Origin of the sequence: Haloferula helveola, from assembly GCF_037076345.1 — a bacterium.
Classification (GTDB): Bacteria; Verrucomicrobiota; Verrucomicrobiia; order Verrucomicrobiales; family Akkermansiaceae; genus Haloferula; species Haloferula helveola.
Genome location: NZ_AP024702.1, coordinates 230,685 through 346,027, shown reverse-complemented (window position 1 = coordinate 346,027; position 115,343 = coordinate 230,685). Strand labels below are relative to the sequence as shown.

At 62.8% G+C, this 115,343-nt stretch carries 59 protein-coding genes and 1 tRNA gene (2 of these 60 cut by a window edge); 40 read left to right on the top strand and 20 right to left on the bottom strand.

Translation table 11 applies throughout. The features are described 5' to 3' along the window. A protein-coding gene (locus HAHE_RS01060) for a family 78 glycoside hydrolase catalytic domain (protein WP_338687784.1) crosses the window boundary here: on the bottom strand, positions 1 to 813 show its 5' end (the start). Its footprint begins 1,965 nt before the window's first position; the window shows 813 of its 2,778 coding nt (coding positions 1–813); the start codon lies at positions 811 to 813; its stop codon lies beyond the left edge, outside the window. A gap of 195 nt (positions 814 to 1,008) precedes the next feature. Here HAHE_RS01060 and HAHE_RS01055 point away from each other — a divergent pair, with 195 nt between their 5' ends. Continuing rightward, positions 1,009 to 2,556, top strand: a complete 1,548-nt coding sequence (locus HAHE_RS01055) for a sialate O-acetylesterase (protein WP_338687782.1) — start codon at positions 1,009 to 1,011, stop codon at positions 2,554 to 2,556. 50 nt (positions 2,557 to 2,606) lie between these two features. Beyond that, on the top strand, positions 2,607 to 3,761 hold the full coding sequence (locus tag HAHE_RS01050; protein WP_338687780.1) for a family 16 glycoside hydrolase: 1,155 nt from the start codon (positions 2,607 to 2,609) through the stop codon (positions 3,759 to 3,761). A 150-nt stretch (positions 3,762 to 3,911) separates the two neighbouring features. On the opposite strand, the gene HAHE_RS01045 is transcribed toward HAHE_RS01050, so the two are convergent. Continuing rightward, positions 3,912 to 4,979, bottom strand: coding sequence for a substrate-binding domain-containing protein (locus tag HAHE_RS01045; RefSeq protein ID WP_338687778.1), 1,068 nt, complete (start codon positions 4,977 to 4,979; stop codon positions 3,912 to 3,914). 264 nt (positions 4,980 to 5,243) lie between these two features. On the opposite strand from HAHE_RS01045, the gene HAHE_RS01040 reads away from it, so the two are divergent. The 3 genes from HAHE_RS01040 (at position 5,244) to HAHE_RS01030 (ending at position 23,289) form a co-directional block, all read left to right on the top strand. Next, on the top strand, positions 5,244 to 9,554 hold the full coding sequence (locus HAHE_RS01040; RefSeq protein ID WP_338687776.1) for a beta strand repeat-containing protein: 4,311 nt from the start codon (positions 5,244 to 5,246) through the stop codon (positions 9,552 to 9,554). 247 nt (positions 9,555 to 9,801) lie between these two features. Further along, positions 9,802 to 16,773, top strand: a complete 6,972-nt coding sequence (locus tag HAHE_RS01035) for an Ig-like domain-containing protein (RefSeq protein ID WP_338687771.1) — start codon at positions 9,802 to 9,804, stop codon at positions 16,771 to 16,773. Between the two features lie 75 nt (positions 16,774 to 16,848). Next, complete coding sequence (locus HAHE_RS01030; protein ID WP_338687769.1) at positions 16,849 to 23,289, top strand: Ig-like domain-containing protein; 6,441 nt, start codon at positions 16,849 to 16,851, stop codon at positions 23,287 to 23,289. A 21-nt stretch (positions 23,290 to 23,310) separates the two neighbouring features. On the opposite strand, the gene HAHE_RS01025 is transcribed toward HAHE_RS01030, so the two are convergent. Then, positions 23,311 to 24,396 (bottom strand): substrate-binding domain-containing protein, encoded by a 1,086-nt coding sequence (locus HAHE_RS01025; protein WP_338687766.1) that lies wholly within the window; start codon positions 24,394 to 24,396, stop codon positions 23,311 to 23,313. Positions 24,397 to 24,546: 150 nt separating this feature from the next. On the opposite strand from HAHE_RS01025, the gene HAHE_RS01020 reads away from it, so the two are divergent. Beyond that, positions 24,547 to 28,236, top strand: coding sequence for a choice-of-anchor D domain-containing protein (locus HAHE_RS01020; protein ID WP_338687764.1), 3,690 nt, complete (start codon positions 24,547 to 24,549; stop codon positions 28,234 to 28,236). A 267-nt stretch (positions 28,237 to 28,503) separates the two neighbouring features. On the opposite strand, the gene HAHE_RS01015 is transcribed toward HAHE_RS01020, so the two are convergent. Both HAHE_RS01015 and HAHE_RS01010 read right to left on the bottom strand, forming a co-directional pair. Further along, complete coding sequence (locus HAHE_RS01015; protein WP_338687762.1) at positions 28,504 to 29,547, bottom strand: ThuA domain-containing protein; 1,044 nt, start codon at positions 29,545 to 29,547, stop codon at positions 28,504 to 28,506. Positions 29,548 to 29,559: 12 nt separating this feature from the next. Continuing rightward, a complete protein-coding gene (locus HAHE_RS01010) occupies positions 29,560 to 30,309 on the bottom strand; it encodes an SGNH/GDSL hydrolase family protein (protein ID WP_338687759.1) in 750 nt (249 codons plus the stop codon). A 256-nt stretch (positions 30,310 to 30,565) separates the two neighbouring features. Here HAHE_RS01010 and HAHE_RS01005 point away from each other — a divergent pair, with 256 nt between their 5' ends. From HAHE_RS01005 to HAHE_RS00930, 16 genes are read left to right on the top strand one after another with little or no spacing between them, the layout of a single operon-like run. Next, positions 30,566 to 32,320 (top strand): tetratricopeptide repeat protein, encoded by a 1,755-nt coding sequence (locus tag HAHE_RS01005; RefSeq protein WP_338687756.1) that lies wholly within the window; start codon positions 30,566 to 30,568, stop codon positions 32,318 to 32,320. Between the two features lie 47 nt (positions 32,321 to 32,367). After that, positions 32,368 to 34,689 (top strand): tetratricopeptide repeat protein, encoded by a 2,322-nt coding sequence (locus HAHE_RS01000; protein ID WP_338687754.1) that lies wholly within the window; start codon positions 32,368 to 32,370, stop codon positions 34,687 to 34,689. A gap of 33 nt (positions 34,690 to 34,722) precedes the next feature. Next, a complete protein-coding gene (locus tag HAHE_RS00995) occupies positions 34,723 to 42,474 on the top strand; it encodes a tetratricopeptide repeat protein (protein WP_338687752.1) in 7,752 nt (2,583 codons plus the stop codon). A gap of 14 nt (positions 42,475 to 42,488) precedes the next feature. Then, positions 42,489 to 42,872: a GxxExxY protein gene (locus HAHE_RS00990; protein ID WP_338687750.1), complete on the top strand. Its 384-nt coding sequence runs from the start codon at positions 42,489 to 42,491 to the stop codon at positions 42,870 to 42,872. An 8-nt stretch (positions 42,873 to 42,880) separates the two neighbouring features. After that, entirely contained in the window at positions 42,881 to 50,239 is a 7,359-nt protein-coding gene (locus tag HAHE_RS00985) for a tetratricopeptide repeat protein (protein ID WP_338687748.1), read from the top strand. 3 nt (positions 50,240 to 50,242) lie between these two features. Then, on the top strand, positions 50,243 to 50,590 hold the full coding sequence (locus HAHE_RS00980) for a hypothetical protein (RefSeq protein WP_338687746.1): 348 nt from the start codon (positions 50,243 to 50,245) through the stop codon (positions 50,588 to 50,590). A gap of 31 nt (positions 50,591 to 50,621) precedes the next feature. After that, entirely contained in the window at positions 50,622 to 51,266 is a 645-nt protein-coding gene (locus HAHE_RS00975) for a MotA/TolQ/ExbB proton channel family protein (RefSeq protein WP_338687743.1), read from the top strand. After that, positions 51,266 to 51,679, top strand: coding sequence for a biopolymer transporter ExbD (locus HAHE_RS00970; protein ID WP_338687740.1), 414 nt, complete (start codon positions 51,266 to 51,268; stop codon positions 51,677 to 51,679). Before HAHE_RS00975 ends, HAHE_RS00970 begins: the two co-directional genes overlap by 1 nt. 3 nt (positions 51,680 to 51,682) lie before the next feature. After that, on the top strand, positions 51,683 to 52,102 hold the full coding sequence (locus HAHE_RS00965) for a biopolymer transporter ExbD (RefSeq protein ID WP_338687738.1): 420 nt from the start codon (positions 51,683 to 51,685) through the stop codon (positions 52,100 to 52,102). A gap of 20 nt (positions 52,103 to 52,122) precedes the next feature. Then, positions 52,123 to 52,596 (top strand): hypothetical protein, encoded by a 474-nt coding sequence (locus HAHE_RS00960; RefSeq protein ID WP_338687736.1) that lies wholly within the window; start codon positions 52,123 to 52,125, stop codon positions 52,594 to 52,596. 29 nt (positions 52,597 to 52,625) lie between these two features. After that, positions 52,626 to 54,239, top strand: coding sequence for a DUF4159 domain-containing protein (locus HAHE_RS00955; protein ID WP_338687735.1), 1,614 nt, complete (start codon positions 52,626 to 52,628; stop codon positions 54,237 to 54,239). A gap of 24 nt (positions 54,240 to 54,263) precedes the next feature. After that, positions 54,264 to 55,436, top strand: coding sequence for a hypothetical protein (locus tag HAHE_RS00950; protein WP_338687734.1), 1,173 nt, complete (start codon positions 54,264 to 54,266; stop codon positions 55,434 to 55,436). Positions 55,437 to 55,490: 54 nt separating this feature from the next. Next, on the top strand, positions 55,491 to 57,119 hold the full coding sequence (locus HAHE_RS00945) for an FAD-dependent oxidoreductase (protein ID WP_338687733.1): 1,629 nt from the start codon (positions 55,491 to 55,493) through the stop codon (positions 57,117 to 57,119). Between the two features lie 38 nt (positions 57,120 to 57,157). Continuing rightward, positions 57,158 to 61,138 (top strand): DUF6288 domain-containing protein, encoded by a 3,981-nt coding sequence (locus HAHE_RS00940; protein ID WP_338687732.1) that lies wholly within the window; start codon positions 57,158 to 57,160, stop codon positions 61,136 to 61,138. Between the two features lie 30 nt (positions 61,139 to 61,168). Next, positions 61,169 to 62,743, top strand: a complete 1,575-nt coding sequence (locus tag HAHE_RS00935) for an Nramp family divalent metal transporter (RefSeq protein WP_338687731.1) — start codon at positions 61,169 to 61,171, stop codon at positions 62,741 to 62,743. Positions 62,744 to 62,779: 36 nt separating this feature from the next. Then, a complete protein-coding gene (locus tag HAHE_RS00930) occupies positions 62,780 to 63,571 on the top strand; it encodes a hypothetical protein (RefSeq protein ID WP_338687728.1) in 792 nt (263 codons plus the stop codon). A 104-nt stretch (positions 63,572 to 63,675) separates the two neighbouring features. Here HAHE_RS00930 and HAHE_RS00925 read toward each other — a convergent pair whose 3' ends face one another. Genes HAHE_RS00925 through HAHE_RS00915 form a run of 3 tightly spaced genes read right to left on the bottom strand, consistent with a single transcriptional unit; the run spans position 63,676 to position 69,222 of the window. Next, positions 63,676 to 65,394 (bottom strand): hypothetical protein, encoded by a 1,719-nt coding sequence (locus HAHE_RS00925; protein ID WP_338687725.1) that lies wholly within the window; start codon positions 65,392 to 65,394, stop codon positions 63,676 to 63,678. 29 nt (positions 65,395 to 65,423) lie between these two features. After that, positions 65,424 to 66,902: a DUF7133 domain-containing protein gene (locus HAHE_RS00920; protein WP_338687723.1), complete on the bottom strand. Its 1,479-nt coding sequence runs from the start codon at positions 66,900 to 66,902 to the stop codon at positions 65,424 to 65,426. Between the two features lie 10 nt (positions 66,903 to 66,912). After that, on the bottom strand, positions 66,913 to 69,222 hold the full coding sequence (locus HAHE_RS00915) for a c-type cytochrome (RefSeq protein ID WP_338687721.1): 2,310 nt from the start codon (positions 69,220 to 69,222) through the stop codon (positions 66,913 to 66,915). Between the two features lie 178 nt (positions 69,223 to 69,400). Here HAHE_RS00915 and HAHE_RS00910 point away from each other — a divergent pair, with 178 nt between their 5' ends. Continuing rightward, positions 69,401 to 70,228 (top strand): alpha/beta hydrolase family protein, encoded by an 828-nt coding sequence (locus HAHE_RS00910; protein WP_338687720.1) that lies wholly within the window; start codon positions 69,401 to 69,403, stop codon positions 70,226 to 70,228. A 29-nt stretch (positions 70,229 to 70,257) separates the two neighbouring features. Here the strand turns inward: HAHE_RS00910 and HAHE_RS00905 are convergent, their stop codons facing one another. Continuing rightward, positions 70,258 to 71,718: a prenyltransferase/squalene oxidase repeat-containing protein gene (locus tag HAHE_RS00905; RefSeq protein ID WP_338687717.1), complete on the bottom strand. Its 1,461-nt coding sequence runs from the start codon at positions 71,716 to 71,718 to the stop codon at positions 70,258 to 70,260. Positions 71,719 to 72,107: 389 nt separating this feature from the next. On the opposite strand from HAHE_RS00905, the gene HAHE_RS00900 reads away from it, so the two are divergent. The 10 genes from HAHE_RS00900 to HAHE_RS00855 all read left to right on the top strand — a co-directional run bounded on the left by HAHE_RS00900 (position 72,108) and on the right by HAHE_RS00855 (position 89,511). Beyond that, positions 72,108 to 72,971: a YdjY domain-containing protein gene (locus HAHE_RS00900; RefSeq protein ID WP_338687714.1), complete on the top strand. Its 864-nt coding sequence runs from the start codon at positions 72,108 to 72,110 to the stop codon at positions 72,969 to 72,971. Positions 72,972 to 72,991: 20 nt separating this feature from the next. Next, positions 72,992 to 75,673 carry a c-type cytochrome gene (locus HAHE_RS00895; RefSeq protein ID WP_338687711.1) on the top strand — a complete coding sequence of 894 codons (2,682 nt, stop codon included), beginning with the start codon at positions 72,992 to 72,994 and terminating at the stop codon, positions 75,671 to 75,673. A gap of 40 nt (positions 75,674 to 75,713) precedes the next feature. Beyond that, positions 75,714 to 76,373 carry a DUF1080 domain-containing protein gene (locus tag HAHE_RS00890; protein WP_338687708.1) on the top strand — a complete coding sequence of 220 codons (660 nt, stop codon included), beginning with the start codon at positions 75,714 to 75,716 and terminating at the stop codon, positions 76,371 to 76,373. Continuing rightward, positions 76,370 to 77,518, top strand: coding sequence for a cytochrome P450 (locus HAHE_RS00885; protein WP_338687707.1), 1,149 nt, complete (start codon positions 76,370 to 76,372; stop codon positions 77,516 to 77,518). The genes HAHE_RS00890 and HAHE_RS00885 overlap by 4 nt, the downstream gene beginning before the upstream one ends. Before the next feature lie 150 nt (positions 77,519 to 77,668). Then, positions 77,669 to 81,406 (top strand): hypothetical protein, encoded by a 3,738-nt coding sequence (locus HAHE_RS00880; RefSeq protein ID WP_338687706.1) that lies wholly within the window; start codon positions 77,669 to 77,671, stop codon positions 81,404 to 81,406. A gap of 24 nt (positions 81,407 to 81,430) precedes the next feature. Next, complete coding sequence (locus HAHE_RS00875) at positions 81,431 to 82,147, top strand: hypothetical protein (RefSeq protein WP_338687705.1); 717 nt, start codon at positions 81,431 to 81,433, stop codon at positions 82,145 to 82,147. A 150-nt stretch (positions 82,148 to 82,297) separates the two neighbouring features. Continuing rightward, positions 82,298 to 83,920, top strand: a complete 1,623-nt coding sequence (locus tag HAHE_RS00870; protein WP_338687704.1) for an L-serine ammonia-lyase, iron-sulfur-dependent, subunit alpha — start codon at positions 82,298 to 82,300, stop codon at positions 83,918 to 83,920. After that, on the top strand, positions 83,917 to 87,354 hold the full coding sequence (locus HAHE_RS00865; RefSeq protein ID WP_338687703.1) for a DUF6797 domain-containing protein: 3,438 nt from the start codon (positions 83,917 to 83,919) through the stop codon (positions 87,352 to 87,354). The genes HAHE_RS00870 and HAHE_RS00865 overlap by 4 nt, the downstream gene beginning before the upstream one ends. A gap of 20 nt (positions 87,355 to 87,374) precedes the next feature. Next, positions 87,375 to 88,109 (top strand): hypothetical protein, encoded by a 735-nt coding sequence (locus tag HAHE_RS00860; RefSeq protein WP_338687702.1) that lies wholly within the window; start codon positions 87,375 to 87,377, stop codon positions 88,107 to 88,109. A gap of 13 nt (positions 88,110 to 88,122) precedes the next feature. Then, positions 88,123 to 89,511, top strand: coding sequence for a sulfatase-like hydrolase/transferase (locus HAHE_RS00855; RefSeq protein ID WP_338687700.1), 1,389 nt, complete (start codon positions 88,123 to 88,125; stop codon positions 89,509 to 89,511). A gap of 171 nt (positions 89,512 to 89,682) precedes the next feature. Here HAHE_RS00855 and HAHE_RS00850 read toward each other — a convergent pair whose 3' ends face one another. Then, on the bottom strand, positions 89,683 to 91,107 hold the full coding sequence (locus HAHE_RS00850) for a DUF1501 domain-containing protein (protein WP_425511006.1): 1,425 nt from the start codon (positions 91,105 to 91,107) through the stop codon (positions 89,683 to 89,685). 6 nt (positions 91,108 to 91,113) lie between these two features. Then, complete coding sequence (locus tag HAHE_RS00845; RefSeq protein ID WP_338687696.1) at positions 91,114 to 94,131, bottom strand: PSD1 and planctomycete cytochrome C domain-containing protein; 3,018 nt, start codon at positions 94,129 to 94,131, stop codon at positions 91,114 to 91,116. 69 nt (positions 94,132 to 94,200) lie between these two features. On the opposite strand from HAHE_RS00845, the gene HAHE_RS00840 reads away from it, so the two are divergent. Next, positions 94,201 to 94,902 carry an AraC family transcriptional regulator gene (locus HAHE_RS00840; RefSeq protein WP_338687694.1) on the top strand — a complete coding sequence of 234 codons (702 nt, stop codon included), beginning with the start codon at positions 94,201 to 94,203 and terminating at the stop codon, positions 94,900 to 94,902. 4 nt (positions 94,903 to 94,906) lie between these two features. On the opposite strand, the gene HAHE_RS00835 is transcribed toward HAHE_RS00840, so the two are convergent. After that, complete coding sequence (locus HAHE_RS00835) at positions 94,907 to 95,608, bottom strand: hypothetical protein (protein WP_338687692.1); 702 nt, start codon at positions 95,606 to 95,608, stop codon at positions 94,907 to 94,909. A gap of 12 nt (positions 95,609 to 95,620) precedes the next feature. Then, positions 95,621 to 99,025, bottom strand: a complete 3,405-nt coding sequence (locus HAHE_RS00830; RefSeq protein WP_338687691.1) for a hypothetical protein — start codon at positions 99,023 to 99,025, stop codon at positions 95,621 to 95,623. 286 nt (positions 99,026 to 99,311) lie between these two features. On the opposite strand from HAHE_RS00830, the gene HAHE_RS00825 reads away from it, so the two are divergent. The 4 genes from HAHE_RS00825 to HAHE_RS00810 all read left to right on the top strand — a co-directional run bounded on the left by HAHE_RS00825 (position 99,312) and on the right by HAHE_RS00810 (position 106,444). Continuing rightward, positions 99,312 to 102,254 (top strand): PSD1 and planctomycete cytochrome C domain-containing protein, encoded by a 2,943-nt coding sequence (locus HAHE_RS00825; protein WP_338687689.1) that lies wholly within the window; start codon positions 99,312 to 99,314, stop codon positions 102,252 to 102,254. Positions 102,255 to 102,258: 4 nt separating this feature from the next. Then, the gene (locus HAHE_RS00820) at positions 102,259 to 103,686 is read left to right on the top strand and encodes a DUF1501 domain-containing protein (RefSeq protein WP_338687688.1); all 1,428 of its coding nucleotides are present in this window, start codon (positions 102,259 to 102,261) and stop codon (positions 103,684 to 103,686) included. A 19-nt stretch (positions 103,687 to 103,705) separates the two neighbouring features. Continuing rightward, complete coding sequence (locus HAHE_RS00815; RefSeq protein ID WP_338687687.1) at positions 103,706 to 104,782, top strand: hypothetical protein; 1,077 nt, start codon at positions 103,706 to 103,708, stop codon at positions 104,780 to 104,782. Positions 104,783 to 105,145: 363 nt separating this feature from the next. Continuing rightward, entirely contained in the window at positions 105,146 to 106,444 is a 1,299-nt protein-coding gene (locus HAHE_RS00810; RefSeq protein WP_338687684.1) for a sulfatase-like hydrolase/transferase, read from the top strand. A 252-nt stretch (positions 106,445 to 106,696) separates the two neighbouring features. Here the strand turns inward: HAHE_RS00810 and HAHE_RS00805 are convergent. The 3 genes from HAHE_RS00805 to HAHE_RS00795 form a co-directional block, all read right to left on the bottom strand. Then, positions 106,697 to 106,772: transfer RNA gene (locus HAHE_RS00805), tRNA-Phe, on the bottom strand. Positions 106,773 to 106,977: 205 nt separating this feature from the next. Next, positions 106,978 to 107,946, bottom strand: a complete 969-nt coding sequence (locus HAHE_RS00800; RefSeq protein WP_338687682.1) for a M28 family peptidase — start codon at positions 107,944 to 107,946, stop codon at positions 106,978 to 106,980. Between the two features lie 15 nt (positions 107,947 to 107,961). Continuing rightward, a complete protein-coding gene (locus tag HAHE_RS00795) occupies positions 107,962 to 108,852 on the bottom strand; it encodes a ParB/RepB/Spo0J family partition protein (protein WP_338687681.1) in 891 nt (296 codons plus the stop codon). 141 nt (positions 108,853 to 108,993) lie between these two features. Here HAHE_RS00795 and HAHE_RS00790 point away from each other — a divergent pair, with 141 nt between their 5' ends. Both HAHE_RS00790 and HAHE_RS00785 read left to right on the top strand, forming a co-directional pair. Further along, on the top strand, positions 108,994 to 109,596 hold the full coding sequence (locus HAHE_RS00790; protein WP_338687679.1) for a hypothetical protein: 603 nt from the start codon (positions 108,994 to 108,996) through the stop codon (positions 109,594 to 109,596). Positions 109,597 to 109,617: 21 nt separating this feature from the next. Continuing rightward, complete coding sequence (locus HAHE_RS00785) at positions 109,618 to 110,187, top strand: SET domain-containing protein (RefSeq protein WP_338687677.1); 570 nt, start codon at positions 109,618 to 109,620, stop codon at positions 110,185 to 110,187. Positions 110,188 to 110,191: 4 nt separating this feature from the next. Here the strand turns inward: HAHE_RS00785 and HAHE_RS00780 are convergent, their stop codons facing one another. From HAHE_RS00780 to HAHE_RS00765, 4 genes are all read right to left on the bottom strand, one after another. After that, complete coding sequence (locus HAHE_RS00780) at positions 110,192 to 111,076, bottom strand: DUF6268 family outer membrane beta-barrel protein (RefSeq protein WP_338687675.1); 885 nt, start codon at positions 111,074 to 111,076, stop codon at positions 110,192 to 110,194. Positions 111,077 to 111,392: 316 nt separating this feature from the next. Beyond that, positions 111,393 to 111,719: a hypothetical protein gene (locus HAHE_RS00775; protein ID WP_338687674.1), complete on the bottom strand. Its 327-nt coding sequence runs from the start codon at positions 111,717 to 111,719 to the stop codon at positions 111,393 to 111,395. Positions 111,720 to 111,721: 2 nt separating this feature from the next. Next, positions 111,722 to 112,336 (bottom strand): hypothetical protein, encoded by a 615-nt coding sequence (locus tag HAHE_RS00770; protein WP_338687672.1) that lies wholly within the window; start codon positions 112,334 to 112,336, stop codon positions 111,722 to 111,724. A gap of 72 nt (positions 112,337 to 112,408) precedes the next feature. Beyond that, on the bottom strand, positions 112,409 to 115,343 hold the 3' portion of the coding sequence (locus HAHE_RS00765; RefSeq protein ID WP_338687670.1) for an efflux RND transporter permease subunit. The gene runs 263 nt beyond the window's last position; 2,935 of the gene's 3,198 nt are visible here — the last part of the coding sequence; the start codon falls outside the window, past its right edge; the stop codon is at positions 112,409 to 112,411.

The following is a 115,343-nucleotide window of genomic DNA, read 5'->3' as shown; positions in this document are numbered from 1 at the left end:
GCAGAGGATCGCGCGCGGCCGGCCGACCGGCAGGGCCTCGCGGAGGTTGCGGCGACCCCACATCCGCAAGGGGAGGGGATTGTACCAGCCGTTTCCGAGTTCGATTCCCAAGCAGTGGGTTCCCTCATTCAGTTGGGAGGTCACATCGTGGGTGCGGAAAAAGATCCGCTTGTCGAAGCGGGTCCACGGCGGGTCGAAAACGTGGTCGTCGAGGCGCTCGCCATCGATGCTCGGATGTCCCAATCCGAGCCCGGCGACGTGGAGCCGTGCCCGGGTCACGGGCTTGCCGATCTTGAACTCCTTCCGCATCAGGGGAGCAGGGTCCGGCTTGTAGAAGTCGGCGTCGTTATCGGGGTTGGTGCCGCCGTCATTGATCCAGCGCGCGCCTTTCCAGTCGGCGGGCTTGCCGGGTGCCGGCTCCCAAGTGGCCGGCTCGCTCCATGGGGAGGGCTGGTCGCCCGAACCCCACCAACGGACTTTCCAATGGCAAACCGTGCCCGTCTCGACGGCCTTGCCCTCGTATTTCGTGCCGGGCAGGCGTTCGGTGCCGGTCTTGCCTGAGTCCCAAAGGTCGCCTTCGTCCTTGCTCAGCAGTTCTTCCGAACTCGCGACCAACACTTGCCACGCGGTGGGCTGGACGCCGCGATCTTCCGAAAGCAGCCGCCACGTCAATCGCGGCTTGGCCGGTGTCGCGATCGGATCGGATTGTCCTTCGCAGAGGAGATGAACCGGCCGCTCAAGGTCGGACTCGGCTCGAGCTCCGTGGATTGCGAGAAGGAGGACAGCTACGGTGAACAGGTCGCGGAGTCTCATGAGAAGTGGGGGCAAAAAGGTGGTCCGGCGGATCGTTCGCGCGAACTGCTGGACTGCAAAGAGATGCAACCGGCATCGGGCATCGCAAGGGCAATGGTCCGGCTGTCGGAAATGAGCGACAATGATCCGCAAGGAATGTAAATTCCGGACCGGGTCCGGCGTATCGGCAGGATGCGGTTCAAAAGCCCTTTTCAGATGGCGCTTCTTTCGGGAGCGATGGTGTCGGTTTCGGCGGCGGTGGAGTTGCCGAAGATGTTCAGCGACCACGCGGTGTTCCAGCGGGGTGAGGCGGTTCCCGTCTGGGGATGGGGAGAGCCGGGTGAGACCGTGACGGTCGAGTTCGGCGGTCAGAAGGTCACCGGCAAGGCCGACAAGGACGGCGCTTGGAGGGTCGAGCTGGCATCCATGGATGCCGAGGCCAAAGGCCGCGAGATGACCGTGACCGGCAGCTCGAGCGGCAGTGCCAAGGTCGCCGATGTGCTGGTCGGAGAGGTGTGGATGGCATCCGGCCAGTCGAACATGCAGTGGTCGCTTTCCCAGACCGAGCGGGCGAAGGAAGATATCGCGGCCGCCAACTATCCGGAGATCCGGCTTTTCCAGTCGGACCGGGTCACGGCGGCGACGCCCCAGACCAAGGTCGGTGGAGCATGGTTGGTGACCAGTCCCGAGACGGTGGGTCGGTTTTCCGCCGTCGGATACTACTTCGGCCTCAAGCTGCATCAGGAGCTCGGTGTGCCGGTGGGCATCCTGAGCACGTCGTGGGGTGGCAAGCCCTCCGAGGCATTCACCAGCAGGGAAGGGCTTCTCACCGAGCCTGAAGGCAAGGGGTTGGTCGAGCAACTCGACGCGGCCGTGAAGTCGTACGACGAAGGTAGTGCCACCGCCAACTATGAGAAGGCCCTGGCGGCATGGAAGAAGAAGGCCGCGGAAATCAAGGAGGCGAACAAGACGGCCGAGAAGAAGCAGAACGTTCCCCGCCAGCCGGGCAAGCCGTCGTCGCCGGCGCTTCAGCCGAACCGCCCCAACTCGATCTACAACGGCATGATCCACCCGTGGGTCGGCTATGCCATGAAAGGTGCGATCTGGTATCAGGGTGAATCGAACGCCGGTCGTGCCAAGCAGTACGAGACGATCTTCCCGCAGCTGATCCTCGACTGGCGCCGCCTGTGGAAGAAGGAGCTGCCGTTCTATTTCGTGCAGCTCGCGAACTTCAAGAAGGCCAGCACCGAGCCGGGGGTACCCGATGAATGGGCCGAGCTTCAGAACGCCCAATTGCTCACCCTTTCCCTGCCGAAGACCGGGATGGCGGTGATCAACGACATCGGCATGGCCAACAACATCCACCCGACCAACAAGCTGGATGTCGGCAACCGCCTTGCACGCTGGGCGCTCGCCAAGGATTACGGCAAGGACGGGATCGTCATCTCGGGCCCGCTCTACAAGGGTTCCAAGATCGAAGCTGACAAGGTGCGCATCGAGTTCGATCACGCCAAGGGTTTGAAGAGTCGCGACGGCGGACCGCTGAAGCGCTTCGAGATCGCTGGCGAGGATCAGAAGTGGTTCTGGGCCGATGCCAAGATCGACGGCGAGTCCGTGATCGTCTCGAGTGACAAGGTGAGCAAGCCCGTCGCGGTCCGTTACGCGTGGGCGTCGAATCCGGAGGGAGCCAACCTCGTCAACGGTGAGGGTCTGCCGGCTTCGTTGTTCCGGACCGACGACTGGAAGCTGAAGACCGAGCGCTGAGCCGGCTGTTCGTACTGGGTGCCCGGAGCCGCGTCGTATTCATTGGCAGCATGATGAGGAAACTGTTTCTGGCTGGTTCCTTGGGCATTCTTGCGGCGACATCGCCGTGCCATGCCCAAGCACGGGACCTTCTCGCGGGTAACGTGTTGGAGAACTTCCGTCCAGTCTCGGGATGGCGTTCGGTCGGATCGGTTCGCGAGACCGAGGGGAAAGGCGAATTCGCTCTGGATGGCGAAGGCAAGGTGCTGGTCAACGCGGAGAGGCGCGGCGAGAAGGCGCCTTACCTATTGACCAAGGAGGAGTTCGGCGACATCCGGATCGAACTGGAGTTCATGGTGCCGAAGGGATCGAATGCCGGGGTTTATGTTGCCGGCCGCTACGAGGTTCAGATCCTCGACAGCTTCGGTCGGGGGAAACCGGGCTCCGGTGATCTTGGCGGGATTTATCAACGCTGGGACCCGAGCCGGGGCAAAGGGCGAGAAGGCTTCGGCGGAATTCCGCCTCTCGTGAATGCCGCCAAGCCGCCAGGCGAGTGGCAGACGATGGAGATCGTGTTTCGTGCGCCGCGTTTCGATGCCGACGGCAAGAAAACCCGCGATGCCACGTTCGAGAAGGTGTTGATCAACGGTAAGCTGGTGCACGACAGCGTGGGAGTCACCGGTCCGACGCGCTCGGCTCCACTTGAGGGCGATGCGGCTCAAGGTCCCATCGCGATCCAGGGTGACCATGGCCCGGTGGCGATCCGCTCGTTCAAGGTGACGCCCTTGCCCGATCTGGATGCGACGCGGTTGGCGGAGCTCGATGCCTACTGGGCCGAGGTTTCCCGCGCGGTTAACACAGGTGACTTCGAAGCCTACAAGGCGACCTGCCATCCGGAGGCCGTACTGGTTTCCGGCTCGAAGAAGGTCAGCTATCCGCTGTCACAGGCCTTGGCCCGATGGCGACAGGAGTTCATCGACACCAAGGCGGGGCTCATCAAGGCGAGTGTCGATTTCCGGTTCGCGCACCGCTATGGCGATGCCAAGACCGCTCATGAATCCGGTGTATTTCTCTACACACAGCAGAAGCAGGGAGGTGAGCCGGTTTCCGAGTATGTCGCGTTCGAAGCGCTGCTGGTGAAAGGAGACGACGGCTGGAAGATTCTGATGGAGTATCAGAAGGAAGCCGTCACCGAAGCGGATTGGAAGGCGCTGGAATCAGATTGATTTCGAAGGCATCCCCAAGGATGCGCAACGGCCTTTCGTATCCTACAGCTGTTGATGTGACGATCGGTATCCGATCCGGTCGGAGGCTTCTACCGTGCGATGAGTCCAAGCACCCCGGTCGTCACGCGGTGCTTCCATCCGGGGATAGTGTCAGCCGCCCGGTGGGCCGATGGTTCCGCCCGACACGAATTCGACAGGGGTTTCGACTTGGCGGAGGTCCGGCTTCCCGCGACTCACGTTCGACGCCCAGCGGACGATTCTGCGGATGACCGGACCGGTGTCCCAGCGGAGGTGGGCGACAGTCGGTCGGCACCAGTTGAACCACGCATCGTAGTCGGTGCAAACGAGGGAAATATCTTCCGGAACGCGGACTCCGTATGCCGCGAGAAACGATCTTGCGGCAGCGAAGAGCCGCACCTCGTCGAGGATCAGGGCGGTGGGTCGGTTGAAGTGAAACAGCGACTCCAACCGCTGGTAAAAGCTTTCCACACTTCCATCCCATTCCGGGAGGTGAAAGCTGCCGACGGGGATTCCCTGAGAGGCCAGTTCCGCAAGGAAGGCCCTCTCGGAAGCGCCGGGTTCGGGGTGACGCCGTTCGGGCGGGCAAAGAAGCACGATGCGCCGGTGTCCCAACCGGATCAGCTCCCGCGTGGCCGCCGCATAGGCATCCGGTTTGTTCGGGCCGACCCCCGGGATCGGCAGTTCCCGGCGCCGGCCGAACAGGGCAAAGACTTTCCTTTTCTCGGCGAGGAACCACTCCAGCACGTCGGAGGATGCGCTGATGACAATCCATGCGTCCGCCTCGGTGCGCTCCACGACGCGAGCGACCCGTTCCGCCTTCATTCCCAGATCGACCAGATGCTGGGAGGGGGAAACCACAGCATGGCCGTATCGTACCAGTTCATCCTGAAGCTTGACCAGATAGCTCTGTCCCCGGTCTTCGGCGTCGTGGAACAGGATGGCAAAGCGTAGAATACGTTTCGACCCGAAGTAATCGGGAAGCTGGATGAGGCGCCTTCGTCCGGCACCTTGGGAGACGAGCAGGCCTTCCTTTTCAAGCTGTATGAAGGCGGACTCGACCGTCTTGTTGTTGAGGCCCAACTCCTTCGCGATCCGATGCTTGCCCGGCATCAGCCCGTTCCACCGTCCCCGCGCCAACTCGCGGCGCAGGTGTTCGGCCAACTGTTCTGAAATCGTCAGGAACCTCTTCGCAGCCATTGCAAAAACCTGGCCAGAAATGGTCCAGATGTCGAGGAGGGAAGACTTTGACCGGCTGCGCGGAATGCTTTTCCGTGACCGTTACGAAAATCGTGAGCCGCATGGTTGAGCGTTCACTTTTTCAAACTCTCGGCCCGCCAAAGCACTGACATGTCGAACCTTCGGTTCGATCGCCACGGACGGCTCCCGAACCCCGACTCCGACCTACCCAAATCCATGAAACCGATATCATCCCTCCGAACTCGTGGCAGACATCCCATCATCATGGCGGGTCTGCTCTTGCCGATGACTCCCGCCCTCTACGCCGCCAACACTTGGGACGGCGGTGGTGCTGACGCAAACTGGAGTACTGTCGAGAACTGGGACGACGATTCCGTTCCGGGATCCGGTGCATTGACCTTCGCCGGTGAACTGCAGACCAGCACGGTGAACGACCTCGGTGCGGCGCTGGCTTACGGAGGCATCAATTTTACCAACAATGGGTCCGCGGGCCAGACGGGCGTCTTCACGCTCGCGGGCGACTCCATCGTGCTCGGAGGCAATGTCACGACCACGGCCACAAGCACACCGTTCGCCGATGTCATCAGCCTTGATGTGGCTCTAAATGCAGATCGGATCGTCACCACCAACACGGATCACGACCTGACGATTTCCGGCATCATCAGTGATGATGGCAACCGTCAACTTATCAAGAACGGTCCGGGCGTGCTGACGCTCTCAGGCGCGAATACCTTTGGCCGCCTCAACCACGATGCGGGCACGGTGCGCGCAGGCGCATCGGGTTCGGTCTTCGGCGACGACAATGTGAATTTGGCCGGCGGAACCACGCTGGACGTCGCCGGGAACGACGTCACCATCGGCGGTCTGGAGACCAGTGATGGCAGCAGCGTTACCCTCGGCGCCGGCACTCTGACATTCGGTGACGCCAGCAATCGCACCTGCCGGAGCGTCTTTTCCGGCAGCGGAAAAATCATCTTTGCCGGAACGGCCCAGCATCAGTTCGGTACCAACAGCGGAAGCGCCCCGGACAATACCCATACCGGCGGCACTCAAGTTGACGGAGATGGGACGATCTCCCACAGGCTCAAGGTTTACGCCGATAAGAGTCTCGGGGATCCCAACGGCGATGTCATCTTCAACGGCGGCACGATTTACGTCCAGGGTGGTGGTGGGACATCGATGACCTCACCCTCCACACGTGGCTTCGTTTTGAATAACGTGCCCGGAAGCACGATCCTCTTCCAGGGGAATAATGACTGGTGGATCAATGGCCCGATCTCTGGCGACGGAGGGATCATCCTCAGGCAGAATCCCAACGGCGATACGGAAGGTCACCTCCTCGGTGCCAACTCCTTCAATGGTCCGCTCAGAATCCAGGGGACCAGCGGTGGTGCCATGAGGGTTTGGATTTCCAATCTTGCGGATAGTCCGACTCAGAATGGCAACATCATCTTTGGTGACGAGTACAACACGCTCAATGACAACAACAGTCAGATCCTCTACTTTGATTCTTCTGCGACAGCTCCTCTCACGTTGGCCAATCGGGCTATCGAATTTGAAGGAGATAACGATGCCATTGGTTACCTCAGAAATGACAATGCCACCCATGCCGTGACGGTCAGCACGGATCTTGTGAACTCCGGTACCGGTCTCAAGAGCTTTCAACTGTATGCCGGCAGCGCGGGCCCGGTTAACGTCTTCTCCGGGGTGATCTCGGACGGCAGTGGTACGGTCTCGCTCCGCAAGGCCGGTAACGGCGAGTGGACGCTCAGCGGAGCCAACACCCACACAGGAGGCACCGAATTGTCTGCGGGGACGCTCATCGTGGACACCGTCGATGCACTTGGCGCCGGTCCTCTTACCCGCAACAATGGCAACCTGGTTCTCAATGCCAATCAGACCGTCCCGGCGCTCTACGTTGGCGGTTTCCAGCAGCCTAACGGGGTCTACACCAGCGCCGATTTTGGATGGCTCAGCGGCGCAGGCACCCTCACCGTGGGAAGTGCGCTTCCATCGTTCTGGGACCTCGATGACAGCGTTGCGGGCCCCGGCGACACCGCAGGTGTTGTCGACGGCACCTGGAACGCAGGCAATACCAACTGGAGCGAGTCGGCAGCCGGCGACGTCGCCACCGCTGCATGGACGGCCGGCCGCATAGCGACCTTTTCGGCCGGCAATACCGCCACCGACATCTCCACGGTCACTGTGGACGGAACCCGGGACATCGGTGGCCTTACCTTCGAAGAGGGGGACGTGACGCTCGCCAGTGGGGCTGCCCCATCCCTTGTCCTCAAGAGCGACGCCCTCGCCCTCGTGCAATCCGGGGCAACGGGAACGGTTGACGCTCCGATCACCGATGACGGCACGGCATGGGCCCTTACCAAGGGCGGCCCGAATACCCTGACCCTCGGCGGTGCCAACACCTACACCGGCACGACCCGAATCGACGGTGGAACCTTGATCGCCGGATCGGCGACGGCCTTCGGAAGCGGGGGCGATGTCACCTTCGCCGGAGGCACGCTGAGCTACAACACGGCGGGTGCGGCCGGAGACATCTCTACCCCGGCTCGACTCAAGAACAGCGCATCGGCGATCCTCATCGATACCAATGGCGAGAGCGTGACTTTGGCAGGTGATATCGACAGCACCAACACGGGTGGCCTGACCAAAGTTGGCACCGGCACGCTGACGCTAAGCGGTAACAATTCGTATAGCGGCAACACGACCCCCGGTGACGGCTTGCTCGTTCTCGACGGCGGCACGATCAGCAACAGTACGCAGGTGAGGTTCACGGTAGACGGCAGCTCGATGTCCGTCACGAATGGCGGCACCCTGAACAGCTCGGGCAATCAGACATTCCAAGCAGACGATATCACGATGTCGATTGTGGGTGGCAACGGGGTAACCTCGACTTGGGATCTTGGCGGCAACGATCTCAGCACCTCGAACACGTCCCACGACAATCAGCAGTTGGTCATCGATGGCGCCGGTTTCGCGGGCAGCGCGGTCGTGACTGGCGTGAATACCCTGGTATGGGGCCGGACCAACAACAACAGCACCATCACCATTACCGATGGTGGTCAGATGAATGTCTCGGGTGGCGACGTTCGGATTGGTAATCCCTACTATAACACGAACGGTGGCTCCCACATGACCATCGGAGGCGGCACCGCCACCTCGACCTTTACCGGTAACACAGGCCGGGATTTCTACATCGGTTTTGGCGAGCGGACTGGTTCGAACAACAACGTGGTCACCGTCAGCGAAAACGGTGTGCTGACCAACATCAGGCATATGTATGTTGGCCACATCAATAATGCCCAGAATGGCGACAATGTCTCGACTGCGAACCAGCTGTTGGTGACCGGTGGCTCGGCAGCCATGAATCAGCTCTCCGTTGGATACGTTCAAACCAACGACAGAAGGGCAAATGCCAATGGGGTGGGAGTGACCGGCGGCGGGCAGCTGTCGACAGGCGGTAGCGCTTATGTCGGTCGTGCCAATAACTCCGGTTCAGAGTCCAGTGCCAACACGCTGACGGTTTCCGGCACCGGCTCACAGTGGGATGCCAACAACCAGACCGTATATGTCGGCTACACCAACAACGCTACCGCCAACTCGGATAACAACATTCTGACGGTGGGTGCCGATGGGTCCGTGATCAATGTGGACAGCTTAATCGTAGGCGACGGCTCTGGCTCCGAGACCGGTAACCAACTTGTGGTCAACGGTAATGCCTCCGCGACGACGGTCACAATTTCCGCAGGCAATAGTCTGACCGGCAGCGGCACGGTCACCGGTGCGGTCTCGGCAGCCGGCACCGTCGCGCCTGGAACGTCGGTCGGAACGCTGAGCGTCACCGGCAACACCACGATCACCGGAACCCTTGCGATTGAGGTGGATGGCGCTACCGCCGACTTGCTCGCGATCGACGGCGATCTCGATATCACCACCGCCACGCTCAGCATCACCGAGCCCGGCGCGGGCGCCACCTTGGGGAGCTACACGATCGTGACCTACACCGGCACGCTCACTCCGGGTGGCCCAGGTCCGTTTGGCAGCGAAGGAACCCTTCCTGCCGGCTACACGGTCGACTACAACACCCCGGGGCAGATCAAGCTCGTCAGCGGTGGAGCTCCCACCGGCTTCGATGCTTGGAAGGTACTGGGCTCCATGGGTCCGGTGACCTTCGAGGGCGACACCAACGGCGACGGTGTGAAGGACGGCTTGGCCTTCCTGCTCGGCGTGGCCAATCCGGACGACGATGCCAACGGCAACCTGCCGACGGTGACCGAGAGCGGCGGCAGTCTCATTCTGACCTTCAACTGCCTGGCCATCGCTGACCGCGACGGTTCGACGCTCAGGGTGCAGCACAGCAGTGATATCGGGGTGTCGGATCCGTGGCTGGCTACGGTCGATGAGGTGCCCGACGCCGACGACGCGGTGCCGGACAATGGGGTGACCTTCGTAGTCGACACGGTTTCCGAAGCTCCGCTGAACAAGGTGACGGCGACGATCGACTCCGGCGAGGCCGCAGGTGGCAAATTGTTCGGTCGCCTCGACGGCCAGGAGTGATCATCGACTGAGGTCATCGACGATTCTCACGCCGGCTCCGTTCACGCGGGGCCGGCGTTCTTCTTTTGTTCGGGAAAGATGCACGGGATTGGAAGGTGGATCGTAAATAAGCGTTTAGTCGCCGCATTTCGGAGATTGAATCCACTTTGCTTGTTTTGTCGGGCATCTAGGCTCCGCGTTTACATCGTTAATACTTGGACGAGTGTTGTTGATCCGACACCGCTAGAAAAACCCTTCGAAAAATCCCATGACCACCACTCCATCCGGAGCCTCACGCGGGTTCCTCGGAAGCGTTGCCGCTGTGATCGCGCTGCCGATTCTCGGCTTTGTCCCGACCGTTAGCCCCGGCGCGACCATGTCGGCCAGTTCCACCGCACCGGTCGTCGATGACGAGGATATCGCCAACTACGGTGCCGTCTCGGGGACGGACAAGTGGTTCACCGGCACCAGTGCCGACAGCGCGGCCAAGGGCCAGACCTTCACCACCGGCGGTGCGGCCCTGCGTCTGAAATCGATTTCCTATCAGGTCAGCGACACCCAGAAAGCGGAGCCGACCAAAACCTATGCCATCCGGGTCGGGAAGGTGGCCGGCACCACGTTCGATGTGGTCCATTCAGAGACGGCGACGCAAAGCTTCACTTGGAACTCGGACGAGTTCATGACGTGGACCTTCGACACGCCGGTCCTTCTGGAACCCTTCACGACCTACGGGATCGATGTGGGAATGCTGACCAGCACCTCGGCATGGCAGACCGGCATCCCGTATCTGAAGGTGACGGGTGACGACTTCTCCGGTGGATCGAGGTACACGTCCGGCGTTTCGGGAACGGGTGACACCAGCGTGGGCATCGCCATCAGCGCCGACCGAATCTTCCACCTCGATATCGAGCCGCCGCTCGGACCGGTTTTCGAGTTGGTCTCCGCCAGTCCTGCGGACGACGCCACCGACGCGTTGGCCAGCCGGGAGATCGTGCTCACTTTCAGCCAGGATGTTTCGCCGGGCTCCGGCAACATTCGCATCCGTGACCTGACCACCCCCGGCAGTCCGGTTGAAACTGCCATTCCTGCCAGCGACCCGAGCCTCACTTACGACCAGAACGTGGTCCGCATCGATCCCTCCGGCCTGTTGGATTGGGACAAGGACTACGCGATCCAGATCGATGCAGGCACGATCCTGGGTGACGGTGGAGCGCCGATCGACGCGATCACCGACGACGTCACCTTGAATTTCTCCACGCTGCCCGGCGATCCGCTGTTGGACGCCATCGCCGCGATCAAGGACCACGTTACCGGTGCGGCCACCCTGACCGGACCGGAGATCGCGGCCCAGAAGACGATCATCGACGACCTGCGGCAGCGGTGTGGGGAAAGCACCGCCACCATCGGCGCGGTCTTCGATCTCATCTCGACCTACGACGCGACTTTCGGGCCATTGTTCGTTTCCGGCAGCTTCGTCACGGACTTCAGCCGCAACAATACGAACCCGGCCGACAAGAAGTCGGTCAGCAGCGAGAACGTCCATTGGGTCGTCTACTCGGTCATGCAGCACGCCATGGACGTGATCTACACCGCGCCGGTGCTTGCCGCCCACGAGGCCGAGCTCGATGGCTACAGTTTCGGCAGTCACGCCGACTTCCCCGGTCCCTGTGCGCCGCCCGCCAATCCGGCGAATACCCACAACATTCAGATCGACGGCAGTTTCCCGATCACCTTCGGCCGCAACACCCAAGCGTGGACCAACCCCGCGCGCAAACCTACCGGCACGTATCTCGCTCCCGGCACCATCGCCTCCGTCACCGTGCCCCCGGAATTGGTCAACGCCGGCTACAAGGTGCGTGTCGGCGCCCATTCATGGGATCTCTCCGGTCGGGCCCCGGTGCAACGCCTCGAACGCGAGTCGCGCCTCTATCCGATCGATGCCACCACCATCAAGGTGGCCAATCCCTTCGGTGGCGGCATCTACGTCGAGGTGCCGATCGGAGCCGACGCCGGGGTGGTGACGGTGACCGTCACCGGCGGCGTTCGCTCGCCTTACTTCTCGGCGAAGAGCTTCCACTCGACCACTCCTGCGGAGTGGGATGTCGAACGTACGCACGTCGCGCCTTGGGCCGACTTCCAGTCCGACAAGTTCATGATCCAGGTGCCCACGAAGTGGATCTACAACATGACGGGGACGCAGGCCGTGCAGTTGATGGCCGACTGGGATGCGGCGATGGATGCGATCAACGATCTGATGGGCTTTCCGCGCGATCGGGGGAAGGAGACGATGTACTGCCAGCCCGACGTCATCCTGCGCTCATCGGTCCATGCGCCCGGCTATCCGGCGGTCAACGTGACCACGAACCCCAACTCCGAAGTCAGTCCGCTCGGTTATGCGGGCAGCTACCTCGTTCGTGGCCCCGGTGCCAACCCCACAGCCTCACATGTTGAGTTTCACGAGCAGGGGCATGCCTACGGGTTTCCGAAATTCGGCGGCGAAAGTGAATCGAATGTGAACCTGCTCCAGGCGGCGATGCTGAATCGGGCATTCGGCTACGACATCGATACCTCCCATCGGGGATCGCTCGGCTTCGGCAACACCTACCGCACCTTGGACAACACCGCCGTGGCGTGGATGCTCAGCTTCGCGTTCTCTCCCCGTGAAGTGCCCATGAATTCCGGTGAGAAGTCCTACCAACTCAAGGGGCATGCCAAGTTCATGGACATCGCGCGCCTCTTCGGTTGGGAAGGGCTCGATGACTACTGGCGCTCGTTCATGGAGGATGATGCCAATGGCATTCCCTACGGCACGTCCGACGACGACAAGATGCTGCGCCTCTCGCATCATGTCGGCTACGACATTCGCCCGCTCTTCCACTTCTGGGGCATTCACCCCGCGAATCCCGAGGCGCTTGCCGCAGCGATCGCGGCGGATCCCGCCATCCAACCATCGGTTGCCATTCGAAACCTTCTTCTCGATTACAAGGCGCTGGTTCCCGCCGACAACGCGGCCTTCCAGACATGGGCCTTCAACTGGTGGGGGAAGATCCCCAGCCCGAGCGCCTACTGGACGGAAACCGAGCATGCGCGGCAATGGGACCAGAGCGACTACTACACGGCATGGGGAAGAACCCAGCAGCGCGTTGGCGTGACCATCAACGAGGAATATATCCCGGCCTGTGCCGACGAGGTGCGCGACCGCGTTCAGGAACTGGTCGATCTGTACTACCCCAGCGCGATCACGCCCAACCCGATGACCTTCAAGATCGCGCCAGGTGCGGTGGATGGTGCGACCGTCGGAATGGTCGCCACCACCGCGACCGCGGACGTCGGACCGATCGAGTACTACTTCGAGAATACGACCAACGGAAACTTCCGCGACTGGAGCACCTCGCCGAACTGGGACAACACGGGCCTGACCACGGGCACGCCGTATGATTACCGGGTCAAGGCCCGCGACGGACTGGGCAACGAGACCGACTGGTCGACGGTTGAAACGGGAACCCCGGGAAGTGACGTGACCGCGCCCGCACCGGATCCGATGAGTTTCGCTTCGGCACCGTCAACGGTGGATGAGAGCTCGATCACGATGACCGCGTCGACCGCGCTCGATGTGAACGGGGTGGAGTACTACTTCGAGTGCACATTGGGCGGCGGTAACGACAGCGGTTGGCAGGCGAGTCCGACTTTCACCGACGTTGGCCTGTCGCCGGACACCGAATACGGCTATCGGGTCCAGGCTCGGGACGGGGTAGGCAACCTGACGGGGTGGTCCGATCCCGCGACCGCCAATACCGCCGATATTCCGGACACGACCGCCCCTGAGGTGCTTACCTTCAGTCCCGCCAATGGCAGCACGACATTCGACCCGGCGACCGATCTGGTCGCGGTGTTCGATGAGGATGTCGTGGCATCGACCGGTTTGATCACCATCAAGAACCTGACCGACGCGACCGAGGTGCTGGTGGATATCAGCGATCCCTCGGTCTCGATTGTTGGTGACACCCTGACCATCGATCCGGCGGCGGACCTGATCATCGGCAAGACCTATGCGGTTTGGATCGATGCGGGCTCGGTCGTGGATGCTTCGAGTAATCCGTTCGTCGGGATCGCGGACGACTCCACGTGGAGTTTTTCTGTCGCGACGGCAGATCCGATCGCGGATGCTGGCGGACCTTACGAGCTATCCGTGGGGGAGACGTTGTCACTCGATGGCGGCGCATCCATTCCTTCCAACGGCCAAACGATCACCGCCTACGATTGGGATCTCAACAATGACGGCACCTTTGGTGACGTCACGGGAGCGGCTCCGGCGGCGATCGACTATGCCACTCTTACCGGCACCTACGGCATGTTCGAGGGGCTCAATACGATTCAGCTGAGGGTGACCGACTCGTCCGCGAAGACCTCGGCGGTTTCCACGACCGTTGCCCTCGTTCAGACCGCGACCTACACGGGCCCGAACAGCACGGGTGGCCAGAACACCTGGAACACGGCCGGCAACTGGGACATCGCTGTGGTGCCCGCCGGCTTTGTACGCGCTGTCGTGCCGTCCGGAGCCTATGTGGTGGCGTGGGACGACGCGACACCGGCATATACGGGTAACCTGACGATGGAGTCGAACTCGACGATCCAGATCGGTTGGACGACGAACCGGCCGAACTCGTACAACGCGGTGGGAACTCCGGGCCAGACGACGATCACGATGGGCGACGGTGCGCTGGTCAAGGGTCGGACCCAGACCGACGTCACGGTTCCAGAGATCGAACTGCTGGGCGACGCGACGTTCAGCGCGGGCGAGTCGACCCAGACGCCTGCAAACTTCACCTTCGCCAACCCGATCACCGGCGCGCACCGGTTCACGCTGCGCAGCAACACCTCGACGGGCAACCACAGCTTCGACGCGGCGAACACGTTCAGCGAGTTGGTGGTCGACACGATCCAGGGCCGGGGCGGCAATGCCGGCACGGTGACGGGTTCGGTGGCCGGCGCATTCGGTTCTGGAGTGGTGACCTTGAGTCCGGCGGAGCCAGCAGGGCGTTGCCACCTGCTGGAGTTCGACGTGACCGGTGTGATGGCCGCGACCGGAACTCTCAATATCTTCGGTAATGGCCCGAACGGGACGAGCAACGCGAGCCTGCGGATGGACGCGGACAACACGGTGCAGTTCCTCAACAAGGAGGGCTTCGCCTATCCTGCCGGGACGTACGGCCGTGTGGGATCGCCCGGCGCGCCGGACAACGAGGTGTCGTGGATCGAGGGGGACGCGGTCCTGACGGTGACGGGCGCCCCGGCGGACGTGGTGGTCAATCCGCCGGCGATCACCGATCCGATCTCCGGGATCACGACGAACCTGTATGTGGGCGGCACGGTGCTCTACACGCTGACCTTCGACGAGGTGGTGAACTCGGCGGTGACGGTGGCGGACTTCGAGAACGCGACGGGCGGCGGCGCTACTTTCACCATCGACAGCGTGACGCAGACCGGCGTCAACGAGTTCGAGGTGGTGGCGACGGTGACCGGGACGGGCGACTTCACGCTCGGGGCGGCGGCGAGCGCGAGCTTCGACGACCTTTTCGGCAACACGCTCAACGGTCCGTTCGCCGACGACACGACCTTCACGGTGCTGGCGGGCTCTCCGCCGAACATCACGATGACGGCCAACGCGGGCGGCTCTGACAGCTGGAACACGGGAGCGAACTGGGACTCTGGATTTCCTCCCTTCGGCACGTATCCGGCGACCATCGCCACGGGGATCGCGGCGCAGGTGCAGAACGGATCGACCTTCCCGTATTCCGGAGGGCTGACGATGGAGTCGGGCTCTTCGCTTCGGATCAACAGCGTGTCGGGTTCGGAGAACGCGCTGGGCACGGGGACGATCGGAATGGAGGACGCGACGATCCAGGACGAGACGGGCTACACGACGACCTACCCAGCGCTGGACCTGACGGGCGCCAACGAGGTCCGCTCGCAGAGCAACACGACGCACGGGCGTACCCGGCTGTTCTCGGGTCCGATCACCGGCGGCGGCTCGCTGTCGTTCCTTGTGGACAACCGCGCGATCCTGCGTTTCGCCCAGTCCAACAGCTTCACGGGCGGCTTGGTGTTCAACGCCGAGGACCGCCATCTGGTGGAATTCGAGGCCGCGGGATCGGCGGGAGCCGGAGACGTGACGGTGAACCCGCGCAGCAATGCGGACAACCGGGGAGCGATCCTGAAGCTCGAGGCGAGCGACGTGTTCGCCGACAGCGCGACGCTGACGCTCGACAGCCAGGGCAACGCGAACAGCGGATGGCCGAGCGGGACCTACAACGGGATCCTACTGGAGATGGGCAACAACACCGACACGATCCAGCAACTGGTGGTGGCGACGGTGGCGCAGCCCGCGGGCACCTACGGCCGGACGGGTCTGGGCGGAGTGGACTTCGAAGTGCCGTGGATCCTCGGCGACGGCGTGCTGACGGTGACCGGAGTGGGAGGCGGCGCGCCTGAAATCGCCGTCGAGCAACCGGCGCTGACCGAGATCGCCAGCGGCGGCTCACAGGACTTCGGCACGGTGACGCTGGGAGGCAACGCCCCGCTGACCTTCACGATCCGCAACAGCGGTTCGGCCGCACTGGACCTGACGGGAGCACCCCTGGTGGATGTGACCGGAACGGACGCGGCGGACTTCACGGTGACGGCGGTGCCGGTCACGCCGGTGGCGTCGGCAGGCGGCACGACGACGTTCACGATCCAGTTCGCGCCAGCGACGGCCGGAGCGAAGAGCGCGGCGCTGTCGATCGCCAACAACGACGGCGACGAGAATCCGTATGTGATCAACCTGACGGGCACCGGGCAGACGCCGTATGCGGCGTGGTCGGGAGGCGCGTTGTTCGAAGATGATGCCAACGGCGACGGGGTCGACAACGGCTTGGCCTTCGCACTCGGAGCGTCGGACGTGAATGCCAACGCGCTCGGATTGCTGCCGGCGGTGGCCACCGAGCCGGGTTTCCTGACCCTCACCTTCGAGCGTCTCGACGGCATTGCGCCTGTGGTGCTGAGCGTCGACTACGGAGGCGACCTTGCGCTGTCGAACAGCGACGTGATTCCGCTGACGAGCCAGACGCTCGGAAGCGGGGTGGAAGTGGTCGTGGTCGACGGCAGCCCGACGGACACGGTGACGGTGAAGATCCCCGACAGCTTCGCGTCTGGAAACGGCACCCTGTTCGGACGCCTCAGTGCGACTGATGCTCCCTAACGGTCCGGTGCTGCCGAATTTCATGCGCCCCTCACGTCCGGGTTTGGGCGTGTCGAAAACTTACCCAACCGATTCATGAGAAAATCCCGAATTGCCGGTCCGAGCATCGCGATGATGGTCACGCTCGGACTTTCAGTCTCCCTCGATGCACAGACCGCCACCTACATTGGTAGCAACAGCCTCGGCGGGACGGATACTTGGAACACTCCTTCGAACTGGGACACTTCCGCGATTCCGACCGGGACCACTGACGTGGTGATTTCCGCAGGTGGTGGTGTCGTGGCTTGGAGTGACGACACTCCGGTTCATTCGGGAGACCTTTCGCTCGGAACCGGAGCGACCCTGCAGATGGGTTGGACGACGGGGAGGCCGGCATCATTCAACGCCTTGGGAACGCCGGGCACGACTGTGATCACGATGGCCGCCGGCTCGCTCATCCGCTCCCGTACCGGAAGCAGCTTCGTCCTTCCGGAAGTGGTGTTGACCGGCGATGCGTCCGTGAGACTGGGTGAATCGACCCAGGTGCCGTCTCAGGGTGTTTTCAATTACCCGGTCAGCGGTCCGCATGCTTTCTCGATCGAGACCAACGCAGCGGGCGGCGGGATCGAACTCAATGCGGCGAACGGCTTCTCCGCTCTCACCATCACGGGCATTTTCGGTCGCGGTCAGGCAATGCCCGATGCCGAAGCGAATGTTGCGGGATGCTTGGGAACAGGGGACGTTACTCTCGTGGGGGATTCGTCGGACGACCGGAGCCCCCAACTCCGCTTCAACGATGCCAATGCGATGTCGATTACCGGCCGCTTGCATCTGGATGGGGGCGGGCCGAGCGGGAATGGAAACAACCGGATCTATCTGGGCACGGACGTGACCATCGGCGGTCTCACGCTCGATGGAGTCGAGCAGCCGGCCGGAACGTACACGAGCAGCCAGTCATGGATCGAGGGGCCGGGCACGCTGACCGTCCTCTTCATCAGCCCGAACAATCCCGCTCCTGCCTTCGGAGCGGTGGTGCCGTTGGGGGATGTCGACCTGACATGGTCCAATCTGGCTCCATCGGTAGGATCCGACGTCTGGGTGGATGTCTGGTTCGGTACGGATCCGGGTTCGCTCGCCCAAGTGGCTTCGAACCAGCTGAACCTCGAAACATTCACCGTCAGCGCTCCAGCGGCGGATAGCTACTACTGGCGTGTCGATTCCCATCTCGACGGCACCGACACCGGTACACCCGAGACGGGAGCGGTTTACGACTTCGTGGTCAACGATACCGATGCCGATGGCTTGCCGGACGACTGGGAGGAACTTTACACGAGTCCTCCATCAACCACGGCTCTCAATCCGGGTGACGACCTGGAGAATGGCGGAGCCGGGGATGGTTTGACCAATCTTGAAGAGTATCTGGCAGGCACGGATCCGACCGATCCGGATTCGGACGACGACGGCCTTCTCGATGGTGAGGAAACGAATACCGGAGTATGGGTGAGTGCTGCGGATACGGGCACCGATCCGCTGGACGACGATACCGACGGCGACGGTCTGCTCGATGGGGATGAGTCGAATACCGGAACGTGGATCAGCAGTTCGAGTACCGGCACGGATCCGCTCGACATCGATACCGACCAAGACGCGCTGTCGGATGGCGTGGAAACGAATACCGGGAGTTACGTGAGTCCGACCGACACCGGCACCCATCCGCTTCTGGCGGACACCGATGCCGACGGGGCGGGGGACTGGTATGAGCTCACCGCGTCCTTCACCGATCCGTTCCTGCCGGGAGATAAGCCGAACATTCCCTACCCGCTGCCTGCTCCTGACGGATCTACCGGCGTCACGACCAAGCCGGTGAAGGTCTTCATCATGTCCGGCCAGTCCAACATGGTTGGCTTCGCCCAGGTCTTCGGTACGGCACCCGGCACGCTGGCCACCATCACGGGTGAGAACAAATTTCCGAATCTCGCGGCAGCGGGAGGTGGGTTCACAACGCGCAACGACGTCAAATACCGTGGCGTGATTTCGGCCATCGGCGACGGTCCCCTCGAGCCGAAGTTCGGTGCCGGTGGCGGATCTTTCGGTCCGGAGCTCGGTTTCGGACATGTGATGGGTTGGTACTTCGACGAGCCCGTCCTTCTCATCAAGTCGTCGATCGGCAACCGTAGTCTTGGTTGGGACTGTCTTCCTCCGGGGAGTCCCCAGTATGAAGTCGGCGGCACAACCTATGCAGGTTACGGGGATTCTCCGTCGTCGTGGCCGACCGGTTCCACCCCGGTGCCGATCAACTGGTATGCCGGGAAACAGTATGACGACTACTTCCTCGACGAGGCCGATCACGCGCCGGCGGGTGGCAGTGCGGTTACCAACGTGGTCGACATTCTCGACGACTTCGCGGTCGAGTATCCCGAATATGCCTCTCAGGGCTTCGAGATCGCCGGTTACGTATGGTGGCAGGGCCACAAGGACGGAGGTCAGTCCGGGTCGGGGACGGCGGGAGTCTATGCGACGCGCTACGAGGACAACCTCGTCCAGTTCATCAACGAACTCCGCAGCTACTACGAAACCCGTTATCCGGCGAATACCGTGCCGAGCGCTCCGTTTGTGGTGGCTTCGGTCGGGTTTGATGGCGGCGGATGGAGTCCCGGCAGCAGCGGCGATGCGATCTTCAATGCACAGATGGCGGTGGGCGACCCGGTCCAGCATCCGGCGTTCGCAGGTACGGTCGCCTCGGTCGACACCACTCCGTACTGGCGGGACGTGTCGATCTCGCCGAGCGGCGAGGGGTTCCACTACAACTGGAATGCCGAAACCTACATGCTGGTCGGTGACGCGGTCGGTCGAGCAATGATCGATCTTCAGGACGACGTCTCGCCGCCGGCCCCGAATCCTCCGACTTTTGAGATCGCTCCGACGGCGGTTGTGTCGGGAACGATCGGGATGGTCGCTACCGTGGCCTTCGATCCCTCCGGTCCGGTTGAGTATTTCTTCGAGAACACGACGAACAGCGACAACAGCGGTTGGGTCACAGACAATTTCTGGGACAACAGCGGGCTGACCGACGGAGTCACCTACGACTATCAGTTCAAGATGCGGGATGCGCTGGGCAACGAGGGCGATTGGTCGGCGGTGTCGAGTGCGGTTGCCGGCAGCGATGTCACCCCGCCGACTCCGGATCCGATGAGTTTCGCGTCGCTGCCCACCGCGCTGGGTGAAACATCGATCACCATGACGGCCAGCGCTGCCACCGACATCAATGATGTCGAATACGAGTTTGTTTGCACGGTGGGTGGCGGTCCGGGCAGCGGCTGGCAGGACAGCCCGACCTTCACGCCGACAGGCCTGACCGCCGGAACGGAATACACCTACGAGGTGCGGGCAAGGGACAAGAGCGCGGGTCAGAACGCCACCGGCTTTTCGCCGCCGGCTTCGGCGACGACCGATTCGCCCGACCTTGCCGCGCCGACACCGAGTCCGATGGAGTTCGCTACACCACCGACCTCGACGGGAGAAACCTCGATTGCGATGACGGCGGTCGTGGCGTCGGACCCGAGCGGGGTGGAATACCGGTTCAACAACCTGACGGCTGGCACCAACAGCGGATGGCAGGACGGCGAGAGTTTCGAGGACACCGGCCTGACGCCGGGCACCGAGTATACCTACACCGTCGAGGCGCGCGACAAGAGTCCGGCTCAGAATGTCGGTAGTGCATCGGCTCCGGCGGCGGCGACAACGGATGTTCCCGACACAACCGCTCCGGTTGTTGTTTCCCTCGATCCGGTCAATGGGGCGTCCACGGTCTCGGTTTCGGCAAGCCTCGTGATTACCTTTGACGAAGATGTTAAAGCTGGCACCGGCAACGTGACGATCACCGAACTTGGAGGTTCCGTGTTCGAGACGATTCCGATCGGAAACGCTGGGTTTGCCGGCAGCAGTGTGACCATCAATCCGAGTTCCGACCTGACGGGCGGTGTCGACTACTACGTCGAGATCGACGCTGGTTCGATTCTTGACCTTGTCGATAATCCGTTCGGCGGAATCAGCGGAGGCGCGACCTGGGCGTTCACGACCTCGGTTCCGGGTGCGTTGGCGACCTACGTCGGCCCGAACAGCACGGGTGGCCAGAACACCTGGAATACGGCGGGCAACTGGGACATTGCTGCGGTGCCCGCCGGCACGGTGGGTGCGATCGTGCCCTCCGGAGCCTATGTGGTGGCTTGGGATGACGCCACACCGGCGTATACGGGCGACCTGACGATGGAGTCGAACTCGACCATCCAGATCGGTTGGACGACGAACCGGCCGAACTCGTACAACGCGCTGGGCACTGCGGGCCAGACGACGATCACGATGGGCGCAGGCGCGCTGGTCAAGGGCCGGACCCAGACCAACGTCACGGTCCCGGAGGTAGAACTGCTCGGCGACGCGACGTTCAGCGCGGGCGAGTCGACCCAGACTCCTGCGAACTTCACCTTCGCCAACCCGATTACCGGAGCCCACCAGTTCACGCTTCAGTCGAACACCTCGACGGGCAACCACAGCTTCGGGGCGGCAAACACATTCGATGGTCTGGTGGTGAGCACGATCGCCGGCCGGGGCGGCAACGCGGGCACGGTGACCGGTTCGGTGGCCGGGGCATTCGGTGTGGGTGACGTGACGCTGAGCCCGGTCAACTCGACGGACCGCCGGATGCACAAGCTCGAGTTCGACGCGAGCGGTGCGATCGCGGCCACTGCGACGCTGAACATTTTCGGCGAAGGCCCGAACGGGACGAGCAACGCGAGCCTGCGGATGGACGCGGACAACACGGTGCAGTTCCTCAACAAGGAGGGCTTCGCCTATCCTGCCGGGACGTACGGCCGTGTGGGATCTCCCGGCGCGCCGGACAACGAGGTGTCGTGGATCGAGGGGGACGCGGTCCTGACGGTGACGGGCGCTCCGGCGGACGTGGTGGTCAATCCGCCGGCGATCACCGATCCGATCTCCGGGATCACGACGAACCTGTATGTGGGCGGCACGGTGCTCTACACGCTGACCTTCGACGAGGTGGTGAACTCGGCGGTGACGGTGGCGGACTTCGAGAACGCGACGGGCGGCGGCGCGCCGTTCACGATCGACAGCGTGACGCAGACCGACGTCAACGAGTTCGAGGTGGTGGCGACGGTGACCGGGACGGGCGACTTCACGCTCGGAGCGGCGGCGAGCGCGAGCTTCGACGACCTTTTCGGCAACACGCTCAACGGTCCGTTCGCCGACGACACGACCTTCACGGTGCTGGCGGGCTCTCCGCCGAATATCACGATGACGGCCGACGCGGGCGGCTCGGACAGCTGGAACACGGGAGCGAACTGGGACTCTGGATTTCCGCCCTTCGGCACGTATCCGGCGACCATCGCCACCGGGATCGCGGCGCAGGTGCAGAACGGATCGACCTTCCCGTATTCCGGCGGGCTGACGATGGAATCGGGCTCTTCGCTGCGGATCAACAACGTGTCAGGCTCTGAGAACGCGCTGGGCACGGGGACGATCGGAATGGAGGACGCGACGATCCAGGACGAGACGCAGTATACGACGACCTACCCTGGGCTGGACCTGACGGGGACCAACGAGTTCCGCTCGCAGAGCAACGCGACGCACGGACGGACCCGGCTTTTCTCCGGTCCGATCACCGGCACGGGGAGCATGGTGCACCTGAAGGACAACCGGGCGATCGTGCGCTTCACGCAGGCCAACAGCTTCAGCGGCGGCTTGGTGTTCGATGCCGAAGACCGATATCTGGTGGAATTCGAGGCCGCGGGATCGGCGGGAGCCGGAGACGTGACGGTGAACCCGCGCAGCAACGCGGACGACCGGGGAGCGATCCTGAAGCTCGAGGCGAGCGACGTGTTCGCCGACAGCGCGACGCTGACGCTCGACAGCCAGGGCAACGCGAACAGCGGATGGCCGAGCGGGACCTACAACGGGATCCTACTGGAGATGGGCAACAACACCGACACGATCCAGCAACTGGTGGTGGCGACGGTGGCGCAGCCCGCGGGCACCTACGGCCGGACGGGTCTGGGCGGAGTGGACTTCGAAGTGCCGTGGATCCTTGGCGACGGTGTGCTGACGGTGACCGGAGTGGGAGGCGTCACGCCCTACGCCAGTTGGTCCGGCGGTGCCGCTTTTGACGACGACGCGAATGGCGACGGCGTTGAGAATGGCCTCGCCTTCGTGCTTGGTGCGGCGAACCCGAATGTGAATGCCCTTGGTCTCCTTCCGGTGATCGGAAGCGAACCGGGTTTTCTGACACTCACGTTCGAGCGTCTCGATGGCATCGCACCTGTGGTGTTGAGTGTCGAATACAGCGGAGACCTGTCGTTCTCGAACAGCGACCTGATTCCGCTGACGAGGCAGACCCTGCCCAGCGGGGTGGTTGTCGAAGTGGTCGACGGCAGCCCGACGGACACGGTGACGGTGAAGATCCCCGACAGCTTCGAGTCGGGCAGCGGCACCCTCTTCGCACGTCTCAGCGCGGCCGAGAACTGAGGCAACTCAATGGCAAATGATTCAACGCGCACCTGCCCGACCGGGGGCGGGTGCGATGGTTCCTCCTTCGACCAGAGTGGCGCGAATCAAGGATTGCCGCAGGTCCCGTCGGCGTTTGCTGACGTTGGCGGCCCATCTCACGACGCGGCGAACCAAGGGGCGGGTATCCCAGTGGATGTGAGCGATTCTCGGTTGGCACCAATCAAAGACGGGTGACGAGTCGGTGCAGACCAGCGAAACGTCCCGGGGGACCGCTAGGCCTTGTTTGAGAAGAAACTGCTGGGTCGATAGGTAGAGCTCGACCGTGTCGACGATGATTGCGGTCGGCGGGCTGACCGCGAACAAGGAGTTGAGCACTCGCTGAAAGTCTTCCGGGTGGTCCTCCCATGATGGGAGGTTGTAGTCACCACCTGCGATTCCCATCTCTTCAAGGCTTTCAAGGAATGCGGTTTCCGAGGCCCCGGGTACGGGCAAGCGCCTATCCGTGCGTGTTAGAAGCACGATCCGGACGTGGCCGAGTCCAGCCAGACGGCTGACGGCCTTTCGCATCGCGCCGGTCTTGTCCGGCCCCGCTCCCGCGATGGGGAGTCCGCGGCGCCTGCCGAAGACGCAGAAGGTGGGAAAGGGGCGGCGGCTGAACCAGCTGATCACATCTCTGGACCCGGCGCCGACAATCCAGGCGTCGGCTTGGGTGCGGGCCACGAGTTGTGCAACCCGCGATGCATTCATCGCGAGGTGTTGGAGGGTTTCACGAGTGACGAGAACACGGTGCCCCGCCTCTTCGAGTCGGTGTCGCATCTCGACCACATAACTTTCGCCCTTCGATGCCTCGTCAAACTCGAGCATGGCCAATCGTATCGAACGGCCTCCATCATCGCGCTTTTCGGTGTCGATAATCTTCCGCCGCCTTCCCGTCCCTTGGGAGGCGATAAGTCCTTCCCGCTCGAGAATCCGGAGGCCGGCTTCGAGCGTGTTGCGATTGACTCCGGTTTCTTGCTCCAGGGTGATGACGCCCGGCATGACCGGCCCGATCCTGCCCTCTTGAATCTCATCGCGCAGATGGTTTGCGGCCTGTTCGGCGGCGGTAAGGATATGAATTTTCCGCATTTCTGAAAGCTACTGGAAATTAGGATGGTTGATAGCGAATTTTCCCTTCTGTGGAGATTGTCTCAAGGTGTGCCAATGGATTGGATCGACCTTGCTACTCCGCGCTCTTGCCTGTTCCCCGGCAAGTCGCGTTCGAAAACCCGAGACGTTATGAAAACCAATCCTACCTACCCCCTGGTGGCGTTTGCCGCCCTCGGTCTGAGTGCTCCCGTGTGGAGTCAGACATCGGTGCCGATCACCAATGCCGGATTTGAAGATCCCGTGTTGGCCGACAGCAACTCCGCTTCCCCCGTGCCGGGTTGGACCGATATCGCGAACGGCGCGACCGTGTTCAATCCGAGCGCAACCCAGTTCTCTTCCGGTGCCGCGGAAGGGGACAACGTGGCTTCGGTCTTCGAAGGCTCGGCCGGCGACGGCCTCTCCCAGGTGCTTGCCGGTGCGACGGGGCTTTTCCAAGCGGACGCAAGCTACACTCTGACGGTTGAAGTCGGAGATCCGGCGGATGCGGATTTTGATGGCTACACGGTGCAGTTGCTGGCCAACGGCACTTTGCTTGCTGAAGACGACAACACCCAGGCACCGGTGGATGACGGCTTCGTGACCTCGACCGTGAACTATGTCTACAACGCAGGTCTTCACAGCGGACTGGTGGGAGAGGCGCTTGAGATCCGGTTGTTGAGCAAGGCGCTGGGTGCGGGAACAAGTGACGTGAACTTCGATGATGTCCAACTGAGTGTGACGCTCGCCGAGCCCATCGCTGACACAGGTGGTCCCTACGCGGTCGAGATTCCGGGTGGTTCGCTTTCTCTGGATGGAAGCAATTCACTACCGTCCGACGGTCAGACGATCACGACCTACGACTGGGACGTCGACAACGACACGGTCTTCGACATCACGGGTGTGACCCCGGCGTCGATCGATTACGCCACCCTTACCGGCGTGTACGGAATGGTCGAGGGCGAGAATACGATCCAGCTGCGGGTGACCGATTCGCTCGGCAAGACGTCGACGACGGCTGGCAGCGTCACCTTGTTCGAGCCGGTTCTGACCTACACGGGCCCGAACAGCACGGGGGGCCAGAACACCTGGAACACGGCCGGCAACTGGGACGGCACCCAGGTGCCGAACGGTTCGTTCAATGTTTTGATTCCCTCCGGAGCCTACGTGGTGGCGTGGGACGACGCCACGCCAGCATATACGGGCGACCTGACGATGGAGTCGAACTCGACGCTCCAGATCGGTTGGACGACCAACCGGCCGAACTCGTACAACGCGCTGGGCACCCCGGGCCAGACGACGATCACGATGGGCGACGGTGCGCTGGTAAAGGGCCGGACCCAGACCAACGTCACGGTCCCGGAGGTAGAACTGCTCGGCGACGCGACGTTCAGCGCGGGCGAGTCGACCCAGACTCCTGCGAACTTCACCTTCGCCAACCCGATTACCGGAGCCCACCAGTTCACGCTTCAGTCGAACACCTCGACGGGCAACCACAGCTTCGGGGCGGCAAACACATTCGATGGTCTGGTGGTGAGCACGATCGCCGGCCGGGGCGGCAACGCGGGCACGGTGACCGGTTCGGTGGCCGGGGCATTCGGTGTGGGTGACGTGACGCTGAGCCCGGTCAACTCGACGGACCGCCGGATGCACAAGCTCGAGTTCGACGCGAGCGGTGCGATCGCGGCCACTGCGACGCTGAACATTTTCGGCGAAGGCCCGAACGGGACGAGCAACGCGAGCCTGCGGATGGACGCGGACAACACGGTGCAGTTCCTCAACAAGGAGGGCTTCGCCTATCCTGCCGGGACGTACGGCCGTGTGGGATCTCCCGGCGCGCCGGACAACGAGGTGTCGTGGATCGAGGGGGACGCGGTCCTGACGGTGACGGGCGCTCCGGCGGACGTGGTGGTCAATCCGCCGGCGATCACCGATCCGATCTCCGGGATCACGACGAACCTGTATGTGGGCGGCACGGTGCTCTACACGCTGACCTTCGACGAGGTGGTGAACTCGGCGGTGACGGTGGCGGACTTCGAGAACGCGACGGGCGGCGGCGCGCCGTTCACGATCGACAGCGTGACGCAGACCGACGTCAACGAGTTCGAGGTGGTGGCGACGGTGACCGGGACGGGCGACTTCACGCTCGGAGCGGCGGCGAGCGCGAGCTTCGACGACCTTTTCGGCAACACGCTCAACGGTCCGTTCGCCGACGACACGACCTTCACGGTGCTGGCGGGCTCTCCGCCGAATATCACGATGACGGCCGACGCGGGCGGCTCGGACAGCTGGAACACGGGAGCGAACTGGGACTCTGGATTTCCGCCCTTCGGCACGTATCCGGCGACCATCGCCACCGGGATCGCGGCGCAGGTGCAGAACGGATCGACCTTCCCGTATTCCGGCGGGCTGACGATGGAATCGGGCTCTTCGCTGCGGATCAACAACGTGTCAGGCTCTGAGAACGCGCTGGGCACGGGGACGATCGGAATGGAGGACGCGACGATCCAGGACGAGACGCAGTATACGACGACCTACCCTGGGCTGGACCTGACGGGGACCAACGAGTTCCGCTCGCAGAGCAACGCGACGCACGGACGGACCCGGCTTTTCTCCGGTCCGATCACCGGCACGGGGAGCATGGTGCACCTGAAGGACAACCGGGCGATCGTGCGCTTCACGCAGGCCAACAGCTTCAGCGGCGGCTTGGTGTTCGATGCCGAAGACCGATATCTGGTGGAATTCGAGGCCGCGGGATCGGCGGGAGCCGGAGACGTGACGGTGAACCCGCGCAGCAACGCGGACGACCGGGGAGCGATCCTGAAGCTCGAGGCGAGCGACGTGTTCGCCGACAGCGCGACGCTGACGCTCGACAGCCAGGGCAACGCGAACAGCGGATGGCCGAGCGGGACCTACAACGGGATCCTACTGGAGATGGGCAACAACACCGACACGATCCAGCAACTGGTGGTGGCGACGGTGGCGCAGCCCGCGGGCACCTACGGCCGGACGGGTCTGGGCGGAGTGGACTTCGAAGTGCCGTGGATCCTCGGCGACGGCGTGCTGACGGTGACCGGAGTGGGAGGCGGCGCGCCTGAAATCGCCGTCGAGCAACCGGCGCTGACCGAGATCGCCAGCGGCGGCTCACAGGACTTCGGCACGGTGACGCTGGGAGGCAACGCCCCGCTGACCTTCACGATCCGCAACAGCGGTTCGGCCGCACTGGACCTGACGGGAGCACCCCTGGTGGATGTGACCGGAACGGACGCGGCGGACTTCACGGTGACGGCGGTGCCGGTCACGCCGGTGGCGTCGGCAGGCGGCACGACGACGTTCACGATCCAGTTCGCGCCAGCGACGGCCGGAGCGAAGAGCGCGGCGCTGTCGATCGCCAACAACGACGGCGACGAGAATCCGTATGTGATCAACCTGACGGGCACCGGGCAGACGCCGTATGCGGCGTGGTCGGGAGGCGCGTTGTTCGAAGATGATGCCAACGGCGACGGGGTCGACAACGGCTTGGCCTTCGCACTCGGAGCGTCGGACGTGAATGCCAACGCGCTCGGATTGCTGCCGGCGGTGGCCACCGAGCCGGGTTTCCTGACCCTCACCTTCGAGCGTCTCGACGGCATTGCGCCTGTGGTGCTGAGCGTCGACTACGGAGGCGACCTTTCGCTGTCGAACAGCGACGTGATTCCGCTGACGAGCCAGACGCTCGGAAGCGGGGTGGAAGTGGTCGTTGTTGACGGCAGCCCGACGGACACGGTGACGGTGAAAATTCCCGACAGCTTCGCGTCGGGCAGCGGCACCCTGTTCGGACGTCTCAGCGCGGCCGAGAACTGATCCGTTCCAATCGATTCCCACGCCGGCTCCGCTACAGCGGGGCCGGCGTTTTTTCTTTAGACCACTTGCCAGAAGTCCTTGCCGAAGCGGGATAGTCTTTTGGTTGGAACGAAAGCCGCTTCGCGGATCGGTTCTCGGGGTTCCGGCCTGCGGGAGCCATTGCCAGCGTTGCTCGTCGGCTGTGGATCTTGATCCACGTCCTTCCTCGCGCCTTGGTCTTGGCTCCCGCAGGCTCGGCCGTTTCGGCAACTACTTGCGGCAAACGGTCTACCGGTAGTGGGAAGCCGGATGCGGTTTCACTCCCAGCTTCTCGTAGGCGAACCCGCTATCGAGCGGCTCATACTTTCCGACGTAGTCGACGCTGCTGTCCGGGGTGATTTGGTCTTCCATCTCAAGACCCCAGTAAACGCCGTTGACCACGAGTCGGCGAAGTCCCGGATTTCTGAGGTCCTTGGCGCTGCCCATGGTCGAGTGGAGGACCCGTGCCTCCTTGTCATTGCTGGTCTTCCAGTTCTTGAACCAAACGACCGGCAAGGGCTCCTTGTCAGGGTTGTCGGCGCCGCCCTGCTCGCGGCCGATCAGCGGTTGGCCGTGGACGAGGGCGGTGCAGCCCTCCGGCAGGCCTTCGCCTTCCTTGAACGTGCGGTAGACGTCGGTCGTTCCCCAGATGTCCTTCACCCCGGTGAGGATGGGGTGGTCCTTCATCGCAGGAACGATGTCGCCACGGGTCGAGTCGCGGCTCCAGTTGCCATGGTGGCTCATGAAAGCGCCGCCGACGATTTCGCCGAAGCCGACTTTCTTGCCGTCGATCTCGTAGGGGAGCTTGCCGCGGAATCCGTGATTGGCCGTGCGCAGCGCGATGAAGGGCTTGCCCGAGTCGAGGTAGTCGACGATGGGCTTCATCTCATCGTCCGGGAGGGTCAGCAGCCGGTGGAAGAAGATCACAAGATCGGCCTTCGCGAGGTGCTCGATGCCGGGAATGTGGTGCTCTTTGAATTCCGACTCCTTTCCCTTCTCCGGATAGACCGGAAGGGTGGGGTCGACGAGGCCGTCCTCATTCACTCCGAAGAGCACCGTGCAGTGGAAGCCATGGTGCTTCGAGAGGACCCCGGCGAGCATCGGCATGGCCTGCTCGCTGCGGTATTCCTGGTCGGCTGCGATGAGCACCACGTGCTTGCCCGCGCCCGGGCCGTCGCCTCCCGGATAGGTCAGCCATTGCTCACCATCGGGAACCGGGTGGGGATCCGCGCCAAAAGCCATACCAGCGGTGACGATCGGGGCGAGGACTCGAAGGGGTGGGGTGATTCTCATGGGACACCGAGGTCAGATGCCGACGGCTTTCCGCCATGTACGCGCCATGAGGGCGTGGCCGGCCACCGACGGGTGCACGCCGTCACCTGCCCAGAAATCGGGAGTGGTTCCGGCCGCGACGGCGTCATCGAAGGCTTCCTGGAACGGAACCCAGATGGCGCCCGCGCCCTTGGCAACCTCCTTCGCGAATGCCTTTCGTTCGTCGAACTCGGGGAACCAGCTGTCTTTCACCGCGCCGCAGCGCAGCGCGAATGGCTCGCAGATCGCGAGGGTCACATCGGGTAGCGCCTTCTTCGTGCGCTCGAGCAGGGCAGCGAATCCGTCGCGGTAGGTTTCCGGCGTGCCGTCGTAGCGACCGTTCATCTTGTGCCAGATGTCATTCACGCCGATCAGGATGCTGAGCACCGCGGGCTTGAGGTTGATCGTGTCCTCCTGCCAACGCTTGTCGAGGTCCGGCACCTTGTGGCCGGAGATGCCCCGGTTGTAGGTCTTGAGTTCGAGTTCCCTGTGGTCGACGAGGAGCTCGCCGGCGATGATCGCGGCGTATCCGCGGCCGAGGGCGGAACCGTTGTTCGGCTCCGCCTGCGTCTTGCGGTTCCGACCCGCGTCGGTGATCGAGTCTCCTTGGAAGAGAACCACGTCGCCCTTCTTCAGGGTGACCGTCGAGGCGTCGGAATCGGAGGCTGCATCGGCGGTGGCGGACAGGCTGCCGGTGGTGGCTGCGATGGCGGCGGATGAGCGGAGGAATTGGCGTCGTTTCACAACCTACAAGTGAGGGGAACCGCGAGCCCCCGCAAGCCCGGAACGGCCGGGAAATTCCGGGGTTCGGGATGGCTTCCAGACCCCGGCTCACGGATGGCGCGAATCCGCGATCAAAATTCGCGTTTAAGCTGACCGCATACGGGCCGAGGTCTCGTAGGTGCGGATGTCCGGTTCTATCCAAGTCAAACGCCGCGGATCGTGGAAAAGATTCCTTCGGCGTCTGGGTAGTTTAGAGCTGGGCGATACCCATCGATTCATGACGAGAAGAAAGGAAGGACAAGGGGCGAACACCGCGTTTCGGATGCTGGCGATTCTGTTCGCCGCGGGGTTGGCTACCGGCGACCTGCAGGCGCAGAAGGCGGGGGAGGAGATCGGGTATCCCGGCGAGGCGTTTGCCAAGCTCGACACCTTCGAAGGCTTGAATCTCGAGGATGCGGACAAGCTCTACAACAAGCAGGACTTCAAGGGAGCGTATGCGGCCTACAAGGCCTACTCGTTCGAGTTCCCGAAGAGCGAGGCGCTGCCCTACGTGCTGCTGAGGATGGGTCGCTGCCTGCACAAACTCGACAAGCGCAACGCCGCGATCAAGGCCTACCAGGATGTCGTCGACTACTTCCCCGATGATGTCCGCTACGCCGCCGCCGCGCTCTATCACATCGGCGAGTGCCATGGTCAGAATGGCGACGGCGCGAAGAAGACCGCTGTGTGGGCGCGGATGGTGAAGGACGACGACTACGTCGCCCAGCCGAACTCGGGGTCCGCGCTGACATACCTCGGAAAGGCAATGGAGGAGTTGGGACGGTTCGACGAAGCGGCCGAGTATCACTGGCGAACCGCTGTCGCTTTCCTGAAGAGCAATCCGAGAGCCGCCGAGGAGGCGCGCAAGGCGGTGCTTGCCCATTACGCGGTGCGGAGTCCGAACCATGACAAGCTGAAGGAATTCTACGTGGCGGCGAACGGCTTCGATGGTCGCGGCCAGAAGACAGACAACCCGGAGGAAGACCCGCGTTACTGGTCGGCGGCTCTCGGCTCGGCGCTCGGGACCGGTGATCCGGAGAAACGGGTGGAGGCCTGCTCCTACTGGAGTGCGAAGATGGGTGACCGGTTCAAGGAACACGATGACCTCCGCAAGCTTTGGTGCGATGCCCAGATGGCGCACGAGAAGGACCGGGACTCGTGGGTGGCGCGGATGGAGAAGCAGTTCGCCGAGAAGTCGGCGGATGTCGACCGGGTCCTGCAGTGGTGCGGCTACTACAACGTTGTGCCCGAGCTCCGCGCGAAATTCTTCGCCGACAGGATCAAGGAGTTCCTCCCGGGTCTCAAGACGCCGGAGAAGCTTTCCCTGATGAACCGGCTGCGGCACCCGCTGGGGATGCACGAGGAGGCTCAACAGGTCATGCGTACGGTCAGCACCGACGGCATGAGCGACGAGGAACTGAGGAAATTCGCCGATTTCGTCGCAAACTACGAATCGGAGGAGGTTGTCTTCCGCTACTTTGCCCGGATGAAGGACAAGCTCTTCGCTACGAAGTCCCGGTTCGACTACTACAATGCCCGTAGTCATCGGAATCCTCCGAACATGGAGAAGGCGCTCGCCGAGTTGCCGGAATTGCTGAAGTCGCCGAAATACTCGGGCGGGCTGATGCTGACGAAGGCCCGCCTGTTGCAGGGGCTGGGTCGGCACGAGGAAGCGATCAAGGCGTTTCGTGCGGCGAACGAGCAGCCCGCTTCGACCTGGGGCATCACCGACTGTCTGGTGGCCCTCGGAAGCTATGACCAGGCGATCAAGACCGTCCGTGAGCTTGAAGCGGTCGGCGGCGGAGTCGCCTCCCAGGCCTGCATGAAGGCGGCCGATATTTACCGGGTCTCCGGCGACAAGGGCAGGGAGGTCAACCAGTTGAGGACGGTCCTCAAGCGTTACCCGAAGAGCAGGGAGTCGAGCGACGCCCACAACCGGCTCGAGAGCTACGGCGTCGCGCTGACCGGAGGCGAGGCCGAGGCCGAGGAATGAAAGACCATCAGGAAAAGAGAATCTCCGCCGCACGGCGAACCCCCATCATGAGCAGCTTCAGTAAGAACGAGTGGAACCGCCGGATCGTGGCGGCCGCCTGCATCGCGTTGATCCCCGGACTCCTGCCCGCGCAGGAAGAGGAAGGCGGATCAGGTCGCGAGCGGGTTTCGGCGGACATCGACCGCCAGGCCAAACACCTCTACGACAAGGCGATCGAGCTGATGGAGTACAAGCAATACGAGCGCGGGCTCGCGATGCTGAACACCGTCGTGCGCGACAACCAGGGCACGATGCTTGCCCACATGGCGCACATGGCGATGGGCAAGCACTTCCTCGATCAGCGCAACACGCAGGAGGCGCTCGGTCATTTCCTGCTGCTGACCCGTCTGCTCGCGCCGGTTCCCGGAGAGAAGCAGCCGGAGGACGAGGAGGCGCTCTACCACGAGTCGTTGTTCCAAGCCGGCTTCTGCCATTACCAGTCGGGCCAGTATGCCGCGGGCTTCCCGCTTTTCCGCCGCCTTACGGAAGTCGCGGGCCGGACGAAGTGGGCGAACATGGCCTACTTCTACATCGGCATGAGCCACTACAACCTCAAGAACTGGAATAAGGCGATCGACTCGCTTTCGCTGGTCGGCACCGAGGTCGAGGGTACGGAGGAGGGGAGTGACGATCTCGGCCGCATCGAGATCGGCGAGCGTTTCTACGCCAAGATCCAGGACGCGGACGTGCCGGTGATGCGCAAGCTCGGAGTCGAGGTCAAAGCCGAGGTCAAGGTCAGCAGTGGCGACGTCGAGACGATCACCGGTGTTCCGGTCCCCGGGAAACAGCACGAGATGCTTGCATCGGCCCCGACCGCGCTCGGTGATCCGAAGCCGAACGACGGGGTGATCCAGATGGTCGGTGGTGACACGCTGACGGTGACCTACGTTGATGACAGTACTCTGGATGGCGAGAAGGGGGTCGAACGCACCGGCAAGGTCCGGGCGGTGAGCACCGGAACCGTCGGGTTTTACCTCGGCGACCACTCGACGCCCGCTTACATCGCCTATCCGGGTCAGCCGCAGGTGGTGATGCTGCGCGACGCGGATCTCGATACGTCGCCGAAGGCCGAGTCGCTGACCTTGCTGGTGACCTCCCGCTACAAGGTCGAGGCCAAGGACGCGGCAGAGTCGGAAGACATGCTCGATATCTTCGCGCTTGAGGACGAGGAGGAGGACGTTTGGAAGGAGCGCGACAGTGTGACGGTGAAGCTCGAGGAAACCGGAGAGGGTGACCAGATCCGGACCGGGGCGTTCCTTGGCAAGATTCAGCTGGCACCTGTGGAGGATGGTGTGACGCCCGACGGCAAGGACAACGTCCTGCATTGCGACGAGCTCGATGAGTTGGTGGTGACCTATACCGACGCGGTCCATCTCTACGGCGACGAGCCGAGAGAGACCGAGACGAAGATCAAGGTGTCCGGTTCGGTGAACTCGGGGGTGACGGCTGACCAGTATGTCGTTTTCGAAGAGTTGCTGAAGGCCCGCAAGGGTTCGGTTGAAGCCGAGGCGCTTGCCGGCCTTGGTGGCATCTACAAGGACATGGGTCTCGATCAGCGGGCGGCGATGCGTGCAAACGAGGCGCTCGACAAGGTCGACCCGATCATCGTGAACCGCAGCAAGCTGCCTGGCGATCTTGTCGAGCAGGCGTTCAAGCTCAAGTGGGAGAGTGAGCTGCTGAAGGATGACTTCGATGCGGCCACGGCGACCTGTCTGGCCTTCAACCGGCTTTACCCCGAGTCCGTTCTGGCGGACCAGGCGCTGATGACGCTAGGCCGCAGTCTGACCGACCGCGGCGATTACAAGCAGGCGGTCGATGTCTACGGTCGCGTGCTGGAACTGGAGAATCCGATCTCCGGTGCCGAGGCGCAGTTCAGGATCGGCGAGGCGCTGCAGAAGGAGGCCGAGGAGATGGCCGAAGCGGCCGACGAGCACAACAGCAAGTGGGGCAAAGCGGGTCTCAGCAAGGAGACGGCCTTGCAGAACCGGATGAGCCCGGCGATCCGCGCCTACCGGCTGACTTACGAGACCTATCCCGAGAGCTCGTTTGCGGCGGAAGCCCTCGGCCGGGTGGTCCGTCACTACGTCGATACCGAGGACTTCGCCCAAGCGGCGGATCTTTTGGAGAGCGTCTTCAGTGACTATCCGGATGCGGCTTTCCTCGATGAGATGCTGCTGTTGTGGGCCAACGTCGGTTTCCGGATGGGCGACAACGAAACGGCGAAGGCAAAGCTCAGGCAGTTGATCTTCGACTACCCGACCAGCAAGCACGTCACCGAGGCACGCAAGAAGTTGGCGGCACTCGAGGAGGAGTCGGAAAGCGGCGAGTAAATGACTTCCCGGTCCCGATCCAATCCTCTGACCATGATGGCGATTTTCCGAGTCCGGTCTGTTTTTCCGCTCGCCTGCGGGGCACTGCTCGTCGCGTTCCCTGAGCGGATGTACGCCGCGTCTTTCGAAGAGCAGCGGGCATCCGTTTCGTCAGCGGTTGAGACTCAGCCGGAGTCGGCCATGCTCTCGCTGCTCAAGGCGGGGATCGACGAAGGTCGGCCGGCCCAGGCGGTGACCTTGGCCGAGGAGTGGCTGCGCCAGAATATTCCGCAAGATGCCGTGTTGCTCTATCACGCCGGTCGGGCCGCCGAGCTCGCCGGTGACTGGAAGGGGGCGGCGGCATTCCATCAGCAGTTCCTGCGGAAAGCGGCCGACCCGACGGGGCCCGAGGCCGACGATGCGGTGATCGCGGTTCACAGCCTGCTGATTGACCGCCTCGGCGATGGTGCTTCGGCCTACGCCTTCGGACGCACCCAAGCGCTGCATCTCGCGTCGAACGCGAGATTCCGCCAGTACGACCGCTGGTTCCTGGACGAAGCCGAGCGCCGCAATGACCGGGAAGGGGTCGCGCTTCGTTTGCTCGGGCTGGTGAAGACGAAGGTATCGGATGATCTGTTGCTCGCGCTCTACGAGGGTGACTTCCTTTGGCTTCTCAACTCGATTCGCGGTACCCGCCTCGATATGGCGCAGGATCGCCTGAGCGACGAGTTCGTCAGCCATGTTAAGGAGCTGACGGAGGGCATGACGTTCGATGAAGAGCTGAGACTGCTGCTCGACTGGCAGGTTTCGGTCAAAGCCTACATCATGGGCATGCTCGACGGAGAACAGGTGGAAGCTCCGCTTGCCGAGTCAAAGGCCCTGCTTGCCAGATTCCCCGGTTACGCCGAACGCGTCCAGACCGACTGGGCAGGCGGCAGCAACAGCCCTCACTATCGGGATGATCCGGTGAAGTACTGGCCGGATCGCGCCGACGAGAAGATGTCGCAGATTCGCGACGCGATTCCGAAGCTTAGTCCGCTCCAACTGACCGAGCTCCTGAAGACCTGGAGGCCGGGTTACTATGAGCGGGGACCGGAAATCCTTACCCCTGACGAATTCCGCAAATTCGCCGGACAGAATCCCGAACTCTTCAATACCCAGTTCGCCCCGAAGATTCCGTTCGACTGGAAGAACACGAGTCCCGCCGACGCGAGAGCGATGGTGGCATCTTTCGGCAAGAACCCGAGCCCGGACATCTCGATGCTCGAGGCGGTGGCCGCCGGTGGAGAGGAGAAGAACCTCGACAACGCAATCGACGCACTGCTTGGCAAAGGTCTCTGGCGCCTGGGTCGCGGCGAACTCAACGGTAGTTCTGCCGACCAGCTGTGGCACTGGGCCGGTCGCCCCGGGGGCAATGTGAAACGGGATCAGTTGGTCGCGCGCTCGAAGGCCTTGATCCAGGAAATCGACAAGCAGGCGGTGAGCGAGAAGACGCCCGCTCCACAGCGGCTCGCCGAGTTCCGGAGGCTTTGGAATGACGCCCGATCGAACCAGCCGACGATCGCCGACGTTCTCGGCCGCATTCCGCCGATCCTCCTGGTCACGCCCGAAGCGGTCATTGAACTCCTCCGTGACCCGAGCCCGATGGCGCAGATTCTGGCACGTGATGCGATCGTCAGGGGCGTCTCCGATGGCAAAGGGCCACTCAGTCGTGAACCCGCCGAGAGAGGGCTCAGCGCGGGCGTCTATAGTCCCTTGTTCGACCGTCTGATCAAACGGCATCGCGACGTGCGAACACTGACTGACCGAGGCATGTATTCGCCTCACCCGCTGCTGTCAGCCATCCAGGGACACTTCGCCGAGCAGCTGAAGAAGAACGAGCCAGATGCCGGCCTGGCAATGATCTGGCTGAACGCGCAGTTCCCCGAAGACAACGCGGCGTCGGTGAAGCTGATCGAAGAGCTCTACAAGTCACCCTCGTGGAAGAGCATGCCGCCGAAGGTTCGATACGGGGCGCGCATGTGGTTCGGCGAGAGGGTGATGAGCCCGGAAGTTATCGCAGTCGTTCAGTCGGCCGACGCCGATGTCGTCTGCAAGCCACTGCTGGGTCTCCTCCTTCCGCCAGGCGTCGAGCAGCCCGAACCGGATCCGGCTGCGGATGGCCCGAAAAAGAAAAAGAAGAAGAACGACCCGGCGACGGTGATTCAGCCCGGTCTGGAAAGGACCGTGGCGGCTCTGCGCTCAACCATTGACGGGCTGAAATCCTCGCCGGTCCGCCTGGAGGTGCGGGGACTGGATCGATTGGGGAAAGTCGAAGGCGATGTGCTCAAGGATCCGCAGGTCATGGCGTTGCTGGTCGAAATGGCCGACTCGCTGCGAATCGTTGAAGTGGATGCAACGGTGAGCAGTCACTTCCTCGCGAAGATCTCCGAAGAGAGGGATCCCGCAACGCTTCTCAAGTCGGCCGCCTACGTCTGGCGCGACGTTGAACTGAACCACCGTGCGCTGCCGCTGGTGATGGCTCTCACCGAGTCGCTCCTTGAAGCCCAACCCGAGGCCGCAGGAGCCTTCGCACGGGCGGGACTGGAAACCATCGCACGTCACCGCAGCGGCCACACATGGTTCGATCGCGAGTCTGACATTCCCCGCCTCAAGGCGTTGCGTGGCAAGGCGGCGATGAAGCTGGGTCTCATCGTGATCCCGGTTCCGAAGAATCATCCGGCGTATCCGGTTTACGAATCGCAGGCCGATTGGGTGACCGGCAATGACGACAGCGCATGGGAGAAGCTCGACGAACACTGGGAGGCGTTCATTCCGGTGCATCGTGAACTTTCGGTGAACTACCTGCTGTGGGTACTGCAGCGGACGCTCTACGCTCGCGACGAGGCCCGGCAGGAGGAACTGGTGAAGTCTTTGCTCAGCTGGGCAGGGGAGGCGGGGACGCCGCTGACTCCTGAGGAGCGGGTGAAAGTCGAACTGATGTATGGCGACATCGCGATGCAGCGTGGCCAGCTCCGCCAAGCTCATGAGATTTACGTCCGCACCCAGAACAACGAAGCCTATGCCGAGCTTCCGATCCGCCATCAGGCGACCCTGAAGCGTGCCGGTGCCGAGCGGATCGCCAAGGACTTCGACGCCGCCCTTCAGACCCTTAACGAACTCGAGCTCGAGCGGATTCCCGAGCTTTGGACACAGATCCGATACGCCCGTGCGGAGATCTACTTCGACATGGAGGAATACGATGACGCCAAGGACGACATCGACTCGATCCTCGCGAGGGAGCCCAATCATGCTGATGCCAAGATCCTGCTCGGCAAGGTGCAGCTCAAACGCCAGAAGCTGATGGAGGCCACTGAGGTCGAGCTCGGCTCGGCCACCAGCCAGAAGTCGCTGGTGCCCGGCGAGAACCTGAAGGTGACCTTGAGCGATCCGACCCTCGCCGTGTCGGGTGCGGGCACCGAGATCGAAGTCGTCGTGTGGGCCACATCCGGAGACAAGGAGACCTTCTTCCTGCGCCAGTTCGGTGACCAGAAGACGAAGTTCCGCGGCGAGGTTGCGACCGACCTCGGCGCCCCGGCGCCCGGCGATGATGTGCTGCAAGTCATTGGCGACGACGAGGTCTTCTACGCCTACTCCGAGCGCTTCCGCGAGAAGATGAACAATCTCGAAGAGAAGCGGGGAGGGCCGATCCGGATCGCGTCCGACGCGCTGCTGATGGCCTCGGCCCGCAAGCTGCTTACTGAAGCCGAGCAGCGGACCGCCGATATGGAGGCGGTGATGGCGGAGATCCGGCACAAGCCGAGTGAAAGCGCTACCGCCGAGGGCGCCGCCCGGGCCGCGGTGGCGGCCCGCGCGATGAGTGCCGAGGCGCGTGCCGAGGACCAGGGGTTCTCCGAGGCGGAGTTCCAGCGCTTCATCGCCAAAGTCGCCAAGCCGGGGAACCCGATCCACGTGCGGGTGATCGATCCGGACCGCAGTCGGACCGATGGGATCGACGAGCTTACCGTCAGTGCGAGCAGCACGAGCGGCGATACGATTTCACGGATCACCCTGAAGGAGACCGGAACGCACACCGGATGGTTCGAAGGCAGTGTTCCGACCACCGGAGCGCAGGCCTTGGCCTTCGCGCGCAACTCGGAGCCGGGCCGGAATCCGAACATGGTGATCAGCCCGAAGGCTTCGGAGTATCCTGCGTGGCGGCCGGTGCTGTCGGAGAACGAGACGCCGGAGTTCATGGTCGATCTCAATGACAACGTCGGACTCGGTGAGCTCACCATCACGGCGTCGGAGCCGGGCGCGAAGCTGCAGAGGTTCCTCGTCCAGGCGGGATTGAACAGCGGCGAGTTCCACACCGTGGCGGCTTATCCGATCGACCTGAAGGAGGCGCAGGACCCGTGGAAGCCGTCGGTGCTGGTGATGAATGATGCCGATGCGTTCCACAACAACGACAAGCGTGATCTCCACGAGGATTTCCGCGACGTCATCGCGCAGGTCGAGCGCGGTTGGCTGACCCAGCAGTATCACCAGGGGTATGCGTCGAATGTCGGCGGGGTGTCGGATGCGATGCCGGCCGAGGCGCTCGAGTCGAACGAGTGGAAACGCCAGAACCGCCACGACGTTTCCTCGGTGATCTACCGTTTCCGCAGCTACTTCTACGAGCCCCGCGAAGTCACCCGCAGGTTCCGTGTCGATCTCGGGGCGTTCACGATTCCCAAGGACACGCATCCCTCGATCGCGAGCACACCGCACTTCATGATCGCGGTGGACGGTCGCCCGATCACCGATGCCGAAGGACGTCTCGAGGGTGAGATCAATCTTCGGGCGGGGGTGCACCGTTTCGAGATCTGGGGCAGCGGATGGGTGAAGAACATGGGCTTCGGTGGGAGACAGCCGAAGCTGTTCACGAATCTGGATGACTCCGGCGAACTGGCCGAGTGTCCGGCGGAGTTCTTCGATCCGGCGGAGTTCCCGGAAGGGGTGCTCGACCACCGCAACTCGCCAGCCAAGGTGGTATCGGGGCCGGATGGAACGGAGTTCAAGGTGAACTTTGCCGAGGGATCGCGCGGCCGGGTGCTGCGATTGGTGATGCTCGCTCAGGAAGGACCGGTGCCGGCGCTCAACGCGATGATCCTGACGGAGCCTGATGGCACCGAGGTGCTGCCGGTGAAGGAGGACTTCGCCGAGCTGAACAAGAACGACACGCTCGAGATCCTCACCGGCGACCGCATCTCGGTGCGCTACGTCGATGACCGGTTCGCGACCGAGGAGAAGCAACGTCTCGAACGGACGCTCGACGTCTCCTTCACCGACGCGCGGGTCGAGTTCGCCGACATGGAGCCGCGTTGGAGCAACAAGGACGGCAAGGAGATGCCCTACTACGAGAAACTCCTGCGTTTCCCCTTCGACAAGCCGCTGTCGCTGGCGATCCACGACGCCGACATGGACACCTCGATCGAGCCTGACACCGTGATGGTGACTCTCGAGAGCAAGGCGGGTGGCAGTCGTGAGTTCGAGGCGGTCGAGACCGGTGATTCGACCGGAACGTTCCGGCTCAGGATCGTGCCGGTTGAAGGAGCGCCGGCCGAGCCGGACCAGTTTCAGGTCGGAAAGGGAGGGACGATTCTGGCGACTTACCGCGACGCCGAGAACGACCGGCCCGGCGTGCCGTACGACCGCATCGCGACGATCGAGCACGCTGCCTTTTCCGAGCCGCAGCTGTTGATGTCGCACGCAACGGTCACCCCATTCGAAGGAGAAGCGATGCGCACTCTGGTTCACGGATTCGAGCGTCGCGACTACCGCGACCCCGAACGCGAGCGGGTGGCGAGCGAGCGGATCCGCGAACGATGGCAAATCGAGAACACCATGGTGCCCAGCACCGAGTCGCCCGAGGGCGGGCTTGCCGCGGTTCACGGACGGCGGCTCTACCTCGAGCTCGTCGCGCCTCAGCTGGCCTTGGGTGTTGCTTCCAAGGTGATGCTGTATGCTCAAACGGAATCCGGCCGAAAGGCTGCCGCGGCGGATGGAGCCGGTGCTGCTGACGCTCCCTTCGACATCACCGTGCCGGGAACGATCGCGTTGACCGGGGGGCTCGGTTCGACCTTCGCGCATCGCGACGAATGGCGGACGATTCCCGAGAATCCGATCTACGCGGGCGGTAGTGTCGCGAGTTCGAACGAGGTGTATTTCGACCGCTTCCGGATGTCGGTGCCACTGGTGGCCGGACTGCTTCCGCCGTTCGGGTCGATGACCGAGGAGGAAATGGACGAACTCGAGGCGCAGGCGAAGAACTCCCGAAGTGCCGCCGATGCGCTCGACCAGATGCGCCGGATCGGTGGATTGGTTGTCCAGCCGGGCGAGAAGGTTCACTTCGGTTTCCTCTACACCGACGAGCAGGGTCAGGAGCGGTGGCTCACGGCTTCGACCACGGTCATCACCCATCCGGCCTTCGATGTGATGGCCGAGGACTATCGGGAGCCGATGACCAGCGCGTATGTGGGCGAGTCGCTCAATCTCCGGGTGGTCGACCTCGGCGGGGACGTCAGTGACGAAAGTGACGTTGTCACCGTGCTGCTGCAGGCGAAGTCCGGAGCGAAGCACCGGGTCGAGCTCCGCGAGAGCGGGCCACACACCGGAATCTTCAAAGCCGGCTATGCGTTGTCGTATGCCAAGGCGAACCAGCCCGAAGCGAGTGTGGATGCCGCCGGGCATGACGTCCGCCGCGACGGCTTCCCGGTGATCTATGGCGACACCGTGGCGGCCCGCTACACCGATGCCAACGGCGTGAAGTCGGAGATCCACATGGTTTCGATCAGCAAGGGGGCGGACGGCACCATCGAGCCGTTCTCCAAGCAGTATGAGGATCCGGAGATCGCGATGCGCACGCAGTTCTCGCTGGCCGAGGCCTACCTCGAGATGGCGAAGAGACACCGCAGGCTGAACGAGCCGGAGGCTGCGGAGATCGAATATTCCAGCGCGAAGCAGTTGCTGTCGAAGGCGATGGACCAGTTCACTGATCCGGAGACCCGTGCGAATGCCGAGTATCTGCTCGGAACCCTGACGATGGAGGAAGCCGACGCGACCGAAGAAGGCGAACTTCAGGAGACACGGTATCGCGCGGCGCTGTCGCGTTTCCTCAATGTCACCGGAAGCTATCCGCAGACTCTGCCTGCCTCGAAGGCGCAGTATCAGATCGCGGTGCTCTACGAGCGTCTGAAGGAACCGGAGATCGCGGCTCAGGAGTATGTGAAACTCGCCTACAAGTATCCGGACTCCGAGTTCCTCGCGACGTCGATGGCGCGGCTCGGCACGCACTTCCTCAAAAAGGCCGCCTCCTATGAGGAAAAGGCCAAGCCGTTGCTTGAGCAGGTCGACAACAAGGATGCGCAGTTCGAAGGCGAGGCGATGCACAAGATGGCCGTGCGCGAGTACATCAAGACCGCGCAGATTTTCGGTCGTCTGCAGGAGCGTTTCCCAGGAAACGAGCTCGCCGGCGAGGCGGGGCTTCGGGCAGGTCAGGCCTACATGCGGGCTGACAAGGAGCAGGAAGCGGTGGACGCCTTCAAACGGGTGACGGACGACGAGGCTTACGACGGTCCGAAGGTTAGGGCGCAGGCGATGTACTGGACGGGCATGTGCTACCTCGATCTGCGGCAGCAGATGGCAGCCTATTCGATCTTCAAGCGGCTGACCTATGACTTCCCTGAAAGCAAGTGGGCCTCGTACGCACGCGGCCAGCTTTCGCAGGACTCCCTGCTGAAGCTGGAGAATGAACTGGAACTCGAACGCTTGGAGGCCGGGCAATGAATTCGGAACCACGAATGGAGACGAATGGACACGAATTGTTCCTGAAGGAGGAGGCCTACGCGGTGGTCGGTTGCGCTCTTGAGGTTCTAAAGGGGCTTGGTCATGGGTTGCTGGAGAAGCCTTACGAGAACGCGTTGGCGGTTGAACTTCGATTGCAGGGTGTCGAGTTCGAGCAACAGCCACGGTTCCCCGTGACCTACAAGAATGTGCAGGTCGGTGAGTATGTGCCTGATCTGATTACTCACGGCCAATTGGTGGTGGACACCAAAGTCATCGATCGAATCACAAGCCATGAATTGGGCCAGATGATGAATTACCTGAAGATCACCGGCCTCAAGGTCGGGCTGATCCTGAACTTCAAACACGCCAAGTTGGAATGGAAGCGGGTCGTCTTATGAGAGCATTCGTGTCCATTGGTGTCCATTCGTGGTTCCTTGCCGCGCTCGTGGCGGCGTCGCCACTCGATGACCGGATCGCCGCCTTCAAGGAGGCTCCGACCCAGACCGAAGGAGCGGTAGCGGACATCCTGAAGACCGGACTCGCCGAGCGGCGTTCGGCGCTGGCGATCGCGGCGGTCAAGCCGTGGCTCAACGCGAATCCGTCGGATTCCCAGTCGTTGCTGTTTCAAGCCGGCCAAGCGGCGGAATTCGCGGGCGATTGGACCGCCGCCGCGAGTTTCTACCGGAAGCTTCTCAAAATGCGGCAATTGAACGGGCAGATCGGGGCGAAGGCGGTTCCCGCCGCCTATCGGCTCCTGATCAACCATCTGGGCGACCCGGAGGCCGCGTATCTTTTCATGCGGGAGGAGGGAGCGCGATTGCGCGAGTTCGGCAATGCCCGGGATTTCGACCAGTGGTTCCTTGAGAGAGCGGTCGAACGGAACGATCTCGTCGCGCTGGCAAGATGGCTGGCGGCGATCCACAACTCCGACGATGCACTCGGGCCCTATGATGAGGCGCTCGACCGGCTCCTCGCGGAGCTCGAAACCTTCAAGCATGGAGGTGAGGCCCTCTTCGGTGAACTCGACTCAGTCGCGGCAGCCAAGAGAACCACCGCCGCAACCAAAGCCCGCATCGAGTGGGTGAAGCAGATCGTCCCGCTCGCTCCTGAGATGGCCGAGAAGGTGGGGGCTAAGGAGGCCATACACGATGAGTCGCTCAACCTTCCGCTCCAGACGGCGGAAGCCTTGGTCAACCTCCTTCCCTACGAAGGATCCGTCGCGGTGGCGAAGGGCTGGATGCACTACAATGCGGGCGACTCCGGAGTGTTCTCGCGCTTCGTCGATCCCCGTCGTGAGGAGAAGGCGGCGCCGGTGATCAGGGCGTTGTCGCGGATGTCGGCCGACGAAGCCCGTTCGCTTCTCTCACTCACGGTCGAAGAAGCCCGCGGGCGCAGGATGGCGCAGTATCTCCTGAGTCCGGGAGAGCTGAGGAATCTCGTGCCGGCCCTGCCGGAAGTGTTCAATACCTTGCTCGCTCCGGATGTTCCGCTTTTTGACAAGACGCTGACCCAGGAGCAGGCCAAGGCGCTGGCAACGGGGCTGGCCCGCAATCCTCATCTCGATGCGGCGTTGGTGCGGGCCTTCGCCAAGGACGAGCGACGATATTCGGCGGTCGTCGATGACATGGTGAAGACCGAACTCTGGCGCTTCGGGAAGATCGACGACGTCGCCCATCAACTCTGGCACAGCGGAATGTTCGATCGGGGTGAGGGGAAGTTCGAGGAGCCGCTGAAAGCATACAAGGATCTCAACGCCGAGTATGTGAAGCTCAGGAAACAGGTCGGCGGAAAGGCGGCGAGCGGCGAGCGGATGACGGCATTCCGATTGCTGCAGGCGGATCTGTTGTCGCCGGCACCGAAGGTCGCCGGATCACGCCCATTGTGGACTGAGCTTTTCGCCAATGCCCCGGCCGATGACCTGGTCACAATGATCAAGGCTCTGACTTCGAATCTGGAAGGAGAACGGGAGGTCCTGCTGCACGAAGCGCTGGCCCATGCGAAGTTCGCGAAGAACGGAAGACTGCCGTGGCAGGCGGGGATCTACGACAATCATTTCCGATACCATCAGGAGCCGACCCGGAAGGCGGCGCCCGAACTCCTCAAGCATCTGGAAGGGATGGTGAGGGCACAGATGAAGGCCGGCGAGTTTTCCGAAACGATCTTCGGCATGTGGCTGCACAGCGTCGATGTCAGGACCGACGAGGCGATCGAACTGATCCGTGAAATCATCGCGTCCCCCGCCTACACGAAACTGGATCCCGTCTACCGGGCCGCGGCCGCCGATTCAAACCACTTCGGCTACATTGCGATGACGGGGGAGCTCGCCGCGAAGAACCCGCGGAAGGTGAGCGCCGAGTTGCTTGCTCTGGAGGAAGGCGCGGATGCCGCCGCGGTCGAGGCGGCCTTCAAGGCGGTCATGGAGCGTGCCGCGCAGGCGCCAGTTCCGGTCGCGGTGCTCGGTCTGCAGCCGGTCGCCGCTTTGCCCGAATGGTCAGCCCCGACCCGGGAGATGGTGCTTTCGCTTTTCGCGGAGCAAGCGCCGCTCGGCGAGTATCCTTATCGCCAAGGATACGAACAGCTGATCGAGCGGTTGAGCAAGGATCTCAGTGAGGCAGGCGACTGGGGGGCGATCGAAGCCTATTCGGCCGGTCTCTGGCATGCTGCCGGGGCGCCCGACGATAACCGGCACTATCGTGGAGCGCAGTTCCTCGCGGATTTCGCTGAGGCAGCTCAGGAGAACGGTGCTTCGTCGATCGCGATGACCGTGGCCCGGGGCGGAATGAACGGCCGCACCGGACGCGCTCTCTCGACCAGCAGTGATGGACCTCCGTCGGAAGTGGCGGGACGCCTCCGTGGTGTCGCCGGAAAGGCGGCGGTGGATATTGGCGCTGTCGAAATTCCGGTCGAGGAGACTGCGGCGAGCTATCCGATCTTCAAGTCGAACGCCGAGTTCGTTCAGGGCAATGTCGAGTCGGCTTGGAGCCTCTACACCGAGCATGCCGACCAGTTGCAACCGGTGCTTCGCGAACTGTCCGTCGAGTACGGCTTCTGGCTGCTCGAACGCAATACGGCCGCCGGACGGACGGACGAGGCGGAGGAGTTGGTCAAGGAACTGACGATCTGGTCGCGCGAAGCGGCCGGTACGTTCAGCCTCGAGCAGGAGGCTCAGCTCAAGATCGCCTATGCGGATCTCGCGTTCCGCAAGGGTGCGCTGCCGACGTCGCGCGCGTGGTATCGCAAGGTCGCCGAGGCCGCCGAGTACGAGGGATCCGAGATGCAGCTCACGGCGGCGCTCGGGTCGGTGAATGTCGACCGGGTCTCGAAGAACTTCAGTGCGGCTCTCGAGGAACTCGACAAGCTGATGCGCCTCAAGAATCCGGGATTCCGGATGCGGGTCCGCTACGCGCGGGCCGAGGTGATGATGGATCAGGAGAACTACGCCGACGCGCTCGGCGAAGTGGAGGCGGTTCTGCGTGAGGAGCCGAAGCACCCGGACGCTCTGATCCTGCGGGGCAAGATCCAGTACGAGATGCGCAAGCTGGTGGAGGCCAGCGAGATCGAGCTCGGCCCTTCGCAGGATGACACCGTGCTGGTGCCGGGCGAGGCGGTGAAGATCAACCTGCGCGATCCGACCCTGAGCGTTTCGGGTGTCGGCGCCGACATCGAGGTCGAGATCTGGGCCAAGTCGGGCGACAAGGAGCGGGTGCTCCTTCACCAACTCGGCGACAGCAAGGAGAAGTTCCGCGCCGAGGTCCCGACTTCGTTGGGCCCACCGACGCCGGGCGACAAGACTTTGCAGATTCTCGGCGAGGACGAGATTCGTTTCGGCTACTCCGAACGCTTCCGTGCGAAGATGGATGACCTGCCGCCGGATCCCGAGGTGGTGATCAGCGTGGCTTCGGACGCCCATCTGGCATTCTCCGCCGGTGCGTTTCCTCCGCGTGAGGGGGAGCGTCGGCTCGATATCGAGGAGCTCGGACTTTCCTCCGCGCAGGCAGCGCTTGGAACGCGTGCCGTGCGCCCGGGCAATCCGGTCTACCTGCGCATCACCGATGCCGACCGCAGTGTGACGCCCGGCATCGACGAGATTCCTGTCACTCTCGAGGCCTCCAGCGGTGATGTGATTCGCCGACTGGTGCTCAAGGAAACCGCACCCTTCAGCGGCGAGTTCGAGGCGGTGGTGCCGACGACCGGAGCACAGGCCCTTGCCTTCGCGTCGGAGAGTGCACCCGGTCGCGATCCGAACATGGCGATCAGCTCGCTCGACTACCCGGGTTGGCAGGGTGAGGTCGGCGACAAATCGACGGTCCGGATCTTCGGCGTCGATCTGAATGACAAAGTCGGACTCGGCAAGATGACGGTCGATACCGGCGACGGTGGCGAAAGCCTGACCCACTTCGTTCTGCAGACGTCCATGAACGGCAAGGACTGGGAAACGCGGGCGCGCTATCCGGATGACCCTGCGCCATGGGACGGCCGGCCCTTGGTCACCTCATTCCCGACCTTCCGCGGCGGGATCGCGCTATCGGTGCCGGAGGACCGCGAGCTTCCCGAGGATTGGCTCGAAGCGATGGAAATCGGTTCCGCCCGTGAGTCGGTGGCGTTCCTTTCCGCGACGGTTCCCGGCCTCTCGGTCGAGGAAATGCCGATGGTGAGCACCGGTCACCCGGGTTACTCGGGATTGCTCAAGTTCCGCGCGTTGTTCTATCAGCCCGAAGCGGCGATCCGTCGCTTCCGCCTCGATGGTTACCCGCCGACCGACAAGGACGGAAAGATCAACACGATCTTCCTGATCGATGGTGAGCCAGCGGGTGAGGAGTCGGAGAATCCGATGTTGATCGAGCGCGAGCTTGGACCGGGACTGCACGAGATTGAGGTCTGGCGGCATGAGGGGCGTAACACGCTTCTCGAACGCAAGCCGGTCCTTTTCTGCGACGAGCCCGGTAAGGACGAACTCGTGCGCTGTCCGGACTCGATGTTCGACCCTGCGAGTTTCCCGGAGGGTGTGCGGAGCCAGATCGCGCAGCCGGCGAAGATCAGCTCCGGGACGGATGGCGGTCTGGAAGTCGACTTCGGCGATCAGGCGCAGGCGCGTCTCGTGCGCATGGTGATCGTCGGCTTCAAAGGGGTGGCCCCGGTCATCCGCAAGGTGACGCTTTCGAACCGTGACGGCGAGATGCTCTTGCCGGTGAAGCAGGACTACAAGGCGCTGCGGGAGAACGAGCAGCTTGAGGTGCTTCCGGGCGACCAGATCGTCGCACGCTATGAAGACCCGGTATCGGCCACTCCGAAACGAACGCGTCACGAGGGGCGGCTGACGGTTGCCTTCAACAACGGCACCATCACCGCGTCGTTCCTCAACTACGAGGTCAACCGGGAAGGGGAGCGCGAGCTGGTCCTCGAGCCGATCCGGCGTTTCCGTTTCGACGATGCCGTCGGAATCGTGGTTGAGGATGCCGATCTCGATGGCAGCGAAAAGCGAGACACGATCGAGGTCGCCGTGACCACCAGCGAGGGCGAGACGGCAAAGCTGGTGGCGGTCGAGACGGAAGAGCACAGCGGCCAGTTCGTCGGGCGGATTTTCCCGGTCGAAGGCGAGCCGTCCCGGAGCTCCGAGATCAAGATGGTTCCCGGCGGAACGCTGACGGCGGTTTACCGGGACATGGAGAACCTCGACCCGGGCATCCCGGCCGATCGCGAGGTGACGATCGGTCATGCACGGTATGCGGTTCCGGCTTTGAGTGCATATGCCGTCACCAGCGAGCCGCTGCCGCCCGCGCCGGAGAGAAAGGACGAGCCGAAGAAGGAGGCTTCCAAGGACAAGCGGAGCGTCGGCCCGGAAGTCGTGCATCCGCGGCGTGGTCTGATCTACACCCACGTCCCTGAGGACGGCCTTGCCGGCGACCCTCAGGAAGCGGTGCTGGGATCGCCTGTTCGGTTCGATGTGGTCGTTCCCCATCTGGCGCTCGCACCGAGCAGTGAGATCCGCGCCTATGTGCAGACGGAGGCCGCCCGCAAGGAAGCGGGAGTCACGGGTTCGGATTTCGACGTGAAAGTGCCCGGCACGCTGAAGCTGACCGGTGTCTTGGGTTCCGAGTCGATCGAAGCTCCCCAAGGATACATCCTCGATCATCCTCCGGTGCCGCCGACCAATGAACCGCCGCTCGAGGAGGGTCGCTTCTCGTTCAGCGTGCCGTTGATCCTGGGCGACCCGCCGACCCGCAGTTTCGCGACGAAGTCCGCGGCCGAGTTGCCCGATTCGGCGATTCCCGACGGATTGGCGGTGAAGGCCGGGGATATTGTCCACATCGGGTTCCCATGGCAGGACGAGGAGGAGAACGTCCATTGGAAGACGACGAGTTTCACCGTCGGGAGCCATGCGTTCCTCGATGTGATGGAGAATGGTTTCTCCGAAGCGCTGACCAGCGCGTATGTGGGAGAGAAGGTGTATCTTCGCCTGTTGGCGCCGGGACTGGACCGGGGTCCTGACCGGGAGATCGCCGAGGTCACACTCAAGGCGACCAGCGGTGCGACGACGAGTTACCAGGTTCGCGAGACCGAGGCGCACTCGGGTGTCTTCAAGGGTGTCTTCACCATCAGCTATGCCGACCAGGATCCGCCCGCGGAACTCCCGCCGGTCGAACTCAACGGCTTCCCGGTTCGCTACGGTGACGACATCACGGTGAGCTATGATGAGCAGAGCTTCGAGGTCACGGTGAACAAGGGTGCGGATGGTGTGATCGAGCCGTTTACCAAACGCTACACAGGCGACGAGATGGCGGTGAGGACCGGCTTCACCCTGGCGGAGTGCTATTTCGAGCTGGCGAAGAAGCACCGCGAGATGGAGCAGGAAAGTCTGGCGCGTCGCGAGATCGGTCATGCCCGCAAGTTGCTGGCCGAGGCGCTCGCCAGTCACAATGATCCGGAGCTGAAGGCGCACGCGGAGTATCTGCTCGGCAACCTCGCGCAGGAGTATGCGGACCTCGCCAAGAACGAGGAGGCGAAGCTGCCGATGTATCAGGATGCGCTGGCCCGGTTCTCGAAGATCCCGAGCGATTATCCGGAGACCGAGTTCGCGTCGAAGGCGCAATTCAAGACAGCGCTTGTCTACGAGAAGATGGGCGAGATCGAGAACTCGGTGGAGGAGTATGTGAAGCTCGCCTACAAGTATCCGGACGATGAGCTGATCCCGACCGTGATGTCGCGTCTCGGTGGCTACTTCCAGGCCAAGGGCATGGCCTCCAAGAAGAAGGCGGATCTGTATCGCGAGAAGGTAGACGACGAGTCGAAGGCCAAGGTTCTCGAGTATGACGAACTGAGCTACCCCGAGTTCCTCAATGCCGCGATGGTCTTCTCCAAGCTTCAGGAGCGCTTCCCGGACGATCCGCTTGCCGGGCTTGCGGGACTGCGGGCGGCGCAGAACTACATGCGGGCCCACCAGTATGAGGAAGCCATCCGGGGCTTTGCCATCGTGGTCGCCAACGAGGAATACGATGACCGCGAGATTCGTGCGCAGGCCCTCTACTGGAGCGGTCTCAGCCACGAGCGCTGGATCGGAATCATGGCCGAGGGCAACTACAAGGCGCGGGGCAACTCGTTGAACGAGGCCTACCAAACCTACCGCCGCATCACCTTCGACTTCCCCGACAGCAAGTGGGCCAAGTATGCTCGCGGAAGGCTGGCCGATCCTGTCTTCGCGCGAATTATCGAGCTGGAGGCCAAGGAACGCGAACGCATGATCGAAGCCCTGAAGGAGAACCGCTGAGCCGTGAACGAGAAGGAACGACAGCTGCTGCAGGACGAGGTCGGCCCCGCCGAACCGCGGCTCGTCGTGCTCAGCAAGGCGAAGATCGACACCGGTCTGTGGTGGCGCCGGACTCCGGTGTGGCTCTGCGTGGTCGGTGACCAGCTCGTCATGCTCTCTGTCGCCCGGCGCCGGTTCATCGAGCGCGTGTCCATCGCCGATTGTCCCTCCACCCACTACAACCACGCCTCCGGCGAGTTGGTGATCGAGCCCGGGGAGGATCTCTGGGTCAGCCGCTTCCCGATGTCGCCGGGCAATGCGATCCGACTCCTGGAAGTCATCAATCCGAAAGCCCTCTCCCTGACTCTCTGAAACTCCAGAACCCTCATCCCCAACAAGAACCATGTTAGAGCATCTACTGAAAGGCGGCCCGCTGATGGTGCCCCTGATCCTTTGCAGCATGATCAGTCTCGCGGTTGTTTTCGATCGCTGGATGGCCTTCCGCCAGAACCGCAGGATCGATACCCGGTCGCTCCGGTCGAGGGTGCTGTCGCACCTCCGGGCGGGTGACATCGATGCGGCGATTTCCGAGTGCGAGACGGTCAAGGGACCGATCGCGTCCGTGCTGCTCGCCGGTCTCCGGTCCTACCAGCACCTGCGCGGCAAGAACGAGAGTTCCGAAACGATGCGTCTGGTCGTCGGTCAGGTGATGGAGGACTACAGCGCCCAGGCGATGAGCGTGGTCAATCGCCGTCTCGACGTCCTGACGACGATTGCCGTGGCGGCGCCCTTGCTCGGCATGACCGGAACGGTCACCGGCATGATCGCCTCGTTCGCCGGGCTCGCCGAGGCCGGGAGTATCGGCGGCAGCGGGGGAGCGGTGGCCGACGGTATCGCCGAAGCCATGGTCACCACCGCCGTCGGCCTGATCGTCGCGCTGCTGGCCGTGATCCCCCAGAGTGTCTTCAACCGCTGGAGCGACGAGATCGAACTCGAGATCGAGGAAAGCACGAGCGAAGCGGTCGAATTCATCCTGACTCACCATTGATGTCGAGAAAGCGCTACAGCCGCGAAAAGAAGCACCGCACCGCGGAGGTCCCCACGGGTTCCTTTTCGGACATCGCGTTCCTTCTGATCGTGTTTTTCCTCGTCGCGGCGACGCTGGTGAAGGTGAAGACCATCACCGCCGACCTGCCGTCGGGTGAGAAGGCGCCCGAGACCCAGTCGGACAAGACGCCGATCGTGAACCTGCGCGGCATCGAGATATTCTTCAACGACAAGCAGGTCAACATCGAGCAACTGGGCGACCGGCTCGCCGCACTCGAACTCGGCAGCAAGGATCCGGAGCAACGGGTCATCATGCTCGAGTCGGCCAAGGGCACGCCCTACGAAAACTATTTCAAGGCCCTCGCGACCATCAGTGCGAATGACGGTGTGGTCGCGATTGTGGAGGAGGACTGAGGAATGAAGAAGTTGCAGCGCAAGAAGAGGAAGCCGATTCCCGTGCCGATCGCGAGCATGGGGGACATCGCCTTCCTTCTGATCATCTTCTTCCTCGTTTGCAGCGAGATCTCGAAGGAGAAGAACGATCTCCAGCTCACGCTGCCGTTCTCCGAGCATGTCAACAAGGTGAAGGTCCCGGTGGTCGCGCGTGTGGCCGTCGACGAGGCCGGAACCATCTATTTCGACGGGTCGCAGGTCGACGGGGCCAAGGATGTCGAGTGGGGCGTGCGTTCGCTCCTCACCGGCACGGTATCCGATGACCAGCGGCATGTTCAGTTCAAGTGTGACAGCACCCTGCCCAAGGAGGTGTTCGAACCCGTCCTCAAAGCGATCGCCGCCGGAGGCGGGATCATCGAGGCGGTGGGAGAGAAAGACGAGTGAATCCAACAAGCATCAGAGCCATGACCCCAAGTGATAAGAAAGAAGTCACCCCCGACGAGTTGCTGAAGGGCTTCGAGGGACGGAGCATGAAGTCGATCATCGTGTTCACGGTGATCGTCCACGTGATCCTGCTGGCAGGGACCAGCATTCCGTTTCTCCTGAAGTCGGTCTCCGGCGGCGCAACCGCCGAACTCACCGAGGCGGAGCGGATGGACAAGGCGGTGCGTGAGGCCCAGGCGGCCTTGCGCGACATTGCCGGCGAGCACGGAGTCAAGGCGCAGGATCTCAGCAGCCGTTTTGCCGATGGAGCTCCTAAGCCGGTCAGCGCCCCGGGTTCCACGGATGCCGAAGGTGGCGGCGCTGCGCCTGTCGACACGCCTCCAACCGAAGAGCCGGACGAGCCGAAGTCAGCCATCGAGGAAGAGATCGAGAAGGTCGAGCCGGGGCCCGAGTTGCCATCGGTCGAAGACGAGGAAGAGGACCTCTTCAAGTGAAGCGCCGCGACTGACCTCGAAGGACCATCATGCAAAACCGCCGCATCGAACTGCCGACCGAATGGGTCGACGAGATCCCCACGGGGCCGTCGCCATTCAAGGCGGGTGTGGTCAGCATCGCGCTGATCCTGCTCGGCGGGCTTGGTGTCGCCGCGGGTTTCCTGATGCCGTGGTTGCTCGTCTACGTTGGGGGGAGGAATGCGGATGTCGCGATCCTGTTGGAAAACAACCATATCGGGCCGTCTCTGCGGATCTGCTTCGTCAGCTTCCTCGGTGTGGCGGCGCTCTGCGTGGCCGCCGGGGCCATCAGTCTGACGAGGATCCGGGCCAGCTACTACCTGCTGCTCGCGACGCTGATCGCGGTTTATGTCGTCACCGTCGCGTATGTCTCGCTGACATGGCGCGGGGTGTTTTCGATCCTCGATGCCGATATCGAGCTCGATGGGAGTCCCTTGGACAAGGCCACCACGCTTCAGTTGTGGTGGAAAGTCAGCTGGCCTGCGCTTCTGGTGCTGGCATACGCGGTGTGGCTGAACGTGATGCTGCGCAGTCGCTCGGTTCATGCGGTCTTCTTCAAGGCTTCGGGATCGCCGATGTCGGGCGACCGCACGCTGGAGGATCTGCGGACGCACGGACGCGATCCCCGTCACCGGAAGAGCCTTTATGCGAGTGTCCTGACCCACCTGATGATCCTCGTGATCATTCCCTATCTCCTGAGCATCGGCGGGTGCGTCGAGGCCTACAAGGTGCCGAAAGGCAGCGGTAATCCGGTGGTGGCGATGGTGAAGGTCGTCCAGCCGAAGAAGAAAAAGAAGAAGACGCTCACCTTGCGGCCGAATTCCGCGATCATTTTCGACCAGCCCGATCTCGACAACACCGAGGTGGACCAGGTGATGGAGAAACAGACCCAGCTTACCTATGAGGCCTCTGCGAATGCCAAGGCCGGCAAGATGGGCAAGGGTGGCGGCACCGACGGCGGCTGGCCCGAGGGGATGGAGGACTACAAGGTTCGTTTCATCCGGCTCGATCATGGCGGTGCCGGATGGGACGACGGGATGGACCAGACCGACGCCGATATCAACTTCCTGCGGAATTTCGCCCAAGCGACCGGCTTCAAGAAGATCGCGCGCAAGGGTGAGAGCCACTCGATCGCATTGCTCTCGAAGTATCCCGATGACGGCTTCCCGCCGTTTGTCTACCTGACCGGCAACGGGAATATGGGGCGGGTCAGCTCGGCCGACGCGAAGATCCTCCGCGAATACTGTCTCAAGGGCGGGATGCTCATCGCCGACGCCGGCAGCGAGAGCTTCCACCGGTCGTTCACCCACTTCATTCGGCAGGTGTTCCCGGACAAGCCGCTGCTCGACATCGCGGACGACGACATGCTCTATCAGTTGCCATACGGGTTCCCGGATGGTGCGCCCGCCTTCTGGCACCACGGAGGACGCCGCGCCCTCGGGATCAAGCACGAGGGCCGCTGGATCGCCTTTTACCATCCGGGTGACATGAACGACGCGTGGAAGTCGCCCGGCTACACCGACGTGACTCCGGAGATGCGCGACGCCGCGATGAACCTCGGCATCAACCTCGTCTACTACTCCTTCAACCAATGGAACGACGCCATTGCGAAACAGCGGAAGTAGTCCGCCCCGACTGAAACGAATCCCGTGAACTGGAATTACTTCAACATCTTCGGCTACCTGGGCGTCCTGCTCTGGTTGTCGATGCCGTTGCTGTGGATGGTCCACTCGCGGATGAAGCCGAGGCGCTGGCTGTGCCACGTCGCACTCGTGGTGGGTTTGGTGGCGCTGATGTTCGCCGAACTGAATTCATCGGGGCACGTCAACCGGATCCAGCTGGACCGCACGGAGGAACTCGCGGCGAGGGAGGCCGAGCAGCAGGCGAAGGTCGAGGCGGTGCTTGAAAGCCGGGGCGACGAGGTCGCGCAGATCCGCTTCGCCGAGGACGACGGTGACGACTTCCTCGACCAAGCCGGGATGGATGAGGCCGATCTGAAGTACATGGAGAAGCTCCGTTCGGGCGAGGACCCTGCCTGGAAGAAGGAAAAGAAGACCCGATCCGGTGGGAGTGGGGAGGAAGGAGGACTTGAAGACATGATCGGCGCGGTCGAGGAGACCGAGGGCGTCGATAGCGAGACTCTGGACGAGGCCATCGAGGAAGATCCGATCGTCATGAGTGCGAAGGATCTGGAAACGGCGAACCGTCTGGACGGTCTGAACCTGAAGGTGATTCGCGCGCTGCTTTGGATAGCGGTTCTCGTGATCATCGTGGACTACCTGCGACGCGTGAACGTTTACCGGGAGGCCTATCTTCCGCTGCCGCTCCCGAGCTCGTGGGTCAACGCGGCGGCTCCGATGCCGGCGCGTGTCGAACGTCCGGGCACAGCGGAAAGAAGTCTCGCGCAGGAGTTGCAGTGGTTGAGCCGGAGAGGGGACAGCTTCCTGTGCGTGACCGATGACGGGGAGCTGGCGAAGAGTCTGCCGTCGCAGTTTCCCCGACCTCCGCTCGCCCCGATGGAGCTCATTCGTCTGGAGAGCGGGCAGGAAAAACTTGGGGATGACTTTGTCTTCGAATCCCTCTGGCACGGGCGCAGCTCGTTTGTCACCGGCTCGGTTGAGAGCGCCGAGCGAATGCTCGGGAGATTCGTTGAGCTGATGAAAAAGCGCCGTGAGACGCGGGCCAAGGTGCGACAGACGGTTCACGTTGTCTGGGATGCCAAGCGCCCGATTTCCCCGGAGCTGGAAGCGGCCTTTGTGGATGCCGCGGCTCTTGTGGGTTTCTCGCTGTTCATCGTCGAGCCCGGAGCGAAGGCGGCCTGAAAGAACGATCTGATGACTGGGAATGACCAAACTTTGCCGAAAGCCATCCTGAGGATGGCGTTTGCCGCTCTCGCATGCATCCCACTCGTATCCATCGCGAGTGCCGAACGGCACACGGCGGACGTGGTGGTGTATGGTGATGCTTCCGGCGGAGTCACGGCCGCGGTCCAAGCGGCGCGGATGGGCAAGAGCGTGATCCTCGTTTCCCAGTATGGACATCTTGGGGGCATGACGAGTTCCGGGCTCGGGTGGACGGATATCGGCAACGACGCGATTCTCGGCGGCTTGTCGCGGGAGTTCTACCACCGGGCCTATCAGCACTACCTCAAGGACGAGGCGTGGGTGCACGAGGCGCGTGAGGATTACTCAAACCAGCGGCAGGGTGCCGGCAAGGCATTGGATCCCGAGAAGGAACTCGCATCGACCTTCGAACCGAAGGTGGCGGAAGCGATCTTCGACGGGATGGTCGAGGAGGCGGGGGTGAAACTCATCAAGGGAAGGCTCGATTTCGACCGGGGCGTGACCGCGTCCGGCTCAAGGATTTCGACCATGCACCTCGAGGGGGGTGATGAGGCGGCCGGGAAGATGTTCATCGACGCTTCCTACGAGGGCGACCTGATGGCGGCGGCCGGGGTTTCCTTCATGATCGGGCGCGAGAACAACTCGGAGTATGGGGAGACCGGCAACGGCAACACCGGCGTCGCGAGGAAGAACCAGCTGCCGAACGGGATCGATCCTTACAAGGTGGCGGGCGATCCTTCGAGCGGGTTGCTCGATGGCGTGAATGCCGATGCCGGGGGTGAGCCGGGCGAGGGTGACCACCGCTTGCAGGCCTACTGCTATCGCATGGTGCTGACCGATCTGGAATCGAACCGTGTGGCTGTGACCAAACCCGCGGGATACGACGAAGCCGACTACGAGATCCTGTTCCGTGCGATCGAGGCGGGGCAGAAGGGCGGATTCTTCAAGACCAGCATGATGCCCAACCGCAAGACCGACTCGAACAACACGGGCGGCATTTCCTGCGACTACATCGGGATGAACTACGGCAAGGACTGGAATTGGGCGACCCTGAGCCACGCCGAGCGGGAGAAGCTCGGCGAGAAGCATCGCGACTGGCAATTGGGTTTGGTGTGGACGGTGCAGAATCATCCCCGGGTTCCCGAGGGCATTCGCAAGGCCTACGCCAGATGGGGTTTGGCCAAGGATGAATTCCCGGACAACGGGCATTGGCCTCACAACATCTACGTTCGCGAGGCGCGCCGGATGGAGTCGGACTTCGTCATGACCGAGGACCACTGCAAGCGGAAGAAGCCGGTTGACGATCCGGTCGGGATGGGGGCTTACACTCTCGATTCCCACAATACCCAGCGCTTCGTTCACAAGGGCATGGTCAAGAATGAGGGAGACATTCAAACCCACCTCGGCGGCAAGCCCTACGGCATCTCCTACCGGTCGATCGTCCCGAAGGAAGAGGAATGCGGGAACCTGCTGGTGCCGTGGGCGTTGTCATCGACCCACATCGCTTTCGGTTCGATCCGCATGGAGCCGGTTTTCATGGTTCTCGGCCAGAGCGCCGCCACGGCGGCCTGCATCGCGATCGACCTCGACACGACCGTTCAGAAAGTTCCTTACGAAAAGCTCCGCGAGCGGCTCCTCGCCGATGACCAGCGCATCGAGTGACGCCACCGCACCCTGTTTCCCCAAACGCCCATCCTGCCATGAAGATCGTAAAATTCCCGGCGCTCCTGCTACTCTCCGGATGCTTCGTCATCCCGGTGTCGGCCGATGAACGCACGCTCACCCCGGAACAGATGGAGGCCCTCGCGAATGCGGGTGACTTGCAAGAGGAGGTGGCGCCCCGTCCGGCGAATCTTCCGGACCTGACGAAGGGCGATCCGATCCCTGCGGGTGGCAAGAATCCACCGCCGACCTGGACGCTGGGCCCGACGGGAATCGTGGCGACGTTTGCCGGGCGCTATGCCGGCGATCAACTCCAGGTGCAGGGGGCACTCAAGGGTTCGCCTGCGGATGGGAAGTTCGTGACGGGTGACGTGCTGGTCGGAATGAACGGCAGGAAGTTCGAGGCCGGCGGCAATCTCGCGATCCTGATCGGCGATGCGATCGTCGAGGCGGAGCGGGAGAAGAACGGCGGGCTCATCACCTTCGAGGTCTGGCGCGACAAGAACTACGTTGCCCGTACGGGAAAGCAGGATGTCTCAAGCGTCGATATCGACGAGATCTTTGCTGAGGCCCGCGACGATAACTCGCTCTACGACTGGAAACCCGAGGAGGAACGGGAGCAGGAAGTCCGTCAGATGGGCTTCGACAAGTATCCGATCGATCCCGAGACGCTCGAAGTCGAACTGAAGCTTCGGGTGTTTCCCGACTACAGTGATACCGCACCCTACGACTGCCCGAAGACGGCCGCCATTCTCGACGATGCGTGGAAGGTGCTGGAAAAGAAGTTCATCGCGAATCCCCAGGACAAGCGCAGCGGCCGCGGAGGGATCGTCGAAGCCATTGCGCTGGTATCCTCCGGGAAGCCGGAGCACCGCAAGCTCATCCACGATTGGGTGAGGGGACCGCATTCGCCATGGAAGCCGCCGACCGAACCGATCGGGGCGATGTTCAAGCCCGGCTACCGCGGCTATAAGGGCTACCAGAGCTGGCACAAGGGCTACGTCGGGCTGAACTGTGCGCTCTACTACGAAGCGACGGGTGATGACTACGTGGTGCCCGCGTTGCGCAAGTTGGCCGTCGAGACCGCGATGGGTCAGAGCGGCCACGGATCGTGGGGGCATACCTTTTCCTATCCTTCCTTCAACGGTGGTGAGCTCCACCGTATGAATCCGGGATACGGCGCCCTCAATGCCGCGGGCAATCGCTGCTTCTTCCTGATCACGCTGGCGCAGAAGCTTGGGATCGAAGATCCGGAAATCGATCAGGCGGTCGATCGGGCGCGGAAGTTCTTCGGATCCTACATTGACCAAGGCTGCATCCCCTACGGCGACCATGCGGCCTACGGTTCGGACGACAGCAACGGCAAGAACACCGGCGTGGCGTTCTCGCTGAAGCTCCTCGGTGATGAGTACGGCGCGAAGTATTTCGCGATGATGTCGAGCCACTGCGCGTTCACGCGCCGCGGGGGTCACGGCCACGACTACCACGGCAACTGGTCATCGTGGGCAGCCGGGCTTTGCGGTCCCGAGGTGCGGGCCTACAACGAGCGCAATCTCCGCTGGCGGCGGACCCTTTGCCGGATGTTCGACGGCAGTTTCGTCTATCATTCACCGACGGGAACCTACGGCGCGCTGCGCGATCCGACCGCGACCGAGGTCTTGCACCAGGCGGTCTATCTCAAGCAGACGCTGATCACCGGGAAGGATCCGAACGAGAACCTGTATCCGACCGAGCGGGAGATGAAGCAACTCCTCACCAGCGCGGCGGGCCAGTTCAATGATCCGTGGCTGAAGGAGCTCGCAGGCAAGCCGGTCGGGGAGCGAAGCACGGACGAGGTCATCGACCTGCTCGACATCTTCTATCCGAAAGCCCGCCAGAATTTCGCCAAGGAGGTAGGCAAGCGTTATCAGGCGGGAGAAAAGGACATTCTTCCGAAGCTGGTCGCGTTGCTGGACAGCGAGGAGCCGCGCTTCCGCGACGGCGGGCTGAAGGCGCTCGGGGCCTGTGGCAACGATGCCGTGCTCGAGTCGCTATCGAAAGTGACACCGCTCCTGAAGGATCCCGCCGACTTTGTCCGGATCACCGCGGTGAAGGTGGTTTCAGGCGCGACCGACAGCGAGGAAACCCAGCTCGCGATGCTCGACGCGACACTCGACGAACCGAAGTCGATCGCTCCGAACAGCGTCCGGAATGTCACTCAAGGCGCGCTTTTCGGGAAGGACAACCCGTTGGCCAACAAGCCGTTCGAGTCGGAGGTCGATGACGACAAGATGCGTCAGGCGCTAGAGAATCTGCTGCTCCTTGATCCCGCGGGCAAAACCTTCGTCGGGTCGCGCACCAGTGTGTGGGAGAAGGATACCGTGATCCGGATTGCCGGGCCGCTGACCTACGCCGCCGAGGAGGAACAGATCGCCGACCAGATGTTCGCCAACCGAGCCGCTCCGGCGCAGGCGATGCTGTCGAAGTTCGGCTACCGCGAAGCGGCCGAGGCAACCGCCCACCGGCTGCGCAAGCTGGCGGCGGTCCGGCGGGATGTGCGCCCCTTCGTCGGGTTCAAGCGGCCGTTGATGGATCCCGAAGTGGTGAAGGCCCAGCCTGCTGCGTTCAAGGACTTCGAGGAGCCACTCAAGACGGTGCTCATCGATAACCCGCTCTCCAAGATCAGCCAGAAGATCGGGAAGGAAACGGTCGTGACCGACCTCGACGACATGCTGTTGTTGATCGAAGCGCAGAAGAAGCCATCCGGCCTGCCGAGCATTTCGGCGGACGTGCAGCAGTTGTTCCGGGCGGAGATCGAGGAGGCCGACGGAACCGGAGCCAAGATGAAGCTTTGTAGGGCCGAACTCGCAGATCCGCAGCGCAAGAATACCTTCCGCAAGATCGCGGCAATGGACGTGATGGTCGAGTTGCTCGGAACCGATGCGCTGGAGGATCTGGTTCCTTACCTCGGCCATGACTACTGGCGCCTGCGTGAACACTCGAGGAAGCTCGCGTCCGAGCTGGTGACGATCGGCGGCGAGAGCCAACTCGCGGCACTCTTCCCGGCCACACAGGACCCGGCGGCGGCTGCGGGGATTCTTGAGGTGTTCGCCGAGAGTGAGGCCGATTCCGGGCTGGAGCTTGCGGAGGAGGCCATGGGCCATGCCGAGCCGGTCGTCCGCGGGGCTGCCGTCACCACGCTCTTCACTTTGGGTGGAGAAGAGAAGTTGCCGGACGTGCTTTCCCACATGAAGGCGGCGGAAACCATCGAGGATCTGCTGGGCTGCGAAGAAGCGCTGCTCTCGATGCGCGCTGATGCTGCACATGTCGACCGCGTGCGGGATGCCTTGATCGGGATGCTGGACGGTGCATCACCGGACCTGGGCAGGTCGATCTACTACGTCCTCGGTCAACTGGCAGATCCGGCGTCGATCGCCCATCTGGAGATGGTGGCGAAGGGCGACGACCTCACCGTGCTGAATGACGTGGTGTTCGCGCTTTCCTACTCCCCGAGCCGCGATGTCGACCGGGTCATGTTGGAGCTGGCTGCCATGGACAAGCGAACCGCGGAGGTCGTCGGGTCGCAATCGGTGCGACGGTTGGTTCTGGGTCCGAAGGGTTACGGCGACCTGACGGGCGACGAGCGGATGGACTTCGCGGAAGCGATGCTGAAGATCGTCTTGGACGGGAAGGTGATCGCCTATCTCGGAAAGGTCCACGAGGCGCGTGCGATGCGCGCGCTGATGTACTGCCTGGAGAAGGGAGTGAGCGGTGCGGCCGACAGCCTGATCACCTGCGCCGAGGGCTTGGGCAAACTTTCCGACAAGGACAGCAAGATCGCGGCGGAGGCGTTGCAGGATGTGATCGAGTATATCGAAGTCACCCACCTTCGCGGAGGACCGCAGGCGCACATGCGCAAGGAAGACAAGTATGCCGAGTGGAAGGCGCTCCAGGCGCGTGCCGGCAAGGTCTTGCTCAAGGTCCACCAGCCGGACAAGGCTCCGATTCCGACCTTCGACCCGCTTGATCTCGATCCCTGACGCGGATTGGCGTCGGACGCGACAAAACCCATGAAAACCCATGAATCCTCGGATCTTGCAGATCCGCCCAAGACCCTTTGGGGCATTCTCAAACAGCTCGGGCCCGGTCTCATCATCGCCGGCTCGATTGTCGGCTCCGGTGAACTGATCGCAACCACGGCGGTCGGGGCCGAAGCGGGCTTCCTGCTGCTGTGGCTGATCATCATCGGCTGCCTGATCAAGGTCTTCGTCCAGATTGAGTTCGGGCGTTATGCGATCACCAGCGGGAGGACGACACTCGACGGTCTGAACGAGGTGCCGGGGCCGCGGCTTCGGGTGAACTGGCTTTGCTGGTTCTGGTTGGTGTTCATCGTGGTCGCGTTGATCCAGCTCGGCGGGATTATTGGCGGGGTCGGGCAGGCCCTTGCGATCCAGCAACCTCTGACCGAGTCCGGCGAGGTGGTGAATGCCCGTGAGGACGCGGTGATCCAGATCAAGGTCGCGGACAGCATTGCGGACCGCTTCGGGGAGGATGAAGCGATGGCGCCGGTGATGGAAAAGCTCGCGGTGGAGAAAGCCGATGCGCAGAAGGTGCTGTCGGGTTTCGAAGGGAAGGAGCAGGTGGTGTCGCACGACTCCATGCTCTGGGCGTCGCTGGTCACCATCGTCTCGATCGTGCTGCTGGTGATCGGGCGCTACCGGCTCATCCAGAACGTTTCGACCGCGCTGGTCGCGAGTTTCACTTTGGTGACAATCATCAACCTCTTCTACCTGCAGGCATTGCCCGAGTGGCGGGTGTCGTGGGCGGACTTGGTCGACGGCATGAGCTTCCGGATTCCCGAGGGCAAGGGCCTGACGGTCGCGCTTGCTGCGTTCGGGATCATCGGGGTCGGGGCGACCGAGCTGATTCAGTATCCCTACTGGTGTCTTGAGAAAGGCTACGCGAAGTGGACCGGCCCTCGCGACGACTCCCCGGAGTGGGCCGAGCGGGCCAAGGGCTGGGTGCGGGTGCTGCGGTGGGACGCGTGGTGCTCGATGGTCGTCTACACCTTCGCGACCGTGGCCTTTTATCTCCTCGGGGCCGCGATTCTCGGGCGGACCGGTTTGGACCCGTCGGGTGATCAGATGGTCCGGACGCTCGGGCAGATGTATGTGCCGGTGTTCGGTTCGGCGGCGCAGGCGGTGTTCCTATTCGGGGCGTTTGCCGTGCTTTACTCGACCTTCTTTGTCGCGACTGCCAGTCACGCGCGTGTGTGTGCGGATGCGCTGCGGGTCTTCGGTGTCTCGAAGGGCGGGGAAGCCAGCTACCGCGCGTGGGTCCGCGGCTTCTGCATCGGCTTGCCGCTGTTGTTCCTCGCGAGCTACGCGTTTTTCAAGGCGCCGAAGGAACTGGTTCTCGCCGGCGGCTTCATGGGCGCGCTGATGCTGCCGATGCTCGGCGCGGCGGCGCTGTACTTTCGGTACCGCCGTTGTGATGAGCGCCTGACTCCGAGCCGGGTCTGGGACGTCGGACTGTGGATCAGCTGTGCCGGGCTGTTGGTCGCCGGTGTCTATGCGTTCTACACCAAGATGGTGGAGATGATGGGGGGGTATGGATTTTCGCGCGCAGTATCCGACCGTGGTTGACACGCGGTTGCTCGTCAGGTGAAGAGTAGTGCCCTCATGCTGAAACCGACGGTGCTCTATGGGGTCGGCGCGCTGCTGCTGATTCTCGTAATACTCTTGGTAGTGCTTCGCAGCATAAACGGTAGTGATGTGTCTTCGAAGATCGGTGGGGGTACACCTGATGAAGGTCGGATGAGTGAAGTCGAGCGGGCCGAGAACCGGGATGCTCCTCTGAGTCCAAAGAGTGCGGCAAGAACTGCCCCAGCGAATCGAGACGAGAGCCGTCCTTGGGAGGTCAATCGCGAGGGGAATTTGGGCGACCGGGAGTCTCGAGGTTTCGTGCTCCTCGACGGCTCGGGGAAGGTCACGGCGCGCGCGATCGAGATGGCTGGACTCGAGACGGATGATATCGACGCTGTTGAAAGCGCCCTCGCCGATGCGTGGAAGAAGATGTCGGCGGCGATGGCGAGTCGGGCCAGATTTGATGCCACTTCTTCAGACGCGGAGAACCGCGTTTTTGTATATCGAGTTGCCTCCTTTCCGAGTGAGGGAGATGCCGCCCTTGAAGCAATGTATCAGAACTTTGCGGATACTTTTGGTGCAGACAGTGCTGCGATTCTGATGAGGGGCTTCGACCCTTGGCAGCATTTCGGCAATTTCGGCAAGTATGAGATCGAGGTCCGGTATGAACCGAACACATTTCGACCCCAGATCTATGGAGAAACGAATACGAGGATCCGGTTCTTCGATCCTGCTACCGGGAAGGAGGCCGGGGGTGCTTCGTCCTTGGAGTCCGAGACGATCGCAAACTATATCGGGCAGTTCACCGATTTGGTGAAGGACAGGTAAACCGGCTACGGCTACTGCTTCGCCGCGACGCCTCAAGAATTGGGAGGGTCTTGCGCGGTCGGGAGACCGCCGCGCCCGGATATGGCGCCTGGAAGGCGCCACTCCTAGTGGCCCCAGAGGCGTTTCACGAGATCGTGCATCTCGGGGTCGTGCTTGAGGAGTTCTTCGCGGGTGTAGGGGAAGAAGTCGTTGGTGGAGAAGTAGGCCTCGGTCGACTCGGCGAAGTACTCCATCGGGTCGGTCATGGCATAGGCCTTGTCCATCCGGGTCCGACCTTCGGAATCTCGGCGCTCGACCTTGTCGTAAGTGCCGCTGTCCTTCGCCCGCTCGTAGGCCTTCTTCAGGTCCGGGTTTTCGAAGCCCTCGGGTAGGAACCGGTCGTGATAGGCGTGGGCGAGTTCGTGCAGGGTGAAGTTCGGCATCCGGCGGGTGTCTTCCTCGAATACCTCGGTGTTGGTAAACTCGACACCCTTGGCCATTTTCGGATCCCGGCCGTTGTCCTTCAGCCATTGGGCACCAGGGTGATACTCGGCCCCGTGCTTACCCTTTTCGTAGGGAGGATTGAAGTAGAGCGGGACCTTCCGGAGTTCGGCGACCGCCGGTTTCGGAACCACCTCGAGGATCTCATCGAGCTGGGCTTCCATCAGTTCGAGCGCGTGCTCCGTGGCCTTGAGGTTCTTGTCGTTGAGCAGAACTGGATCGATGTGGACCTGCCACCCGCGAATCTTCCGGTCCTCGGCTTTGGCCTCCTTGTTGCGCTTGGCGACCTGTTCACTGATTTCCTCCTTCGCTTTCTTCAGGCGTTCCGGCCAGACGAAGGTCGGAGCCTTTGACGGATCGTAGCCCTCGAGATGCCCGGTCAGCCGGGTCGCGGGCTTGGTATACTTGAACTCGGTGTCGCGGAAAACCTCCCGGCAGAGCTCGGCAAGCCCCGGATCGTATTCGAGAAGTTCCTTGCGGGTGTTGACGTGGTTGTGGTCGTGGTCGTTCTCGCGGTTGTCGTCGAACCATGACTGCACGCCCTCGGCGAAATACTCGTAGTGGTTCACCGACGCGTATTTGCCCTTCCACAGTCCCTTCGCCATCGCGTCCTCGTAGGCGGCCTTCACCCGGTCATCGAAGGCAGGGTCGACGTTTGCCAGTCCCCGCAGGTGGATGTTGTGAGCAAACTCGTGGATGAGGATATTCTCGGTGGAGTACGGGTCGCCGGGATAGCCGAGCAGGTTCTCCTCGCCACACGAGCAGTAGGGGTCGGTCGCGCTGCCACCGGTGCCACGGGCACGCGCATCCCAGTAGTCCTTCGGTGCGAAGTGGGAGAACTCCGGGAGGTCGGTGGTGAACTCGTTCCACGCGATGATGCACAATCGCGCGCCGCTCTTGATCATCGCTTCGCGGACGTCCGGGCGCTTCGCCATCATCAGGTCGGCGAGGTAGGCTGCCTCCTTGAGTGCGTAGGGGTTCACCGTCTTCGATGCGACGATGGGAAACCCCTGGGCGTATTCCCGCTGGGTGTAGAAGGCGGGGATACCGTCATTGCCCTTCGGGTCGAAGTAGAAGCCCTGCACGAGGACCTTGCTGGTCACCGTGGATTCGGTTCCGGATTCTTGTCCAACGACCAGAAACCGGTGGCCGATGGTGGTATTGATGATCGTATTGTCGCCGGGCGCGACCGTGCCTTGGGGCACCTTTTCATCCTCCGAAAGCCAGAAGACCTCCGCGGGCTCCTGGCTCGCGTTGATGATCTGAAGTTTCTGGGCGCTGGCGGGAAGAACGATTGCCGCGACGAGGAGGCAGCCGCCGAGAGCGGATCGGAAAGGATTCATGCGGCAGGGAACGGTGACGGTGGGCCGGTTCATTCAGGGACTTCGTTGACGGTGTAGAAGGCGAAGGTGTGGACCAGTTCGCCGTCGTCACGGTCACGGAGAGGGTCGAGATAAAACTCGTGGACGTGCCCGCGCTCGATCTTGTCGAGAGTGACGGTCGCGGTCAGTCCGTCTTCGGAGAGCGTCACACCGGTCACGTTCGGAGTGGTCTGCTCGATCTCCGGTCCGCCGTAGGCACCGTGGTAGGGGTGGGTGAAGGTGGTGATCTTGTAGGAGTCTTTGTCGGCGCCGGTTTCCGGATCGACCGGCTTGGTGAAGCGGATGTTGAAGCCTTTCGGGGCGATCGTGATTCGTTCAATCTCGAACGGCATCTTGCCCGTCCAGTCGAGCCGCTCGAGTGCATACGGCTTGAGTCCGCGGACCGGCCAGCCGCGGTTGGTGCCGCCGGTCAGCAGGTTTCCGTCAGGAGTGAAGTGCACGTTGAGGATGCCGGTCGAGAGGCCTTCGCGGAATGGATAGCACGCGCCTTGCCAGACACCGTTCACCTGTTCGGTCGTCGCGCGGACGACCAGCGACTGGGTGTAGTCGCCGAGGAAGATCTGGTTTTCGAACGGGCCGAACTTGCCGCTGGTGGCATTCACCTCGAAGCCGCCGAGTGAACGGCCCATCCGGATGTAGGGGAAGATCACCGCGTAGGGAACCAGCTCGGGCACGCGCTCCATTTCCGCGAGGATCGTCGACCCCGAATTCGGTTCGGTCGGCGTCTCGCCCATGTTGGGGGCGAACGGATACCAGTTGTAGCTCTTCGGGTGGCCCATGAACCCGCCTTCCTTGACGAATTTCAGGCTGCAGGCGCAGTTCCATGGTCCCTGGCTCTCGATGTAGAACAACGCGCCGTGCTCGTTGAAGCCGATGCCGCCGGGGCTGCGCAGGCCGCTGGCGATCGGGATGGTCTTGCCTTCCGGCGTGACCTTCATTGCCCAACCGCGGAACAACTCCTCGGAGCGGTAGGAGCTCGAGAGACCGAGGGCGACGTAGAGGTTGCCCTCGGGATCGAACTTCGAGCCGAACGCATACTCGTGATAAGTGCCGTAGCCCCAAGCGTCGGAGATCGTGTCGTAGCGATCCGCGGTACCGTCGCCATCGGTGTCGGTGAGCTTGGTCAGCTCAGCGCTATGGGTGACGAACAACGAGCCGTCTTTCCACGCGAGGCCGAAGATCTCGTCGAGGCCCGAAGCGTAGAGATGGTAATCCGGCTCCGGATTCGGCGAATCGAATCCGGAGACAAAGAGCACGTCGCCATGCCGGGTGCCGATGGCGAGCCGGCCGTCGGGCAGATCGGCGAAGGCTCCGGCCTCGATCACGAGGTCCTTGGGGATCGGCAGATCGACGAGCTGGTAGAACTCGCGTTCGCGGTCGGCAGTGCCCCAGCGTTCGCCGACTTCCTCGGCGGACAGGATCGGCGGCAGGGAAAGCAGGCCGAAGTGGACAAGTTTGCGGATGCTCATGTCGGGTCGTTCAGCGGAGGATGGAGTAGGTGAAGGAGTGGGACGACTTCCCGGCCGGGATGGCCAACTTGAAGATCAGTTCCTTGTCCGCCGATTCGTCGGCGGCCGGGCGGAGGATGGACTCCGGAGTCTCGCTGTCGCTGGCCACGGCCACCTCCTTGGTGCGGAATGCGCCACTATCGTCCTTCTCGATGCCGCCGGTCAGGATGCGGAAGTAGAGTTCGGTAGCCTCGGGCGACTCGAAGGTCAGGGTGCGGCGAAGCGCCGGAAGGAATCCGCCAACAAGGGGAACGGATGAGTCCTCCACCCGCACGTCCCCGATCTGGTAGCGGAAGGTCGGAACGCCGCCCTTGCCGATCGAGTAGCCCTTGAAGGCGTAACCGTGTTGCCGCGGATACAGCGGGTCCGGGTTGACCGGCACCTCCTTGCTCCGGACGGGATGGAGTGGCCAGGGATCTTTCGGCTCGGGGAGCAGGGGAACGTCCTGGGCAAGCTGGATCGCGCGTCCGATCGGGTTGAAGTTTCCCGGTCCCTGGCCCTGCCAGCCGACCTTGACGAACTCGCCGGTCCAGAGAGCGGAGAGGGCTCCGGTCTGGGCGTTGAGGGCGTAGTTGAGGCCACCCGGGAACCCGACGGCGATGCCGCGGTAGCCGGCGACACTACTACGTCCGCGGTAGGTGCGGGCTTTGTCGGTGACGACCAATCGCGAGTCCTCCGCTTTCAGACCGGCAGGATCGCGAGCCGAGCGACCGAGCGAGAAGAAGTGCCACAGCGCGCGGATCTGCTCGTCGGTGTCACCTTCAAGGATTTCCGTCTGAACCGCTTTGCCGTCCGGCCAGAAGCTTGGCATGATGATTCCCGGACGGAGTTTGCCGGGGTTCCGCATGAAGGCGTCGAACCAGGCCGGTTGGAGCCGCTGGTAGGAGGTCATCAGGTCGAGCCCCTTCATGCCGGGCGATTCCTTGCCGTTGAAGTTGTGGCACGCGATGCAGTTGAGGCCCTGGTTGCCGACCAGAAGGTGTCCGCCATTGCGCATCATCGGGGCAGACTCGCGGTCGAGTTCGGCGAACTCGAAGGGCTCCATCTCGTCCGCCTTGCCGAACAGCTCGGTCAGGCCGTCGAGCGCCTCGGTGCCGTACTGCGGCATTCGGGTCGTCATGTAGGGGCGGACCTGTTCGCCTTCATAGAGCACCTTGTTCATCCATGCGGGCTTCAGCTTGGCGCCGGCAAGGGTCAGGGGCGGTGGAATGCGGGACTCGTTGCCGAGCGCTTCTTCGGTGGAATGGAAGTAGCCGTCGCGTGACTGCGGAACACCACCGAAGTCGTCGCGTTGGTGGCAGGAAATGCAGTTGAGCTGGGTGAGCCGCATCTTCACCGCGTCGGCCGGAGCAGGCGGCTTATCTTCCTTTCCGAGTGCGACCCGGATCGATTCGCGCTGGGCCTCGCTCAGTCCGTAGTTGGGTGCGCTGCCCGGGCTGGCTGACAGGCAGCCCTTAGAGAGATCGAGATCGTTGCCGGCCGGAGAGAGCAGGGGCTTGTAGGAGGAATCGGTGTCGTGGCAGGACGCGCACTTCAGCTCGGCGAACGCTTTCTCGCCTGCTTCGACCAAGGTATGCGGGGACTCGGGTTTCTCCACCGGCGAATCCTTGGCATCGGGGCCGAGAAGGAAGGCGGCGAGGTCCGATGCCTCGCTGCGGCTGAGGCCCATGTTCGGCATCCGTCCGGCCGGGCGGAACTTCACCGGGTCCTGAAGGAATTCGACGAGGCCGTGGCGGAAGTACTTCGTCGGGACGTGCGCCAGACCGACATCACCCGGCAGCGCTTCGCCTTCACCGTCGAGCGGCGAGTGGCATGCGATGCAACCCGCCTGATGGTAGAGCTCCTTCCCGCGTTCCGGATCTCCGGCGGCGAGTTTTTCTTCGCTTGGCGCCTGACGCGGCACTGACAGCAGATAGGCGCTCAGCGATTCGGCCAGTTGCTGGCGTTCTTCACCTGCTGCATCACCGAGGACATCGGGCATGTTCGTTCCCGGATCATGTGTTGCGGGAGCGAGGATGAACTTCTCGAGAAAGGCTGCGTCCACCCGTTCGCCGATACCGCGGAGGTCGGGAGCGGACGGTGCTTGTCCAAGTCCCTCATGGCAGGCCGCGCACCGGAGTTCGCTAATGAGAAGATGGCCCTTGTCGCGTTCCGACAACTGATCGTTCCGGTGCAGTCCGGCGACGACCGGCTCGGCAGCTGCCGGAGAAGAAACGAGGAGGAACGCGAGTGAGCCGATGCCCGTTGCCCGGGCGAGATTCATGCGGGAGCGTGGGTGCACCTCGCGAAGCTAGCCTTGGTTCCATCGGGGTCCAGCGAGATCGAAGTGAGGGAAGGTGCCGATCGGGCAACTTCGCGTGTTCGATACCGAGCGGGCGTGGATCGGCGAGCGATAAACGCAAATGCGAGGGGTTGTGGGATTGTTGGCGGGCGTGGGGAAGGAGAACTTCAAACTTACGATGTTTCGCACGCTCTGTCACCTCGCCGCTCCGATCATTGCGTTTGCTTTCTCCCCGGTGGCCCATGCCGATGAGTCCACGCACCGGATCGAAGTAGGAACCAAGAAGCTGCCGATGGAAGGCGAGTCGATCCTCTTCGACGGACACGAGGCTTTCGTCATCGCTCCCGAAACCGCCGCGAAAGGAAAGCCATGGGTTTGGTATGCGCCGACCCTGCCCCGTCTACCCGGGAGCGCGGAGAATTGGCTCTTCGAGCGTTTCCTGAAAGCAGGCGTGGCGATCGCCGGGGTCGATGTGGGCGAATCGTATGGCAGTCCTGAGGGCAGGAAAATCTTCGAGGAGTTCCGGGTCTATCTCGTTTCGGAGAGGGGCTTCGCGGAGAAGCCATGCCTGCTCGCGAGAAGTCGTGGTGGCCTGATGCTCTACTCGTGGGCCACCGAGCATCCCGAGAAGGTCGCGGGTGTCGCCGGAATCTATCCGGTGTGCAACATCGCCAGCTATCCGGGTGTGGCGAAGGCCGCCGGGGCCTACGGGCTGTCACCGGAGGCGCTGGAGGCGGAGCTGGCCAAGCACAATCCGATCGATCGGCTGGAGCCGTTGGCGAAGGCCAAGGTTCCGATCCTGCACCTCCACGGAGACAAGGATCGCACGGTTCCGCTGGAGGCGAACTCGGGTGAGTTAGCGAAGCGCTATCGTGCGCTCGGTGGCCCGATCGAGCTCGAGGTCGTGAAGGAGGGAGGTCACGACATGTGGAAGGGCTGGTTCCAGTCCGAGAAGATGGCCGCCTTCGTGATCGAAAGGGCGAAGGCGGGGGTGGGGGAGGAGTGAGCGAGTCGCTCCCGTGCTTTGGCTGGGATTTACTTCACGCCCGCGCCGGTGGCCGGCAGGAAGCGGTAGTAGACCTCAAGCATGAAGGTGGCGAGGCAGGTGCTCATGTGCACGTTGACCGCGCCGTGCTTGATCTTGCGGCCCCGGTTCCATGATCCGTCAGCGCCTTGCTTCTCAAGCAGCGTGTCGCGGAACATGTCGTTATATTCCTTCCACGCGACACCGCCATAGTTGATCATGGCTTGGGCGTTGTAGTAGTGGTAGTAGAGATTCGACGAGTCATCGTTCCAATCGAACTTGGCCGACTCCTTGATATACTTGATGCCGGCCCGGGCTTCCTTCGACTTGCCCTCGTCCCACATCTGGAATGCCAGCACGCCGCCGCCGGTCAGGCCCGGACTTTGACCGGGATTGCCGCGGTAGCCGATCGCTCCATTGGAGCCCTGCACTTCCGAGAGCCAGTCGAGAGCCTTGCGTGAAACCTTTTTGAAGGCGCCGCTGTCCCATAGGCCGGTATGCTTGCACGCCTTGAGGGCCTGGATTTGCCAGAAGCCAACCGAGTTGTCGCCGCCGTTTCCGCCAGCGTAGCCGTAAACCCAGCCTCCGCGGTCGCCTTGGCCCTTGATAATCATATCGCCGGCTTTGCGGGTCACTTCACCGAGGTTCGGGATGTTGATCTTGAGCTGGTGGCAGAAGGTGTAGGCCTCGGCGAGCGCATAGGTGGCGATGCCGTGCTCGTAGACCCAATGGTGGCTCTTGACGTCGGCGGTTGCCAGACGGCCGTCGTTTTTCATGCCGAGGTCGACAAGGTAAATGATCGCGTCGGTGACGGTCTCGCCGAACTCTTCGGAGACCGGAGTCTCGCAGTGGCCGAGGAAGGCAAGCAGCGCGAAACCGGTCATCGCGCCCTTGTTGCTGCCGGTCCAGCTGCCGTCCTGGGCTTGGGTGGATTGGAGCCAGCGCAGGGCATTCACGACCGCCTCTTCGCATTGCTCGTTGCCGCCGTTCTCAAGCAGTCGCTGCATCCGGTCTTCCTTCGAGCAACGCTTACTCATGGTAGCCGGGATGTTGCCGAAGCCGCCACCGCCACCACCGTCGCCGCCGGAACCCCAGCCGTCGCCGAAATCATCGCCATTGCCGAAGTCGGTCGATGGCTCGGGCACGTCGATGTCCGGAACGGGAACCGCGGTCGGGGAAGTCGTGTTGGCGGCGATAACCTTCGCCATCGATGACGATGGGGCGGAAGGCTTCCGCTCCACGCTGTTGGTCATCTTTTTGGTCTCCAGCTCCTGGTTGTCATCCACCGAAGCCGAGTAGCTCACGATCGTGGGAGTCTCCTTGAGCAGGGGCGGGAGGAAAATGAAGGCGAGCACCAAGCCGATGAGGACGATCAGCAGCAGGGAGATGGCGATCGACGAGATCGTGGAGGCGCGACGCTGGGCGGCCAGCCGGGCGCGGGCTTCGGGGCTGAGTTGGGCGTGAAGGCTCATGAGGGAACGGGAATCGGAACGCGCCGGGGTTTGAGAACGGGGAAGCGCGATCCTATGAGTGGGACGATTTGGCTGCTCAACATCTTAGGCCGCAAGGCTGCACACCGCAACTGGCGCAAATGAACGGCAGGAATTCGCGAAAAAGGGGGGATTTGTGCGTCGGTAACGGTGGCTGGCGTGGGGGGCGGATTCTTGCCGCGCGGAATGCTCGGCGGAGCTGCGACCAGGGTAGCGCTCCGGTCTTCGGCAATCCGCGAGTGAAATGCGGGAATAAGCGTTTCAAATATCTCGCTGGAAGTAAGTTGGCGGCACGACCTTGCGTTCGGTAGGCTCCGGGGAATCGGAAGATGGCGGAGTCCATCACCGAGCCCCATAGATTCCCGATCCTGATGATTTTCGAACTCCTCTTGCGGAAGCAGCCGGCCGGCCCGTTCCGGTCCATCGTCAGGTTCGTCTCAACGCTCGCTGTGGGGCTCACGGTTTCAATTGGCTGGATCGCCGCCGAAGAGACCGAGCCGCGAACCAAGGATGCCGGGGATGCCGCCAAGGCGGCGAAGGAACTGAAGCTTCCCGGATTGGAGATCGATGTGGCGGGGCGGCAGGTCGATGTCGATGCGACGGTCTGCCTGCGCGAAGGCTTCCTCGAGCTCCTTGCCTGTACCAAGCAGACGAAGGAACACGAATCGATTGTCGCGGTGGAAGCGAAGCCGTCGCACATCCACGCCGCCCTGCTCCTCCTTGGTGCGAAGCCCGGCAACCCGGCGATCCAGAAGCGGGTCGGTGGCATCGACGGCCACTGGGTGGACATTGCTCCACGGGGACAGGAGATCGAGGTGTATCTTGTCTTCAAGGATGAGAAGGGAGAGATGAAGGAGCACCCGGTGAACGAGTTCATCAGCCGTGGTCCGGAGGATGTGGTCGACGACGGAGGCGAGGGTGCTGAGCAGGTCAAGTTCCCGACCCACAGCTTTCTCTTTGCCGGATCCCATCTCTACAAGGAGGGCGACGCGCCGCCTCAGTATCTCTGCGACCAGAGCGGCAATGTGATCTCCATTTCAACCTTCGGTGACGAGCTCCTCTGCCTCCCGGGAGTCCACGCCAAGGACAACGGTTCGTTGGTCTGGGAAGTTGACCCGACCCATCTGCCTCCGCTGGACACCAAGGTGATTCTCCGGCTCAAGCCGAAGTTCGAGGAGGAGGCCGAAGAGAAGGCGCCGGATGCGGAGACGCCGGAGGCGGCTGAAGGTGAATGAATCAATCAAGGATGGATCGAATGATGAAACTCGCAGGTTGGATGATGGCTCCGGTGCTGGGTGCCGGTTGGGCGATGGCGCAGCACGAGGAAGTGGATGCGGTCGCCGAAGGCAAGAAGGTGTTCGAATCCGTCGGGTGCGCGGAATGCCACACCGTCGAGAAGGGTGACCTCTCTCTGAAATCCGGTCCGAATCTCTACGGGCTCTTTCTCAGCGAACCGCGGGATCGCGAGGTGGTTGTCGGTGGCAAGAAGACGACGGTGAAGGCGGACAAGGCCTACTTCGACAACTCGCTGCGGAAGTCGTGGGATGCGCTCGCGATTTCGGAGAAGGGACCGACCAAAGGTACCACCTACCAACCGCTGATGCCGATGTATGTCGAGGAGCTGATCTCCAAGGATGATGGCGAGGCGCTCTGGCATTATCTGAGGACGCTCGCTGACAAGGGTCAGTCGGGCCCGGCCAAGGTGATGGTCAAAAGGAAGAAAGCTCCCGAGCCGACCGACATCCTGAAGATTCCCGGCGAGGAGGTCGTGGCCGACCGGATCCGGGTGATGCGCGCGCCGCTCAAGGGCACCAGCGCCCGGGCACTGCATGTCGGGCAGCCGAACGGAATGAGTTACACTTTCGATCCGCGGATGCTGTCGGTCCGGCGGGTCTGGACGGGCGGCTATCTGAATCTCAAGGAGGAACGGACCAACCGGGGTCGCGGGCTTTCGTCCGAGGGTTGGAAGGCGCAGACCTATCTTGAAGGGCCGGCGGTCCTCGCACCGCTGTCGAAGGACGGCAAGGTGATCGATTTCGAGTTCAAGGAGCCGGACGCACACGACTACGAGGCCATCGAGCGCTTGCTGTGGGACGGGCTGGAGTTCGCCGACAAATTGGCGGCAATTGATGCCGAGTTTCTCGGTCACCAACTCGACCCGGCAACCGGTCAGCCAACCTTCGAGTTCCGGGTGGGATCAAACGTGATTTCCGAAGCGGTCTCGATCAGCGATGCCGGCCAGGTGGCGATCTCGCTCGGTGGTGATCTGAAGACGGAGCAGAGTTTCAATGTGGGTGACAGCGGCCTGTCGTCGATCACGGTGGAAGGTGGTGCCCTTGAGGACGGAGTGTGGGTGTTGCCCGCCGGAGGCAAGGGGCCGTTCGTGCTGACCGGTCAACTGCCGGGCGGCATCGTGGCTCGCGAGACCGCCGATCGGAAAGAGGACTGGTCGCCGCAGTCGCTGGTGATCGAGCCGGCCAAGAAGGCGCGGCGCCCGCTCGAACTGCCTGCCGGTTACACGCTGAAGGATTGGATCTCGCCGCTCGACCTGCTCGGTCGGGAACAATTGTTCGAGCCAACCGGTATCGCGGTGGCGAAGGACGGCACGATCGTGCTCGCGACGCGCGCCGCCGGGGTGTGGCGGATCCGCGACGGCAAGTGGTCGCTCTTCGCCGAAGGCATCTATGAGGCGCTCGGGGTCGTCATCGAGGACGACAAGGGTGATGTGATCGTGATCGCGCAGAAGCCGGAGTTGACGCGCATCAGTGATGCCGATGGCGACGGTCGGGCCGAGTCGTTCGAGACCGTCTGCGATGACTACGGCTTCCATGGTAATTATCACGAATACACGCATGGTCCCGTCTGCGATGCCGACGGCAACTACTACTTCCTGCTGAATCTGTCGCACGACCACGACGCGCCGCGCGTGTCCTGGCGGGCCGGCGGCAAGTTCATGGGATCGATGGGCGGCTACCGCGGTTGGGCATGCCGGGTGACGCCTGAAGGGAAGTTCGAGACCTACGCGATGGGCTTGCGTAGCCCGGCGGGGATCGGTGTCGCGCCCGACGGCCGCATCTGGTATGCCGAGAATCAGGGTGAATACGTCGGATCCTCGAAGGTCGTCCCGCTCGAAAAGGGCAAGTTCTACGGGCACATTTCCGGCCTGATCGACTTGCCGGGCATGAAGCCTGAGGCGGAGGGTCTCGATTACGATTCCTGGAAGGACAAGCTGCGGAAGGGAGCGGTTTGGCTGCCTCACGGCAAGATGGCCAATTCTCCGGGAAGCCCGGCGTGGGATCTGACCGATGGCAAGTTCGGTCCGTTCGGTGGGCAGATGTTCATTGGCGATCAGACGCTCTCGCAGCTGATGCGGGTGGTGACGGAGCAGGTCGACGGTCAGGATCAGGGTTGCGTGATTCCGTTCGGAAAGGGTCTCGCTTCGGGTCTGATGCGTCCGGTTTTCCTTCCCGACGGCAGCCTGATCATCGGCCAGACCGGCCGTGGCTGGGGTGCGCGTGGCGGTCAACAGGCAGCCTTGCAGCAGGTCGTCTACGACGGGAAGACGCTTCCTGCGGACATCGAAGCGATCCACTCGGCGCCGACCGGTTTGAAGGTTTCGTTCACGCGGCCGCTCGGCGCGGGCGTGTCGGAAGAGGATCTGACGAAGGCGCTGAAGGCGGAGTCTTGGTTCTACACAAACCTGCCGGACTACGGATCTCCGGAACGCGACAAGCGCAGTGAGAAGATCACCGGTGTCGCCCTTTCGGATGACCGCAAGTCGCTCGTGATTTCCTTCGAAGGATTCGGTGAAGGCGACAAGTGGGTCGACCGGAACTACCATGTCCAGCTTGCGGGCGCCGACTCGCTTTTCGGGGATCCCCCCGCGTGGAAATCGCTCGAGGGATACTTTACTTTGCGCGCCATCCCCGGCGAATGACATTACCCATCCGACCATCCCAATGAAGCCGCAGCAAATCATGAGAAGCCGAAGCCTGCTCCGCCTGCTTTCCGTTGCAGTTGCCGGCCTTGCCGCAGTCGTGCCTGCCGCGCTTTCCGAAGAGGAAGAGACCGGTGGATTCGTCGAGATGTTCAACGGCAAGGATCTGACCGGTTGGAAGACCACCGGGAGCTGGATGATCGAGGAAGGGAATATCCTGACTCTCAAGCCTCGTCCGGGCGAGACCGGATGGAAGCGCTTCGGCGACTACATCATGACCGAGCGGAAGTACGGCGACTTCGTGCTCGAGCTCGATTTCAAGTTCGAGAACACCGGGAATTCCGGAGTGTTCATGAGGGTCGCCGACCCGATGAGCCCGGTCGATACCGGCTTCGAGGTCCAGATTCTCGACACCTTCGGCAAGGAGAATGTCGGACACCATGACTGCGGCGGAGTGATCAAGACGCAGGGGCCATCCAAGAACATGGTCAAGCCGGCGGGGGAGTGGAACCATTACCGGATTTCCCTGATCGGCAGCCAGCTCGACGTCGAACTCAACGGCGAGGCCATCATCGATCTCGACCTCAGCAAAACCGGCCTCAAGGACCGGCCCGCCGAGGGCTTCATCGGCTTCCAGGACGAGGCCAAGCGGGTCTGGTATCGCAACGTCCGCATCAAGGAGATCAAGAAGGCGGAATGAACTCTTTCTGCCCCCACGATCCGTTCCGGTCGCTGCGCGAGTCGGACGGCGTGATGGCGAACGACTTCGACGGCGAGAGGATTCCGATGATCCTCCGCCATGCCGACCTGAGGGAAGCGGCGAAGGACTGGGAGATCTTCAGCTCGGATGCGCCTTTCCGCGTGCCGATTCCCTCGGAAGAAGACATGCGCCGCATGCGGCAGCTTCCGATTGAGACGGATCCGCCGGATCACGCCGACTACCGGGCCATCGTCGAGCCGTTCTTCCGTCGGGCGCTGAAGCCGGAAGTTGCCGATCCCGTGCGCAAGCTGATCGGCGGCTTTATCGATCGAGCGCTGGATCGCGAGAGTATCGAGATCGTCCATGACTTCGCATTGCCGATCCAATCGCAGGCGCTGACCCATCTGCTCAACGTGCCGGAGAGCGAGGCGGATATCTGGATCGGGTGGGGCACTCACGTTTTCCGCGAAGGGGATGGGGGAAAGAAGGGACAGGTGCTGGAGGACTACATCTCCGGCCAGTTCGATCGGGCAGAGGAAGAGCCAGGAGAGGATTTCTTCAGCGCGCTCACGCAGGCAACCTTCCGGGGGCGGAGGCTGACCCGTGAAGAGATGATGGGCTACGCCAACCTCGCCTTTGCCGGAGGGCGCGACACGATCATCAACTCGATCGCCGGAATCGTCGCTTATTTTGGCGATCATCCCGAGGCACTCGGGCAGTTGCGCGGGGAGCCGAAGAAAATCGTGCTGGCGGTCGAGGAGTTCGTTCGGGTGATGACGCCGTTGACCCACATCGGCCGTGTGTGTCCGGTCGGGACGAATGTCCACGGTGAGGAGGTCGCCGCGGGTCATCGGGTCGCCTTGTGCTGGGCGTCCGCGAATTTCGACAGCGAGGTTTTCGAATCACCGCATGAGGTTCAACTCGATCGCAAACCGAACCCGCATGTTGCCTACGGTGTTGGCAACCATTTCTGCCTCGGAGCGTTTCATGCGCGGCTGGTGCTGCGGTCGCTGGTTGCCGCATTGTGTGACCGGGTCACCGCGATCGACGTCCTGGAGGCGATGCCCAAAATCGAAAGGGAAGCCGAATACGAACGGCGGAACGGATACGAGTCGCTCAAGGTGCGGATGCTGGCGGTGATGTGACTTTGCCGAGTCCGGCGAGTGCGGTTAACCTGACCCTAAAGGGGTATGGTGGCGTATTTGAGCGTCTGAAATACGCATATTGGTGGCGGATTGGGTCCCATGGCGTAACCCTTCGGTTTACTTAGGGAGTAGTCGTGGGAAATTTTCGCCGTGAGACGAACCAAGGAACGTTTCCTGCGCCGTTTGACTCTTCGGGGCCCTCGCGGGTTCGCGTTGATCGTCACGGTTTCGTTGATGCTGCTTCTGTCGCTGCTGGTGGTCGGAATGCTGTCGCTTTCGGTCGTCACGCTGCGCTCGTCGTCCTCCGCCCAGAACATGGCAGAGGCAAAAGCAAATGCGCGGATGGCGCTGTCGATCGCGATCGGTCAATTGCAGCGGGAGATGGGGCCCGACATGCGCGTGAGTGCCGAGTCGGCCCTGCTCGACTCGAATGAGGAGACCGAGGAGATCGAAGGGGTTTCGCAGTCCCGTTGGCTCGCGAGCTACGATTCATGGGGCGGCTGGCTGAACGACACTTACTCGCCGCCAGACGGATCGGGATCGCTCACCATTCAGGATACCTACGCCAAGGGCCGCGAACCGATGTTCCGACGCTGGTTGCTGTCGCTTCCCAATGACATGGCGGAAGATGCCGACGCTCCCCTGGCGGCCGGCAGTTTGGATCCCGATGAGTCGGTGATTATGGTTGGTGCCGGCAGCCTTGGGGACCGGGCGGACACGGAGCCTGACCGGGTGACCCGGGCCTATCTCGTTCCGGTAGGAGATACCGGCCGCCAGGCATGGTGGATCGGTCCCGAGAATCACAAGGCGAAGGTCAACCTCGCCCATCGGCCCCGCGACCTGAGTGCCGATGGATGGGAAGTCGCTCATGGCGGCACGGCCGAGGTGGGTGTCGGCGCCCTGCCCGGGTTTGAGGCACTTGATGACGAGCCCGGCCTTTCCGACAAGCTGGTGTCCACCCAGACGATGATTCCCGCTTCTGTCGGCGAAGACGAGGTGAAGGAGAGCTTCTTCGATCTCACCGCGCACAGCGAGGGGGTTTTGGCCAGTGTGAGGACGGGCCATCTCAAGAAAGATCTCAGCCTGTTGTTCGAGCAGGACGCTTCACGCTTGCCCGAACCTTACCGCTTCAACTCGCGCTCGGATGTCCAGGAGCCTTCGATCCGGCCGATGAGCGAGGAGCTGGCGGCCAAGGAGGCCGTGATTCCCAACCGCCACTTCCAGTCGTGGACCAACATGCGGCACTTCTACCGAATGTACCGCGATTCGAGTGATGCTACCCCGACAGAACAGGGCGTTGCCGGATCGCTGCAGTGGTCAAGGGCCAAGCCCTCCACCGACTACGCGACATCGACGTCGATGCAGCAGACGAATCCGCGGTGGGACGGATCGAACCACTATTGGCGGGCGCCGGTCTTGGCGAAGCTCACCTTGGTCTACAGCCTGGTGGCCAAGCCGGCTGAGAGAGGGAAGTATTATTGCCGCCAGTACTACAGTCCCGTCTTCACGTTCTGGAATCCCTACAACACCCAGATGGTCGTGCCGTCCGGCCAGATGACGATTTCGTGCAAGGCCTACCGGATGTGGCCCACCAACATGGCCTTCCATCTGAACGGACAGTTCAAGGCCAAGAACGGATATGCCGAAGCCAAGAACTTCACGGGCCGGCTGAAGAGTTCGGGTCGTGGTGACATCGTTTTCGAACCTGGTGAATTGAAGGTCTTTTCCATGCGGTCCACGATCGACAGCTCCACGGGAGGCGGGCTTGAGGTCGACCTCGTCCCGGGATTCGACCCGAGCGTGGTTGCGGGCGACGAGCGCACGTGGACCGTCGGTAGCGGGAACAACAAGACCACCACATTCTCTCCGTCCGAGAAACCGGGGGTCTCCTACGAGTTCTCCTGCGCCCAGTGGGGTGGAGGAGTGAATGTCGGAAACACTCCGGGCGCGATGTTCCTTGAGTCGTCGCTGTCGGGTGGATCGGGCAAGTTGCCCATGACGTATTCGAACGACTGGCTCCAGCGCAGTCCCCACCGGAGGGATCAGACCAACACCCCGATCACCCCTCCCGGTGAGAGCAACCTCGCGTTGTGGGAGTTCGATGGCTTCCCGAAGATCGTGGCTTACACGCAAATGGCGATCAAGGGGGTGTTCGAGTTCGATTACCCCAGCATCGATTGGGAAAGGGATTGGCGTTGCCGGAACTGGATCCAGGCGCCGCCGTTCTATTTCGGAAGCGGGATGTACATGTCCCTCGACGACTCGATCGCCCACACGCAGCGGGTGGACTGCCCGTACATCGTGAACTTCGGCCCCACCACGACTTTCGGGATCAGCAAGATCATCGGGCAGATCGGCGACAAGGCGTTCCTCGGTTCCGGGGCGCCGGCCTACGAGCAGGTAACCTCGGCAGCGCTTCTGGAACTGCCTACCGCACCGGTCGGCAGTCTCGCGGGCTTCGCCGGCATGCGGATCAACCCCGGCTGGGTGCGTCCCAACCAGTATCTGAAGCGCGGCCTGAGCGCCTCGGATCCACTCCAGCTCAAGCCCCAGCAGTTCACCGGAAACGGCAGCAGTGTGGCGAAGTGCTCGCTCTACTCGTCCGAAAGCAAGCGCGTCGCCTACCAGAGCGGCGTCACCGGCCCGGGCATCGGCAATTCCTTCATGCATCCGATGCTGCCGAGGTCGGATGTCTACCGGTTCATCAACAACTCGGTGAGCCGGGATGTCATCGACCGGACCAATCCTGACGTGACCGAAGAGGTCGATACCCAGGCCTACTGCGACTACTGGGATCATGTCTTTCTTCTCAATGACGCGCTGTGGGACGACTACTTCGTGTCGTCGCTGGCTGATCAGAACCGCCCCGGGGCCAGCTCGGCGCTCAGTCTGAAGGAAAACATCGGCCGCCTGGTTGCCAATGAAGAGATCGGCAACTCCCGATACCGCTACAACGACGGCGGGAAGACCGCTGCTGAAGTCGAAACCGAACTTCAGGCCGCGGATGGCTATCTCAAGGCTGCCGAACATCTCGTGGTCGACGGCATGTTCAACGTCAACAGCACTTCCGTCGATGCATGGCACGCCGTGTTCGCCGGCATCCGCGAGCGGAAGGCGGTCTATCGTGACCGCTCGGGACAACTTGGAGAGATCGAGGCGCCAGATGGCCATATCGTCGTGACCCGCTTCAACACGGAAGTCTCCGACAAGGAGATGGACGATGCCGGGCGGGGCGTTGTGATGCCCGATGGATCGAGCGGCTGGTCCGGCGTCCGTTTCCTCGATGACGAGCAACTCAGGAAGCTGGCCGAGGAGTGCGTCAAGCAGGTGAAGCAGCGTGGCCCGTTCCTCAACTTCTCGGAGTTCATCAACCGCCGTTTGTCCAATGATGAACTCGGCCTGATGGGGGCGCTGCAGAGCGCTATCGACTACGACGACGATTCACCCGAATCGTCTTCCATCAACTACCGGTTCAAGAACTCTCCGGCGTTGATGATCTCGGCCTCGGATGTCGGAAGGAGCAGTTTCAGCACTCCTCAGGCGATCGAGGGATCGCGCCTGGCCGGCGTTCCCGGCTACGTGATCCAGTCCGACCTGCTCAAGCCGATCGCCAACACGCTGTCGGTCCGCGACGACACCTTCCGCATCCGTGCTTATGGCGAGGCGCTCGATTCCGATGGCAGCGTCGCCGCACGTGCGTGGTGCGAGGCCATTGTCCAGCGTGTGCCCGAATACGCCGATCCCACCAATGACGCCTCCGAGCCAGTCCGTTTGATGAGCACCGATGGTGCCTTCAGGGACAATGACGCGCTCTCGGACACCAACCGCAAATATGGACGGAAGTTCGTGATTGAAGGATTCCGTTGGCTCCATCCGGATGAAGTCTGAGCCGGTCCGGCCCCCGCATTCCCTATGAAAATTCCGCTATTGTCCCTCGTTCTCTCTCTCGGAACCGCTGTCGGCCTTGTTGCACAGGAGGCCGAGACCGGCAGTGAAGAACGCGCTCCACGGGGCCGGGTGGCGTCGTTTGTCTTCACCAGTTTGCCCGAGGGGTTCGAGAACCCGGTGACCGTTCTGGCCGGCAAGGAAGTGAGCGAGGTGCTGCTCTCGAAGTTCTCTCCCAGCGACTCCGTAAAGGTTCCGGCCGACGGCATTCTGCGCATTGTCCGCCAAGTGGAGAATGCCGCGGCTGCGGAGACTCCCCAGTATCAGACACTCGCCCAAGCCAGCGTCCCCGAGTCCGTCTCCAAAGCTGTGGTGATCCTCATGCCCATGGCGGAGAATCCACAAGGTCTGCTGTTCAAGACCCAGGTGCTGGACCTCGACGCCTACAAGGGCGGTGAGAGCATGTTCCTGAACATGACCAACTTCAGGATCGGGATCGAATTGGGGAAATCGAAGTTCGTGGTCGAGCCCGGAAAGCTCAGGAGCCATAACCCGCTCGGATCCGAGAGATCGGCCAGCCTGCCGATCCGGCTCAGCTATTTCCATCCGACTAGGGAGGAATGGTCCATGATCACCGCCTCGACCGTAGCGCTCTACTCCACCCGCCGCGAATTGTGCATCTTCAATTGGGATGCGAATTTCAACCGGGTGGACTATGAGAGCCTGACCCTGCCTTCTCTGTAGGCTGGCCGTCCGCGAGTTCGCGCGCCCGCAGGCGCCGGAGAACCGGAAATTGGAGGATCTTGGCCGCAAACTGCATTAAGATTCTCGTTGGATCGGCGGTAAACCGCTAGGATCCTGTGCTTCTCCCCGAACACCAGCAACTGTCTTCAAATGTCCCTTCCTCCGAGTATTTTCAATGACGTGCTCGGTCCCGTGATGCGGGGTCCGAGCAGTTCGCACAGTGCCGCGGCGAACCGGATCGGTCGCCTGGCGCGCGACCTTCTGGGTGAGCCGTTGCGGAAGGTGATTGTCCGCTACGATCCGAACGGGTCTTTGGTGACGACCCACCGTGACCAGGGGACCGATCTCGGGCTCTACAGCGGGTTGCTCGGCTGGCCGCCCGAAGACGAACGCCTGCCAACCTACCCCGAGGCCCTTGATGCGGCGGGGATCGAGGTCGATGTCCGTTATGAGTCGTTCGACGCGCCCCATCCGAATTTCTACCGGCTGGAACTGATCGGTGAGAGCGGCCGGGTCGATCATCTCGACGCGATCTCGACCGGTGGAGGAATGATCGAACTGGTGGCGATCGATCGAATCCCGTTGGCCGGGGCAGGCGACCTGGATCTGACCTTGCTGTGGCTCGCCGGCGAACCGGAAGCCGCGGCTTGGGAGTCGCATCCCGCTTCCCGGGAAGCGGAGAAGGTGGAATGGCACTCCGGTCCGGACGGAGGGCTTCTGGTTCTCCGCAGTCGTGATGATCTCCCTGACATCGATGGTCTAGCCGAAGCGCTCGGAGCCAGCAGGGTCCGCGTGCTCAAGGCGGTGCTGCCCATCCTTTCGCGGAAGAACCTCGAAGTGCCGTTTGAGACCTGTGCCGCGATGCGCGCGATCGACGGTTTCTCCGGCGGGGACATAGCCAGTTTTGCGATCCGCTATGAAGCGGCCCGCGGCGGGGTGGACGAGTCCGAAGCAGTCGACCGGATGCGGCTCATTTCCGAAGTCATGCGCAACGCGGTGAAGACCGGGCTTTCGGGTACCGAGTATGCCGACCGGATCCTTCCATCGCAGTCGCCGGGCTTCACAAAGGCCGAGGAGGAAGGCCGGTTGGTGCCGGCCGACGTCAACAACCGGATCATCCGCTACGTCTCCGCCATCATGGAGGTGAAGTCTTCGATGGGGGTAATCGTCGCGGCGCCCACCGCGGGATCCTGCGGCGCGATGCCCGGAGCGGTTCTTGCCGTGGCGGATGCGGTCGGCGCCGACGAGGAGAAGGTGCTCCGCGCGCTCTTCATCGCCGGGCTCATCGGCGTGTTCATCGCGCGCGACGCGACCTTTGCCGCCGAGGAGGGCGGCTGCATGGCGGAATGCGGATCGGGTTCGGCCATGGCCGCGGCCGCGATGGTCTATCTCGCCGGGGGTGACTCGGAGACATCGATCGCCGCCGCCTCGCTGGCCCTTCAGAACAGCCTCGGCATGATTTGCGATCCGGTGGCGAACCGGGTCGAAGCGCCGTGCCTCGGTCGCAACGTGATGGCCGCGACCAATGCGCTCGCCTGCGCGAACATGGCGCTCGCAGGCTATCAGCATCTGGTGCCGCTCGATGAAGTGATTCTGGCGATGAACTCGGTGGCCCACGCAATGCCTCGCGAGCACTGCTGCACCGCGCTCGGCGGGCTCTCGGTAAGTCCGACCTCGAAGCGCATTGCCGGCGAACTCGCTTCCGGCGGATGCAAGGGGTGCGGGAAGGCCGCGCCCGCCGTTGAACCGATGGCCTCCGCTTCCGCCGAATGAAACTCGTAGCCTTTTCCATCGCCGGTTCGGCGATTCTTGCCGTTCCGGCGTTTGCCGAGGAGAAACCACCCGCGACCTCGGTCCCGCTCGAGAACACGCTGTTGTCGGTGTTTTCGGAATTCCGCGCGCCGGGCAAAGTGACATCGGAGGAGGCGTTCGCCAACTTCCGGCTCGTCCTCCGCTACGATGCCAAGGAAGGCGCGGACGCACGTTTGCAATTCGGGGAAGATGAGGTGGTCGATCTGCCCGCCGGTAGCGGCCAAACAGTCGATGTCGCCTTTGAGCATATCCCCGGTGCGCCGGCCCGGATGAGGGTTTGGCAGAACGGGAAGATGGTCTCCGGAGAGACAGGCGCCGGATCCGGGTCACCCTCGACCGTGGTGGATGCGAAGACCTCATCGGAGGAACTCCGGTTCGATCGTGACTTCACGGCGATGGTTCGGTTCCGGACCGAGGGAAGCGGTGGCACCCTGATCGCGAAGGCGATGCCCGAAGGAAAGTGGGTGGCGGATGCCAAGGCTCTGTTCATCAAGGGCGATCGACTCACCTACGACCTCGGGTGGAAGGGTGCCGTCCGTGGAAAGCGGAAGCTAAGTGCGGACAAGGAGCACGTCGCCGTCCTCGTCTCCGACGGGGGGGCGCTGAAGATCTTTGTCGACGGTCGCCTCGATGCCTCCAAGCCGGACTTTACCGCTCCCGATCCCGACAAGTCGGTGATGAAGATCGGTGAGGCGGCTTCGGATTTCGGGGGCGCCTTCGGCGGTTCCATCTCGACAGTGCGTTTCTGGCGTCGTGCCCTCGACGAAAAGGAGATCGCCAGTCTTTCGAATGGCAACGAGGCGTCGGTGAACACTCCTGACTTCAACTGGAGTCCGGGGTCCGACGGAGGAGGTGAGCTTGTTGAATTCGGTGCGGTGCCCGGCTATGCGGTTCGACCGATCCTTGAGGCGGGCGACGGATTCGTTTTGCGGGAGGCTTTTGTCCAGCCATTGGCGATGTCCGATCATGCCGGGTTTGTGGCCGGATGGGACGAGGCGAGCCTCAAGCGGGGCGGCGAGATCTACAACCAGCTGTGTGTGACCTGTCACGGCACGCTCGAGGCGGCGGGTTCGTTGCCGACCGCCCCAAGGTTCCATCTGAACGACCTTCACAATGGCACGGACCCGTATCGGATGCTTCAGACGCTTGAGAAGGGATACGGGCAGATGGTGCCGCAGCCGCAGTACACGACGGCGCAGAAGTACGACGTCATTCACTACCTGCGTGAGACCTTCCTGAAGGATCGGAACGCGGATCAGTTCGTTTCCGTTGATGAAGCCTACCTCGCCAAGCTTCCCCGCGGCATGAGCCTGCGGAAGGAAAAGCAGGCGGAGAAAAAGCTGCCGCAGTATCTCCTGCAGGATTTCGGGAACGTCCTCCAGTGGACCTTGCAGGTCGAGCCCGACAACATCGCCCAGAAGGGCATCGTGGTGCGCGTCGATGACGGACCGGGCGGGGTGTCGAAGGGGCGTGCGTGGATGCTCTACGACCACGACACGATGCGTCTCGCCGCATGCTGGACCGGCGACAGGTTCGTGGACTGGAAGGGAATCGCGTTCGACGGCTCCCACGGCACGCATACCAGCATTGTCGGCGAAAAGCAGTTTGTGTTCCCCAACGAACCGATGTGGGCGAATCCGGAAACGGGCGACTATGCGGATCTACGAATCACCGGACGCGACGGAGTGCGCTATGGACCGCTACCGACGGAGTGGGTGCGCCTGAAGGGAATCGAGATTCACGGAGATCAGCCGCTCTTGCGCTACACCGTGGGGGAGACCGAGGTCCGCGAGCGTCCGAGATTGTCCGACGATGGTGCCTTCGAGCGCTGGATCGAATGCGGGCCCGGGAAGAAGCTTTTGAAGCTGCGCATCGATGCCGAGCAGGAGCATGTCGTCGAGCCGCGAGAGAAACCTGTGGCATTCGGGATTCGCTACAGCGAAGGAAAGGCGGAGGTCTTCTTCGATTCCGAAGAATCGCTGTTCAAGGAGAAGGCGGTGGCGAAACGCTTCGAAGGCCGGGTGACGACGCTGATGGAACCCGGCAAACCGGAAGGGGCTTGGGCGGTCGATGTCATCAGTCTTCCGGAGCCGGACAAGAACCCGTGGCAATCGTGGATGCGGGCAAGCGGATTCGATTTCTTCGAAGGTGGGAAGAGCGCCGCGGTCTGCACTTGGAATGGCGACGTCTGGATCGTGGACGGAATCGATCAGGCCGAGGGCGAACTCACGTGGCAGCGGATTTGTTCGGGGCTGTTCCAGCCGCTCGGACTGAAGATCGTGGATGGCGAGATTTACGTCGGCTGCCGGGACATGATCGCGATCCTGCGCGATCTGAACGGGGATCGTGAAACCGACTACATCGAGAACTTCAACAGCGATCATCAGGTCACCGAGCACTTCCATGAATTCGCCATGGGGCTGCAGACGGATGATGACGGCAACTTCTACTACGCGAAGTCAGCCCGTCACGCGAAGACTCCGGTGGTGCCCCACCACGGGACCTTGCTGAAGGTCAGCGCCGACGGGTCTGAGACCTCGATCCTCGCCACCGGCTTCCGGGCGGCGAACGGGGTGTGTCTCAATCCGGATGGCAGTTTCATGGTCACCGACCAGGAAGGGCACTGGAATCCGAAGAACCGGATCAACTGGGTCGACGGGACCGGAGCGGGCGAGTTCTACGGCAACATGTGGGGCTACCACGACGTGACCGACGAATCCGACTCGGCGATGCGTCAACCGCTTTGCTGGATCACCAACGCCTTCGACCGGTCTCCGGCGGAGCTGCTCTGGGTGCCGGAGGATTCGGCGTGGAAGCCGCTGCATGGTTCGTTGCTCAATCTCTCCTATGGAGCCGGGAAGATCTACACCGTCCCGTTCGAGAAAGTGGGAGGTTCGGTTCAGGGCGGCATGTGTGCTTTTCCGATCGAGCCGTTCCCGACTGGCGTGATGCGCGGCCGTTTCAGTCCGAAGGACGGGCAGCTCTACGCCTGCGGGATGTTTGCCTGGGCAGGCAACCGTCATCAGCCCGGCGGGTTCTACCGGATCCGCTACACGGGTGGGCCGGCGTATCAGCCGGTCGGTCTGACCACCGACCCGGCAACCGTGACGATCACGTTCACCGATCCCCTCGACCGTGAGTCGAGCGAGGATTCCTCGTCGTGGGTGCTACGCGCATGGGATCTCAAACGCTCGAAGCAATATGGCTCGAAGCACTACAACGAGCGGACTTTGGCGGTCGAAAAGGCGTCTCTATCGGACGACGGCAAGACTGTCACCCTCACTGTGCCCGATCTGGCTCCGACCTGGGGGATGTCGATCGACATGTCGCTGAAAGGGGCCGACGGCACCGAGGTGAAGCGTCTGCTTCACAATTCGATTTTCGACCTCGAATGACGCGGTGAATCCAAGAACCAATGATGAACCTGATTCGTAGAATTCTCACAACCGCGGCCGCCTCGGTGGCTTTCGCTGCGCTTGCTCCGGCGGCCGGAGGCGCCCCCACGAAGATCGGCTGGATCGAGCCGGTGGAGAAGAATATCGAAGGCTGGACGGTTCACGTGGATCCGGCGCTGCTTGCGGAAGGCGAGCATGCCGAAGAGGGCGGGAAGGCGCTCAAGATGCTGGCGAACCATTTGCAACGCATCGCGATCCTTCTGCCTGAGGAACCGCTCGGGAAGATGCGCACCTGTGAGATCTGGATCGAGCACCAGCATCCGGAGCTGGGATCCATGCAGTATCATCCGTCGGCTGGCTGGCTCGAGGGGAAGGGGTATGATCCGAAGCTTTCGAAGAAGGTGCACATTCCGCGTGCCGCATCGCTCCTTTCACGGCAGCAGATGCTCAAGCACCCCGCGGTGATCCTTCACGAGCTGGCCCACGCCTACCATCACCAGATCCTGGGCTTCGAAGAGCCGGAAATTCTGAAGTGCTACAAGCAGGCGATGAAGGACGGCACCTATGAAAAGGTGATGCTGCACACCGGCAGGGAAGTCCGGCACTACGCAGCGACCGATCACAAGGAGTACTTCGCCGAGGCCACCGAGGCCTATCTGTACCGCAACGATTTCTTTCCCTTCGTCGCGGCCGAACTCCGGAAGCACGACCCGAAGGTCTTCGCCGTAATGGAGCGGGTCTGGGGCAAACTCTGAGACGCGAGCTGCCATGTTTTCGAGACTCATTGCCCTCGCTTTACTCGCAGCGCCCGCATTGGCGGAAAAGCCCAACGTGATCCTGATCATGGCCGATGACCTCGGCTACCGGGATCTCAGCTGCTACGGCCATCCTTCGATAAAGACGCCGGTCATCGACGGTTTGGCGAAGGAGGGTATCCGGCTGACGAACTTCCACTCGGGAGCTTCGGTCTGCACGCCGTCGCGCATGGCCCTGATGACCGGTGCCTATCCGGTCCGGCTCGGATGGACCCAGGGGGTGATGGGTTACAAGATGGGATTCAATGACGGGATGAATCCCGAGGCGTTGACCATCGCGGAGATCTTCCGCTCCGAGGGCTACGCCACCGGGATCTCCGGCAAGTGGCACCTCGGCAATGAGCCGGCTACCCGTCCCCACGGTCAGGGTTTTGACGAGACTTACTACATCTCGCATAGCAACAATCAGACGAAGAAGCTGATGAGCGCGGACGAAGTCCTCGAGGACCCCTTCGAGAACCGTCTGCTGACCGAGAAGTTCACCGACGCCGCGATCCGGTTCGTCCGCGAACATGCCGAGAGCCCGTTTTTCCTCTACCTCCCGTATTCGGCTCCGCACTTCCCGGTCGAGCCGCATCCTGAGTGGAAGGGCAAGTCGTCCTTCGGGAAGTATGGCGACGTGGTCGAAGAGATGGACCATCGGATCGGGGAGTTGCTGGCGGTTCTCGAGGAGCTGAAGATCGACCAGCGGACGATCGTGGTTTTCACGTCGGACAACGGGCCGCAGAAGGGCGAGCAATCCACAGCTTTCCCGTTTCGAGGGGCCAAGTGGAGTGCCTTGGAAGGTGGGACACGTGTGCCCTTCGTGATGCGCTGGCCCGGAGTGGTGAAGGAAGGCGGCGAGAGCGACGCGTTGGTGAGCGCCATCGACATGCTGCCGACGCTCTGCGCTGCCTGCGGGATCGACTGGAAATCGAAGAGTAGCGGGAAGCCGGTGATCGATGGAGTGGATGTCAGGGCGACGCTCCGCGGATCGGACGGCAAGCATCCCAGGAACGAGTTGCTCCACTGGCAGGGCATGTCGCCGGAACCGAGAGCGTTGGTCGTCGGCGATTGGAAGCTGTTCTTCGACAGCTTCGATGCGGTCAGCGGTATGGGAACTTCACTCGGCACAAAGGAACAGTTGGAGAAGGCGGCGGCTTATGCCGAAGGGCTCGGGAAGGAGGGTGAGAATCCCCCGATGCTCTTCCAACTGGACGAAGATCCGGGTGAGGTCGTGGACCGGAGTAGCGACGAACCTGCCAAAGTCTCGGAGATCGAGAAGCGCGCGGAAGAACTCAGCAGTGAGTTGAAGTCCGCTGCCGTTCTCGAGGTCGTAAAGGGCAAGCCGGGACGAAAGTGATCCGGTTCGGATCTGTGACCTTTCTCGGCATAGATTCTGACTCGGTTGGATTCACCGCCAAGTCGCCAAGGACGCCAAGACGGATGGTGTTGCCTTGCTTGGCGGTCTTGGCGACTTGGCGGTTCCGTAGATCGTCTTCGGGAGGGGACCGCTTGATCGGCAGAACTCGTATCAGGCGAGCAGATCCTTCACCACGTGGCCGTGGACATCGGTCAATCGGTACTGCCGGCCTTGGAACCGGTAGGTCAGGCGTTCGTGATCGATGCCCAACTGGTGCATCAGCGTGGCGTGGAGGTCGTGTACGTGGACCGGGTTCTCGGTGATGTTGAACCCGAACTCGTCGGTCTTTCCATACTCGAAACCCGGCTTGAACCCGCCGCCTGCCATCCATAGGGAAAAGCAGCGGCCGTGGTGGTCGCGGCCGTAGGCGTCACGTCGCGCCGGACCTTGCGCATAGCAGGTGCGGCCGAATTCGCCGCCCCAGATGACGATGGTGTCCTCAAGCAGGCCGCGTTGTTTCAGGTCGGTGACGAGCGCGGCGGAGGCCTGGTCGGTCTCCCGGGCAAGCATCGGTAGCTTCTTGGTCAGGCCACCGTGAACGTCCCAGCCGCGGTGGTAGAGCTGGATGAAATTCACACCTCGCTCGGCGAGCCGGCGTGCGAGCAGGCAGTTGCGGGCAAAGGTTCCGGGTTTCTTGGCGTCCTCCCCGTAGAGCTTCCAGGTGCTCTCGGGTTCGCTGTCGAGGTCGGTCAGTTCCGGCACCGAGGCCTGCATTCGGAAGGCCATCTCGTACTGGGCGATGCGTGCTTCGGTCTCCGGGTCGCCTTGGGATGCGAACTGCTGGCGGTTCAGTTCCTGCAGGCTGTCGAGCATCCGACGCCGCCGCGCGCGGGTCATGCCCGACGGGTTGCCGAGGTAGAGGACCGGGTCCTGGCCTCCCCTGAGAAGCACTCCCTGATGCTTGCTCGGCAGGAAACCGGCGCCCCAGAGCCGGGCGAGCAGTCCTTGGCCCGCCGCGCCTTCGCCCGGAACGCTGGTCATCACCACGAAGCTCGGCAAGTTGCTGTTGCTACTGCCCAGACCGTAGTCGAGCCAGGCGCCGAAGCTCGGCCGGCCGGGTTGCTGGCTACCGGTTTGGAGGAAGGTGATCGCCGGATCGTGGTTGATCGCCTCGGTGTGCATCGATCGGACCATGCAGAGGTCGTCGGCGATCTTCTGCGTGTGCGGAAGAAGGTCGCCGATCTGCAACCCGCTGGAGCCGGATGGCGTGAAGCCGTAGAGGCTCGGCTGCAGGCCGAGACGGCTCTGGCCGCTGACCATTCCGGTGATGCGCTGGTTGCCGCGCACCGATGCGGGCAGGTCCTCGTCGAAGCGCTCGTCGAGCAGCGGCTTCGGGTCCAGCAGTTCGTGCTGCGGCGGTCCGCCGGATTGGAAGAGGTAGATGATGCGCTTGGCCTTCGGCTTGTGGTGCGCGCTGCCGAGGCTCGCGGCATTCGCTTCAAGCTGGGAGAGCGCGAGCGCACCGAGGCCGAGACCGGTCCGTGAGAGGAACTGGCGGCGGCTGGTAAACGACTCGAATCGGGCGCAATCGGTCATCATGGCTCAGTGCTTGGTGATGGTTTCGTCGAGATTGAGGAGGAGATTGCCAATCAGGGTGTAGGCGGCCTCGGTTGGCGGATCGGTCGGTTGAGCGACGCCGCAATCCGAGAGGAATGCCTTCGCCGCTTCCGGGTCGGACTGCCAATCGGCGAGCGACGTGTCCCACTCCTGGCGTAGCACCCGGGCTTCTTCCGCTGTCGGCTCGCGGCCGGTGGTCAGTTCGAAGCCGTAGGCGAGCGCGGTTTTTGTATCTTCGGGCGAGTGGGACCGGATCCTGGCTCCCAGCGCTGCCGCGGCGTATAGCATGCCCTTCTCGTTCATCAACGTGAGCGCCTGTAGGGGTGTGTTGGTCCGGGAGCGGGTTGCGACGCAGAACTCGCGGTCCGGCATGTCGAAATTGGTGGTCACGGGATGGGGGACCGTGCGTTTCCAGAAGGTGTAGAGGCTACGACGGAACAGCTCGTCGCCTGTGCCGTCGGTCCATGTCGTGCTCGGGTAGTTCGCGCCGACCACCATGCCCTTGTAGTAGTCCGCCGGCTGGAACGGCCGCACGCTGGGGCCCCCGACTTTCTCGACCAATAGGCCGCTGGTGTTCAGGGCATGGTCGCGGATGCACTCGGCATCGAGTCGCACCCGGGGACCACGGGCCAGCAAACGGTTCTCCGGGTCGAGACGCGTCATCCCGGACTTTTGGGCGGAGTCCTGCCGGTAGGTGGACGAGAGAACGAGCGATTTCATCAGGCGCTTCACGTCCCAACCGCTTTCGATGAAGTCGCGCGCCAGCCAATCGAGCAGTTCGGGATGGCTCGGATATTCACCCTGGACGCCGAGATCTTCGGCGGTCTTGACCAATCCGGTACCGAAGACCTGCTGCCAGAAGCGATTGACCACCACGCGTGCGGTCAGCGGGTGCTGCGGGTCGGTAAGCCACCGGGCCAGACCCAATCGGTTGCGGGGAGCGCCTTGCGGCCATGCGAGGAGGAGATCCTCCAGGGCCCCGGCTTCGACCTGCTCGCCATGGGCGTCGTAGGTTCCGCGCTCGAGGAGATAGGTCGGACGCGGCTCGTCGAGTTCGGTCATCACCATCGTGTTTGGTAGCGACCGCTGGAGAGCGAACTTCTCGGCCCGCAGCGATTCGAGACGGCTCCATGCCGAGCGGTATTCGGTTTGGCTCGCGAGTGCCTGACGGCGAGTCACGAGATCGGACCGGTCACGCGTCCATGGCGAGTCGGACTTCAGGGTGCTGTCGAGGTGCTTCCCGAGATCTTCGGGTTTCAACGCCTTCGGCCAGGAGGATGCCATCGCGATCGTGCCATTCCACTCGTCGGGAGTTCCGCCACGGGCCTTGCCGAGGACCACCGCGCCGGCGCGGGCTCCGCCGCTGAGTCCGTCGAGGACCAACTCCATTTCCTCTTCGCGATCATCGACGTAAAGGCGCATCGCTTCGTTCTTGCTGCCGCCCTCGTTGACCAGCGCGACGAAGTGCCAGCGACCGGTCTGAAGTTTGGCCGAAGAGCGCAGTTCGTTGGCGTAACCCGGCCAGCGTTCCGAAGCCCGGAAGTCGAGTCGGCCGTCGGAGAGAACCCGCAATTCGACACCGCGGGCGTAGCCTTGGGCGGAGGGTTCGCCTCCATAGTTGATCGAGGAGAAGATGACGCCTTCCTCGCCTTGCCAGCGAACCCATGCGGCGAAGGTGTGGGCCGGCCCGGCACCGGGCTTCCATTGGGTCGCGTGTCCGGTTTGATCCTTGGTTGGCGACTCAAGCGTTTCGACCAGATCCATCCGCTCCTTGTCCGCTTCGACGGGAGGCGGAGTGAAATCTCCTTCCGGCCGGATCTCAGGAAGTTCCGCAGTGGCGCGGGCGAGCGCTTCATCGAGCTTCGCCAGTTTGTCCTGCTGCTCGCGGGTGGGAGCCCGCATCACGGGTGCCGCGTTTCGCAGACGCCCGGCTTCTCCGACTTCCGGCACCTGGTTGAAGAAGGCGAACATCCGGTAGTAGTCCTTTTGCGAGACGTTGTCGTATTTGTGATCGTGGCACCGCGCGCACTCCATCGTGAGTCCGAGCCATGCGGTGCTGACGGTCCGCACGCGGTCGGCGACGTATTCGACGCGGTATTCTTCGTCGATGATGCCGCCCTCCGAGTTGATGACGTGGTTGCGGTTGAAGCCGGTCGCGATCCGGCTTTCGAGATCGGCATCGGGAAGCAGGTCACCCGCGAGCTGCATCGTGACGAAGCGGTCGTAGGCGAGGTTGCCGTTGAAGGCGTCGATCACCCAATCCCGCCACCGCCACATGCTACGGGAACTATCGTTGTTGAAGCCGTGGGTGTCGGCGTATCGGGCAACATCGAGCCACGCCGCCGCCATGTGCTCGCCGTAGCGTTTGGAGGACAGCAAGCGGTCGACCGCTGTCTCGTAGGCGGCCTCGCCTTTCGCGGTGACCTGTTCTTCGAAAGCCGCCGTTTCCTCCGGCGTCGGAGCGAGGCCGGTGAGATCGAAGGATGCACGACGCAGCCAACGGGCGGGGGAGGCCGGTGGCGATGGCGTAAGGTCCTGAGTCGCGAGCTTCGCATGAACCCATGCATCCCACGGCTCGGCTGCCGGGTAGTCGGTCTTTGGCAGCGGCTTCTTCGTCGGAGAAACGAAAGCCCAATGCTTCTGGTAACTCGCGCCTTCCACGATCCACTGGCGGAGCGTCTCGATCTGCGGTCCGGTCAGGCTCCTGTGGGAGTCGGGCGGCGGCATGACCACTTCGGGGTCCTTGCTGGTGATGCGCTTCCACAGCAGACTCTTTTCCGGGTCTCCGGGAACGATCACCGGATCTCCGCTTTCGCCATTGCCGTGGAGTCCTTCCTCGGTGTCGAGACGCAGGCCCGAGTCACGGTGCGCGGGGTCCTGGCCGTGGCAGTGAAAGCAGTTCTTCGAGAGAATCGGCCGCACATCGCGATTGAATTCCAGCGTGGCACCACCGGCCAAGGCGCTGGCCAGAACCCATGCGGCAGACGACGGTGCGAATCTCACCTCGCAAGCTTCGCCCGAGTTCTGCCTGGTGTCTTGTATTGCCGGGGTCTATTTTTGTATATTTGCGGCATGAAAGTCGGGACTTTGGGAGAAGTGATGGATCTGATCCCCGGGGTTTTTGTGTTTGAGAAGGATCGCGAAAGTCGATTTCAGGCCGCGAACCGGGCGCTTTGGAACCTTCACGGCTGCCGTTCGGAGTCCGAGATGCTCGGGCGGACCGACTATGACTTTCACGCTCCGGAACTCGCCCGGCAATACATCGAGGAGGATCGCTGGGTCATGGAGCGGGGGGAGCGCGTGATCGATCGGTTGTGGCTGGTTCCGGGAGCTCACGGGCATCCGCAGTGGTACTGGTCGAGCAAGATTCCTCTGCGTGACTCGTCCGGCCGTGTGACCGGACTTGCGGGTGTGTTGCGTCCGCATGATGAAGCCGGCGCCGCGCCGGGGATGCTCCAGCGATTGACTCCGGCGATCCGCAAGGTGCTTCGGGATTACGGCGAGGGACTCCGGGTTGGAGAACTGGCCGGGCTTTGCGGGCTTTCGACGAGCCAGTTCCAGCGTGAGTTCAAGCGCCTGCTTGGCATGACGCCGAGTGCGTATCTCACCTGGGTCAGGATCCAGGCGGCACGCCAGCGGCTGTCCGAGGGCGACTCGCTGCTGGCGGAAATCGCGCTCGAGTGCGGCTTCTGTGACCAGAGTCACTTCGTGAAACGGTTCCGCGCCGAGACCGGTATGCGACCGCTCGATTACCGAAGGAAGTTCGGTCGATAGTCGGTCAGGGTGCGCCTTCCGCGTCCTCTTCCGGTTCCCGGTAGTCCGGGAATGCCATCACGCGTGGCGTGCGGCCGTTTTTCCCCGGCACCACGAAAGCCAAGCTCCGGCTGCGCGGGTCATGCCGCCAACTGGTCTCGCAAAGCGGGTAGAGCGACTCCTTGCCGGGGATCCTGTAGTCGAGCAGCACCGGGTAGTTGTCATTGCCTTTCGCCGGCGGGTTGAGGGTGACCTTTGTGCCGGGTTTCAGCACGAGCTTCTCCGATCCGATCGTTCCGCCGACCATGCTCTGTGTGAGGTTGAACCAGAGCATCTGCCCGGCACGGAGCTTGTCGGTGCTCGCATCGATGGCCCGGATCTTGACCGGCGCGATCTTGTTCTGCGGGTCGCTGGTGAGGAGCAGATAGAAGTCACCGGCTTCGGAGGCGATCGACACCGACGGCGCACCGGCGGGAATCTTTTCGGGGTCAGCCGGCGGCTCCGGCAGCAGACGGAGGGTCAGCGGTCCACCGGGGAGGTCATACACGTCGGACAGATTCAGACGAGGCAAGTCGACCTCACGGGAAGTCGCACCGTCGAAGAGATGGAGCGTGCGCGGCGCGTCATCGGGCCCGTCGAGGAAGAGGATGCGGCAAGTGTGTTTCGCGCCGGGCGCGGCACTCGCGACAGCAGCCAGAAGGGCCAGGCAGAAAAGGGGAAGCTTCACAACGCGAGTGGGTCAGATTTCCTCGGGGTTGAGCCAGCGGAAAGACACCATTTCGAAACGCCGGCCGAAGGTGCTGTTGGCCGGGCGGCGAGGAGCGATGGTGATGTCGGCTTCCTCACTCGGATCCACGAAGTCCCTCACGCGCCGGACGGTGGCTTCGCAAACGGCACGGGCGAGGATGTTGCCGTCCTTGTCGCGCGCGTCGCCGTGGGCCCGGATGGTGAAGGTGTCATCGCGTGCGGAAAGGACCGGAGCAAGCGGACGAAGGATGTCGGCTTGCCGCGTCCAGCCGGGAAGGCCGTAGGAGCTGTAGCCTTCGGCGGCTTCGGGGAAACGGTACTCGGCAGCCGCCGCGCGGTCCGGCACGGCGAGTGATTCGGACGACAGTGCCTTGAGGTCCGAGAACGGGTCGGTGGAGGCGCGCTTCGAGAGTTCGTTGAGCGCGGCCTGCACGGTTCCGGCCAGCGCCAGGTCGCCCGAGGAGAGCTGGCGATTCACGAATTCGGAGAGGGAGAGGAAGGGGCCGCGGCGACGGATCTGGTCGACGACCTCTTCGGCGAGCGCGTCGAGGAAATCGTCATCAACAGTCCGGTAGCCGGCGAACTCGGTCGCTTCCGGGAATGCGCCCGACGAACCGGGAGTTCCCGCCTCGCTGTCGGCCGCCACGGAAAACCGGCTCCACGCGTGGTCGGTCTCGCCGGACAGGTCGGCGTTCCAGGTCGCGCCGGCTTCGCGGATGTAGGGGACGCGGAGATTGCGGGCGTGGCCAAGTAGCGCGCGCCATGCGACCACCGAGGTGGAGTTGACGTTGAACATCCCTTCGACTTCGAGCCGCGACGCGATCGTCTTCCACGCTTCGCGTTCGGCAACATGGTCGCGGTAGAGTTGCCGGGCGTCGCCGGCTGCGGCATTGGCACGGTCCTCGAGGATCGGCCGGTAGGCCTGGTTGGCGAGCGGTTCCTCGCCACTCACGAAGTCCATGTAGGTGTCCTGTTGGTCACGGCCCCGTGTTCCGAAGTCGGTCGGGTCGGGGGTGATTGACGATACGAACCAGTCGTCGAACAGCAGGTGGTTCGCGCAGTAGGAGTCGTCGTACTGGAGGTTCTCGGTCAGGTTGGAGTCACGTGCGTTGACCACCGCGTTCGGCGGCAGCAGTGGCGATGCGTCCGAGTTGCCGATCAGATTGATCGCATAGGGCGGGATCGGATTCTCGTAGCGCATGTCCCAGTTCGTCAGTTCGCCGAGCGAGGCGACGGGACGGGTCGGGAGCTCGGCGATCACGCAGCGGGAAAGCCCGTCGGCCTTGTTGAAGCCGGTGACGATGTAGCCGCGTCCGGTCCGGTCGCTTGCATTCGGCAGCAGGCTGTCACCGCCGGGAGCGTGCTTCACGAAGCTGTAGTCGAAGGGCGAGTTGACCGGGTGGGCGGTGCCGCCGTAGTGGCGGGCGATGGTTCGCTCCGCCTCGTCCTTCTTGCCCATCGCGGTGTAGTTCACGAGCGGGCTCGACTGGACGAAGCCCTTCGATGCGAGGTGGGTGCTGCTTGCGGTGCGGGCGCCGAAGATCGTCGACAGGAACGGAAGCGGGTTCCGTTCGCACTGTCCGAGAGTGCCTTGGGCCAGGTTGGTCAGCGGCGGGTAGACGATGCTGGCGATGTCCTCGGTGTAGATCATCCGGTAAACGAGGTGCCGACGGCCGAAGAGGGACATGTCCAGATAGATGCCGACCCCTTCCGGATTGATCAGGGCACCATCGAAATACGTCGTGTCGAACTTCGCATCGGCACGAATCGAACTCGAACTCGGCAATGTGAGTCGTTCGCCGCGCGAACCCTTGACCGGGAAGTAGTGTCCTCCTCCGGACCGATAGCCCGCGCTGAGCGTGATGGTCTGGTTGTCGGCGACAGGCGTGGCCGACGCCGGGCTGTAGAGCCGGGTCTCGCCGGGGATGAGCCGGAACCGTTCGTCGATCCTGAAGCGGAGCGTTCCACCGCCGAGGCTGGGCTGGTTGTTGGTGGCCGCCATCACCGCGTTGTAGTTCGGGTTGGCGCGACCGTTGATCGTGTATTTCAAGGCGACCGGCAGAGGCTTCGGAATCGTGAAGTCGATGGTGCCGGGCGAGGTGATCTCGACGTTGTAGGGGTTCCACATCGTGACCACCGGGGTGACGAGGACGCGGGGCTCCAGCGTGCCGCGTGGCGGGTTGCCGGGCGGGCTGCCCGCGCTGTGCGAAAAGACCCACTGAATGCGCGCGATGATCGGCAGGATCCGGACTTCGTGGATGAAGCCGAAGTGATTGCCGCCGTCATCGATCGCGACCGAGTGCGTCGGTCCCGAAACTTTGCCACTGGAGGATGCGGAGACGCGTTTGTAGTAGGTCATCCAGTCCATCAGGTTCTCCCAACTGGATACCGGACCGTGCTTGTAGATCGGCGGGTTGTTGTCACCGCCACGATAGGTTGCCCACGGATAGATCATCGATTCCTCCGGATAGGGATCGCTGCGAGTGGGAATGCTGGCCGAGGTGTCGCTGGTCGACGTCAGGCGGAACAGCGGCTGGCCGCTCCGGCGCTGCTGGCCCCATGCCTCACTGAGCAGGGAAAGGTCCTTGCGCCAGCCGCCGGTGGCCGTGTTGGTGAGAAGTCCGACGGGAGCGACCGAGAAGTCGTGGAATCGCTCGCCCGGGTTCGTCGGGCTGCCGGGTTCGGTCAGGAACTTCACCGTGCTTCGGGTGATCGTCTTCTCGGCGATCGCGGAGTCCTGCAGGAGGGAATCGAGTTCGAAGGGTTTCGGATCCGGCACCGCGTGGGACCGGGCCAGCACGGAGTAGCGGGCCGGGCTGTCGTCCTCCGGAAAGTAGGGGCGGGGGAGGGCGGCTTTCTGGTTGTCGCCGCTTGCCCACCACGCAAAGCCACCGTCGTCGCCGATCGTGATCGGCTTCACGTGGACCTGACGCTGATCGTCGTCGGCGAGCGTGCCGTCGGAGAGTAGCGGGATCGAGTCGGTGAAAGGCTGGGTGCGCGCGAGCTTGTCGGCATCGTCGGGCGCCATCGGCTCGTCGCCATCGGAGACCAGCCACGAAAGGAAGCGCCCGTTCTCCGTTTCGGAGCGGGTTTTCTCGTCGTACTCGGGAGGAACCGGCCGGCCGGAGAAACGCGAACGGCGGCCGGACTCGTGGTCGCTGCCTTCCCAGCTCCGCCAGACACCGGTCAGCGGCGGGTTCTCGTCGTCGAGCAAACTCGCCGAGGCCGTCACCCGGGTGTCAGCCCCGGCCTGCTTCTGCAATTCGCCAATGGCCATGGTCAGGGCCAGACGCGCGTTCGAACGGGCTTCGGCTCGGAGAGAGTCCTGATCGCTCGACCTGATTGAAATTGCGGACAAGCCGAGAAGTCCGACCGCGAGGAGGGCAAGAAGGGTCATCAACGAAACCGTGACGATCAGGGCGAAACCGGAGGGGGGTTTAGCTCTGGATAAGACAGGTTTCCTGTACAATCGTGAATAATTGGGTTTTGTCTTCACTTCGTAATTACGGGCCGGGTTTGCGAAGTTTAAGGGGAGATCTCATAAGTGCAATACAGCAGATGAGTTATGTACGCACTTCCCGATTCCGGTTGAGGCCCCGTGGTTAATGGGGAATTTTCCTGATATCGCCCGTTAGCTGGCATGACCTGTGTTCGTAGCTACCCCGATGCTTCTCGTAAGGAAGATGCCGATTTTTGCTGTGTTTCTCGCACCTGCGCTGGCCGCGGGTGAGGTCGATTTCAGCACCCAGATTCGACCGCTTTTGTCGGACCGTTGCTTCGCCTGTCATGGTTTCGACGATCAGAAGCGCGAGGCGGATCTCGGGCTGCACACCTTCGAGATGGCGACGGCCGAGCTCGACGGACGACGGGCGATCGTGCCCGGGGATCCGGATGCCAGCGAGTTGATGAAGCGGATCACCTCGCACGATCCGGAGGAGGTTATGCCCCCCGCCAAGGGGAATAAGGAGCGCCTGACGACCGAGCAGGTCGAGCTGTTCCGTCAGTGGATCGACGAGGGGGCGAACTACGAGCCGCATTGGGCGTTTGCTTTTCCGGAGCAGGCCGAGCCGCCGTCCGCAGGTGACGGGTGGGCGAGAAACCCGATCGATCGCTTCATCGCCGGGCGTCTGGCGAATGAGGGCCTCAAGCCTTCGCCCGAGGCCGATCCGGTGACCTTGCTCCGCAGGGTCAGCTTCGATCTTACCGGTCTGCCGCCCACACCTGAGGATACGGATGTCTTCCTCGCCGCCTGGCGGAAGGACAAGGATCAGGCGTGGAACGATTTGCTCGACCGGCTCTTCGCCAGTCCCCGGTATGGTGAGCGATGGGCGAGGCGGTGGCTCGATACGGCCCGCTACTCGGACACCAACGGTTACGAGAAGGACCGGCCTCGGAGCATCTGGCCGTTTCGCGACTGGGTGATCAAGGCGATCAATGCCGACATGCCCTTTGACCGGTTTTCGATCGAGCAGCTCGCAGGCGACATGCTCCCGAACGCGACCGTCGACCAGAAGGTCGCCACAGGATTCCATCGCAACACGATGCTCAACGAGGAGGGCGGCATCGATCCGCTCGAGTACCGGTATCACGCACTGGTCGACCGGGTCGGCACGACCGGTCTGGTGTGGATGGGCCTGACGATCGAGTGCGCGCAGTGCCACACCCACAAGTTCGATCCGATCACCCACACCGACTACTATTCGATGATGGCCTTCTTCGATCAGGCGGACGAACCGGAGATGGCGGTGCCGGATCCGGACACGAAGCGTCGTCAGGACGAATGGAGCCAGAAGATCGCGGCGGCTGAGGACAAGCTCGTTGCCGGGGTGGACGAGGCCGCATTCTCGAAGTGGCTGGAAGGCCGCAAGGCGGTTTCGGCGGAATGGACCGCGCTGGAGCCCTCCGAGATGCAGGCGGAAGGGTTGCGCCTCACGCACGAGGGCGGGGGGGTGGTGTTCGCCCAAGGAGATTTCACCAAAAGGGACGTCTATCGCCTGAAGCTTCCGCTCCCCGATGGCGCGGCTCCGGTCACCGCGCTGCGGATCGAGGCGTTGCCGGACGAACGCCTTCCGGCCGGCGGTCCCGGCGTTTCCTACTACGAAGGGCGTAGTGGAGACTTTTTCCTGAGCGAGCTGAAGGCGTCGGTCGGAGGAAAGCCGGTCCGGTTCGGCGACGGCAGTGTGGACTTCGGCAAGATCGCGATCGGTTCGGGTGATGCGAAGGCAGCGAACGTGCACGACGGCAACGGCTCGACCGGTTGGTCGGCCGCCACGCGTGAAGGGGAACCCCACGAGATCGTGCTGAATCTCGCCGACCCCGTCGCTGCAGAAGGGGTGATCGAGGTCGAGATGCTTTTCGAACGCCACTTCGTGGCCGGGCTCGGGAAGTTCCGGATTTCGGTGGCGAGCGCCGATTCGCCCCTCGAGGCGCGGGTGTTTCCTCCCGTGGATCCGCTTTCATCGCCTGAGCGGGACTTGCGCCTCGCCTTCGCCAAGACCGATCCTTCGATGAAGAAGGCGAGGGCGGCGCTTGAGCGACTGGAGTCAGGCTTTCCCAAGTTTCCGACGAGCCTCGTGATGAAGGAGCGCCCGGCTGACCATCAGCGCGTCACCCAGCGGCACCACCGGGGCGAATATCTGCAGGGCAAGGAGCCGGTATCGGCGGCGCCGCCATCGGTGTTCCCGGCTTTGCCGGAGGGAGCGCCTGCGAACCGTCTTGAGTTCGCGAAATGGCTGGTCGACCCGGAACGGAATCCGCTGGTCGCCCGGGTGACGGTCAACCGCGCTTGGAACGCCCTGTTCGGTCGCGGTCTGGTCCGTAGCGCGGGCGACTTCGGCTATCAATCCGAGCCGCCGGTCCATCCCGAGTTGCTCGACTGGTTGGCGGTCGAGTTCGTGAAGCGTGGCTGGTCGCGCAAGGCGCTTCACCGGCTGATCGTCGACAGCGCGACCTACCGCCAGTCGAGCGCGGTGGACTCACTTCTCCTCGAGCGGGATCCCTTCAACGAACTGCTCGCCCGCGGTCCTCGGTTCCGGATGGACGGCGAGATGATCCGCGACGCCGCGCTGGCAACGAGCGGTCTGTTGCAGAACAAGATTGGCGGTCCGAGCGTGCGGCCACCACAACCCGACAGTGTGACGACGGCCGCCTACGGCGCGCCCAAGTGGAACGCTTCGAGTGGTCCGGATCGTTATCGTCGCAGCCTTTACACCTACTCGAAACGCACCGCGCCGTTCGCGGCCTACCTGACCTTCGACGGGCCGACGGGTGAGTCGTGTGTCGTTCAGCGGGAGCGCAGCAACACCCCGCTGCAGGCGCTCACCTTGCTCAACGACGAGATGTTCACCGAGGCCGCGGTGGCCTTGGCAAAGGATGCGGTCGATGTCGATGCCGCACCCGCCGAGACCGCGTCGGACCTTTTCCGCCGGGTGTTGTCCCGGGAGCCCGCTCCGGAGGAACTCGAAGCATTGGTTGCGTACCATGCCGATCAGGTGGAGAGGGTGCGCAGTGGAGACCTGAAACCCGGAGAGATCCTTCCGGGTGGCGGGGCGACGCCTGAACTTGCCGCTTGGGCGATGACCGCCCGGGTGCTCTACAATCTCGACGAAGCGATCACCCGGAACTGACACCATGTCCTTCCTACACGAACAGACCCGGCGACAATTCTTCGATACCTGCGGGATCGGACTGGGCAAGATTGCCCTCGCCTCGCTCTTTGCCGGCGGAACCAACCGGGTCTTCGCTTCAGGCGGCACGCCGTTCGAACCGCAGCCAACCCACTTCGCGCCGAGGGCCAAGCGGGTGATCTACCTTTTCATGGCCGGTGCGCCGAGCCAACTCGAGCTGTTCGACTACAAGCCGAAGCTTACCGAGCTCAGTGGCAAGCCGATCCCTCCGTCGGTCATCGCCGGGCAGCGCTACGCCTTCATTCAGCCCGATGCTGCGGTGCTGGCGCCCCAGTTTCCTTTCGCGAAACACGGGAAGTCGGGGGCGGAGTTGTCCGACCGGCTGCCGCACCTCGCCAAGGTGGCCGACGAACTGACGATCGTGAAGTCGGTCCATACCGACCAGTTCAACCACTCTCCGGCCCAGATCTTTGTCAATACCGGCAGCCCGATCCCGGGTAGGCCCTCAATGGGTTCCTGGCTCAGCTACGGCATCGGTAGTGACTCGCAGGACCTTCCGTCGTTCGTGGTGCTGCGCAGCGGAGGCACCGTGAGCGGGGGAGCGGCGATGTGGGGTTCCGGCTTCCTGCCGACCAGTCACGCGGGGGTGCCGTTCCGAGCCCAAGGTGATCCGATCCTGCACATCGCCAATCCGAAGGGCTATGATGACAGGGCCCAGCGCGAGTCACTGGATCTGATCCGCAAGCTCAACGAGCGGCAACTGGGCCGGGTGGGCGACCCGGAGATCCGGACCCGGATCAATGCCTACGAGATGGCGTGGCGGATGCAGTCGGCGGCGCCCGAGCTGATGGACTTCTCCGATGAGACCGAGGAAACGCGCGAGCTGTACGGCTGCGAACCCGGGAACTCCAAGAAGAGCTTCGCCAACAACTGCCTGCTGGCGCGGCGTCTGGTCGAGCGCGGCGTGCGCTTCGTCCAACTCTACGACGGTGGCTGGGATCACCACTCGCAGGTTGCCGGCGGTGTGACCGCGAAGGCGAAGGATGTCGATCAGGGATGTGCCGGCCTGATCATGGATCTGAAACAGCGCGGGTTGCTCGACGATACCCTGGTGATCTTCGGTGGAGAGTTCGGCCGCACCCCGATGGTCGAGGCGAGTGCGGCGCTGGGTCGGTCCCAGGGGCGCGATCACCATCCACAGGCCTTCACCATGTGGTTCGCCGGCGGCGGTATGAAACCGGGAATCACCTACGGAGCCACCGACGAACTCGGGTTCAATGTCGTCGAGAATCCCGTTCACGTTCACGACGTGCAGGCGACGATCCTTCACCAGCTCGGGATCAACCACGAGCATCTGACCTTCCGCTTCCAAGGTCGCGATTTCCGGCTCACCGATGTTCACGGGCATGTGGTGAAGGACATTCTTGCCTGACCGCGTTCATCCATCCGGCATGTCGAGGCACTACACGTTTTTCTTCGCCGTCGGTCTGGCAGTCGTCGGGCTGATTGGATCGGCCGAAGCGGTTGACGTCGCCGCGCTCTACAGCCAGCGCGGAACGGATCCGACCTTCGGGGAAATCATGAAGCGGAACGGGCTTCCGCGTGGGAGTAACTCGTCAGGGGGGTATAAGGGCTCAACGATCCGTGTCTCCGGTGATCTCGTCACCTCGGGTCCCAATGAGCGCCGCAAGATCCCCTCGGCGATCAAGTTGCACACCCTTGCCAACAGTGCGATCCGCCGGTCGGACTTCGAGAAGTGGACCCGCTGGTATCAGGAGGATGGGAATACCCAGGTCTTCCGACTCTTCGAAGGCGAAGAGAATGTCCGCAACACCCGCAAGCTCGCGGCGCGGGTCGAGAGCTTCAGCGAGCTGTCGTGGAAAAAGGGAGCATGGCACGAGTGGGTCGGCACCTACACGATCATCAAGCCGCACGGCGCGGCGATCTTCCAGGCCAAGAACAACGAGAACGACTGGTCGGTGCAGATCAACATGGGCGACAACGGCGACATCCGCCTCAACCATCGTCGCGGGACGGACAAGGTCATGGCCCGCAACATGGTCGGAAAGCCGTTCCACATCCGGGTGCGGGACAACGGGCACGACTACGAGGTTTACCTCAACGGCGTGAAGCAGGGGGAGGGTTCGTATGCGCGGCCCAGTGGCGTGACCTCGTTCCGATGGGGCATGTATGTCGGCGGGAACGAGATGCGGCACGATGCGATGATCTTCGTGACCGGGGCGGGGATCGACCCCAAGGATTACAAGCCGGAGCTGGCGGTGGAGAAGCAGGCTCCCTCCAAACCACCGGAGCCAGCGGATCCCGACCCGTCGCCTGACGGGCTCCAGATCCCGGAGCGCGCCTGGACCAACGCGGACGGACAAAAGATCCGTGCGGCCGGGGTCTATCAGGCCGGCAGCAAGGTGATCCACCTGCAGGTGGATGGCGAGTGGATCGACTACCCCTTGGACAAGCTTTCCGAGGATGACCGGCAGGCCTTGATGCAGGCGCTCGATTTTGAGGGGTAGTGCCATCTGGCAGAGCCCCTGTTGAAGATCGCCAGGCATGGTTGTGTTTCAACAGTCCCGAAGGGACGCAGGCGGTTAGCCCCGGGGTTCACCCCGGGGGGAACCAAGGGCAGGATTATTGAAGCGCCGAAGGTGCGCAGGCGGGGTCGGCCCCAAAGACGTTGCGGGCTCCGCCTACGCCCCTCGCGGGGCTCAATCGTTCCCTGCGACCCCACCCCCGGGGTGAACCCCGGGGCTAACTGCCGGCGCACCTTCGGCGCTTGTCTTGTGCTGCGGTGGCGGTGTGCGTGGTCCGAGGACGAGGCCAGCTTTCGGTGACCCCGCCTGACAGCTTGCCGCTCTTGGTGGCGTTATCTCCGCACCATGATCCACCGGTTGTTCCTGCTCGCCGCTTTGTTGCTTCCGGGTCTCCTCCACGCGGAGGACAAGCGCCCCAACATCGTCCTGATCCTTTCGGACGACCACACCTACAGCCACTACGGCTTCATGGGGAACGAAATGGTGGAAACGCCGAACCTCGACCGTATGGCGGGCGAGAGCCTGCTCTACACCCGCGGCTACTCGATGCCCGTCTGCTCGCCGTCGCTGGCGACGCTCTTGACCGGCCTCTTGCCGAGTCGCCACGGCATCACCGGCAACGACCTCCATGCGTCATCCCCGAAAGCTCCGAAGGCGGGTCGGGCCAATCGAGATCCGCTCCGCGACCGGCTTTTGGCCAATCCCTTGATCCTGCCGAAGACTCTGAGCGACGCCGGCTACCTGACCTTCCAGACCGGCAAGCTCTGGAACACGTCCTTCAGCGAGGTCGGCTTCACTCATGGCATGACCAAGGAGCGGTCCCGTCACGGCGGTGCCGGTTTGAGCATCGGACGCAAGGGCATGGAACCGGTTCACGAGTTCATCGACATGGCGGTCGAGAAGGAGAAGCCCTTCTTCGTCTGGTACGCGCCCTTGCTGCCGCATGATCCGCACAATCCACCGGAGAGACTGAAGAAGAAGTATGCCGGCAAAGGCCCTACCAAGCACGGTGAGGTTTATCACGCGATGATCGAGTGGTTTGACGAGACCTGCGGTGACCTTGACCGATACCTGGAAAAGAAGGGTCTGAAGGATGACACCTTCATCATCTACCTTTCGGACAATGGTTGGGATCCGTTCGCGGGCTATGGAGGCGGTCGGGCCAAGCTCACCCCGTATGAAAACGGAATCCGGACTCCGGTGTTCATCCGCTGGCCGGGGAAAGTCCAGCCAACCCGCGACGATTCGAACCTGGTGTCCATCGTCGATGTCGTGCCGACGCTTTTGTCGGTCGCCGGGATTTCTGTGCCCGATGTCATGCCGGGCCTGGACCTGCGGGACCACGAGGCGGTCGAAGAGCGCGACACGATTTTCATCGAGAGCTTCCGTCACGACATCATGGATATCGATGACCCGTCAAAGAGTGTGACCTCACTCGTGGTTCTCGACGGCTGGTCGAAGCTGATCCTGCCCGGCACGGTCGGCCCCGATGCCAACAAGGCACGATTTTCTTCGACGGCCGGTGTGGTCGAACTCTTCGATCTCAAGTCCGATCCAACGGAAACCAAGAACCTTGCGGCCGAACGTCCCGCTGAGGTGAAGCGCCTCAAGGCCCTGCAGGACGCGCAGTGGAAGGTGGAGTGAGCGATCAGGTGATCCACCTCACATCGGAGGCTGTCGATGGGAGTGTGCGCCTGAAGTGGCGACTTCTTGAGGGGAGGGTGGTGGCTCGAGACGGAATCGAATTGTGAAGCTGCGCTTCACCACGCGTCTTGCGGCTTCGCCGGGTTGAAGTCCACTCGACTCACTGCGCTCGTCTCGCCGTGCGTTGCCGACTCGTGTCGGCGGCTGTCGATGGGGCGGGTGCGCCTGAAGTGGCGACTTCTTGAGGGGGGGTGGTGGCTCGGGACGGGATCGAACCGCCGACACGCGGATTTTCAATCCGCTGCTCTACCAACTGAGCTACCGAGCCTTGGTGCCCTGAAAGGTGGGCGGGGATTTAGGGTCGGGGTCCGGGGTTTGACAACCGAAAAATGGAGGATTTCCAAAGCTCTCCAAACCGGGGACGGGAACCGCGAAACTTGTGAAAATCCGCTAAAGGAAGAGGGGCTTTGACCCCGGATCGCGAAGTCCGCGTTTCATCGACGGGCTTCACCTCTCCGGTGGCCTCTGGGCGCCTACTCTTCGGCGCTTGCGGCGGCCGGTTGAGGGGCCTCGGCGAGGAAGTCGAGGACCAGGCGTCCCACTTTTTCGAGCATCTCCGGCTTCACCTTGTCGAGGGTGTCGCCCTCCTTGTGCCAGTAAGGCATGGAGCCGAACTGTCCGATCAGGTGGAGGCACGGAACGCCCGCATTCTGCAGTGGCACGTGGTCGTCGATGACCGGAAAGACGGAGGCCTTGAAGGGCTTGGTGAAGTTCTGCTTCGCGCCGAGACGCTCGACCACGCTTGCGAACCCCTCGGGGGTCTCCGGGTTGAAGTGAAGTTCGTAGTCGGGATCGCCGACGATATCGATCACGATGCCCGCCGCGGGCCAGGTCGGCCGGGTCGCCATCTTCTGGGCGAAGTATTTCGAACCGTAGAGTCCGTCGGTCGCCGTGATGCCGGGACGGAAGGCTTCCTCGCCATCGAAGAAGACCAGCTCGACCTTGGCGGCCGATGCGGGATCGGTGGAGAGGACGCGGGCCAACTCAAGCAGGACTCCGGTCGAGGATCCGCCATCGTTGGCGCCGACGAAGGGGAAGGAGAACTTCTTGGTGTCGATGTGTCCTCCGATGATGAAAGGGAGGGAATCGGGCTCGGGTTTGGCGGACCCGTGCCGGGCGAGCAGGTTGGTAAAGTCGACCGGTCCGTCGGGTGTGGCGGCGCGGAACTTCTGGCGCGTGGTTTTCCAGCCGAAGTCGGCAAGGCTCTTCTCGAGATCCGAGAGCATCTTTTCAAACCCCTCGCTGGCGGGCGGACGGGGGCCGTATCCGACGATCCGCTCGACATGGGCGAAAGCGTTGGCGCCGGAGAACTCGGAAGAGAGCTCGGTCTTGGTGTTATCGACCTGGAGTTGCTCGGGTCCGGCGTCCTTCGGCTTGGAACAGTGGCTGAGGACGCCCGCCAGACAGGCGAGGGGAAGGAGCAGGGCGGCGGCAGGCTTCACGCTGCGCAGGGTGCCTCAGATCTCGCCGATGCCAAGGAGATCCAGCAAGCGCTGGAGATCGTCGTCGCCGTAGTACTCGAGCTCGATCTTGCCCTTCTTGGCTCCGTGCTGGACCTGCACGTGGGTGGCGAAATGGTCGCGCAGCTTGCTCTGGATGGCCCGGATGTGGGCATCGACCTCGGGCTTCGGTGGGGCGCCCTTCTTTTCCCGGCCGGGAGCGCCGAAATCGTGGGCCAGTTTCTCGGCGGCCCGGACGGTGAGTCCCCTTTTGAGGATCTGGTCGCTGGCGAGCAGCTGGGAATCCTTGTCCTTGATCGAAAGGATGGCCTTGGCGTGGCCGACGCTGAGTTGCCCGCGGGCGACGAGGACCTGGACGTCGTTGTGAAGTTCGAGCAGGCGCATCGCGTTGGCGACGCTGGCCCGCGACTTGCCGACGCGGCCGGCGATCTCGTCCTGCTTCATCGCGAACTCCTTGGCGAGGCGGACGTAGCCTGCGGCTTCTTCGATCGGGTTGAGATCCTCCCGCTGGAGGTTCTCGATGAGGGCCATTTCGAGGACGTCGCGGTCGGAAGCCTCGCGCTCGATGACCGGAACGGTCGCGAGTCCGAGCTTCTGCGAAGCCCGCCAGCGTCGTTCGCCGGCGATGAGTTCGAGCTTGTCTTCGACCCGACGGACGATCAGCGGCTGGATGATGCCGTGTTGCCGGATCGACTCGACCAGTTCGTCGAGCGGGCTCTCGATGAAGTGCGTACGTGGCTGGAGCGGGCTCGACACCACCTGGTCGATCGGAACCTCGCGCGCCCTGCCGGCCGCAGCATCGGCATCCCCGGTGCTCGGTTGAGAAGGGGCGCCGCCTTGCTTGCGGATGAGTGCGCCGAGTCCTTTTCCAAGAGCCTGCTTCGACATGAGACAGGCAGACTTGCAGAGTCGCGCGTCGGAAGCAAAGCGGATTTGCAAGAAGGCGGCCGATTGTATCGAACGTGACGTCGCGTGTCGCAACCGGTGGCCGTACTTGACTGTCGCTGCCAGCGGGGTCATCCATCCTGCATGAAGCTCGTGCAATGGATGTCGGTGGCGGTTGCCATCGGCTTGGCCCAGCCGCTCGCCGCACAGGCGGTGGCTCCCCGTGAGGTCGTCACCTCGGCGGTCGAATCGGTCGAGGCACTCGGCAAGCAGGTCGTTCTCGGCAACCACAAGGTGGCGATCGAAAAGATGTATCCGCAGTGGAAGGAGCGGATGGCGAAGCGTCGCGGAGGGATCGAGAAGCTCGAGGAGGAACTCGAAGGCATCGGCGGCATGATGGCCCGCAACGGCGTGAACATCATCTCGTTCAAGACCCAGGGCGCTCCGCGGGTTTACGAGGTCTGGCCCGGCAAGGACGCCGGTGGAGCAAATGCCGGGGAGCCGGTCTTCACCAAGTGGATGATGCTGGTTCCGACCGTCATGCAGATCCGGATCATGCAGGGCGACGACCCGAAGGGCCACGTGATCAATCTCCACGGATTCCAGATCGCCATTTCCGAGAAGGGCCGGCAGGAATGGACCTTCATCAACGGTTCGGACGTGACGGTCGCCGATCTTCGTTCGCTGTTCCCGGCGCTGCCGGCGAACATGGAGCTCCCCGAAGTGAGGCGCGAGGCTGCCGAATAACTTCATTCTCATTCCACCGCCATGGGCAAGAAGACCAAGAAGCTGAAGGAGGAGGCACGGCTGCGCCGCAAGATGACCAAGCTGTGGGAACGCGGGCAGAGCGATCTCTGCGAGGTCCGGGGATCATCGATCCACGGTCGGGGCGTTTATGCTACCGAGGATATTCCGGCCGGGACGAAGGTCATCGAGTACATCGGCGAGTTGATCGACAAGGAGGAGAGCGAACGCCGTGCTTGGGCCCAGCACGCCAAGGCGGAGGAAACCGGGGATGCCGCGGTCTACATCTTCACGCTCGACAAGCGCTGGGACATCGATGGCAACGTGCCGTGGAATACCGCGAGGTTGATCAACCACTCCTGCGACCCGAACTGCGAGGCGTGGGTGGAGGGCAAACGGATTTTCATTCACTCGCTTCGCGATATCGCGAAGGGCGAGGAGCTTGGCTTCGACTACGGCTTCGATATCGATTGCTACGAAGACCACCCGTGCCGATGTGGCAGCGAGAAGTGCGTCGGCTTCATCGTGAGCCAGGAGCAGTGGGACGAGCTGCGCAAGCGGCTCGCCGAGGCCGAGACCCCGGTGGAGGCCTGAGGTCTTACCAGCGGTTGACGCTGATACCGAACGAGACGTACGGGGCGGAGTCTGCCTCGCCGTAGGCTGCCGGGAAAAGGTCGCGTCCTCCCGGAGAGTGGATCTTGACCTCGTTGGCAAAGGTGTAGCCGGCTCCGAGCTCGAGCCATACCTGGCCGGCAACTCGGTATTTGTAGTAGAGACCGGTGCGGACCGAGCTCACGTCGAGCCGGGCGTCGTCGCGGAAAGCATCGACACTCCACGAGCCGCCATTCCATGCCGCTTCGAATCCGAGCTGGTGGTTGTCGCCGATGTCGCGTCGGGCAACGAAACGCGGACCGTAATAGGCGACGAGCCATTCCTCGTTCGGAGTCCAGAAGAAGACCGGTGCGGGAACCACGAAGGGGTCGTTGGTGATGTCCGCGGCGTAGACGCCGAAACCGACGGTGAGGCAGTCGCTGACCTGATAGCCGGTGCCGATCGCGGCGGAGAGGAAGAAGTCGCGTGAGTTGACGTCATCAAGCTCCGAGTAAAGACCGGGAGCGATGTAAGCACCGTGGAACCAGCGGGAGCCGGACGGGCTGTAGATGAGGAAATTCGGCATCGAGATCCGGTGCAGTCCGCGGTCGAAGCGCGGGGCGGCCGGGTTGGCGCCGAAGGGGTAGGCGTTGAGGTCGAGGGTGGAGTAGTCGTAGTTGAGGGCGGGAACCCAGGTGAGTTCCGAGTCGCCTACCTTGCCGAGCAGGGCGAACAGGCTGGACTGGCTGAAGTCCGCATCGCCCCGGGTCAGCTCGTTGAAGTCCATCCCGGAGGTGTGGACCGAGCGGGTGCTGAGTACGTCGATGTACCGGGCGAGGTCGATCGCCGGGGCGGGCAGAACGAGGGCGAGGAGCAGTGCGGCGGACTTCATGGGTGGGAAATTTGCTCCCGCCATCTTCCGGGCTCCGGCTTCCGAAGCAAGGAGAGAAACGTCGGGAAGATTCGGATTGCTGGAAGGTGTCTGAGGTGGCGCTAGACAAGGGTTTGTAGTTCCGCCTTCAGGCGGTTTCCGGACCGGCGTGACCCCGTAAACGGGGAACTACGAACCACAGTGGCGGGCTTGCTTGGTTGCGAAGGAGTGGCACGAGAACAAGGGGGCTTGTAGTTCCGCCCTCAGGCGGTTTCCGGGCCGGTGTGACCCCGTAAACGGGGAACTACGAACCACAATGGCGGGGTTCAAGGGTGCTCTACTGCCCGGACAGCGTGACGATCCACGAGATCATCGCGGCGGTGGCGGCGAGCAGCAGGAACATCAGCAGAAGGCTGCGGCCTTGAGTCCGGCGCTCGTTGCGGATCTGGCCGCGGGCGGCCTTTTCCTCGAAGTCGCGCTGGCGCTGCCGGTCGACGATGTCGTCGGGCGGCGGCATCGTCGTTTCCGACTCGATCATCTCCATCTCCAACTGCGCGGGCAGTTGCTCGAGCGCGGCGATCTTCTCCTCGAGCTCGCGGCGGGCGAGTTCGATTTCGTCGACCGCTTCGTCTCGGCGGGAGCGGGATTTGGCCTTGGCGGGCACGGTTACTTGATCAGATAGACGATCAGCGCCATCGCGCCGAGGCTGATGATCGGGAGATTGAAGGCGAGGCCGCGGATGAACTGCTGGCTGAACTCGCCACGCGGAGCCTTGGCACGGCGGACGCCCGAGAAAATCCCGGCGCTGCGGGTGCGCGAGAAGTGGTCGGCCGCTTGGCCATACTCGTCTTCGGCGTGCTCGACGATTGCCAGCGCGCGATCGAGTTGGGTCGCAAGCTGGTCACGGGACCAGCTCTCCGGATTGAGCTTCTCGATCTTCGTCAGGTGACCGGAGAAGCATGACCGGCACTGCTCGAGGTCGTCGATTTCCTGACGCATCTCGAAGATCTCGCGATCGATCAGGGTCACCGACGAGGAGAGGCGTTCGGTCATTTCGACCTGTGAGGCGATCAGATCGCGGCGGCGGGAATTCAGCGCTTCGGTCTCCTGCTTGAGACGTTCCAGTTCCTCACGTTGGGCCTGGAGTTGCTCGAGCTGGGACTGTGCCACTTTGAGTCGGCCGTCGACGTCGTCTCCGCCGGAAGCGGAGCGGTTGGGGTCCATCTCAAGTTGGGTGTTGCGGACGCGGATGTGGTGGGTGTGCTCGGTTGCAGGAGGCATTCCTGTGCAAAGGTTGGCGGGACAGCCGGAGATTTTTTACTGAATCGCCCCCCTTCGTGCCAGTGAAATGTTTCAGCTTTCCTGAATAATTGCGTCCTGCCCGGTCTCGGCCTCCTCCTTGCGGAAAGGCGCCACATACCAAGATCTCGCGGCTCTCAGACCCCGCAGGAAGTCTTCCATTACGAGGTAGGCCGAAGGAATGAGGTAGAGGGTGATGAAAGTTGCAAAAAGGATCCCGAATCCGAGCGAGACGGCCATCGGTACCAAAAACTGTGCCTGCAGCGAGCGGTCGAGCATCAGCGGAAGCAGTCCGACGAAGGTGGTCAGCGAGGTCAGCAGGATCGGTCGGAAGCGACGCGTTCCGGCATCGACCACCGCGCTCATGGTCGCATCGCCCTCACGCCTTCGCCGGTTGGCGAAATCGACCATCACCAGCGAGTCGTTCACCACCACGCCGGCCAGAGCCAGCATGCCGAAGATCGAAAGGAACGACGGCACGATGTCGAGAATCAGGTGACCGGCGAAGGCGCCGATCACTCCGAAGGGAACCGCCAAAAGAACGACAAAGGGCTGGGCGAGGGATCGGAATGGTATGGCGAGGAGCGCGTAAAGAACCAGTGCGAGTCCGATGAAGGCAATCAACAAGCTATGCCCGGTTTCTTCATGCTCGCGGACGTAGCCGTCGAAGCGCCACGAGTATTCGGGGTGCTCGTTGAGCAAAGCATCGATCCGGGGGGAGATGTCCCGGGAAATCCGGATCACATCCACAGTCTCGTCATCCGGCCGCGCTGAGATTGAAGAGACCTGGGCGCCATCGATCCGGTTGATGTCGGCGCGTGCCGGTTCGAGGGAGACATCCGCCACGGTATGCAGAGGAGCATTGCCGCCGTCGCGGGTGCGGATCCTCAGCTCTTCCAGAGTGTGCAGCGACTGTCGTTCTTCGAGTGGCAGCCGGACCATCACGCGGATGTCGTCGCGACCGCGCTGCACGCGCTGCGCCTGTTCACCGAAGAACGCGCTGCGGACCTGCCGTCCGAGCTCGCGCTGGTTGAGTCCGAGTTCCTCGCCCTCGGGCGTCAGCGTGAGGTGGATCTCACGGCCCGACCGGCCGGTGTTGCTCCAGGCGGTGGCGATCCCTTCGTAGCTCTTGAGTTCGTCGACGATTTTCTCGGCGAGGTCCTGCTTGAGGGAGGACTCGGGGCCGCGGAGCTCGACCTCGATCGATTCGAGGTCGTCGCCGCCGCCCCGGAATCCGCCGCCGCGGTCGCCAAAGATCGAAAACGACTGCACGTCCGGCATCTCGCCGACCAGTTCCGTCCACCGCTTGGCGATCTCGCTGTTTTTCGCACCCGGCTCGGAGCGCAGGCCCGGATCGACGATCGAAATCGTGACGAAGCCCTCCCTCGCGTTCACCCCGGGTCGGCCGCTCCAGCCGCCGGTGGCGGTCAGGGTGTCCTCGATCAGGCTCTCGCCCGTGCCCGGATCGACGAATTCCTTCTTCAGTTGCTCGATCTTCGACTCGACCTGGAGCACCCGTTGGTGGGTGACCTCGAGTGGAGTGTCCCGGGGCATCCGGATCATCGCCACGATCCGGTTGCGGTCGATCGAAGGCATGTTGACGAAGCCGAGACGGCCGCTCTTGACCACGCCGAAACAGGTCAGTGCCAGAGCTCCGAAGACGGCCAGCGTGGTGTAGCGGTTGCGCGTCGCCAGCTCGAGCGAAGGGCGGTAGATCCGCTCGATGAATCTTTCGAGTCCGTCGGCCACGGTCTTTTGGAACCTCGCGATCGCGTTCATCTTGGTCCTGCCCACCTTGAGGTGCTTGAGGTGGCAGGGGAGGGCTAGCTTGGTCTCGATGAGGGAGAAGACGAGCACCGCCGCCACGACCGGCGGGATCTGGCGGGTGAGGTTGGCGTAGAAACCGTCGAAGAGGAAGAAGAGGGGCAGGAACGCGACGATGGTGGTGAGCGCGCCGAAGGTGACCGGCACCGCGACTTCCTTTGCTCCCTCGACCGCGGCTTGGACCGGTGGCACGCCGTCCCTCAACTTCGTGAAGACGTTTTCAGCGGTGACGATGGCGTCGTCGACCACCAGTCCGATCACGATGATGAACCCGAAGATGCTCATCGAGTTCAGGGTCATGTCGAAGAAGGGCAGGGTGGCGAGACCGCCGGCAAACGCGATCGGGATGCCGAGCAGCACCCAGAATGCGACCGACGGGCGCAGGAACAGGCCGAGGACCAGGATGACGAGGAATCCGCCCTGCAGCATGCTCACCACCAGCGTGCCGAGCCGGCCCCGGAGTTCGACCGAGCTGTCGTCCCAGACGAAGAGGTTGATGCCGAGAGGAAAGCGTTCGCGTTGGGTCGCGACGTAGTGCTTCACCTTGTCGGCGATATCGAGGGCGTTCTCCTCGTTGAGTCGGAGCGCCTCGATCAGCAGGGCGGGCTCGCCGTTGAAGCGGAGGATCTTGCGGTTTTCCTCGTAGCCGTCCGAGACGCGGGCGACCTCCTTGAGCATGACATCCGCGCCCTCGCGGTTGCGGATCACGATCCTGCCGAACTCATCCTGATCATAAGCCTGGCCTTTCGAGCGGATGACCAGGCGGCCCTCGTCGGTCTGAATGGCCCCGGCCGGCATGTCGACCGAAGAACCGCGCACCGCGTCGGCGAGATCGGAGAATCCGAGGTCGTAGTCGCGCAGGCGCTCGAGGTCGGCCTCGATGGCGATCTCCTGCCGGGTCTCCCCCTGGATCGCAGCTTGGGAAATCCCGGGCATTTCGAGCAGGTCGTCGCGGATCCGTCGCGCCGCCTTGACGAGGTCGGCCTCGGCCATCTCGCCGGTGACGGCGATCTTGATGACATCGAACCAGCGCGCGGTGTCGGGAATCCAGACCCGGGGCGGCTCCGTCTCGGCGGGGAAGCTGGTGATCTGGTCAACGCGCTGGCGGACTTCCTCGAGCAGGTCCTTCGGATCGACGCCGTCCTTGGTGTTGACCTCGATCTCG

Coding starts and splice junctions, on each gene's coding strand:
- HAHE_RS00860 (WP_338687702.1), top strand. CDS start 87,375: ATGATGAACCTGATTCGTAGAATTCTCACAACCGCGGCCGCCTCGGTG.
- HAHE_RS00900 (WP_338687714.1), top strand. CDS start 72,108: ATGATTTTCGAACTCCTCTTGCGGAAGCAGCCGGCCGGCCCGTTCCGG.
- HAHE_RS00770 (WP_338687672.1), bottom strand. CDS start 112,336: ATGCCTCCTGCAACCGAGCACACCCACCACATCCGCGTCCGCAACACC.
- HAHE_RS00960 (WP_338687736.1), top strand. CDS start 52,123: ATGACCCCAAGTGATAAGAAAGAAGTCACCCCCGACGAGTTGCTGAAG.
- HAHE_RS00925 (WP_338687725.1), bottom strand. CDS start 65,394: ATGAATCCTTTCCGATCCGCTCTCGGCGGCTGCCTCCTCGTCGCGGCA.
- HAHE_RS00885 (WP_338687707.1), top strand. CDS start 76,370: ATGAACTCTTTCTGCCCCCACGATCCGTTCCGGTCGCTGCGCGAGTCG.
- HAHE_RS00865 (WP_338687703.1), top strand. CDS start 83,917: ATGAAACTCGTAGCCTTTTCCATCGCCGGTTCGGCGATTCTTGCCGTT.
- HAHE_RS00870 (WP_338687704.1), top strand. CDS start 82,298: ATGTCCCTTCCTCCGAGTATTTTCAATGACGTGCTCGGTCCCGTGATG.
- HAHE_RS00945 (WP_338687733.1), top strand. CDS start 55,491: ATGGCGTTTGCCGCTCTCGCATGCATCCCACTCGTATCCATCGCGAGT.
- HAHE_RS01055 (WP_338687782.1), top strand. CDS start 1,009: ATGGCGCTTCTTTCGGGAGCGATGGTGTCGGTTTCGGCGGCGGTGGAG.
- HAHE_RS00840 (WP_338687694.1), top strand. CDS start 94,201: ATGAAAGTCGGGACTTTGGGAGAAGTGATGGATCTGATCCCCGGGGTT.
- HAHE_RS01025 (WP_338687766.1), bottom strand. CDS start 24,396: ATGCGGAAAATTCATATCCTTACCGCCGCCGAACAGGCCGCAAACCAT.
- HAHE_RS00990 (WP_338687750.1), top strand. CDS start 42,489: ATGGAGACGAATGGACACGAATTGTTCCTGAAGGAGGAGGCCTACGCG.
- HAHE_RS01005 (WP_338687756.1), top strand. CDS start 30,566: ATGACGAGAAGAAAGGAAGGACAAGGGGCGAACACCGCGTTTCGGATG.
- HAHE_RS00895 (WP_338687711.1), top strand. CDS start 72,992: ATGATGAAACTCGCAGGTTGGATGATGGCTCCGGTGCTGGGTGCCGGT.
- HAHE_RS00975 (WP_338687743.1), top strand. CDS start 50,622: ATGTTAGAGCATCTACTGAAAGGCGGCCCGCTGATGGTGCCCCTGATC.
- HAHE_RS00965 (WP_338687738.1), top strand. CDS start 51,683: ATGAAGAAGTTGCAGCGCAAGAAGAGGAAGCCGATTCCCGTGCCGATC.
- HAHE_RS01030 (WP_338687769.1), top strand. CDS start 16,849: ATGAGAAAATCCCGAATTGCCGGTCCGAGCATCGCGATGATGGTCACG.
- HAHE_RS00785 (WP_338687677.1), top strand. CDS start 109,618: ATGGGCAAGAAGACCAAGAAGCTGAAGGAGGAGGCACGGCTGCGCCGC.
- HAHE_RS00795 (WP_338687681.1), bottom strand. CDS start 108,852: ATGTCGAAGCAGGCTCTTGGAAAAGGACTCGGCGCACTCATCCGCAAG.
- HAHE_RS00820 (WP_338687688.1), top strand. CDS start 102,259: ATGTCCTTCCTACACGAACAGACCCGGCGACAATTCTTCGATACCTGC.
- HAHE_RS00995 (WP_338687752.1), top strand. CDS start 34,723: ATGATGGCGATTTTCCGAGTCCGGTCTGTTTTTCCGCTCGCCTGCGGG.
- HAHE_RS01020 (WP_338687764.1), top strand. CDS start 24,547: ATGAAAACCAATCCTACCTACCCCCTGGTGGCGTTTGCCGCCCTCGGT.
- HAHE_RS00875 (WP_338687705.1), top strand. CDS start 81,431: ATGAAAATTCCGCTATTGTCCCTCGTTCTCTCTCTCGGAACCGCTGTC.
- HAHE_RS01050 (WP_338687780.1), top strand. CDS start 2,607: ATGATGAGGAAACTGTTTCTGGCTGGTTCCTTGGGCATTCTTGCGGCG.
- HAHE_RS00910 (WP_338687720.1), top strand. CDS start 69,401: ATGTTTCGCACGCTCTGTCACCTCGCCGCTCCGATCATTGCGTTTGCT.
- HAHE_RS00815 (WP_338687687.1), top strand. CDS start 103,706: ATGTCGAGGCACTACACGTTTTTCTTCGCCGTCGGTCTGGCAGTCGTC.
- HAHE_RS00810 (WP_338687684.1), top strand. CDS start 105,146: ATGATCCACCGGTTGTTCCTGCTCGCCGCTTTGTTGCTTCCGGGTCTC.
- HAHE_RS00930 (WP_338687728.1), top strand. CDS start 62,780: ATGCTGAAACCGACGGTGCTCTATGGGGTCGGCGCGCTGCTGCTGATT.
- HAHE_RS00940 (WP_338687732.1), top strand. CDS start 57,158: ATGAAGATCGTAAAATTCCCGGCGCTCCTGCTACTCTCCGGATGCTTC.
- HAHE_RS00790 (WP_338687679.1), top strand. CDS start 108,994: ATGAAGCTCGTGCAATGGATGTCGGTGGCGGTTGCCATCGGCTTGGCC.
- HAHE_RS00830 (WP_338687691.1), bottom strand. CDS start 99,025: ATGACCCTTCTTGCCCTCCTCGCGGTCGGACTTCTCGGCTTGTCCGCA.
- HAHE_RS01045 (WP_338687778.1), bottom strand. CDS start 4,979: ATGGCTGCGAAGAGGTTCCTGACGATTTCAGAACAGTTGGCCGAACAC.
- HAHE_RS00935 (WP_338687731.1), top strand. CDS start 61,169: ATGAAAACCCATGAATCCTCGGATCTTGCAGATCCGCCCAAGACCCTT.
- HAHE_RS00955 (WP_338687735.1), top strand. CDS start 52,626: ATGCAAAACCGCCGCATCGAACTGCCGACCGAATGGGTCGACGAGATC.
- HAHE_RS00905 (WP_338687717.1), bottom strand. CDS start 71,718: ATGAGCCTTCACGCCCAACTCAGCCCCGAAGCCCGCGCCCGGCTGGCC.
- HAHE_RS01040 (WP_338687776.1), top strand. CDS start 5,244: ATGGCGGGTCTGCTCTTGCCGATGACTCCCGCCCTCTACGCCGCCAAC.
- HAHE_RS00890 (WP_338687708.1), top strand. CDS start 75,714: ATGAGAAGCCGAAGCCTGCTCCGCCTGCTTTCCGTTGCAGTTGCCGGC.
- HAHE_RS00920 (WP_338687723.1), bottom strand. CDS start 66,902: ATGAGCATCCGCAAACTTGTCCACTTCGGCCTGCTTTCCCTGCCGCCG.
- HAHE_RS00825 (WP_338687689.1), top strand. CDS start 99,312: ATGCCGATTTTTGCTGTGTTTCTCGCACCTGCGCTGGCCGCGGGTGAG.
- HAHE_RS00850 (WP_425511006.1), bottom strand. CDS start 91,107: ATGACCGATTGCGCCCGATTCGAGTCGTTTACCAGCCGCCGCCAGTTC.
- HAHE_RS01015 (WP_338687762.1), bottom strand. CDS start 29,547: ATGAGAATCACCCCACCCCTTCGAGTCCTCGCCCCGATCGTCACCGCT.
- HAHE_RS00855 (WP_338687700.1), top strand. CDS start 88,123: ATGTTTTCGAGACTCATTGCCCTCGCTTTACTCGCAGCGCCCGCATTG.
- HAHE_RS00780 (WP_338687675.1), bottom strand. CDS start 111,076: ATGAAGTCCGCCGCACTGCTCCTCGCCCTCGTTCTGCCCGCCCCGGCG.
- HAHE_RS01035 (WP_338687771.1), top strand. CDS start 9,802: ATGACCACCACTCCATCCGGAGCCTCACGCGGGTTCCTCGGAAGCGTT.
- HAHE_RS00970 (WP_338687740.1), top strand. CDS start 51,266: ATGTCGAGAAAGCGCTACAGCCGCGAAAAGAAGCACCGCACCGCGGAG.
- HAHE_RS01000 (WP_338687754.1), top strand. CDS start 32,368: ATGAGCAGCTTCAGTAAGAACGAGTGGAACCGCCGGATCGTGGCGGCC.